Annotated in this window: 92 protein-coding genes and 5 pseudogenes (1 of these 97 running past the window's edge); 39 read left to right on the forward strand and 58 right to left on the reverse strand. The window is 35.9% G+C overall.

The genetic code is table 11. The annotated features are described in order from the left end of the window. Nucleotides 1-557 precede the first annotated feature (557 nt). The 21 genes from BOQ64_RS15105 to BOQ64_RS15200 all read right to left on the reverse strand — a co-directional run bounded on the left by BOQ64_RS15105 (nucleotide 558) and on the right by BOQ64_RS15200 (nucleotide 30,844). Entirely contained in the window at nucleotides 558-1,238 is a 681-nt protein-coding gene (locus BOQ64_RS15105) for a hypothetical protein (protein WP_129059294.1), read from the reverse strand. A 4-nt stretch (nucleotides 1,239-1,242) separates the two neighbouring features. Continuing rightward, entirely contained in the window at nucleotides 1,243-2,106 is an 864-nt protein-coding gene (rfbD, locus tag BOQ64_RS15110) for a dTDP-4-dehydrorhamnose reductase (RefSeq protein ID WP_129059295.1), read from the reverse strand. Nucleotides 2,107-2,153: 47 nt separating this feature from the next. Then, nucleotides 2,154-2,639 carry an acyl-CoA thioesterase gene (locus tag BOQ64_RS15115; RefSeq protein ID WP_129059296.1) on the reverse strand — a complete coding sequence of 162 codons (486 nt, stop codon included), beginning with the start codon at nucleotides 2,637-2,639 and terminating at the stop codon, nucleotides 2,154-2,156. A gap of 69 nt (nucleotides 2,640-2,708) precedes the next feature. After that, nucleotides 2,709-3,212, reverse strand: a complete 504-nt coding sequence (locus BOQ64_RS15120) for an OmpH family outer membrane protein (protein ID WP_129059297.1) — start codon at nucleotides 3,210-3,212, stop codon at nucleotides 2,709-2,711. Nucleotides 3,213-3,277: 65 nt separating this feature from the next. Next, nucleotides 3,278-3,829, reverse strand: coding sequence for an OmpH family outer membrane protein (locus BOQ64_RS15125; RefSeq protein WP_129059351.1), 552 nt, complete (start codon nucleotides 3,827-3,829; stop codon nucleotides 3,278-3,280). An 8-nt stretch (nucleotides 3,830-3,837) separates the two neighbouring features. Continuing rightward, complete coding sequence (locus BOQ64_RS15130; protein ID WP_129059298.1) at nucleotides 3,838-6,372, reverse strand: outer membrane protein assembly factor; 2,535 nt, start codon at nucleotides 6,370-6,372, stop codon at nucleotides 3,838-3,840. Between the two features lie 27 nt (nucleotides 6,373-6,399). Next, nucleotides 6,400-7,149 (reverse strand): isoprenyl transferase, encoded by a 750-nt coding sequence (locus BOQ64_RS15135; RefSeq protein WP_129059299.1) that lies wholly within the window; start codon nucleotides 7,147-7,149, stop codon nucleotides 6,400-6,402. A 5-nt stretch (nucleotides 7,150-7,154) separates the two neighbouring features. Beyond that, complete coding sequence (locus tag BOQ64_RS15140) at nucleotides 7,155-8,045, reverse strand: DUF6089 family protein (protein ID WP_129059300.1); 891 nt, start codon at nucleotides 8,043-8,045, stop codon at nucleotides 7,155-7,157. Between the two features lie 212 nt (nucleotides 8,046-8,257). Beyond that, on the reverse strand, nucleotides 8,258-10,750 hold the full coding sequence (locus BOQ64_RS15145; protein ID WP_129059748.1) for an exopolysaccharide transport family protein: 2,493 nt from the start codon (nucleotides 10,748-10,750) through the stop codon (nucleotides 8,258-8,260). Between the two features lie 4 nt (nucleotides 10,751-10,754). Further along, a complete protein-coding gene (locus BOQ64_RS15150; protein WP_129059301.1) occupies nucleotides 10,755-11,627 on the reverse strand; it encodes a polysaccharide biosynthesis/export family protein in 873 nt (290 codons plus the stop codon). Nucleotides 11,628-11,662: 35 nt separating this feature from the next. Then, nucleotides 11,663-12,781, reverse strand: a complete 1,119-nt coding sequence (locus BOQ64_RS15155; protein WP_129059302.1) for a glycosyltransferase family 4 protein — start codon at nucleotides 12,779-12,781, stop codon at nucleotides 11,663-11,665. A gap of 102 nt (nucleotides 12,782-12,883) precedes the next feature. Beyond that, nucleotides 12,884-13,885, reverse strand: a complete 1,002-nt coding sequence (locus BOQ64_RS15160) for a glycosyltransferase (protein ID WP_129059303.1) — start codon at nucleotides 13,883-13,885, stop codon at nucleotides 12,884-12,886. 3 nt (nucleotides 13,886-13,888) lie between these two features. Beyond that, nucleotides 13,889-14,959 carry a formimidoylglutamase gene (locus tag BOQ64_RS15165; protein ID WP_129059304.1) on the reverse strand — a complete coding sequence of 357 codons (1,071 nt, stop codon included), beginning with the start codon at nucleotides 14,957-14,959 and terminating at the stop codon, nucleotides 13,889-13,891. A gap of 147 nt (nucleotides 14,960-15,106) precedes the next feature. Next, nucleotides 15,107-17,668, reverse strand: coding sequence for a type I DNA topoisomerase (topA, locus tag BOQ64_RS15170; RefSeq protein WP_129059305.1), 2,562 nt, complete (start codon nucleotides 17,666-17,668; stop codon nucleotides 15,107-15,109). 55 nt (nucleotides 17,669-17,723) lie between these two features. Next, nucleotides 17,724-18,872: a hypothetical protein gene (locus BOQ64_RS15175; RefSeq protein ID WP_129059306.1), complete on the reverse strand. Its 1,149-nt coding sequence runs from the start codon at nucleotides 18,870-18,872 to the stop codon at nucleotides 17,724-17,726. A gap of 234 nt (nucleotides 18,873-19,106) precedes the next feature. After that, nucleotides 19,107-22,376: a hypothetical protein gene (locus tag BOQ64_RS15180; RefSeq protein WP_129059307.1), complete on the reverse strand. Its 3,270-nt coding sequence runs from the start codon at nucleotides 22,374-22,376 to the stop codon at nucleotides 19,107-19,109. Between the two features lie 259 nt (nucleotides 22,377-22,635). Continuing rightward, the gene (locus BOQ64_RS15185; RefSeq protein ID WP_129059308.1) at nucleotides 22,636-27,351 is read right to left on the reverse strand and encodes a T9SS type A sorting domain-containing protein; all 4,716 of its coding nucleotides are present in this window, start codon (nucleotides 27,349-27,351) and stop codon (nucleotides 22,636-22,638) included. A gap of 273 nt (nucleotides 27,352-27,624) precedes the next feature. After that, nucleotides 27,625-28,683, reverse strand: coding sequence for an acyltransferase family protein (locus BOQ64_RS15190; protein WP_129059309.1), 1,059 nt, complete (start codon nucleotides 28,681-28,683; stop codon nucleotides 27,625-27,627). Nucleotides 28,684-28,705: 22 nt separating this feature from the next. Beyond that, nucleotides 28,706-29,845 carry an EpsG family protein gene (locus tag BOQ64_RS15195; protein WP_129059310.1) on the reverse strand — a complete coding sequence of 380 codons (1,140 nt, stop codon included), beginning with the start codon at nucleotides 29,843-29,845 and terminating at the stop codon, nucleotides 28,706-28,708. A gap of 55 nt (nucleotides 29,846-29,900) precedes the next feature. Continuing rightward, nucleotides 29,901-30,182, reverse strand: coding sequence for a hypothetical protein (locus tag BOQ64_RS24035; protein WP_228448411.1), 282 nt, complete (start codon nucleotides 30,180-30,182; stop codon nucleotides 29,901-29,903). Then, the gene (locus BOQ64_RS15200; RefSeq protein WP_228448412.1) at nucleotides 30,170-30,844 is read right to left on the reverse strand and encodes a hypothetical protein; all 675 of its coding nucleotides are present in this window, start codon (nucleotides 30,842-30,844) and stop codon (nucleotides 30,170-30,172) included. Before BOQ64_RS15200 ends, BOQ64_RS24035 begins: the two co-directional genes overlap by 13 nt. A 193-nt stretch (nucleotides 30,845-31,037) precedes the next feature. Between BOQ64_RS15200 and BOQ64_RS15205 the strand changes: the two genes are divergently transcribed. The 5 genes from BOQ64_RS15205 to BOQ64_RS15225 are packed head-to-tail and all read left to right on the forward strand — an operon-like array spanning nucleotide 31,038 to nucleotide 37,670. Next, a complete protein-coding gene (locus BOQ64_RS15205; protein ID WP_129059749.1) occupies nucleotides 31,038-34,691 on the forward strand; it encodes an MMPL family transporter in 3,654 nt (1,217 codons plus the stop codon). A 42-nt stretch (nucleotides 34,692-34,733) separates the two neighbouring features. Next, nucleotides 34,734-35,648: a dialkylrecorsinol condensing enzyme DarA gene (locus BOQ64_RS15210; RefSeq protein ID WP_129059311.1), complete on the forward strand. Its 915-nt coding sequence runs from the start codon at nucleotides 34,734-34,736 to the stop codon at nucleotides 35,646-35,648. A gap of 1 nt (nucleotide 35,649) precedes the next feature. Beyond that, the gene (locus tag BOQ64_RS15215) at nucleotides 35,650-36,789 is read left to right on the forward strand and encodes a beta-ketoacyl-ACP synthase III (RefSeq protein WP_129059750.1); all 1,140 of its coding nucleotides are present in this window, start codon (nucleotides 35,650-35,652) and stop codon (nucleotides 36,787-36,789) included. Then, complete coding sequence (locus BOQ64_RS15220) at nucleotides 36,789-37,220, forward strand: hypothetical protein (protein ID WP_129059312.1); 432 nt, start codon at nucleotides 36,789-36,791, stop codon at nucleotides 37,218-37,220. The genes BOQ64_RS15215 and BOQ64_RS15220 overlap by 1 nt, the downstream gene beginning before the upstream one ends. Nucleotides 37,221-37,226: 6 nt before the next feature. Continuing rightward, nucleotides 37,227-37,670, forward strand: a complete 444-nt coding sequence (locus BOQ64_RS15225; RefSeq protein WP_129059313.1) for an ABC transporter permease — start codon at nucleotides 37,227-37,229, stop codon at nucleotides 37,668-37,670. A 567-nt stretch (nucleotides 37,671-38,237) separates the two neighbouring features. Here BOQ64_RS15225 and BOQ64_RS15230 read toward each other — a convergent pair. Further along, nucleotides 38,238-41,150: a M16 family metallopeptidase gene (locus tag BOQ64_RS15230; RefSeq protein ID WP_129059314.1), complete on the reverse strand. Its 2,913-nt coding sequence runs from the start codon at nucleotides 41,148-41,150 to the stop codon at nucleotides 38,238-38,240. Nucleotides 41,151-41,576: 426 nt separating this feature from the next. On the opposite strand from BOQ64_RS15230, the pseudogene BOQ64_RS15235 reads away from it, so the two are divergent. From BOQ64_RS15235 to BOQ64_RS15310, 16 genes and pseudogenes are all read left to right on the forward strand, one after another. Further along, nucleotides 41,577-41,980: pseudogene (locus BOQ64_RS15235) on the forward strand (hypothetical protein). 50 nt (nucleotides 41,981-42,030) lie between these two features. Then, nucleotides 42,031-43,025 (forward strand): annotated as a pseudogene (locus BOQ64_RS15240) (BtrH N-terminal domain-containing protein). A gap of 1 nt (nucleotide 43,026) precedes the next feature. Then, nucleotides 43,027-43,785 carry an ABC transporter ATP-binding protein gene (locus tag BOQ64_RS15245; protein ID WP_129059315.1) on the forward strand — a complete coding sequence of 253 codons (759 nt, stop codon included), beginning with the start codon at nucleotides 43,027-43,029 and terminating at the stop codon, nucleotides 43,783-43,785. Next, nucleotides 43,772-45,040, forward strand: coding sequence for an ABC transporter permease (locus tag BOQ64_RS15250; protein WP_129059316.1), 1,269 nt, complete (start codon nucleotides 43,772-43,774; stop codon nucleotides 45,038-45,040). Before BOQ64_RS15245 ends, BOQ64_RS15250 begins: the two co-directional genes overlap by 14 nt. Nucleotides 45,041-45,107: 67 nt before the next feature. Further along, a complete protein-coding gene (locus tag BOQ64_RS15255) occupies nucleotides 45,108-45,536 on the forward strand; it encodes an acyl-CoA thioesterase (RefSeq protein ID WP_129059317.1) in 429 nt (142 codons plus the stop codon). Continuing rightward, nucleotides 45,533-46,675, forward strand: coding sequence for a beta-ketoacyl synthase N-terminal-like domain-containing protein (locus BOQ64_RS15260; protein ID WP_129059318.1), 1,143 nt, complete (start codon nucleotides 45,533-45,535; stop codon nucleotides 46,673-46,675). Before BOQ64_RS15255 ends, BOQ64_RS15260 begins: the two co-directional genes overlap by 4 nt. A gap of 10 nt (nucleotides 46,676-46,685) precedes the next feature. Beyond that, nucleotides 46,686-47,228 carry a 3-oxoacyl-ACP synthase gene (locus tag BOQ64_RS15265; protein ID WP_129059319.1) on the forward strand — a complete coding sequence of 181 codons (543 nt, stop codon included), beginning with the start codon at nucleotides 46,686-46,688 and terminating at the stop codon, nucleotides 47,226-47,228. 87 nt (nucleotides 47,229-47,315) lie between these two features. Next, nucleotides 47,316-47,573, forward strand: a complete 258-nt coding sequence (locus BOQ64_RS15270; RefSeq protein WP_034692439.1) for a phosphopantetheine-binding protein — start codon at nucleotides 47,316-47,318, stop codon at nucleotides 47,571-47,573. Nucleotides 47,574-47,657: 84 nt separating this feature from the next. Then, on the forward strand, nucleotides 47,658-48,854 hold the full coding sequence (locus BOQ64_RS15275) for a beta-ketoacyl-[acyl-carrier-protein] synthase family protein (RefSeq protein ID WP_129059320.1): 1,197 nt from the start codon (nucleotides 47,658-47,660) through the stop codon (nucleotides 48,852-48,854). Beyond that, nucleotides 48,854-49,915: a beta-ketoacyl synthase N-terminal-like domain-containing protein gene (locus BOQ64_RS15280; RefSeq protein WP_129059321.1), complete on the forward strand. Its 1,062-nt coding sequence runs from the start codon at nucleotides 48,854-48,856 to the stop codon at nucleotides 49,913-49,915. Before BOQ64_RS15275 ends, BOQ64_RS15280 begins: the two co-directional genes overlap by 1 nt. Before the next feature lie 274 nt (nucleotides 49,916-50,189). Then, on the forward strand, nucleotides 50,190-50,945 hold the full coding sequence (locus tag BOQ64_RS15285; RefSeq protein WP_129059751.1) for a polysaccharide deacetylase family protein: 756 nt from the start codon (nucleotides 50,190-50,192) through the stop codon (nucleotides 50,943-50,945). Next, entirely contained in the window at nucleotides 50,938-51,564 is a 627-nt protein-coding gene (locus BOQ64_RS15290) for a LolA family protein (protein WP_129059322.1), read from the forward strand. Before BOQ64_RS15285 ends, BOQ64_RS15290 begins: the two co-directional genes overlap by 8 nt. Further along, entirely contained in the window at nucleotides 51,530-52,165 is a 636-nt protein-coding gene (locus BOQ64_RS15295; protein ID WP_129059323.1) for a hypothetical protein, read from the forward strand. Before BOQ64_RS15290 ends, BOQ64_RS15295 begins: the two co-directional genes overlap by 35 nt. Before the next feature lie 75 nt (nucleotides 52,166-52,240). Continuing rightward, a complete protein-coding gene (locus BOQ64_RS15300) occupies nucleotides 52,241-52,621 on the forward strand; it encodes a 3-hydroxyacyl-ACP dehydratase (protein WP_129059324.1) in 381 nt (126 codons plus the stop codon). Continuing rightward, the gene (locus BOQ64_RS15305; protein ID WP_129059325.1) at nucleotides 52,618-53,094 is read left to right on the forward strand and encodes a hypothetical protein; all 477 of its coding nucleotides are present in this window, start codon (nucleotides 52,618-52,620) and stop codon (nucleotides 53,092-53,094) included. Before BOQ64_RS15300 ends, BOQ64_RS15305 begins: the two co-directional genes overlap by 4 nt. A gap of 4 nt (nucleotides 53,095-53,098) precedes the next feature. Then, the gene (locus tag BOQ64_RS15310) at nucleotides 53,099-54,271 is read left to right on the forward strand and encodes a DUF2062 domain-containing protein (protein ID WP_129059326.1); all 1,173 of its coding nucleotides are present in this window, start codon (nucleotides 53,099-53,101) and stop codon (nucleotides 54,269-54,271) included. 40 nt (nucleotides 54,272-54,311) lie between these two features. Here BOQ64_RS15310 and BOQ64_RS15315 read toward each other — a convergent pair. The 7 genes and pseudogenes from BOQ64_RS15315 to hutH all read right to left on the reverse strand — a co-directional run bounded on the left by BOQ64_RS15315 (nucleotide 54,312) and on the right by hutH (nucleotide 62,613). Next, a pseudogene (locus BOQ64_RS15315) lies at nucleotides 54,312-55,981 on the reverse strand (C45 family autoproteolytic acyltransferase/hydolase). A gap of 34 nt (nucleotides 55,982-56,015) precedes the next feature. Further along, on the reverse strand, nucleotides 56,016-57,533 hold the full coding sequence (locus tag BOQ64_RS15320) for a phytoene desaturase family protein (protein WP_129059328.1): 1,518 nt from the start codon (nucleotides 57,531-57,533) through the stop codon (nucleotides 56,016-56,018). A gap of 173 nt (nucleotides 57,534-57,706) precedes the next feature. Next, nucleotides 57,707-58,590: pseudogene (locus tag BOQ64_RS15325) on the reverse strand (lipid A biosynthesis acyltransferase). Nucleotides 58,591-58,695: 105 nt separating this feature from the next. Further along, entirely contained in the window at nucleotides 58,696-58,950 is a 255-nt protein-coding gene (locus BOQ64_RS15330) for an acyl carrier protein (RefSeq protein WP_047377388.1), read from the reverse strand. A gap of 4 nt (nucleotides 58,951-58,954) precedes the next feature. Continuing rightward, a complete protein-coding gene (locus BOQ64_RS15335; RefSeq protein WP_129059329.1) occupies nucleotides 58,955-60,175 on the reverse strand; it encodes a beta-ketoacyl-[acyl-carrier-protein] synthase family protein in 1,221 nt (406 codons plus the stop codon). 106 nt (nucleotides 60,176-60,281) lie between these two features. Next, nucleotides 60,282-61,013: a 3-oxoacyl-ACP reductase FabG gene (fabG, locus tag BOQ64_RS15340; protein ID WP_129059330.1), complete on the reverse strand. Its 732-nt coding sequence runs from the start codon at nucleotides 61,011-61,013 to the stop codon at nucleotides 60,282-60,284. Between the two features lie 79 nt (nucleotides 61,014-61,092). Further along, nucleotides 61,093-62,613, reverse strand: a complete 1,521-nt coding sequence (hutH, locus tag BOQ64_RS15345) for a histidine ammonia-lyase (RefSeq protein WP_185147081.1) — start codon at nucleotides 62,611-62,613, stop codon at nucleotides 61,093-61,095. Nucleotides 62,614-62,710: 97 nt separating this feature from the next. Here hutH and BOQ64_RS15350 point away from each other — a divergent pair, with 97 nt between their 5' ends. Further along, nucleotides 62,711-63,961: an NAD(P)/FAD-dependent oxidoreductase gene (locus BOQ64_RS15350; protein ID WP_129059332.1), complete on the forward strand. Its 1,251-nt coding sequence runs from the start codon at nucleotides 62,711-62,713 to the stop codon at nucleotides 63,959-63,961. Between the two features lie 36 nt (nucleotides 63,962-63,997). Here BOQ64_RS15350 and BOQ64_RS15355 read toward each other — a convergent pair whose 3' ends face one another. The 3 genes and pseudogenes from BOQ64_RS15355 to BOQ64_RS24750 all read right to left on the reverse strand — a co-directional run bounded on the left by BOQ64_RS15355 (nucleotide 63,998) and on the right by BOQ64_RS24750 (nucleotide 67,748). Next, nucleotides 63,998-64,606: a hypothetical protein gene (locus BOQ64_RS15355; protein ID WP_129059333.1), complete on the reverse strand. Its 609-nt coding sequence runs from the start codon at nucleotides 64,604-64,606 to the stop codon at nucleotides 63,998-64,000. Between the two features lie 78 nt (nucleotides 64,607-64,684). Continuing rightward, nucleotides 64,685-65,975 (reverse strand): annotated as a pseudogene (locus tag BOQ64_RS15360) (phenylacetate--CoA ligase family protein). A gap of 84 nt (nucleotides 65,976-66,059) precedes the next feature. Next, nucleotides 66,060-67,748 carry a M23 family metallopeptidase gene (locus tag BOQ64_RS24750; RefSeq protein WP_129059334.1) on the reverse strand — a complete coding sequence of 563 codons (1,689 nt, stop codon included), beginning with the start codon at nucleotides 67,746-67,748 and terminating at the stop codon, nucleotides 66,060-66,062. Between the two features lie 220 nt (nucleotides 67,749-67,968). Here BOQ64_RS24750 and BOQ64_RS15370 point away from each other — a divergent pair, with 220 nt between their 5' ends. The 8 genes from BOQ64_RS15370 to trpS all read left to right on the forward strand — a co-directional run bounded on the left by BOQ64_RS15370 (nucleotide 67,969) and on the right by trpS (nucleotide 75,411). Further along, nucleotides 67,969-68,283 (forward strand): hypothetical protein, encoded by a 315-nt coding sequence (locus BOQ64_RS15370; protein ID WP_129059335.1) that lies wholly within the window; start codon nucleotides 67,969-67,971, stop codon nucleotides 68,281-68,283. Between the two features lie 227 nt (nucleotides 68,284-68,510). After that, on the forward strand, nucleotides 68,511-71,906 hold the full coding sequence (gene ileS, locus BOQ64_RS15375) for an isoleucine--tRNA ligase (RefSeq protein ID WP_129059336.1): 3,396 nt from the start codon (nucleotides 68,511-68,513) through the stop codon (nucleotides 71,904-71,906). 58 nt (nucleotides 71,907-71,964) lie between these two features. Continuing rightward, nucleotides 71,965-72,345 carry a TraR/DksA family transcriptional regulator gene (locus tag BOQ64_RS15380; protein ID WP_045501318.1) on the forward strand — a complete coding sequence of 127 codons (381 nt, stop codon included), beginning with the start codon at nucleotides 71,965-71,967 and terminating at the stop codon, nucleotides 72,343-72,345. Nucleotides 72,346-72,423: 78 nt separating this feature from the next. Beyond that, nucleotides 72,424-72,669, forward strand: a complete 246-nt coding sequence (locus BOQ64_RS15385; protein ID WP_129059337.1) for a DUF6576 domain-containing protein — start codon at nucleotides 72,424-72,426, stop codon at nucleotides 72,667-72,669. Nucleotides 72,670-72,686: 17 nt separating this feature from the next. Then, on the forward strand, nucleotides 72,687-72,881 hold the full coding sequence (locus tag BOQ64_RS15390; protein WP_129059338.1) for a DUF2683 family protein: 195 nt from the start codon (nucleotides 72,687-72,689) through the stop codon (nucleotides 72,879-72,881). Continuing rightward, nucleotides 72,881-73,522 (forward strand): lipoprotein signal peptidase, encoded by a 642-nt coding sequence (locus tag BOQ64_RS15395; RefSeq protein ID WP_129059339.1) that lies wholly within the window; start codon nucleotides 72,881-72,883, stop codon nucleotides 73,520-73,522. Before BOQ64_RS15390 ends, BOQ64_RS15395 begins: the two co-directional genes overlap by 1 nt. Nucleotides 73,523-73,536: 14 nt before the next feature. Continuing rightward, nucleotides 73,537-74,181, forward strand: coding sequence for a vancomycin high temperature exclusion protein (locus BOQ64_RS15400; protein WP_129059340.1), 645 nt, complete (start codon nucleotides 73,537-73,539; stop codon nucleotides 74,179-74,181). A gap of 261 nt (nucleotides 74,182-74,442) precedes the next feature. Then, nucleotides 74,443-75,411, forward strand: a complete 969-nt coding sequence (trpS, locus tag BOQ64_RS15405; RefSeq protein WP_129059341.1) for a tryptophan--tRNA ligase — start codon at nucleotides 74,443-74,445, stop codon at nucleotides 75,409-75,411. Nucleotides 75,412-75,470: 59 nt separating this feature from the next. Here the strand turns inward: trpS and BOQ64_RS15410 are convergent, their stop codons facing one another. From BOQ64_RS15410 to BOQ64_RS15450, 9 genes are all read right to left on the reverse strand, one after another. Next, nucleotides 75,471-76,715, reverse strand: coding sequence for a sensor histidine kinase (locus BOQ64_RS15410; protein ID WP_228448413.1), 1,245 nt, complete (start codon nucleotides 76,713-76,715; stop codon nucleotides 75,471-75,473). A 41-nt stretch (nucleotides 76,716-76,756) separates the two neighbouring features. Further along, nucleotides 76,757-77,428 carry a response regulator transcription factor gene (locus BOQ64_RS15415; RefSeq protein ID WP_129059343.1) on the reverse strand — a complete coding sequence of 224 codons (672 nt, stop codon included), beginning with the start codon at nucleotides 77,426-77,428 and terminating at the stop codon, nucleotides 76,757-76,759. A 194-nt stretch (nucleotides 77,429-77,622) separates the two neighbouring features. Then, nucleotides 77,623-77,829: a hypothetical protein gene (locus BOQ64_RS15420; RefSeq protein ID WP_129059344.1), complete on the reverse strand. Its 207-nt coding sequence runs from the start codon at nucleotides 77,827-77,829 to the stop codon at nucleotides 77,623-77,625. A gap of 34 nt (nucleotides 77,830-77,863) precedes the next feature. Then, entirely contained in the window at nucleotides 77,864-78,313 is a 450-nt protein-coding gene (locus BOQ64_RS15425) for a PepSY-like domain-containing protein (RefSeq protein WP_164975817.1), read from the reverse strand. A 375-nt stretch (nucleotides 78,314-78,688) separates the two neighbouring features. Beyond that, nucleotides 78,689-79,384, reverse strand: coding sequence for a YjjG family noncanonical pyrimidine nucleotidase (locus tag BOQ64_RS15430; protein ID WP_129059346.1), 696 nt, complete (start codon nucleotides 79,382-79,384; stop codon nucleotides 78,689-78,691). 203 nt (nucleotides 79,385-79,587) lie between these two features. Next, nucleotides 79,588-80,178, reverse strand: a complete 591-nt coding sequence (locus tag BOQ64_RS15435) for an RNA polymerase sigma factor (protein ID WP_129059347.1) — start codon at nucleotides 80,176-80,178, stop codon at nucleotides 79,588-79,590. Nucleotides 80,179-80,372: 194 nt separating this feature from the next. After that, nucleotides 80,373-80,864: a hypothetical protein gene (locus tag BOQ64_RS15440; RefSeq protein WP_129059348.1), complete on the reverse strand. Its 492-nt coding sequence runs from the start codon at nucleotides 80,862-80,864 to the stop codon at nucleotides 80,373-80,375. An 86-nt stretch (nucleotides 80,865-80,950) separates the two neighbouring features. Then, complete coding sequence (gene metK, locus BOQ64_RS15445; RefSeq protein WP_129059349.1) at nucleotides 80,951-82,231, reverse strand: methionine adenosyltransferase; 1,281 nt, start codon at nucleotides 82,229-82,231, stop codon at nucleotides 80,951-80,953. Nucleotides 82,232-82,467: 236 nt separating this feature from the next. Continuing rightward, entirely contained in the window at nucleotides 82,468-83,418 is a 951-nt protein-coding gene (locus BOQ64_RS15450) for a LysR substrate-binding domain-containing protein (RefSeq protein WP_068939227.1), read from the reverse strand. A 134-nt stretch (nucleotides 83,419-83,552) separates the two neighbouring features. Between BOQ64_RS15450 and BOQ64_RS15455 the strand changes: the two genes are divergently transcribed. From BOQ64_RS15455 to BOQ64_RS15475, 5 genes are all read left to right on the forward strand, one after another. After that, nucleotides 83,553-85,040, forward strand: a complete 1,488-nt coding sequence (locus BOQ64_RS15455; RefSeq protein WP_129059350.1) for a catalase — start codon at nucleotides 83,553-83,555, stop codon at nucleotides 85,038-85,040. A 150-nt stretch (nucleotides 85,041-85,190) separates the two neighbouring features. Further along, complete coding sequence (locus BOQ64_RS15460) at nucleotides 85,191-85,913, forward strand: enoyl-CoA hydratase/isomerase family protein (protein WP_228448417.1); 723 nt, start codon at nucleotides 85,191-85,193, stop codon at nucleotides 85,911-85,913. A gap of 51 nt (nucleotides 85,914-85,964) precedes the next feature. Further along, a complete protein-coding gene (locus BOQ64_RS15465; protein WP_129059094.1) occupies nucleotides 85,965-86,387 on the forward strand; it encodes a deoxycytidylate deaminase in 423 nt (140 codons plus the stop codon). 6 nt (nucleotides 86,388-86,393) lie between these two features. Then, nucleotides 86,394-87,314 (forward strand): site-specific tyrosine recombinase XerD, encoded by a 921-nt coding sequence (xerD, locus tag BOQ64_RS15470; RefSeq protein WP_129059095.1) that lies wholly within the window; start codon nucleotides 86,394-86,396, stop codon nucleotides 87,312-87,314. Between the two features lie 35 nt (nucleotides 87,315-87,349). Next, nucleotides 87,350-87,862 carry an NUDIX hydrolase gene (locus BOQ64_RS15475; RefSeq protein WP_129059096.1) on the forward strand — a complete coding sequence of 171 codons (513 nt, stop codon included), beginning with the start codon at nucleotides 87,350-87,352 and terminating at the stop codon, nucleotides 87,860-87,862. A 145-nt stretch (nucleotides 87,863-88,007) separates the two neighbouring features. Here BOQ64_RS15475 and BOQ64_RS15480 read toward each other — a convergent pair whose 3' ends face one another. The 9 genes from BOQ64_RS15480 to BOQ64_RS24050 form a co-directional block, all read right to left on the reverse strand. Continuing rightward, nucleotides 88,008-88,466 carry a heme-binding domain-containing protein gene (locus tag BOQ64_RS15480; RefSeq protein ID WP_129059097.1) on the reverse strand — a complete coding sequence of 153 codons (459 nt, stop codon included), beginning with the start codon at nucleotides 88,464-88,466 and terminating at the stop codon, nucleotides 88,008-88,010. A gap of 5 nt (nucleotides 88,467-88,471) precedes the next feature. Beyond that, complete coding sequence (locus BOQ64_RS15485; RefSeq protein ID WP_129059098.1) at nucleotides 88,472-90,250, reverse strand: Ig-like domain-containing protein; 1,779 nt, start codon at nucleotides 90,248-90,250, stop codon at nucleotides 88,472-88,474. Nucleotides 90,251-90,275: 25 nt separating this feature from the next. Then, nucleotides 90,276-91,538, reverse strand: coding sequence for a serine hydrolase domain-containing protein (locus BOQ64_RS15490; protein WP_129059099.1), 1,263 nt, complete (start codon nucleotides 91,536-91,538; stop codon nucleotides 90,276-90,278). A gap of 169 nt (nucleotides 91,539-91,707) precedes the next feature. Beyond that, nucleotides 91,708-92,637 (reverse strand): 2-hydroxyacid dehydrogenase, encoded by a 930-nt coding sequence (locus tag BOQ64_RS15495; RefSeq protein WP_129059100.1) that lies wholly within the window; start codon nucleotides 92,635-92,637, stop codon nucleotides 91,708-91,710. 142 nt (nucleotides 92,638-92,779) lie between these two features. Continuing rightward, entirely contained in the window at nucleotides 92,780-93,331 is a 552-nt protein-coding gene (locus BOQ64_RS15500; protein ID WP_045501370.1) for an acyl-CoA thioesterase, read from the reverse strand. Continuing rightward, nucleotides 93,319-94,071 (reverse strand): hypothetical protein, encoded by a 753-nt coding sequence (locus BOQ64_RS15505; RefSeq protein WP_129059101.1) that lies wholly within the window; start codon nucleotides 94,069-94,071, stop codon nucleotides 93,319-93,321. Before BOQ64_RS15505 ends, BOQ64_RS15500 begins: the two co-directional genes overlap by 13 nt. 181 nt (nucleotides 94,072-94,252) lie before the next feature. Then, complete coding sequence (locus BOQ64_RS15510) at nucleotides 94,253-96,370, reverse strand: TonB-dependent receptor (protein ID WP_129059753.1); 2,118 nt, start codon at nucleotides 96,368-96,370, stop codon at nucleotides 94,253-94,255. Nucleotides 96,371-96,708: 338 nt separating this feature from the next. Continuing rightward, a complete protein-coding gene (locus BOQ64_RS24045) occupies nucleotides 96,709-97,173 on the reverse strand; it encodes a hypothetical protein (protein ID WP_228448414.1) in 465 nt (154 codons plus the stop codon). Continuing rightward, nucleotides 97,170-97,481, reverse strand: a complete 312-nt coding sequence (locus BOQ64_RS24050) for a hypothetical protein (RefSeq protein WP_228448415.1) — start codon at nucleotides 97,479-97,481, stop codon at nucleotides 97,170-97,172. The genes BOQ64_RS24045 and BOQ64_RS24050 overlap by 4 nt, the downstream gene beginning before the upstream one ends. 290 nt (nucleotides 97,482-97,771) lie before the next feature. Here BOQ64_RS24050 and BOQ64_RS15520 point away from each other — a divergent pair, with 290 nt between their 5' ends. Then, entirely contained in the window at nucleotides 97,772-100,555 is a 2,784-nt protein-coding gene (locus BOQ64_RS15520; RefSeq protein ID WP_129059102.1) for a bifunctional aconitate hydratase 2/2-methylisocitrate dehydratase, read from the forward strand. 315 nt (nucleotides 100,556-100,870) lie between these two features. Further along, a complete protein-coding gene (locus tag BOQ64_RS15525; protein WP_129059103.1) occupies nucleotides 100,871-103,138 on the forward strand; it encodes an aconitate hydratase in 2,268 nt (755 codons plus the stop codon). 315 nt (nucleotides 103,139-103,453) lie between these two features. Here the strand turns inward: BOQ64_RS15525 and BOQ64_RS15530 are convergent, their stop codons facing one another. Together BOQ64_RS15530 and BOQ64_RS15535 are read right to left on the reverse strand one after the other, a co-directional pair. Then, on the reverse strand, nucleotides 103,454-104,128 hold the full coding sequence (locus tag BOQ64_RS15530) for a LytR/AlgR family response regulator transcription factor (protein WP_129059104.1): 675 nt from the start codon (nucleotides 104,126-104,128) through the stop codon (nucleotides 103,454-103,456). Further along, a complete protein-coding gene (locus tag BOQ64_RS15535; protein WP_129059105.1) occupies nucleotides 104,121-105,128 on the reverse strand; it encodes a sensor histidine kinase in 1,008 nt (335 codons plus the stop codon). The genes BOQ64_RS15530 and BOQ64_RS15535 overlap by 8 nt, the downstream gene beginning before the upstream one ends. A gap of 179 nt (nucleotides 105,129-105,307) precedes the next feature. Here BOQ64_RS15535 and BOQ64_RS15540 point away from each other — a divergent pair, with 179 nt between their 5' ends. Beyond that, entirely contained in the window at nucleotides 105,308-107,434 is a 2,127-nt protein-coding gene (locus tag BOQ64_RS15540) for an outer membrane beta-barrel family protein (protein WP_129059106.1), read from the forward strand. A gap of 359 nt (nucleotides 107,435-107,793) precedes the next feature. After that, on the forward strand, nucleotides 107,794-110,031 hold the full coding sequence (locus BOQ64_RS15545) for a TonB-dependent receptor domain-containing protein (protein ID WP_129059107.1): 2,238 nt from the start codon (nucleotides 107,794-107,796) through the stop codon (nucleotides 110,029-110,031). 204 nt (nucleotides 110,032-110,235) lie between these two features. Here the strand turns inward: BOQ64_RS15545 and BOQ64_RS15550 are convergent, their stop codons facing one another. The 6 genes from BOQ64_RS15550 to thiC all read right to left on the reverse strand — a co-directional run. Continuing rightward, nucleotides 110,236-110,943: a HesA/MoeB/ThiF family protein gene (locus BOQ64_RS15550; RefSeq protein WP_129059108.1), complete on the reverse strand. Its 708-nt coding sequence runs from the start codon at nucleotides 110,941-110,943 to the stop codon at nucleotides 110,236-110,238. Nucleotides 110,944-110,958: 15 nt separating this feature from the next. After that, nucleotides 110,959-112,077 (reverse strand): 2-iminoacetate synthase ThiH, encoded by a 1,119-nt coding sequence (gene thiH, locus BOQ64_RS15555; protein WP_129059109.1) that lies wholly within the window; start codon nucleotides 112,075-112,077, stop codon nucleotides 110,959-110,961. A gap of 11 nt (nucleotides 112,078-112,088) precedes the next feature. Next, nucleotides 112,089-112,865, reverse strand: coding sequence for a thiazole synthase (locus BOQ64_RS15560; protein WP_129059110.1), 777 nt, complete (start codon nucleotides 112,863-112,865; stop codon nucleotides 112,089-112,091). Continuing rightward, the gene (locus BOQ64_RS15565; protein ID WP_129059111.1) at nucleotides 112,858-113,478 is read right to left on the reverse strand and encodes a thiamine phosphate synthase; all 621 of its coding nucleotides are present in this window, start codon (nucleotides 113,476-113,478) and stop codon (nucleotides 112,858-112,860) included. The genes BOQ64_RS15560 and BOQ64_RS15565 overlap by 8 nt, the downstream gene beginning before the upstream one ends. Nucleotides 113,479-113,571: 93 nt before the next feature. Continuing rightward, nucleotides 113,572-114,159, reverse strand: a complete 588-nt coding sequence (locus BOQ64_RS15570; RefSeq protein WP_129059112.1) for a thiamine phosphate synthase — start codon at nucleotides 114,157-114,159, stop codon at nucleotides 113,572-113,574. Then, nucleotides 114,156-115,343 carry the 3' portion of a phosphomethylpyrimidine synthase ThiC gene (gene thiC / locus BOQ64_RS15575; RefSeq protein WP_129059113.1) on the reverse strand. 624 nt of this gene lie beyond the right edge of the window, so only the last 1,188 of its 1,812 coding nucleotides appear in the window; its start codon lies off the right edge, out of view; its stop codon occupies nucleotides 114,156-114,158. Before thiC ends, BOQ64_RS15570 begins: the two co-directional genes overlap by 4 nt.

Genomic DNA, 115,343 nt, shown 5'->3' on the forward strand with positions numbered 1-115,343 from the left:
ACGCTTTAGTTTTTCCTTACTTGGTTGTTATATTGTATGTCAATGATCTTTTCTTCTTTCGCTTTTTAACGAAGCAATCTTTCTGTCAGTGTCGCTCCGTATTTGCGAGTGCAAAAGTAAAACTTTATTTCGTAATGACCAAATGTTTTGAAAGAAAATTTTAAAGTTTTTTAAGTAACCTTAATTCTTCCTAAACCTCAATCCCTCTACTCCTGCGCTCCCTGTAATTGGGACTGCAAAGATAGAAACTTTATTTTAACTCGCAATCTTTTTTAATAAAAAATTTAAAAGTTTTTTTTAAGTCTTTATCTTAGTAGATATTAATGTTTATGCTTATCTAAAAGCTCTTCTGCGCTTACTGAATCTCTTTTGTTTTTCAGTGGGGCAAAGATAGAGACTTCTTACATCCCTCGCAAGTTTATTTAACATAAAATTCATTTTTGAGTAACGTTTTGCGCTTAACAGACTGAGAACATGAAAGAAAAATTTTAAATAAAAAGCAAAAAAATACCCGGTTATCATTGAAACCGGGCATTATCTGTTTATAGCATGTAATACTATTGCTTATTTTCTTTATAAATGGCACTCAAAAACTCTGCATAAGACTTTTCTAAACCAACGACATCTCCAGATTTAAGGTTTAAACCTCCGACTCCTGAAGTATCCGGTTTAATTTTTAATGATGAAACCTGAAAATATAAGTTTTCATCATTTGTCTTCGGTTGGACTTTCACTGTGGAACCTAAAAGTTTCTTTGTTGAGATGGTATACACTTCTCCAGGGGTAATTTTTAATTTAAAAAAAGACCTTGGTTCTATAATATAGTCTTTCTTATTAATATTGATCTTCTGATCTTTTTCTGAGGAAGCAAATATATACATTACTCCTTCTTTAACTTTCATATTTTCCTTAGGTGTATAATATAATGCTATTTTATAATTAGAAGGATTGAAAGCCTGGGGTGAACCATCAATATTTTCAAAAGGTTTTATGACAAAAGTATTGGCTCCAATCTCTTTTGCTTTTTTGTATACTAATGAAAACACCATTGCATCATCTTTTGAGAACCCCTGAACTTCTGCTTCTCCTAAATAGATAGCAGCAGTTTCTGCTTCATCTTTTTTATAGAGAAACTTATCTGAATTGTCATTGGTTTTCTCCACCTTACTCAAATAAACATTTTGTGCACTCCAAAGCTGGGTACATACCACAGAAAAGATGATGGCTATATTTTTCATAATATTATTGTTGTGTTAGGATATCCACACATTCTTCAAGACTGTTTTCCCAGTGTTTGGGTTCAATTTTATAGATCTCTTCTATTTTATCCAGAGACATTGTACTTCTTACAGGTCTTTTAGCAGGGGTTGGATACTGCTCGGTTGTTAATTCATTTAATTGTATTGAAGATTTTGAAAATTCAGCAATTTTCTTAGCGAAATCGAACCAAGTGGTTTCCGGATAGTTTGAAAAATGGAAAATTCCATAGGTTTTATTTGGACTTCCAATGATATCCATGATAGCAGCAGCAAGATCATTAGCATTGGTAGGCTGTCCAAACTGATCGGCAACGATTCCCAACTCTGTTTTCTGTGAAAAAAGATTCAACATGGTCTTCACAAAGTTTTTATTAAATTCGGAATATAACCATGAAGTTCTCAGGATAATAGTTTTAGGATTCAGCTCCAGTGCCAGTTCTTCTCCTTTTCTCTTCGATTCTCCATATACTCCAATTGGATTGGTAAAATCATCTTCTGAATAAGGAAGGTTGGTATCTCCATCAAAAACATAATCTGTAGAGACATGAATAAGGATAGTTTTATATTCTATACAAGCCTGAGCCAGGTTACCTACTCCATCTGCATTTACAGCAAAAGCCTTTTCTTTTTCTTTCTCCGCTAAATCTACAGCTGTATATGCAGAAGCATTAATACAGTAATCCGGTTTATTATCATAGAAAAAGTCATTAACCTGTTCTTCATTGGTAACATCCAAGGTTGTGGAGTCTGTAAAAAGAAACTCATACTGATTTTCAAAATCGGGAGCAATTTTTCTGATACAGTTTCCTAACTGGCCGTTGCTGCCTATTACTGCTATTTTTTTCATATATTATTAATTTTAAACTATCAAAAAGTTCTCAATAGGAATATCTATTAAGAGTTTTTTGCATTTTGGGATCTTAAAAATTTAACTCTTGACTGGAAATCCTTTTGTGCCAGATCTACATAAAACTTATTGAATGTCTCTTTTATCTCTTCAGGGTGTACTTCTGATTTTCTTGTTTTCATATTGAAATAAATAACAGTAACCCAAAGTACAGCATGAACTGTTTTTTCATCTAAGCTTTTCATCAGGATTTCAACTTTAGCTGTTCTGTCCTGTACATCAATCGTTTTACTACTGATGACCACCTGAGTATTGTACCTCACTTCCTTCATATAAGCTATTTCATTCTGGATGGCAATCCAGGTACAGCCTGTCTGTTTGGTATATTCTTCATAGGTAAAACCGTAAAATGTCTCTACATGATCTTCTCTGGCATTGAACATGTAATCAAGATATTTTACATTATTCAAATGACCGATAGGATCACAATCACTAAACCTAACTTTTACTATAGTTGATACTTCTTTTTCCATTCCGCAAAATAAACAAACCGCCTCTTTTGAAGGCGGTTTGTCTTATAAATCTTTGTTAATTTGCTGAAATTATTGAATCCCTAATTCTTTCTTTACAGCTGCAGTAGCATCAGCACCTGCTTTGTAAAGGAATGCAGGTGAATTTGCATCCATTACATACTCGTATCCGTTAGCTTTAGCAACTTTATCAACAGCATCGTTCAATTTTTTCTCAATTGGTCCGAAAGCTACTTCTTGCTTAGACTGAAGATCTTTTTGAGCTTTGTCCTGCATTTGAGCTATTTCTTCCTGGATTTTTTGTAATTCAGCTTCTCTAGCTTTGTTTTCGTCTGCAGATTTCTTAGGAGCTTCTTCGCTATATTGCTTTAGTTTAGCTTGCCCTGCATCATATTTCTTCTTGATCTCAGCTTGTTTAGTATCGTAGAATGTTTTAAGGTCAGCATCTGCTTTTTTCTTTTCAGGCATTGCATTAAGAACTCCCAATACATCTAAAGTAGCCATTTTTTGAGCTTTTGCCATACCTACAGAAACAACCATCATTACTGCTGCAAATAATACACTTAATTTTTTCATAATTGGTAAATAAATAATTTAATTTGTTTTAGATTTCAAATTTACGTAAAAGTTAACTTATAATTTTATTTTTTACTTTTACTTGTAGTTTTCTCTTTTTTGTCTCCTTTCAGTAAAAGGGCCAATACTTTTTCTGTATAATCGTATTTTCCCTGAAGAAATAAAACACTAATGTTATTGCTTTTATCAAGAACTATGCCCAATCCATTTTTCTCGGACATTGTTTTGATAGCTCCCCAGATCTGATCCTGGAATGGTAAAACAAGATTTGTTCTCAATTTTGTTATTTCACCATTGGCTCCGAAACGTAAGCTGGTAGTGGTTTTGATGTTCTTATCAAGATCTACAACTTCTTTTTCTCTCAATTTCAGCTGGTCACCTATCAATAACACTTTTTCACTTTCAAAGGCCGATTTTTTTCTTTCATATTCTGACTGCAAATTCTGAAGTTCAGACTGCCAGGTATCAATCTGAGAGTTTAATCTCGCTTCGGCTTCTTTATACTGAGGTAATTTATTTAAAATTTCATTAGTATCTACCACTCCAATTTTCTGAGCATTTCCAAACCCAAAAATTAAGAGTAATACAAAAGTGATGGTTATTTTAAAGTTCTTCATATGTGTAATTATAATGATTGGTTCATCAAGAAGTGGTTTCTCCATCCTGAAGGAGTTCCCGACATTGTCTTATCGAATCCATAAGCAAAGTCAAACCCGATCAATCCGAACGCTCCCATGTAAACTCTAACCCCTACTCCTACTGATCTTTTCAGCTGGAATGGATTATAATTACCCCATGAGTTCCAAACGTTACCTCCTTCAGCAAATGTTAATGCATAAATTTTAGCTGTTTGGTTCATTGAAATCGGATATCTTAATTCTAAAGTAAATCTATTATAGATTGTACCTCCTCCTCTTTGAGTAATATCTTCAGCTTCTCCACCATAAGTACTTGCGTTTTCATATCCTCTTAAAGGAATCAATTCTCTACCGTCATATCTACCTCCGAATAATCCGGTACCCCCTACATAGAATCTTTCAAATGGCGGTGCTCCAAGATTTTTGTTATATCCATCCATGAATCCCATTTCTGCAGAAGATCTCAATACAAGTTTTCCGGCAATTTCGTTATAAACATCTGCCTTAAACTTGATCTTGTAGAATTCCATCCACTTATACTTATCAACAGGCTTCATTGTATCGTAGTTTTTGTTACTGAACAATGAATATGGTGGTGTCAATTTAGCAGAAAGTTCAATATTTGAACCCATTGTTGGGAAGATAGGGTCTATCCCGGCAGAGTTTCTGCTTAGTCCTAAATTGATACTGAAGTTATTAGCCGTTCCGTAATATTCTGTAGCCTCTCCAAACTGGAATGGATAGTTGTTAAAGTCATACTTCTGAAACTGTACCCCTGTATATAGAGAGAAATAGTCATCCGGCCAGTTCAATAGTCTGTTTAAACCTACTGATGCCGAGAAGATATTTAACTTCTGGGAACCACCAAGTCCGTCACTATATCTTACTCTTGAGTTGTTTAAACTCACAGAAAGGGCTGTTGGTTTTGTTCCGAATAACCAAGGTTCCACGAATGATACTCCATAGTTCTGGAAGTACTGACCTGCCTGCACCTGAATGGAGAAAGTCTGCCCGTCTCCCTGTGGTACTGGTTTAAAGTCTTTGAACTTAAGGAAGTTTCTCAGTGAGAAGTTATTAAACGTTAATCCTAAAGTACCAATAAAACTGTTACCACCGTAACCTGCCTGTAACTGAACCTGAGAAGATCCTTTTTCTACAAGTTTCCAGTTGATATCTACAGTATTATCTACCTGATTAGGCTGAATATCCTGTCCGATCTGTTGTGGATCGAAGAATGACATCCCTGCCAAATCAAAATAGGTTCTCTTGATTTCTGTCTTTTTGAATAATTCTCCTGGTTTTGTTCTTAACGCTCTAAGGATTACGTGGTCATGGGTTGTTGTATTTCCCTGCCATGTTACTTTATTCCAGGTAGCCTGTTCTCCTTCGTTAATTCTGATCTCTAAGTTTACGGCATCACCGTTCACAGATTTTTCAACCGGTGTAACATTAGAGAAAAGGTATCCGTTATTCATATAAACGGATTTGATATCAGAGTCATCTTCTTTACCACCGTCTTCACCAACTTTTTTGTTGAATCCTACTGCATCATAGATGTCTCCTTTCTTATATCCTAATAATCTCTGTAAATACTCTGTAGCATAAACTGTATTCCCAGTGAACGTAATATCACCGATATAATACTTTTTACCTTCGTTAAGCTTTACGTTGATTTCGTAGTTGTTATTTTTATTTCTCCATACAGAGTCTGAAACGACTTTTGCGTCTCTGTATCCCAGGGAGTTATAATAATTAATCAGGTTCTGTTTGTCTTCCTGATATTTATCTTCAATGAATTTTGAAGATTTCAGAATACCTCCAATACCGAAACGTTTCTGTTTGGTTTCTTTAAAGGCTTTGTTTCTAAGTTTTCTATCGCTTACACTTGGGTTTCCTTCAAACTCAATATGGTCAATCTTAACTCTTTTACCTTTTTCTACATTAATCGTCCAATCTACCAAAGCAGGATCACCAGCATTTACTTTATCTTCGATTGTAATTTTAGCATCAGCAAAACCTTTTTTGATATAATCTTTAGGAATGCTTGTCTTAAGACTTGACACCAGGTTTTGGGTAATCTTTGTACCAGGCTTCAGGTTGTTGTCTTTAGCCAGTTTTTCACTTTTTGATTTCCCAATTCCTTTACCCTTAAACTTCACTTCTCCCAGTTCCTTAAGGTCCTGAAGATAGAATTTAAGAACTACAGTCTGTCCTTCAATACTTTGAACGTATACTTCCACTTCAGAGAAAGATTGGGTATCCCAAAGCTTTTTAACAGCATTACTGATTTTCTGTCCCGGAATATCTACGCTTTCTCCTTTGGATAAGCCAGTAAATCTAAGGATCTGAGCTGGTGTATATTTTTTTACCCCATCTACAACAATGTCTTTAAGCGTATAAGTACCTACCTCATTGTCTGCATGTACAGCATTGTTTACTTTTGTGCTGTCTTGTGGAGTTACTTGTCCATAAAAATGTGCAGACGCAGCAAACATAATGATGGGTAATAGTCTAAACTTCATTTTATCGAGTCTTTCTTTTCTTTAAATTTATTGGCCTTGTATCTGATCTCCGGTTAATCCGTATCTTCTTTCTTTGTTTTGATAATCCACAATACATTGGAAGAAAATATCTTTGGTAAAATCCGGCCATAGAACGTTTAAAAACTGTAATTCAGCATAAGCAATCTGCCAAAGAAGGAAATTACTTATTCTTATTTCTCCGCTGGTTCTTATCAACAGATCTACAGGAGGAAAATCTTTAGTATAGAGATAGTTTTCGAATAGTTTTTCATCTATATTCTCTACTTCTACCTTTCCTTCTTTTACATCTGAGCTGATATTTTTAACGGCTTCCAGTATTTCATTTTGTGAGCCATAGCTTATCGCCAGTACAAGGTTTCCTTTTGTGTTTTCTTTTGTAAGTTCTACCACACGCTGTAGCTGCTCTCTTACTAAAGTAGGCAGTTTTTCAAGATTCCCTATCACATGCATTCTCAACCCTTTACTGAAGATTTCCTCTGCTTCTAGCAGTAAGGTTTCCACAAGTAAATTCATGAGGGTATTCACTTCTTCAGTAGGACGGCTCCAATTTTCTGAAGAAAATGTGTACAGTGTTAAATAAGGGATATTGATCTCATTACATGCATTAATAGCATTTCTTACAGCATTAATGGCATTTTTGTGACCGAAGGTTCTTTCTTCGCCACGAGATTTAGCCCATCTCCCATTACCATCCATAATGATGGCTACGTGTTTTGGTAAATTCTCAGAATTTATTTTATCTTTAATCAACGACATATTAATTAATCACAATAACATGGAGGTCTTCCGAACGAAAACGTTAATCCTAAGCTGAATGTATTCAACCAGTCTTTGGATCTCTCATCTCCAATATTTCTCTTTTTAATAAACTCTTCTTCTCTTTCCTTTGCAACAGCATAATAACTTCCGGACTGTAATAAAGAGCCTCCTGTAGCCGGATCAAGGATATCGGCATTAAAGGAGCTTTTCACATCCTCAGGAAGAATTTTACTATGATCAAGCTGATCGGTCAGAGTATATCTAAATGTTGCTTCTGCAAATATAGCCCAAGTATGGTTAAATTTATACTTTAAACCTACCCCAAAAGGGATATGCATCGTAACTTTTTTTCCTAATGAATATTCTGTAGTTGTTTTATAGTCCATTTCATTAATCGGAGCCATTGCCACCCCATCCGGATCTCTTCTGAAATCATGGGAAAGATTGGCTTTAGGAGCTTCAAACATCAAGGCTCCAATACCTCCGAAAATATATGGGCTTACCATACTTATCTGTTCATTATTAATTGGGAAAAAATTATATTCAAACATTAAACTTGCTTCATATACGTTGTTTTTCCCGTATGCATTTCTATTTCTTCTATATTCTTCTTTTGCAGCTTTATCGCTAAACTGAATCTGGTTATATCCTAAATCCAATCTGACAGTTTGGTGAGGGTTAAAATTAAATCTGTATAAAATACCACCATAAAACGGGATCCCCCAATCCGACATTCTATTTAAATCCAACGGCTTTTGTAAAATATAACTTGTGCTCCCTACATCACCCACTAGGTTACTCATACCTAGACGAACCCCCAATTCGTTTCTTTGTGCTTTAACACTTACCACTCCAAGGAAGGCAAGGAAGCTAAACAATAATTTTTTATTCATAAAAGAATATGGATTTATGGTTATTTTAAAATTTAATTTTTGCAAATATAAAACATTTTTATATTAATGATAATCTTAATGTTTAGTTAAAAATAAACAAAAAAACATAATTTGTTATAAAGTAAACGGCAAAGTGGCAAAAATATTCTTTTTCCATAGAATGAAAATACATGGAGTATGAAAAAACCCCCATTAAGTGAGGGTTTAAGGCTCTATTTTTTATTAAACATTATCCGCATTTTATTCCGTATTCTAATTAATAACGGTTCTTTATAATTTTTATCTTCATCAAAATATCCGTAACCATATCCATAACCGTAGCCATATCCATATCCGTATCCCTGCTTCGTATTATAGTCATTATAAATAAGTCCTAAATGTTCAATTTCATTATTCTGATATTTCTCGGTAACGAGTTTCATCATGTATTTCTCGGTATACTCATGACGTACCACATAGATATTGGCATCAGAATATTTCATCAGTTCATAAGAGTCTGCTACCAATCCTACCGGTGGAGAATCTATAATAATGTAATCATATTTTTCTTTCAACTCCTGTAAAAATTTCACATTTCTCTGGCTCATCAACAATTCCGAAGGGTTTGGTGGAATAGGTCCTGAGGTTGCAACATCCAGATTCGGGATTTTTGTATGATTAATAATCTGATCAATATTCACTTCTCCTGTAAGATAGTTTGAAATACCATATTTATTATCGATCTTAAAGTCACCAAAGATCTTTGGTTTTCTAAGGTCCATCCCCAGAAGGATTGTTTTTTTGTCACTTAATCCTAATACAGAAGCCAGGTTAATGGAAATATAGGTTTTTCCTTCTCCTCCTACAGAAGAGGTTACCAGTATTACTTTTCCTTTTTCATCTTCATTGTTCATCAGGAATCTCATATTGGCTCGAATCCCTCTAAACGCTTCTGAAACAGATGATTTTGGCTGTTCCAAAACAGTAAGCATATTTTCGCTGCTGTTATTCCCAATTACGCCAAGAAGTGGAATTTTCGTTGCTGCTAATAATTCTTTAATATTTCTGATCTTATTATCAAGCAATTCACCTATCAGAATAAACAGGATTGGAAGCAGCAGCATTCCGCCTATTATTCCTGCTTTTGCCATTTTAATGTTAGGGCTTACAGGTCCCTGTCCGATATTCTTCGCAGGGTCAATCACACTAATATCAGATTGATTGGTAGCTACATTTAAACGAGATTCATTCTGTCTGTTCAAAAGACTATTGTACGTAGCTTCAATCATGTTGTACCCTCTTTCTGCATCCAGATATTTTCTTTCTTTTTCCGGATAAGAGGTTAAATCAGTATTTGCATCTGATACCTGACGGTCAATTTTATTGATCTCATCATAATATTTGGTGTAATAGCCTTTTAAACTGTTGAAAGAACTTGTTTTAGCCTCATTAATCAGCCTGTTTACTTCTTTCATTGGTTCAGAAGCAGGTTTATAAATCTGTGCTAATTCTGATCTCTTGGTATACAGTGCTTTAAGTTCGCTTACCGAAGCAGAGAACATACCGTCTTCAAAACCTGCGGCATTGGTAGCGATCATTTTATCAAAATTCTGAGACTGAAGTGTATTTCTGATATTATTCAGAGAGGTAATTTTACTTACAAAGTCAGCTTTTTTAGCTTCAAGATCTTTTATTCTTTCAAGAGATTTTTCATCTCTATCCTTAATATTATACAGTTTTTCTGATGTTTTCAGGTAGTTCAGAACAGATGCTGCTGAATCAAGTCTTTTACGGATTCCGTCAAGACTTCCCTGTAGATAAGCTGTAGTATTTTTGTTAACGATATTTTTATCTTCAAGTCTTTTTTTCTGAAGCTCAGCCACCGACTTGTTAAGGAAGTTTACAGTACTGTTAAGATTGTACCCTTTTTTAGTAATAATCATAATGGTATTGATTTCCTTATCAAAACCAACACCTATAGTAGATACAATATCATTAACACCCTGGTTTATTGTCGCCAGATTAATAATAATATTATCAAGCTTAATATTTGGAGTCACCGGGTTCTTAACCAGTTTAAATCTCAAATTTGGAGAGTTATACCATTCATTGACTCTGATAATTTTATTTGCAGGTCTGTTGTAGGCATTAATATTATGAAAATTTTCTGCTTCATAACTGTATAAGCTAACTGAATGTCCTTCTTCCGGCAACACTACTTCATAGGTACCATTACCTTTTGGTAATAATGTAATAGGATAGTTAACCTGCTGAAGATGCTTTCTATCGATCTCAAGGAAGACCGGAGAGTCATATTTATCCAGATAAGTTGATTTTACAAGCCCTTTAGTAGAGTAATTTACGAAAAGACTTAATTCTTTAACCAAGTACTCATTATGAGATCTTGAAAAAAGCATTTTCTTTAAATAAACCCCGTCCTGGTTACCTCCCTGTCCCCAAATGAAGTTAATAGACTGGTTAGGACTGAAATAACTTGAAGTACTATTGGATATACTCAAAGATAAATCTGAAGCATATACATTCTGTGCATAATATTTACTATATACCCAAGAAATGGCATAGCCAATCAGGAACATAAAAGCAAACCAATACCAGTTCTTAAGTAATCTTCTTAAAAAGTGTTCAAAATCAAATAGTGCAAAACTTCCATACTTCTCTTTTGGAGTTTCGCTTTTTCCTACTGCGGTATCTTTTCCTGGAATCATGGGATTAAAGTCTTTGTAGGATTGTATATAAAGTTAATGCAGTTGTAATTGCTGTTACACCAGTAAGTAGTGTCTGGATAGGATCTTTACCGAATCCGTTCAAGCTTTTTCTTCTGGTATTAAGATAAATTTCGTCACCATTCTGTACATAATAGTAAGGAGAGTTCATCAGATCTTCACGGGTAAGATCTATTTTAGCAATTTTGATCCCTTCCGGAAGTTTTCTGTGAATAACAATTTCTTTTTTATCAATTGTTCTGTTCAATCCACCATTAATAGCTAATGCTTCGGTAATGGTAAGGGTATTTTTATGGGCTACTTTCTCTCCGGACATTCCTGTAGTTTCTACATCACCAAGGATATAGTAGGTAATTCCGTCTGTATTTAACCTCACTTCGGATTTCCCTTCCTGGAAGTTTTCATTTACTTTGTTTTGTATTTCTTTTGCAACATCATCAAGGGTTCTTCCTTCTGCTTTAATGTAGCCTATTCCAAAGACATTAATATCTCCGTTGCTATCTACTTTTAAACCATTAAAATAGAAATTGACATTTCCCCCGATAGTGGCACCTACACCTCCACCTCTACCACCTGCTGTGGCAGAACTGTTTATAGCCCCACCTCCACCTATGCCGCCTGAAGCATTGTAAGCTGAGTAAAATTGTGCTGCATCTCCTTTGGGAGTGGTCACAATATTAAGGTTAAGCATATCATTTTTGGTAATCCTGTAAACAGGAATATTGTAGGGAACAAGACCTTCTTCATTAATTACAAGACTTTCACTCGGCTGTAAATATCTTACATCCTTTGTTGTGATACACGAGGTAAATAAAAAAGGTAATAATATTAAAAATAAATACTTAAAGTTCTTCATCATATTTGGATATTGTTTACAAAAGTAATATTTAATTGTTAATTTTTGTTATTTCTTAACCGATATATCAAATCCGGCAAATACGCCCCCATAAAGCCTAATAAAACAACAACCAACAACAACAGGTTCACATTAATGTGCCTTAGATAATAGGCTACTGTTACAATCATTAAATAGTATAGAATAATATAGAATGACGATCTTCTATGGGTAAGATCCAGTTTTAACAACTTATGGTGGATGTGATTTTTATCGGCATCAAAAGGTGACTTTTTATTATAAAGTCTTACAAAAATAACGTTCAGAGTATCAACAATTGGCAGGATCAGAATTGCTACAGCCACTACCGGAGCAGACTGCAGGTGGTATTTTGGTACATCTGCAAGATCTTTATCTATAAAAATGTCTATAAAACAAATGGATGTAAAGGCTAACAGAAATCCTAAAAGCATAGATCCTGTATCTCCCATAAATACTTTATTGGTTCTGTAATTTGACAGGTTATAATATAAAAATGCCAAAACAGTTCCTATAATCACTACCGACAAAACAACCAATGGGTAATTATACTCCCCTAATCTGTAATAGCTTATTCCGAACATTGCACTGCAAATAACAGAATACCCACCTGCAAGCCCGTCAATTCCATCAATCAGATTAAAAGCATTGATAAGAATAATAAAGGTAACAACACTAAACAGAACACTTACAAAATAACCTAATTCAAAGACTCCGAATATTCCAAAGAGGCTTCTGATTCTAATATCTGAACCTATTACAATTAATGAGGATACCAAGATTTGTGCTACAAGCTTTTTATAGGCTCTCATCACCACAATATCATCCATTACTCCAATATACAGAAGAATAATAAGTGAGGCGAATAAGAATTTATAGAGGTCAAATAACTCGTAAGCAAAGATAGAAGCACATATTCCAATAGAATAGAAGATGGCAATTCCACCAAGATTTGGAATTTTTCTAAGGTGTGAACTTCTGATACCCGGTTCATCCATAAGGTTCTTCCTTCTGGAGATCTTTACAATAGTAGGGATGGAGAAAAAGGTAATTAAAAAGGAGAATACGAAACCTAATCCTATTTTTACGTAGAAAATAGGTATCCCCGATCCGCTTAAGAACAATTCAAAGTTTTTCATTCTTTTCTTATCCAGTACACATTATCTCTCCAATTAAACGGATGATGCCTGTATGCTTTCATCACGCTCTACCGTCCGAAACAATAGTACTTACATTTGTGTTTATATCAATTTTCTTATCAACTTTTTCTGTCCCGCAAAAAATAAGAGATAAAAAATCTTTTTTTTCAACGGCAAAGATAAAAGATAATTTGTACCAAAACGACTATAGTTCAATATATCTTGAATTTTTATTTGTCTTTCTCTTATGAATACAGACAGCTTATCTGCCATACTGTAAAACATTTTTTCTTCCTTTACAAAAGCCAGGTAGGCCAGAAAAGAATACACTCCTTCAAAAATCTGGAAGTTTTTCAACTCTTTTGCTTTATGGGCATATCTGGATTGGCTGAATATACTTTCTACATCCTTTACTGCCTTCAAAATATCAAGTCCTTTTTCCGTATGGGTTTTAGTGATAGAATCCGTACGTTCAAGATATTGATAGTGAAAATTCTGAGTCTGTGCAATGGTTTCACATTCAAGCAATAGCTGTGGAATCAGCTGTATATCTTCAAAATGAACTCCTTTTTTAAATCTTTTCTGATTAAAAAGCTCTTTTCTGAACAATTTATTGCAGGCAAAATAACTGATATCCGAAAAAACTGAGAAGTGATCTTCAAGCCTTATTTTTTCCGGCATATTGGGAATCTGCGTCAACTTTTGAGTTACCAGCCCATTTTCATCCACTTTCTGAATATTGCAGATTACTATTTCCGCCTGATGTTTTTCTGCCAGGAAAAGCATTTCTTCAAACATAGTTTCCGTAACGTAGTCATCACTATCTACAAAACCTATGTAATCTCCTGTTGCTTTATCTATCCCAAAATTCCTGGCATCACTTAACCCACCATTTTCTTTGGTGAAGGCTTTTATTTTGTCTGGATATTTCTCCGCATAGACTGTAATAATATCCCCAGAATTGTCTTTACTTCCATCATTCACAACCAGAATCTCGATATTCTGATGAGTTTGATTCACCAGAGAATCGAGGCATTGTGTCAAATAATTTTCGACATTATAAACGGGAACAATAATTGAAATCCTTGAGGGAATGTGGGTCATACATTAAAATTTCGTCAGTCTTGCATTCAGCCAGCCTTTTTTAGCATCATCAAAATCCTTTCTTGAGCAGGGAATGCAGTTTTCTATATTTTCATCGTCACCAAAATACCACAAATTACTGAAAGTATCACGCTTAAATGCAAATTGTCTGTCATCAATTAAAACATAGAACAATTCATACTGCCTTTCTTTAGGGTGAGACTGCTGAATATTGATCCCTTCGATCAGATACCACAGCATTTGCGCCAGCAGCTGATGGTTCAGTTGATTTTCCGAATAAATATTATAATTAAAGATTCCTACCGTTTTCAGGTTTTCACTCAACCCAATCTCTTTCATATAGGCACAAATTTCCCTTCTGTTCAATCCATTTACCTGTGGATTCATAGAAAATGGTTCACTGAAACTTTCTATGGCATCACAATTTACCGTAACCAGGTCTGCTTTTCTGAAGAAAGGTTCTGTTTTTTCAGTAGAGTTCATCATTTCTGCTAAACGAATGATATCAAACTCTACTTCTTTAATCAGCCGTACAGAATCTATTTCATTCAAATGCTTCTGATAGCCTAAATGGTGATAGTTTTTAATGGAAAAATTCTTTGCTCCGAAGATTTTACCTAAAAAAGTATATTCATTAATCTCCTCTCCCTGCTTAAGGGAAATGATATTACTGATCTGAGTATAATTGATACTTTTCTGATGGAAATTCAATGCAGAGAACAATGAAAAAGCAAAGTCATTGGAGCCGCCGATAATCACCGGAAGTGCTCTTTTATAATGACAGGCCGATAATACTTCCTGCAAAATATAATGGGTATCCTGAACAGATTTTCCAGAGACCAGGTCACCAAGATCCACAACAGGAATTTCAAAATCCAATTGGGAAAGTTTGTAAAATTCTTTTCTGACCGCTGTAAAATCCTGTACTTCTGCATCACCGCCTGCTCCTCTGTAATCCGACACAAACAAAAGAACGATACTATCCTCTTTTATATCTTTTGTAATCCGGTTTCCAATCTGCCAACTTTCTGTTTTGAAATTTCTTGGTGAAATGATAAAATCCTCAAAATCCATATTTTAACCTAAAAATATAATCGTTTAATAATTGCTTGATCTAACAAACATACAAAAAACGCCACAACTGGGAATCCTACGGAGACTTTTATTCATAAAAAAGCCGCTAACACTGTTTGTTAACGGCTTTGTATTATATAATTAATATTATTTCTTTTTGGCAGCTGGTTTTTTGGCAGCTGTAGTTTTTTTGGTTGTTGCTGCTTTTTTTGCTGCAGGCTTTTTCTTTTCTGCAAAGGCATTTTTATCCTGATCTGTGATCCATTTCTTTACTTCATCCAGAGAAATTTCTTTCAATTCTTCTGCATCATATTTGGTATCATCACTTTTCTTTGGAATTTTGAACATGGCTTTTCCAAACTTGATGAAAGGTCCCCATCTTCCGTTTTCAAGGGAAATTTTTTCTTTTTCCCACTGCTGGATATATCGGTTGGCTTCTTTTTCAAGCTTAGCATCAATCAGTTCATTGATATCGCTCTGAGAAAGGTTATCAAAGTTATATTTCTTCGGAACATTTACGAAAATGTCTTTGTATTTGATAAATGGTCCGAATCTTCCTGATCCTTTGGTTACAGGTTCTCCTTTATACGTTGCAATTGGAGCATCTGCCTTCTTTTTCTCATTGATAATTTCTTCTGCACGGTTCTGATCTACCGAAAGCGGATCTTCACCTTTCGGAATACTGATGAAAGTTTCTCCCCATTTTACATAAGGTCCGAATCTTCCTACTCCAACAGAAACTGCGTGACCTTCAAAATCATTCAGTTCAAATGGCAGTTTGAACAATTCCAATGCTTCTTCAAAGGTAATTGTGGCAATATTCTGACCAGACATTAATGATGCAAAGATTGGTTTTTCTTCATCATCTGTTTCTCCGATCTGAATCATTGCTCCGAATCTTCCGATTCTGGCATGAACATTTTTCCCGGTCTTCGGATCAACTCCTAAAAGTCTGTCTCCTGTTGCACGGTCTGCGTTTTCTTCTACATCTTCAATTCTCGGGTGGAATTTTGAGTAGAAATTAGTCATCATTTCTTTCCATTTCTGGTCTCCGCTTGCAATTTCGTCGAAGCTTTCTTCTACTCTTGCTGTGAAACCATAATCAAGGATTTCTTTAAAGTTATCTGTTAAGAAGTCATTTACAACCTCTCCTATATCTGTAGGAACAAATTTATTTTTATCTCCACCGAATTTTTCATCCAGAACCACTTTTTTGATCTTATCTTTTACTAAAGACATTTTGATCACTTCACGGGTATGTGGTTCAATTTCTCTTTTATCCACATACTCTCTGTTCTGAATAGTCTGAATGGTTGGAGCATAAGTAGACGGTCTACCAATCCCTAGCTCTTCCAGCTTTCTAACCAATCCAGCTTCCGTATATCTCGCACTTGGTCTCGTGAACTTTTCTGTTGCTGTAATGGATTTATAGCTTAATACTTCACCAACTTTTACTTTTGGTAATAGCTTTTCATTGTTTTCTTCATCATCTTCATCGGTTTTCACAATACCGTAAGCTTTCAGGAAACCATCAAAGATGATGACTTCTCCCTGAGCTTCAAAATGATGTGGCAATGAAGCATTTCCAATTTCAATGACAGTTTTTTCAATTTTAGCATTTGACATCTGAGAAGCTAATGTTCTTCTGTAAATCAACTGATATAATTTGTTCAACTGTGCATCGCCAATACTCTTCACACCGAAATCCGTAGGACGGATGGCTTCGTGAGCTTCCTGTGCAGAAGCTGATTTTGTAGTATAGTTTCTTGGAGAAGAATATTCTGCTCCGTATTCTGAGATAATTTGTTTTTTGGCTCCTTCAATAGCTTCCTGAGAAAGGTTTACAGAGTCTGTTCTCATATAGGTAATGAATCCTTCTTCATATAGTCTCTGTGCCAGACGCATGGTATTGGTTACGTTGTATCCTAACCTTGACGAAGCTTCCTGCTGTAGTGTGGAAGTAGTAAAAGGTGCAGATGCAGAACGAGTTCCCGGCTTGGTTTCAACATTCAGAACTTTAAATTCTGTAGTTTTTGCCTGCTCAAGGAATTTTTCTGCTTCAGCTTCTTTTTCGAAGTCTTTTTTAAGTTTAGCAGCAATTTCCTGCTCTGTATTATTTAAGAAAATTCCGTCAAGCTTAAAACTTGCTTTCGGAACGAATTCACGGATTTCTTTTTCTCTTTCAACGATTAATCTTACAGCAACCGACTGTACTCTTCCTGCGGACAATCCTGGTTTTACTTTTTTCCATAGAACTGGAGACATTTCAAAACCTACAATTCTGTCCAACACTCTTCTTGCCTGCTGGGCATTCACTAAGTTCTGATCAATATCCCTTGGATTTTCAATTGCTTTTAGAATGGCATTTTTAGTAATCTCATGGAAAACAATTCTTTTTCTGTTTTCAGGCTTCAATTTCAGTTCATCTGCTAAGTGCCATGCAATAGCTTCTCCCTCGCGGTCTTCATCGGAAGCCAGCCAAACCATTTCTGCTTTCTTTACTGCAGCCTTTAATTCTGTCACCAATTTCTTCTTGTCTGCTGAAACTTCGTAATCAGGACTAAAGGTGGCAAGATCTATTCCCATCCCTTTTTTAGGCAGATCCCGGATATGACCGAAACTGGATTTCACTTCAAAATCCTTACCTAAATATTTCTGAATAGTTTTTGCCTTTGCCGGGGACTCTACGATTACTAAATTTTTCGACATTCTAAAAAAAATTTTTGCAAAAAGTAAAGCTTTTTTATTATATACTTTTTTGAAATCACATTTTATTTAATAATTCCAGGGGAGCAACAAACAGTCTGTAGAAAACTCCCTCGAAGGTAAAGCCCTTTCCGGACATCTCTACTCTGTACAGCAGTGAAAAGAGTATTATAGCCATTGTAATGTAGAATTTCCGATCAATAACTATTGGCTCATAAGCATATATTGAATCTCCTTCTCTCAGCATTATGGCAAAAAGAATAATCATTAGCATCATATGAATGTACATCCATCTTCCCCAGTCTATAGCCAGATAAAACAGTGGAAATGAAAAGATAAAGGCCCCGATTAATAAAATATATAAAATCTTTCGCCCATTTAGATATTTTAAATAATAGCCTATATGGAAAACGCTTATTGCTAAGCTTATAAAATATAGAAGATATTCATTAAGATGTTCTTTAATATATTGTCTTTCATCAATATTCCAGTAGAAGATTCCATAAGTAGGATGTACTCCGCGGCTGTTCAAAATTTCCAACGACATTCCTTCGTTTACATTCTTTCCAAATAAAACAATAGCCGCTGCCGGAATGATTACTGCAAGAAAGTATTTAATATATCTCCGGATTTCCAGCTTTCCGTTTTTCACATAAAGTGCAATGGCAAAATAAGGAACATAAAATAAGGTAACCTCATGCAGAAGTGTACTGATAAAAAGTAGGAAACAGAAGATATATTCTTTAGATTTTGAAAGTTTACCACGATCTAAAAGGTATACAAAGTATGTAAATAAAAGAAATACAATAAATTCTTTTTTCCCTACATATGTTACTGTATTCAACAGCCCTACGAAGCCTATGGATGATAATAGCAACGACAGATACAACAGATCTGTTATTTTATACCGAATGAGCCTTGTATAACACCAGAAGAACAGAGAAATAATAATAAACTGAAAAAAGTATACGATATAATTAAGACTAAACCCCGTTATATCCTGAAGAATAAAAAAGAAACTTCCGGACAACCCTCTTCTCTTGAAACCACCGTCTTCATAATTAATAAGCCAGTCGGCAAGGATATATCCATCATCTTTAAGATTAAATGCGAGGGTAAATGCGAGGGTATAAACAGCCGTAATGGCAATAAGAAAATAAATAAAAATCTTAATATTAAAATATTGTACAAACTTCTCTAACCTCATAGTGTATTTTTAAAATCTGTAAAAAAGAAATGAACAAGCGGGAACCTCATCTTTTTTCTAATTTTACAAGTGCTAAAATTATGAATTTACTGTTATCCGGAAACATATATTTCATTTTTTTAACAAGAATAATCCTTTGTTTGAAGGTAAATTCTATTTTTAAACAAAGAAGTAAGCAAAATATGCCGGCTCTATGCATGAACCGGCATTTTTTATCCTTTGATCCTGAATTTTTTATTTTCTCATTTCAAAAGATCTTTCATTCAAAGTGATTAAATCTTTAGGAATTTCATTCCTTGATGCAGGTAAGACTGTTACCTGATCCTTAGGAATGGGGCCTAATTCATTTCCACTGGCATCAAATTTCATTTTTACACATCTGCAGTTCATTCCGAAATAAGGATCATTGTTATCGTGGAAGGCAAGCATACGGTTTGCTGTAGAGGCCGCATCCCAAAGAATACTTACCGGTCTTCCAATATAATTTGACAACAGAACTCCGGTCCAGATTCCAGGAAACTGAAAATTAATCACATTATAACTTCCGGCTGCATTCTGATTGGTAATAACACTTCTAAAGGCTCTTGATCCTGAGTTGGGATAGTTTCCCACATTGTATGACTGGTTATTAAAAGCATATCCAATAGTAGAGGTAGTACTGGGATTTCTGACTCTTGTTCCTAAATAATCATTTATTACGCTAAATGCCGTTGCTACATTTTTATCTTTTTTATACCAGGGAGAGATACCGAAATCCTGATTTGTTGTTATGGATGTTCCGGTAAGATCCGGAATACGCCATCCTTCCGGGCATGGATCAAATGGAGATTTTCTTGTTCCTCTCCCCCAGCGGTCAGCGGCTAAATTAGGTTCATCTGCCAGCCAGTCTGTTCCGTTTGTAAAGTTAGGAGCGGCACTATTGTAAGCAGCAAAGGTACTTGGGATCATATACACTAAAGGATTTCTCACGGAATACGTTAAAACTTTTGAAATTTTATCTGCTATTTTATCTTTCGGTAGTACGTTGGCGTTAGCCGCATTTGTATAGGTATTAAAAGGTATAATATAACTTCCGGACAGGTTATTATATGTTGCTGCCGTTAAAGAAGTATATGTTACAGTTCCATTTGCCCCTGCTACACCTAAAAAGATATTAAATGAAGCTCTGTTATCAGCATATTGAAAAGTCGGAATCGGGTCTTTTCTTCCCCATTGATAATGCATACCTGTTGAAGCTCTGATTTTTGCCAATTCAGCTGCTGTAGGTGTTAATGGATTGGCAACTGCTGGAAAAGCATCAGTAGCCCCCAGGTTTCTGTCCATAAATTCTGTCTGTAATGGTGATGAACCTTTATCCACGTAATTTACATAATTCGTTACTGCTGTATTAGGTAATTCTGTAGTATAAAAAACAGATGCAACCGGAGTATCTGTTACCCACACTTGCCAGCTCCAATACACAGGATTTGCAATGCTTCCGTTATGTAAGGTAACTACAGCATTTCCGCTTTGATTAGGATTCACTGTAACTATAATTTTAGTATTTGAAAGCTCTCCCAATGAACCCGGTGAACTATTAGAAACAAGCACTTTACTGATTAAACCCGAATTTGTACTCCAAAGAACATTCGCTTTTAAATTATTAAAACTTGATGGGGAAAGAATATCCTGATTATTCAATATCCCACTTTGAACTGAAAATGCTTTACTTATAGGAATTTCAAGGGTGGTCTGTGTTGTACTTTTTACAATCTGATAGGTATTCGGATTGTTAATTCCTTCTTTAAACTCAACAACAGCCGGAAGATACTCCGTTGGAAAATCATAGTTATCCAATGTATACAGAGGATCTTTTATACATCTACATGCATTTGCTCCTGAGGTTTCACCCGCTGCTAACGGCATATACCAATATCGTCCTTTTACACTTGGAAAAGTCGTATCCGGAACATCCGGCTGTCCTTTATCCGGTACCATAAACAGTGCTCTGGCCCCAACAGCAGGGGTATTATCAAAATGCTTAGCCATTGTTGCCGTCCATAAGCCTGTATGATGCTGATCGGTATATTGCCCCTGATGAACCGTAAGTCCCAATTGTCCTGTTCCTGGAAAAATGCCCATATTAAAACCATTTACATCAGACAGATCAAACCCTGTATTGGCATATAGTTTAAACCCCTTCATATAATTTGGAGTATTGACATCTGTTGGTTTTATTACGTGGTATTTATTGGCTTCAAAAGTATTTTTCCCCATATTGGTTCTTACTCCAAATGGCGAATAATCTATTCTCACATCATCTATATACGTCTGTGAAGCTAAATTAGCAACCAGCATTGAAGGAATCCGCCACCCGTTCGGACATGGATCATAGGCGGATTTATCACGATACGGTTGTGCACTGCTGTCATCATTATAATTTGCATTTACCTTTCCCTGAGAATTGTCTGACCATAAATTCAACTCAGAAAGCTGGGCATCCGGAACAGTTGCCGATTTACCGAACCAGTTTACCATTAAAGCTGTATTGTTATTATAATAAGCAGGTCCTGAATTATCATCTTTATTAACATAGATAAGGCTTAACGGATTTTTGATGGAAAGTTTAATATTATTGCTGACCTCAGCATTGGAAAGCAGAACAAATTTTCTAAGATCATCAATTCTAACAGCTCCGGTAAAATTCTTAGCTCCCCGATGCCTTACCCGCCCTACAGATCCTGAAACTTCATAAAAATCATCTCCTTTTAAAGCCAAAGGTGGAATAGGATCTTTTCTTCCCCATTGATATAGCATTCCCCCATTTTTATTCCATTCTGTTGCTGTGATGGAATTCCCGGTTGCTCCAAGGTTTCTATCCATCCATCTCCATTCAGAATCAGGAATCAGTTCTACAGTTCCGTTGTTTCTTTGTCTTGATACGCCTGTAAAACTTTTATAATTGGATCCATTTTCCGGAGTATCAGTAACCCAGATATGCCATGACCAGAAAATTTCGCCGTTAATCTTTAAGGCAACAACTGCATTTCCTTCTTTAGATGTATTGACCGGGACTTTTATTTTAGCATCTTCTCCGGAGCCTACTATCTCCAGAAGATACCCTACTCCTGATCTGATCAGCCCCGGATTGTCTTCCCAAAGAACATCTGCAGTTACCTGCCCTGTGGGAATTCCTGAAGCTCCAAGAATTTTATCCTGCTGCCACATCACGTAAGCTTTTTTTACAGGAACATATAAGCCTTCACTGTTCTGAGCGGGATCAAAAAGATAACTATTAGGAGCTTTTGTCCAGTCTTTTTCGTCATAAAAGGTCCTCCTTTGTATATTTGGATTTTTGATGCCAGTTCGAATACCCTTTTTAACTGAGGATTTAATTATTGTATCCTTATCAGTCTTTTTGATCTTGGCCGTCTGGTTTTTAAGTTCTATACTATTGATAGAACAGATGCATATCAACACCAGGCAAATGATTGCCACTAAGTTTTTTATTACTGATTTTTTCATGTCAATGATTTTTATATAAACACAAGTACACTCCTATACTTTTGATATAAAAAAGTCAAATAATACAATGCAAACAATTAAATAAATCAATTAACCATAAAATAATTCAACATAATTTATTTATAAGTAAAAATTTAATAATAAAAATTAAAAGATCAAAAAACACACCAAAAGAATAATACCCTGAATTAAGCACACAATAAGAGCATAAAAAAACCGGAAGAAAATCTTCCGGTTAAAGTCTTATGAAACAGTTTACTTATTCCTTAATAATCTTCACTACATTTTCTGAGCTATTAATTCTTATCAGATAAGCTCCTGTTGTTAAAGCTGAAAGATCTGTCTGATCATTTTCAAATTTACCTGATTTCACCAACTGCCCAGACATATTATAAATCTGGTAATGATATTCTCTTACTTTATCATTTCCTTTGATATACAACATGCTCTTTACCGGATTAGGGAATACTTCAAGTTTATTCTGAACAATCTTTTCCTCAACAGTTTTTCTAGCTAGAATATCTGTTGCTCTGGCCGCTGAAACCGTTGTTACCTGCAATCTTGGTATTGGTCCGGCTTCATTTACTCCATCAGTTTTCACTTTTACACAACGACAGCTTGCTCCAAAGTACGGATCATTATTATCATGAAATGCCTGAATAAAATTCTGACTGACATTGCTATCATATTTTTTGAGAAGCAAATTAATTGGCCTTCCGTTGAAATTGGAGTTTAAACCTGCCATCCAGAAGCCTGTATAAAGGCTTCCATTGGTATCTCCTTCAGAAGAAGCAAAATTAGGTACCGTGTTGGTAGTAACGCTTCTGTATCCTCTCATCCCTGTAAATATTGCATAATTACCAATGGTGTAGCCATTATTAGGAAACATAAATCCTGCAATTCTTCTCTTTCCTACTCTTACCTGAGTTCCAAAATTATCTGTTATAATTCTATAGGCACTTGCCGCTCTGTATGCTTTTCTATACCATGGGCTAAGACCAAAATCTTCCTGTGCTACAGGGTTTGAAGGAACTGGTATTATTACCGACACAGTCGTCAAATCAGGGATTCTCCAGCCTTCCGGGCAAGGATCAAAAGGAGATTTCTTATCACCTCTTCCCCATCTGTCTGCAGCTAAGTTGGGTTCCGCAGCCAGCCAGTCTGACCCTTTTCCTGTGGCATCCAAGGTACTTGGTACCATAAAGGCCAATGGGTTTTTCACGGAATACGAAAGTACTTTTGCAATTTTCTCAGATGGTTTATCTGTTGTTAAAACATTAGCATTCGCAGCATTACTATAAGTAGCATAAGGCCTGATATAATTGGTATTATAACTTGACTCAATTAAAGGCGTATAAGTTACAGCTCCGTTTGCAGCGGTGGTTCCCGTCCAGTATTTTACAGCGTCTGTTTTATAACGATACTGAAGATAATCAATATCTGATGCTGTTCTGTACGTTGGAATAGGATCTTTTCTTCCCCATTGATAATGAAGTCCACCAGAAAGCATAATCTGCTCAGGAGAGCCTGGCAATGCTGTTTCAGGGTTTAAATTATCACCGTAAATAGTAGGAAACACTTCTACAGCACCTAAGTTTCTGTCCATCATCTCAGTATCCAGAACTTCACTTCTTTTTGCAAAATTTATATAATTTGTTGCATTAGCATCAGGCTGATCTGTGATGTGTCGATTGGATCCAATAGGTGTATTGGTCACCCAAATATGCCAGCTCCAATATACAGGGTTTGAAATATCCCCGTTATGTAATGTAACTACTGCGTTACCACTTTTACCTGCATTAATAACTACTTTTATTGTTGAATTAGCAATTGCAGATAAAGATCCCGGCTGATCCACAGAAACCTGCTTAATTAAACCTGTATCTGTTGTCCACAAAACATTTGTTTTTAAATTATCAAAACTTGAAGCATTTAAAATATCCAGATTGTTCAATAATTGACTTTGAACTGAAAAAGCTTTACTGATTGGAATTTCAATCGTAGATTCAGTTGTAGATTTTACGATTGTATAGGTATTGGGATTATATAATCCCTCCATATACTGCCCTTCCGTGAAGAAGTCTGTAGGGAAATTATAATCGTTCACTACATATAGAGGATCCTTAATACATCTGCAACCGTTAGCACCGGAAGTTTCTCCCATAGATAATGGCTGATAGAAGTATCTTCCATTAATATTAGGGTAGTTTGGATCCGGAATATCAGGCTGTTCTTTATCAGGAACTAAAAACAAAGCTCTTGCTACTATTGACGGAGAGGCATCAAAATGTTTGATCATCGTTGCCGTCCATAAGGCCGTGTGGTGCTGATCGGTATACTGCCCTTCATGTCTGTTGATCAGTAACTGTCCTGTGCCTGGGAATTTGCCCATATTAAATCCGCCTATGTTGGAAAGGTCGTATCCTACATTCGTATACAGCTTAAATCCTTTCATAAAATCAGGAGCACCTGCATCGGTAGGCTTGATAATCTGATAGGTATTGGCTTCAAAAGCATTCTTTCCCATATTGGTTTTTACCCCTAAAGGAGAGAAGTCAATTCTAATATCATCAATATAAGTCTTGGAGCCTGCATTAGCCACTAAAACAGAAGGAATTCTCCAACCATTAGGACATGGATCATAAGAGGATTTATTTTTGTACGGCTGAGCATCATTATCATCCAGATAATTATCTCTGTATTTTCCTTCTGAATTATCAGACCATAAATTAAGCTCAGAAAGACGACTGCTTATAAGATCCGGTGATTTTCCAAACCAGTTTAACATGATTGTCTTAGCACTGTCGTAATAAGCAATATCTGCACTGTTATTCCCAACATAGATAAGGCTTAAAGGGTTTTTAACGGCAAGAGAAAGGTTATTTTTCACATTGGCATTAGCCACGGGTACAAATTTTCTAAGCGCATCAATTTTAACAGAGTTGGCCGTATACTGAGCATTTCTATGTCTTATTCGTCCTATAGAACCTGACACTTCGTAGGAATCATTTCCTTTTGCCGTTAAAGGTGGAATTGGATCTTTTCTTCCCCATTGGTAAAGCAATCCACCATTTTTATTCCAATTTCCTGAAGTTAAAGAGTTACTCATTGCTCCCAGGTTTCGATCCATCCAACCCCAATCTGAATCCGGAATCAACTCAACTGTTCCATCTTTTTTCTGTCTTTTTAATCCTGCGAAGCTTTTGTAAGTAGAACCGTTAGTAGGATCATCCGTTACCCAAACATGCCACGACCAATAAACTTCACCATTCACTTTTAAAGCAATAACAGCATTTCCTTTTTTAGCTTTATTAACAGGAACTTTAATCTTAGCATCTTCCCCTGAGCCTATCATTTCAAGGGTGTAGTTAGCTCCAGACTTAATTAAGCCGTGTGCATCTTCCCATAAAACATCTGCAGTTAATGTTCCACCAGGAATATTAGTTCCACCGATATATTTATCTTTCTGCCACATGGCAAAGGCTTTTTTAACCGGAATATAAAGACCGTCTACATTATTTCCCGTCTTATCTTTTCCCGTGAAAATATAACTGTTCGGAGCCTTAGTCCAATCTGCTACACTATAATCTGAAACAGCTCCAGCATTTACCGTAAAACAGCCCTGTGAACATTCCGAAGTATCATCATACGCTGCAGTAGAACCAAAAATACCGGTATACTTAATAAATTTAAATATTTCTTTTTCAACATCCTGCATTGATCTTTTCGGTACATAAGAAGTGGTAACATCATTTCTTAATGCTCCAACACCATATAAAGTCATTTCTGAGGTGTTGGAAATGATAAGATTTTCAGATCCCGGGCCTCTTCTTGCTACATTGTTTGTATATCCGAAATAAGGGGCTCCATAATTACTTGTACTGCTTGGGGTAAGATCCAGATAGGTGCCATCATTTTTATAGATCCTTAATCCTGTTGTAATACTGGACACAATTACAACCGGTTCCTGATCCGGAATAAATTCGGATAAACTTTTCCATGTCTTATTGTACATATTAAAGTATCTGCTTTCTATAAAATTTGGATTTTTCCAGTTAAAGTATCCTGGTCCGTTCGGTTCTCCCGGCCATTGGCTGAATTTCACAAAGAAACCGTTGGCAGAGAATTTACCGGCAAACATATATACAGGATCATCATAGCTGTACAGATAAGGAATAGGATGGCCTGTGGCTTCATTATAGATAAATTCAGGGGTAGCGCCTAATGTATCACTAACAGCTCCGGTATTAGTCAATTTTACAGATTTGCTTCCGTTTGCATCTGTTATCAGATCTGATGGAGAGGTAGGCGCAAATACAACATCATCTTTTTTATTATCCATCAGAACATTACTCAGCTTGTTCCATGAGTAAGCAGAAGTAACCCTGTCTTTTACTCCAATTACTTTTCCGTTGCTGTTGGTTACCAGTGATCCTTCTTTCTTAGGGGTTAATAGCATCGTATATTCATTCTCATCCAGATCACAGTTAGAAGCAGCATAATCATTAAGCTTATAATGACTTATACTTTTATCCCATACAACACTGTTGAAATTACTGAGATTGGTATCTGAACTGAGTTCCACTTTTACATTATAGGAACTTTGTGCAGAAGCAGGAAGTTCAAAACGGGCCGTAAGAATCTCATTGTATTGATTATACGAATACAGAGTCTTACACCATCCTGTGATCCAATTGCCCTGTGCATCCTGATACTTGATGGACAGCTTTATGTGATCACTGGTAAAAGGTTTTGTAAGCTTCCCACTCATCACAACCAGACCTTTCTGATTGACATTCTGATTAATAATGATAAGCGGATCCAGATCATAAGTGAATGGAACTGCAAAGGAATTAAGCCTAAAAGAATCAGGCCTTTCATAAGCTTCCGGCGGCGAAAATTCCCGCGAAAAAGCATGAGTTGACACCACGCAGAATGCTGTTGCCAAAATTTTGGAAATAAATTTTGCTTTCATAACGTTGTTGTTTGAAAAAATGTGTTAAAACTTGATTATTTTATCCCGAAAAGAAGATATCGGGTATAATAGGACAGGTAGGTGTGAATGATTTCACTGTTATTTTTGTTCATCATGGTGTTTTTGTGTTTTTATTTTAATCCCTGTACAGCTAGGGAATTAATTTCAACAAATATATGAAAAACAATATTAAGTTATAATAAAATTTCAACAACCTAATAAACAAACAAATACACAATATTCAAACAAAAAAACGGTAACAATACCGTTTCTTTATTTTATATTTTTAAGCAGAGCTTTTAATTTTTTCTGAATGGGTGGCTCAAGATATTCCGCTACAACATATGCTATAGGAATAACGAGTGAAAAGGAAATAATAGGCAGGAGCCAATAAGGCACGGGAATAAATTGGTCTATCTTCACCATCCATGAGATCATCATGTTTTCATGCAGTAAATAAATGGGATAACTTACAAAACCAACGAAGGTAAATAGCCTCATAGAGAAAAAACGTTCCATTTTGTCCCAAAATAATGCACCTACAAAAATAAGAACCAGTATGATAAGATAGAGATTCCTCGTCATATCCTGAAGCCTGTACATATAAAACATCGCACATATGGTAGCAATAACAAAGGCATATAGGTATCTTTTATCCCTTTCTTTATAGTAAATATAGATTAATGCTCCAGATACAAACCATCCAAAATATACAAAGTTCCCAATGTAAGCTTTAAACTGAAGCAACCCCAAAGGAAGCAAATGATGGAAATCCAGAATCTGGTACGAAACAGCTACTAAATAAATAATAAAAATCCCTAACAATGCAAGGTTTCTTTTAAAGAGATAGTACAACGCTCCAAAAATTACGTAAAATTTCACTTCAATATACAAAGACCAGAATGATGATTCTAAAACCGGAAAATCTGTTTTAAAGATGCGTTCAAGCAAGCCTTCGTCTACGAATAAAATTCCCGGCAACAGAGATTTCAGTTCCGGAATTCCCAAAGGTCTTTCGGAAAAAAATCCGGCTGTAATATAGATAATTAGGGAACAAATGAGCATACTGGGAAAAAGCCTTACCCATCTGTTTTTAATAAACTGAATAAAACCCGGTGTCTTTTCCATAGACATCAGAATGACAAACCCAGATATCAGAAAGAACAACTGAACTCCCAAATCTCCATATTTCACCAAAATATTGTCTTTATACAGGTCTCCGAAAGGATAACTCTTCCCCCAGATATAATATCCATGGAAAAGAAAAACCAACAGAATGGCAAGCCCTCTTAAACCGTCTAAAACTAATATCCTATTTTTCTGTTCAGCCATAAATAATAAATATGAAAATGCCTTATGGAAGGATATGGTTATGATAAAGATCTATCGTAAACCTACCGGCCGTGATATTTTTAAAACTGGAAAATACAATAAAGTTGAAAATAACCAAAGTAATAATAAAGCTGTGTATAGCAGCTCTCATCCCTTTGGAAACTACAAACATGGTATTAGGAATTAAAATATAAGAGAATGCAAGGAAGGTCCCCGTTAATCTGGATGAGAAAATAGGGTTATTTCTAAAAATAAAATAGAAGCAGATCCCAATCACCGTATAATTTCTGTGGTACTCATAATAGGGATATTTTTCTTTCATTTTAGTATCAAAAATAAAGAGGAAGGCGGTACAAATGGCCAGCATTGCCTCAGGAATTCCAAAACCACCATTCAATCGTTCTACAGATTCATCTATATAACCGTTAAAGCCTTCTACCAAGGTACTTTCGGAAGCTAAATTCCCTAATAAATCTCCAAAGTATCGATAGACCTCAAATGGAGACAGGAATACGCATATCAGAATAAAAAGAAGCATCCAGAATTTATTGAGTGGAATTCTGGCTACCCAATACATCGGAAGCATCAGATAACAGACATTGTGAATACCCGCAGCAAGATAAATCCATAACAGATACATCCACAGATTCCGTTCTTTTATATACCGAATAGCCCAATATGCCATAAAACACCCAAGATTCTGCCTGATCTGTCCACTTTCTCCAATAAAGAACCCGGGAATAAAAACAAACAGCAAAAAGGTGAAGGGATAATGGGTATTTTCTTCAACAAATTTCGTTTTAAAAAATGTTACCAATGCCGCTATTACAAAGGTCAGCATATAAAAGGGTGCATCAAAAATATTGATCAGAATTTTATTAATCAATACATAGAGCCACTCCTGCTCCATGACCTGAGAACCCTTTATGGAAAGGGCTGCAAGAAAAATGCTCAGATAATCTTTGGTATCAGAATACACATAGATTCCTACATAACTTCCATAATCCGGACCTACGTCATCACGAAATCCTGCAATGATAACCAGAAATACTGCCAGAACATAAAGCGCCCCTTTATTCGTTTTCCCGGAATACACTTCCTGAAAGCTGAAAATCATCATGTAGATGATCGCAATAATATAATATGGGTGCAATAAACTCATTAGGCGGATATGGTGTTTTTAAATTGATATGAGGCAAATATAAACCCTGTAAGAATTAAAGGGATAAACAATCTGACTTCCCAAAAAGCCCTACCATAGCAATCATAACCAGATAAGGAATGGAAAAGAACATATATTTTCTGATGAGTGTTTTTCCTTCATCATTACATAACAGATAACTGAAATATAAACTTATGACCCCAAACAGAAGACCACTTAGGTTAAAAGGACTGCTGAAATTATCAACGAAATAAATCCCTTCCACTAAAGATACATCCTGAGGAATCATCATCCTAAGCCCAACATAAGGTACAATAAAAGCAATCACCAAAAACATAAGCTCTCTGATAAAGGAAAAATCCTTTTTTTCAATTTTTCAAAATCAATACAGACGGCAGCAAAAAAGGAAATATTCAGACATGCCGTTTCTCTTGCCAGTGTAGAAATAAATATAACCACCCATAAAAGAATAAAATCTAAAGGGTTACGGTTCTGTACATATTTCAATGTGAATAATCCACCCAAAAGATAAAAGAAAATTGCAATAGAATCACAATTGGTAGGAACATACTGTATAATAACAATAAAAAATATGGCTAACAGATGGATCATTCTTCTGATATTCACATACAAAAGAGCTCCTGCAGGGCTTGATTTAAAAATTGAATTTAAAACAACTGAAGACAGTACAAAAAAGAAACTGTTGATCAGAAAAATACTATGATAAAATAATGTTCCCTGTTTTAAAAGAAAATTCTTCAGAAAAGAAAGATGATTGTTCACAATAAAAGTTACCATCTCTGTAACATGTACACTCAGATAGTTTGGGATTACTCTGTAAGCATATACAGAAGAGAACATAAAGTCCGGAGCCTTCTCCATGGTTTTCAATCTTACATATGAAGATTCAAAGCCATAATAGGACATTGCAAACAGTAGAAACGGGAGTACTGCTACAAATAGGAATCCGTTTATTTTTTCATCATTTTTTGTCAACATATCAAAAACAGATTCTTATTTTTTTAATAATAATTGTGGTTTAAAATACATTTCATCAAAGGGGAACTTTTGCAAAAGTAGAATAATTTTTCATTCTGCCTAGAATATTTTATTGATTTTCAGCCAAAACTTATCTCTAATTATTTTGAACTAATTCTTAAAAATTTAAATTTGCAAACTTGATCTAAATGCAATGCATCGCTTTTTTATATTTTTATATTATCTGATTTCCAGAAACAAAATTCTTTCTGTTTTTACAGCATTAGGAATTGCATCTTTATGTCTTTTCTTTGCTTCAAAGATTAATTTTGAGGAAGATATCAATCAGATCATTCCTAAAAATGAAAAATCGGACCTTACAGCAAAGGTGCTTAAACAGCTTAATTTTTCTGATAAGATCATTGTTATTATAGAAAACAAATCTAATGAAGACAGCTTTCAGCTTTCTGAAACGGCCGATACTTTTTTACAGAAAACAGAGCCTTTACAAAAGTATATTGGCTCTATCCAGGGTAAAGTAAATGATAATGAAATCTCTGAGACCTTTGATTTTGTGAATCAGAACCTGCCTTTATTCCTCAATGAAAATGATTATCAAGAGATTGAAAGGAAACTTCAGAAAGACAGCATTGCCAAGCAGGTAGAGGATAATTATATTTCATTGGTTTCGCCAACCAGCCTTGTTACGAAAGAATTCATTAAAAAAGACCCTCTAGGGTTGACCTTTCTGGGAATCAAGAAACTGAATGCTCTCAACATCAGTAAGGATTTCAAACTGGAAGACAGCTATATTGTTACCAAAGATGGCAAAAATCTTCTGCTTTTCATTGAACCTAAAAATAAAAGCAACGATACAAAAGGCAATGAAGCTTTTGTAGACCAGCTTAATACCATAAAAGACAACCTTAACAAACAATTCAAAGGAAAAACGGAGATCAGCTATTTTGGATCACCAGTAATTGCGGTGGCCAATGCGAAACAGATTAAAAAAGACATTCAGAATACGGTTGTCATTTCCATGACGGTACTTTTGGTTCTTCTGATTTATTATTTCAGGAACTTTTTTACTCCAATCATCGTTTTTCTGCCTACAGTATTCTCTGTTTTGCTGGCTTTATTGGTATTATATTTTATTAAGGATAAAATCTCTGCCATTTCATTAAGTGTAGGAGCCATCCTTATTGGAATTACCATAGATTATGCCCTGCATATTCTTACCCATTACAAGCATAATAACAATATTGAAGAGCTTTATAAAGAAATCACTCAACCTATTATATTGAGTAGTGCCACTACTGCAGTTTCCTTTCTGTGTCTGGTATTTGTACGTTCTGAAGCATTAAAAGACCTTGGGCTTTTCGCAGCCATTACAGTTATTTTATCTTCCATCACAGCACTGATTATTGTTCCGCAGCTTTATAAGCCTAAACATTCTGAAGAAAAGCTTAACACTAATTTCATTGATAAAATCGGATCCTATCCGTACGAGAAAAACAAACCTTTAATCATTGGCTGTTCTATCATTATTCTTGCTTGTCTGTTTGGATTCAGGCATGTAGGCTTCAATGAAGATATTGGCGATCTGAATTACATTCCAAAAGAAATGAAAATCAGTGAAGCCAAGCTGCAGAAGCTTTCAGACATTACTTCAAAATCCATTTACACGATTTCTTATGGAAATTCTGAAGAGCAGGCTTTAGACAGAAACTCCCAATTAAATACTTTCCTTGAACAGGAGAAAAAAGAAGGCAAAATTCTCAGTTACAACTCCATCGGAAGTATTGTTCTGTCTGAAGAAGATCAGCAAAAGAAAATTGAAGAGTGGAAAAAATTCTGGAATGATAATAAAAAGAATCAGACCGTTTCTGAGCTCATCAGTAACGGAAATAAATTCGGGTTCAACAGTTCAGCTTTTGACAACTTCAATGAGGTTTTAAATAAAAGCTACTCTACATTAAGCATTAAAGACTATGAAAAAGTAAAAGCACTCCAGCTTTCAGAGTTCATGAGCAATGAAAATGGTTTTTATACGGTTTCCAATGTAGTAAAGGTTGACGAAAATAAAAGAGATGCCTTCATTAAGGATATTGAAAAGAAGCATGATGCCATTGCAATTGACCGTCAGCAGATGAATGAGAACTTTTTAGGTTTATTAAAAAGAGACTTCAATACGCTGATTAATTATTCTCTTCTCGCGATTATTTTAACCATTATTGTCTTCTTCAGAAATTTTGAATTAACGATTCTTACCATGTTTCCTATTGTTCTGACAGGAGTGGTAACTGCCGGGATATTATATTTCTTAGGATTGGAATTAAATATTTTCAGTACGGTAGTTTGTACCCTGGTATTCGGAGTGGGTGATGATTTCAGTATTTTCCTTACCCAGGCTATGCAAAAGGAGCATACCACAGGAAAAAATGAACTTCCTACTTACAGAACATCTATTATTTTAGCGGTATTCACAACCATTTTATCTATCGGATCATTAATTTTCGCTAAACATCCTGCCTTACATTCATTGGCTTTGGTTGCTTTAATCGGGATGTTTTCCGTAATTATTATTACTTCTACCCTATACCCTTTCTGGTTCAGATTATTGATTACCAACAGAGCGAAAAAAGGACTTTCACCAATAACGTTCAGACTTTTTATAGTCTCAGTCATCAGCTTTTTATATTATGGATTGGGAGGAATGGTATTTTCAGCCATAGGAAGCTTCTTTGTGAAAAACTCAAAAGGTAAAACGCTGAATATTATCAAACTTATTTTAGCCAAGTTTTTAACTTCAGTTCTGTATTCTAATCCATTTGTAAAGAAGAAGGTCATTACAAATCCGAATGAAGACTTCAGTAAACCGGCTGTTATTATTGCTAACCATACTTCTTTTCTGGATACCCTGGCTATTGCAATGGCTACCCATAAAATTATTTATTTAGTGAATGATTGGGTGTACAAATCGCCGGTATTTGGAAAACTGGTAAGAGCTCTAGGTTTTTATCCGGTTTCTCAAGGTATAGAAAACGGAATGGATAAGTTGAAAGAAAAAATTGCACAAGGCTATTCTTTGGTTGTTTTCCCGGAAGCGGAACGTTCATATACCAACGATGTAAAAAGGTTCCATAAAGGAGCATTCTATCTTGCAGAGCAGTTTGAGCTGGATGTTCTTCCTTTATATATTCATGGAAATTCGGAAGTACTTCCAAAAGGTGATTTCATTATCTATGACGGAAGCATCACGGTAAAAGTGGGTGAAAGAATCAGTAAGGACGACCTAAGTTTTGGTAAAAATTATTCCGAAAGAACAAAAAAAATCAACGCTTACTACAGAGAAGAATTTGCTAAGCTGAGAGAAGAGATTGAAGATGAAAATTATTTTAAAAAGCAATTATTCCTAAGCTATTTATATAAGGATAATGAAGTGGTAACAGAAGTAAAGAAAGATTTCAATACCAATAAATCTGTTTACTTTGAGCTGAATAAACATATTGCGGATGATGCCAATATTCTGCATATTGCGGATGATTTTGGACAAAAAGATGTGTTGCTTACCCTTTATCAGGCCAGCCGAAGAATTTTTTCATGGATTAGGAATGAAAATAAAAGAGCAACGGCAGCCCATAATTATCTGGTAAAAAGAAGAAAGATCAATTATATAAAAGAGCTGTCTGAAGTCAATAAAAAGATTGATGTTCTTTTGATTTCTGATGATAATTTTAACATTAATGATTTGCAGAGTCTCCCCGAAACCATCATTTTTGTCAATACCCAAAACACGATAACAGAAAACAATAATTATACATTAAAATTCAGTTCTGAATCATTAAAAGTATTTAAAACTGAATAATAAATATGAAAAACATATTTTTGTAAACACTAAAAAGATTCCATGAAAAAAAATGTACTTGTCATATATTATTCTCAAACCGGTCAGCTGGAGGATATTGTGAGAAATATTGCCAAGCCTTTTGAAGCTCAGAAGGAAGAATATGATGTTACCTATTATAATATTAAACTAAAGGAAGATTTTCCTTTTCCCTGGCCAGGTGATGTCTTTTTCAACACCTTCCCGGAATCTTATTTACAAATACCTAAAGAAATTCTACCGCCTTCGGAAGAAATACTGAACAAAAAGTATGACCTCATCCTGTTCGGGTATCAGGTATGGTATCTCACACCATCCATCCCGATTATTTCATTCTTAAAAAGTGGTTATGCAGAACGTATCCTGAAAGATACCCCTGTAGTCACCATTTCCGGAACCCGAAATATGTGGATGCTTTCCCAGGAAAAGCTAAAAGTATATTTAAGAGATTTAAAAGCCAAACTGGTAGGAAACATCGCATTAGTAGACAGACATGACAATTACACCAGTGTTCTCACTATTCTTCGATGGTTAACCACAGGACAAAAGGAAAAATCCGGTGTGCTTCCGGCAGCAGGAGTTTCAGATGAAGAAATTACAGGTTCTGTAAAATATGGAACAATCATCGAAAAGCATTTTAAAAACAATGATCTTGTAAATTTACAGCCGGATCTTGTAAAAAATGGAGCCATCGAAATTCGTCCGTTTTTAGTGCGTGTAGAAAAGGTAGGGAACAAGATTTTCACAGTATGGTCTAATCTGATTATCAAGAAAAAAGAGAAACGTCCATTGCTGATAAAATTCTTTAAGGTATATTTGATGGCAGCGATATGGATTATCTCACCTGTCGTTTTGGTGTTACACCTGCTTACAACCCCTATATTTTGGTTTAAAAGACAAAAACAAAAAAGATATTTACAAGGAATTAATTTAAAATAGAATGTACGACGTATTTATAACAAAAGCTTCAAAATTTTTACCCAATGCACCGGTAGCAAATGATGAAATGGAAACATATCTGGGGCTTATCAATGACGCACCTTCTAAAGCCAGATCACTTATTTTAAGAAATAATAAAATCACCACAAGATATTACGCTTTAGATAAAGAAGGAAATCCTACGCATACCAATGCACAGCTTACTGCAAAAGCAATTGAAGGACTTTTTGATGAGAACTTCAAAAAAGAAGATATGAAATTACTGTCTGTAGGAACTACTTCTCCGGATCAGATTCAGCCTTCACATGCTTCTATGGTTCATGGTGAACTGAACATTGGGAAATCTATTGAAATCAATACCGCAACCGGACTTTGCAACTCAGGAATGAATGCACTGAACTACGGATTCCTTTCCGTAAGAGCAGGTGTACAGGAAAGTGCTGTATGTGCTGGGTCTGAAAGAATGTCTGCATGGATGACGGCTGACAAATTCAACCATGAAGCGGAAAATTTAAAATTATTGGAAGAAAGACCTATTGTTGCTTTCAAAAGAGAATTCCTTAGATGGATGCTTTCTGACGGAGCCGGCGCTTTCTTATTAGAAAATAAACCGAGAGAAAACGGAATCTCTTTAAGAGTGGAATTCATTGATTTCTATTCTTATGCACACGAAATTGAAGCATGTATGTATGCAGGATGTGAAAAACAGGAAGACGGAAGCTTAAAATCATGGGCAGATTATCCATCTGATTCATGGTTGAAAGACTCTATTTTTGCCATTAAGCAAGACACTAAAATCCTTGATAAATATATCCTGATAAAAGGTGCGGAAAGCTTAAGAGCTTCTTTCGACAAACATAATCTGGATCCAGAAAAAATTGACCATGTATTGGCTCATATCTCTTCAGGTTATTTCAAAGATGGTCTGAAAGAAGAGTTCGCTAAAAAAGGAATGGATTTCCCTGCTGAAAAATGGTTCTATAACCTTTCTGACATTGGAAACATTGGTGCCGGATCTATCTTCGTAGCATTAGAGGAACTGATGAATTCCGGAACATTGAAAAAAGGAGAAAAAGTACTTCTTTGTGTTCCTGAAAGTGGAAGGTTTGCTTATTCTTGTTCGTTATTAACAGTCTGCTAATGGAAAACAGACTGCCCACATCCGATACAGATTTTGTACAAAGTCTTATTCCACAACGTGCTCCGTTTGTAATGGTACACACATTATCAGAATACTCCGAAAGCCACCTTATTTCCGGTTTTGAAATAAAGGAAGACAACCTTTTTGTTCATGAAGGATCTTTTCAGGCTTCCGGGCTTATTGAACACCAGGCACAAAGTGTAGCGCTTCATACAGGTTACAAATATTACCTACTTGGAAAAGATGCTCCAACTGGATATATCGGAGCCATCAAATCCTTTGAAGCTGAAGTGTTGCCTAAAGTTGGAGATCAACTGAAATCTGAGGTAACCATCCTCAATGAAGTAATGGGAGTAACCCTTGTAGACATCGTTACCAAATTAAATGGTGAAGTGATTGCAAAATCTCAAATGAAAACTGCTGTAAAATAACTTTTAATGGAAATCAGGGAAGAAAATATCATCAATATTCACAACTTTTTACCGCATCGCGAACCGATGCTCATGGCAGACTATATCCTGGAACTGACCAAGGAAAAAGTAGTGACTTCCTTTGAAATAAAAGAAGACAATATCTTTGTTCATAATAATGAATTGGCTGAAGCCGGCTTAATTGAAAATCTAGCTCAAACCTGTTCATCCATCCTTGGACAAAGCTTCTTTGAAAATCCGGAAGCGGATACCAAAGTGATAGGCTTTATTACCAATATCAAAAAGATTGAAATCTTCGGACTTCCAAAAGTAAGTGACAAGATCATTTCAAAAGCATCACTGATTTCCCAGTTTGAAAATATCTGCCACATCTTCTGTGAAACCTTCAATAATGATGAATTATTGATCCGAGCAGAAATTAACCTGTTTATTCAGGAGGTAAAATCGTAAAAAGAAAGAAAAAAGACTATAAAAGCTGTACATTTTGTGCAGCTTTTTGTTTTTTCATGAATGCATAGATTGGGGTTGTTATTTTTAACGCTATGGTCGCAAGGGAAATGTTTATTCTTATTATTTTAAAGTTCGCTAAGACGTTTCACTCAGCAAAGAATAATAATTATTTTTACGTAGAAAATTGCGACGTTTATCATTAAGTTTTGGCTAAAGCCAGATGAATTTTCATACTTTATTTAGGCGGGCTAAAGCCCACCTCTATTGAATTAAAAACTTGATCTCATCAAACGATTTCCCTTGCTGAGCGAAACACCTTTGTCATCCAAAAATATCCACATTAATAATCCTTCCGTGAACCTTGCGTTATAAAAACAGTCACTGAAAACATTACAGATCATTGTGAACATTTGTGGAGTTATTTGTGACATTTGTGTTTAAAAACCAGCATATTTCACGTGAAACATTCCACAGATCCGTGGAACATTCACTATCAGACAAGTACCTTATTTAAACAAAAAAGTGGAACATTTCTGCTCCACTTTACCTATTATTAAAACTAAAATATTAGTATCCGAAGATCTCTTCTAGAGACACTTCCTGGAATGTTCCCATCTTGTTGATAGAATCCATATTCAGGTTTTCTTTTTTACCGATGATTGCGGTATTGTATTGTACAGGTTTCACCTCCGTATTGTAGAATCCTGTTAACTGAGGCAGTGTCAATCCTTGGATCTCAGCATAAGTATCTTTTCTCAAATCATAATCAACCCCTAATTTTTTCAATGCTAACTGACTGAAGAATATATTAGTTCTGTTGATTCTGTTAGAAGCAATCTGCTTTAATGCAGAACCTCTTGCGTTTTCAAACTGAGTTGGAATTTGTGGTAACTCAGCCATCAGCTCACTCATAGCATTTACAGCTAATGGAAGCTTATTCGCCTGCGTTCCGATATAATTTGTGATATAGTTAGCATGTCCTTTTTCTGAAGCATTTGCATAAGAAACATACGCAGAATACGCTAATGACTTACTTTCTCTGATCTCCTGGAAAACGATAGATGATAGCCCTCTTCCAAAATATTCATTGAAAACATTAGACTTTCCGAAATTGCTTAGGTTTACAGCACTTCCTTTAGCTACTTTAGCCATTTCCATCTGTACCATATCATAATTCGTGAAATATACCTTTCCTGTTGTTGCTGGCTCTGCATATTCCTTTGCTTTCGCAGGCTGCAGACTTGCATTTACTATAAAAGGCTGTACCGCTTTCTCCATTCCAGCTTTGTCCTGTCCATAAAGAAGAACCTCGTAAGGATATTGATTCAGGGTTTTGATCTTTTTCACTAACTCTACAGCATCAATGCTTTCAAGACGAGCTTTAGAAATTACATCTGTCGTTCTTGAATCTTTTCCATATTTTGCATAGTTGGAAAGCGCACCCATAATTCTCACCTTATCTTTCTTAGCCGCTACTCTGGCTTCAAGGATAGTTTTTACAGTCTGGCTGTAAATAGCTTTATCTGCTTTTACATTGGTCATCCAGTGATTCATCAACTCCACGCCTTTTTTCATATTGCTTTCAAGCCCAGATAAAGTAACCGTAGTTTGATCATTAGACGCTCTGAAACTGTACGTAATTCCTAACTTATAAAACTCTTCTTTCAATTGCTCTGGAGAATATTTATCCGTTCCAAGATATTCAAAAAGAGTTCCTGCTAACGAAAGCTCTTTATCATTATCTGTTCCAAACGGGAAAACATAGCTTACCTGAGCAATCTCGTTGTACTTATTTTTAACAAAACTTACTGTCTTGTCTTTTACCTTTGAAGTCTGGATTGCTGTTTTATAATCGATGAACTCAGGCTTAATTTCAGCAACCTTTGTATTTAAAATATCTTTAAGGAAAGGAGATTGTGCTTCTCTGTTCAGCTTAATTGGTGTAATTCCCGGATTTTCTACACGAACAAGCTTATCATTTACTCCTTTTTCTTTGTACACTACTACATAGTTGTCTTTAAAGAAGTCATTCGCAAACTTCACTACATCAGCTTTAGTGATCTTTTCATACTGATTGATCTCATCCAGCTCCTGTTCCCATGTTCTTCCTTTGATATAAGAATCATAAAGCTCAGTAGCCAAACCATCCGCTGTTTCTAAACCTTTCATACGCTGAACCTTTTTATCATTTACGATAGCCTTCAGCATCCAGTCTGGGAATTGTCCTTTTTTAACAAGGTCAAGCTGATCTAATAATAACTTCTTAGCCTCATCAAAGCTTTGTCCATCTTTAGGAGTTACCACTAATCCGAACGTTCCATACATTTTGAATGGAGATTCGTAAGCACCTGCTCCTAAAGTTTTTTGTTTTTGATTAATATTAAGGTCAATTAAACCGGCATCACCCCTGTTGCTTAAGATTTCGGCTACCACATCTGCAAGTCTTGCCTCCTGGCTTCCATAAGAATCTGTTCTCCATGCCATGGTCATTCTTGGGGTAGATGGGCTCTTTACAGTTCTGGAAACAATCTGAGTCATTGGTTCCTCTGACACCATCTTTTTCATTGGAAGTTCCTTGTATTTGAAAGCTCCGAAATACTGATCAACTAATTTTATAGTTTTGTCAAAATCAAGATCTCCAACCAATACTACAGCCATGTTATTAGGCACATAATACGTATCAAAATATTTATGAATCGCCACCATTGAAGGGCTCTTTAGGTGTTCAGAAGTACCAATCGTGGTTTGTTGTCCGTTCGGGTGTTTTGGGAAAAGTGCTTCCATCAAAGCATAGTTTACCAAACGTCCGTCATTATCCTGTGCTCTGTTGTATTCTTCATACACCGCTTCTAACTCTGTATGAAAAAGACGAAGTACCAGTTCTGAAAAACGCTCCTTTTCAACTCTTAACCATTTTTCAAGTTCATTGGATGGAATATTGTTTTTGTAAACTGTCTCATCTAACCAAGTGTGAGCATTTGTTCCTGTTGCTCCCAGTGAAGAAATCGCTTTGTCATATTCATTAGCAATTGCATACTTTGAAGCTTCCAGGGAAACCTCATCGATCTTTTTATACAGTTCCTTCTTCTTGGCAGGATCTTTTTCAGCTTTATGCTGCTCATAAAGATCAGAAATCTGCTGTAATAAAGCTTTTTCCTTTGCCCAGTCCTGAGTTCCCAACTTTGAAGTTCCTTTGAAAACCATATGCTCTAAGTAATGAGCCAATCCGGTATTATCACTTGGGTCATTATTGGATCCTGTTCTTACCGGAATATAAGTCTGGATTCTTGGTGCATCTTCATTTTTAGCAAGATAAACCTTTAATCCATTCTTCAGGGTATATACTCTTACCCCAGCCTGGTCATTCTTTACCGTTTCATAAGTGTAACCCTGGGCGTCTGTTAGTTTTTGAGCCTCGAATTTCTGAGCCATAGCACTAAGCATGCAGAAAAGCGAAACAGAAATAAAAAATTTCTTCATAGTGGTTATTTAATAATTTTATATTCAAATTTCTAATCCATTAGTCTTATAACAGGAGCTACTTGTTACAGTTTCTCCATCATAAACCTACGTCATAAGTATTAACAGTACTTCCTAAGATTTCATTACATACAATTAGTTAAACATTCATGCTAAAAAACTGAATAAAACAAAAATTTTCTTTAGTAATAGAAATCAAGAAAGAAACCCTTACAGCAGTTTACACTTCATCAAACCGGGAAAACACAGCATTGTTAAGATTTCATCTCAAAACCTGATATAACCTCTATTTCAAAGCAATATCACAGTAATACTAAGCACAATTTTCATATTATGTATTTTCACTATTTTAGCCACCTGATTAAAAAGAATCAAAACAGATGAACCCTATCTCATCTGGAATCTAAAAAATTAAACATTATTCAGATGAAAAAACAAGACCTGCCTCAAGACGAAAGTAATCTGAAATCCGCTAACATGACAGAAGTTCTGTATGTAACGGATGAAAATGATAATTATACAACAGCAAACAGTACGGGCTGGGATGCGAAAAAGGCTGCTTTAGATGAATCCATGGAGCTTATTTATGAGAGAATTGAAGAAGCCAGGCAAAACGTTGCCAATAATATAGTAAGCCCTATCGTTTATTTTATGGAGTTTAATAAAATGGATCTGGGAGTACTCTCCTCTTATGTAGGAATGTGGCAATGGAGGGTAAAGAGACATTTTAAACCCAAAGTATTTAAAACACTGAGCGAAACTGCCCTGAAAAATATGCCGATGCATTCGGAATTTCAGTGAATGAACTCAAAAACTTCGACGGGAAATAAATGGAACGGCTGTTGCCTTTTATTTTTCATGAAAAAGATATAAACTGCAAATGAAATTAAACTTTGAACACCATCAGACTGCGCATTGCGAAAACGGTGTTGCTTCTAATCTACTGCTTAACAGAGGACTTAAACTGAGCGAACCTATGATCTTCGGAATTGGTTCAGGATTGTTTTTTGTTTATCTCCCTTTTTTGAAGGTCAATTTTGCTCCGGGCTTCAGCTATCGTCCGATGCCGGGTGCTATTTTCAGTAAAGCAGCCAAAAGATTAGGAATTAAAATTAAAAGAGAAAAATTCTCAAATCCTCAGGATGCTCAGAAAGCTCTGGAGAGAAACTTAGAACAGAATATCCCTACAGGACTTCAGGTAGGTGTTTTTAACCTTACCTATTTTCCGGAAGAATATAAATTCCACTTCAATGCCCATAATCTTGTAGTATATGGTAAAGAAGACGGAAAATTCCTCATCAGTGATCCGGTAATGGATTATACGACAACTCTTACAGAAGCAGAACTCGAAAAAGTAAGATATGCTAAGGGAGCACTTCCTCCAAAAGGGCATATGTACTACCCAATTTACATCCCGGAAGATGTTCACCTGGAAGAAGCGATAAAAAAAGGAATTAAGGATACCTGCAAAAACATGCTGGCTCCGGTACCGCTTATTGGAGTAAAAGCCATGAGATGGGTTGCTAAAAGTATTCCGAAATGGGCAGAAAAAAAGGAACAAAGGTAACTAACCATTATCTGGGACAGCTGATAAGAATGCAGGAGGAAATAGGAACAGGAGGCGGAGGTTTCAGATTCATTTATGGAGCATTCCTTCAGGAAGCTGCTGTTATTCTTAAAAATGACGAATTAAAAGAACTTTCAAAGGAAATTACCTCTATTGGTGACCTTTGGAGAGATTTTGCAGTAGATATTGCCAGAGTTTACAAAAACAGAAATGCTAAAAGCGACATCTACAACACATTATCAAAAACAATGCTTCATATTGCAGATTTAGAAGAAGCTTTCTATAAAAAACTGAGAAAAGCGATCTGATATGGCAGAGAATATGATTGAGATTAAAAATCTATATAAAAAATACAAAAATTCTGACGAGTTTTCTGTAAATGATATCTCTTTGAATATCGATAAAAATGAAATCTATGGAATTCTTGGACCTAACGGAGCAGGAAAAACAACCTTGATTTCCATGCTTTCGGGTCTAATTAAACCCACTTCTGGACAATTTACCATTGATGGACTGTCCCCACAAAAAGACAATTTCAAGATCAGAGAAATCATGGGAATTGTTCCTCAGGAATATGCGCTATATCCTACTCTTACTGCTAAAGAGAACCTGATGTTCTTCGGAAGCCTGTATGGTTTAAAGCATAAACAGCTTACCAAAGCTATTGATGATTCTTTGGAAATTATGGGACTTTCAAAATTTGCCAACAAACAGGTAGGCCAATTCTCAGGAGGAATGAAACGCCGTTGCAACCTCATCGCCGGAACCCTTCACAATCCGAAAGTTTTATTTCTGGATGAACCAACCGTAGGAGTAGATGTACAATCTAAAAAAGTAATCATTGATTTCCTTTTAGAGTTGAATAAAAACGGAACATGCATCATCTATACTTCCCACCACCTTTCTGAGGCAGAAGAATTCTGTACCAAGATTGCGATTATTGATAAAGGAAGAATTCATGCCGTGGGAACGCCTGAAGAACTTATTTCTCAGATTGCTCACGCAGAAAACCTAGAAGATGTTTTCATTTCATTAACCGGAAAAGAATTAAGAGATGTTGTTGTATAAACTGTGGAGAAGTTTTATTAAGGAAATTCTTCTGCTGAAAAGAGATATCGGAGGAATTGTCATTATTTTCGTAATGCCGTTACTTTTAATTGTAACCATTACTCTTATTCAGGATTCTACCTTTAAAAATCTTGAAGGTTCAAAAATCCCAATCATTTTTATCGATAATGATAAGTCTGAAGTTTCTAAAAATATAAAAGGCGAGCTGGAAAACAGTAAAACCTTCCAACTATTAACCAATTTCAACGAGAAATCGGCACAGGATGCTGTATTTGCAGGAGAGTATCAGATGGCTATCGTTATTCCTGAAAATCTTACAAAAGATTTAAATTCCAATATCGATTCCAAAGTTCAGACGATTGTAAGCTCATTTGGATTGGAAGGTGATTCTGCAAAAACAAAAATAGAGACTCCAAAAGCTAAAGAAATTCATTTGTATTTTGATCCGGCAACCAATGCAGGGTTCAAAAACTCTGTAATGAATTCCGTGAACAAAATGGTTTTTGAGATCGAAAATAAAAAGATCTACAAAGCATTCCAGGATCAGTTAGGTACTGAAGAAAATCTTGAAGAGAATAAAAACCTCATCAGTTTCAAAGAAATCACCCCGAAAAAAGGAGAAATGGACATTATGCCGAATTCCGTTCAGCATAACGTCCCGGCTTGGACTCTTTTTGCTATCTTTTTCATCGTAGTTCCTTTATCCATTAACCTTGTAAAGGAAAAAAGCCAGGGAACCAGTGTAAGAGCAAGAATAAGCCCTACTCCCTATTTCGTACATATTTTAGGGAAAACGTTTACTTATCTTATTATCTGTCTTATTCAGTTCTTATTAATGGTAGCTGTAGGGGTTTACCTTTTCCCATACATGGATCTTCCCGCATTTGATGTCTCCGGAAAGATGTTCCAGCTTGTAACAGTTACTTTATTCGCAGGACTTGCTGCCATCGGATTTGGAGTATTATTGGGAACCATTGCAGATACACAGGAACAATCGGCACCTTTTGGTGCGACATCGGTTGTGGTATTGGCTGCTATTGGTGGAATCTGGGTTCCGGTATTTCTAATGCCTGAATTTATGCAGACCGTAGCCAAGTTCTCTCCTATGAACTGGGGATTGAATGCGTATTATGATATTATTTTAAGAAACAGCGGAATCGGAGGCATTGCTAAAGAACTGGTATTCCTGTTTTTATTTTACATTGTAACCGTATCCATCTCTATTTTCTACGAAAGAAAACTTCATAATATTTAAACTATTTTATTACTAATATTGTCAGGAGATTACTGACACCATAAAACAAAACTCAGGAAGAAAAAGCATGCAGTCTAACGAAAATATATTAACCTGTACTGAAGAAGTAAGAGTCCGATTCAACGAGACAGATCCACTAGGCATTGTCTGGCATGGTCATTACATCGTTTATTTTGAAGACGGAAGAGAAGCTTTCGGACGCCAGCATGGTCTTACTTACCTTGACATTCAGAAAGCAGGCTATGTAACGCCTATTGTAAAGAGTACCTGCGAACATTTTCTTCCCTTAAAATATGGGGAAACCTTCAGAATTGTGACCACTTTTATCAATTCTGTTTCCGCAAAGCTTATTTATAAATATGAGCTTTTCAACCAGGAAGGCCAATTAGTGTGCAGCGGAGAAACCATTCAGGTATTTCTGGACAGCAATGGAAGTTTATGTTTATACAATCCGGAGTTTTTTCAAACCTGGAAAGATAAAATGGGATTATCATGAAGAAGGAAATTTATATAACAGACTATAACTGTGTAACTCCTCTAGGTTTTGATGTGGATTCCAACTGGAAGGCACTTTTAAACGGAAATTCTGGAGTTGCTTTACATAAAATTATAGAAAATCAGGATGCTTTTTATGCATCCGGAATCAATTCTGAAAAACTGAATGAAGAATTCAGTCGTGTTTTTGCTAACGATACCCAGCAGGAATTCACAAGATTGGAAAAAATGCTTCTTTTAAGCATGAAACCTTTGGTGGAAAAGCATCAAATAACAGAAGACACAGCTCTTATCCTTTCCACAACAAAAGGGAATATCAGTCTATTAAAAAATCAGACTGAGTTACCAGAAGGTGTTTATCTATCGCAACTAACTCAGAAAATCGCTGATTTTCTCGGATTTAAAACCAAACCTATTGTAGTCTCCAATGCATGTGTATCAGGAGTAATGGCTATTGCTGTTGCCAAGAATATGATCCAGGCAGGAAGATATAAAAGTGCCTTCGTGATCGCTGGAGATGAAATTTCTGAATTTGTGATCTCAGGCTTTAATTCATTTCAGGCGATTGGTTCAGAACCTTGCAAACCTTATGATAAAAACCGGAACGGAATCAATATCGGAGAGGCTGCAGCCGCAGCTTATATTACCTCACAGCCTTCCGAAAACGAGAGATTCAGATTTAAAGTATTAGGAGATTCTGCCATCAATGATGCCAATCATATTTCAGGCCCATCCAGAACAGGAGATGGTTTATATGGAAGTATCAGAAATGCGATGATGGAAGCCAATATTTCCGCAAAAGAAATCGATTTTATTTCAGCTCACGGAACGGCAACATTATATAACGATGAAATGGAAAGCATTGCATTCAGCAGAATGGAATTGCAAAACGTTCCTCTGAATAGCATGAAAGGATATTACGGGCATTGTTTAGGTGCTTCCGGCCTACTGGAAAGTATCATTTCTATGGAATCTGCTCTTCAAAATACTTTGATCCCTTCTAAAAACTTTGAAGAAATGGGAGTATCCGAACCGTTGAATATCATCAAAGAAAATCAGACTGCAACCGTAAAGTATATTCTGAAAACCGCATCTGGCTTTGGTGGATGTAATGCAGCAATTGTACTGGAAAAATGTTAAAATGAATAGGATGAAGAAAATAACCAGCTGCACCATAGAACATTCAAAAATAACCGTTGACGGAAATATTATTTTTGAAACCGAAAGCAATACATTCCCTGAATTTGCAAAAGAAGCCTATAAAAGCTTAGAACTCAGTTATCCGAAATTTCATAAAATGGACAGCCTAAGTAAATTAGCCTTTCTTGCTTCTGAAATGCTTTTAAAAGAGGAAGACGATCACAGCAGAACAGCTCTGGTCTTTGCCAACAGATCATCCAGTCTGGATACTGATTTCAAATACCAGGAAAGCATTAATTCACAGGAAAACTACTTCCCTAGCCCGGCAGTATTTGTATATACCCTACCCAATATCTGTGTAGGTGAAATCAGTATTAAACACAAAATGCAGACAGAGAATGCTTTCTTCGTTTTGGATGAATTTGATGAAAAATTTTTAAACGATTATAGCGAACAGATTCTCCAGTCCGGAAAAGCTGATAAAGTATTATGTGGCTGGGTTGAATTATTTCAGGAAAATTACAAAGCTTTTGTATATTTGCTAACCTTGTAAAAATGTAACACTATAAGTATGTAGAAATGTAACAATTTTAGCTATTGGTAAACTGGTACATGGACACATTGGTAAATTAATTAAATTATGGAAAACTTAAAAACTGAATTGAAGCACAAAATTATCGAAGTACTTAATCTTGAAGACGTTTCTGTAGAGGAAATCAAAGACACAGATCCATTATTTGGAGGGGGATTAGGATTAGATTCTATTGATGCTTTAGAATTAATCGTTCTTCTTGATAAAGATTACGGAATAAAATTAGCCGATCCTAAAAAAGGAAAGGAAATTTTCCAATCTATCGATACAATGGCTAAATTCATCGAAGACAACAGAACAAAATAAATTGATATAACTGTTTAACGGTGTATCAATGTACTAAGAATTGGTAAACTGTTACATTGATACATTGTTACATTATTTAATAACATGAGCCAGAAAATTGCCATAACAGGAATGGGCATCATTTCCTCCATCGGAAACAATGTGGAGGAAAATTTTATTTCATTGCAATCCGGAAAACACGGCATTTCAGATATTCAGATGTTTGAAACCCGTCATGCCGGAACTATTAAAACCGGTGAAATAAAATTATCCAATGAGGAGCTTGTACAGAAACTTCAACTTAACGAAGATAACAACGTCACAAGAACATCCTTATTAGGGATGATTGCCGCTAAAGAAGCTGTAGAAAGTGCAGGAATATCAGATATCAATGGTTACAGAACCGGACTGATTTCCTCTACCAGTGTGGGCGGAATGGATATTACTGAAAAATATTTCTATTCTTACGAAGACTTTCCTGAAAAGCAAAAATATATTGATGCTCATGACGCCGGAAATTCCTCATTGGTTATTGCCGATCATTTGGGGTTAAAAGGTATGGTTTCCACCATCAGCACTGCTTGTTCATCAGCAGCAAATGCCATTATGATGGGAGCTAAACTCATCAAAAACGGAGTTTTGGACCGTGTAATTGTTGGGGGAACAGATTCTCTTTCAAAGTTTACCCTGAACGGGTTTAATACCCTAATGATCCTTACGGATTCATACAATACTCCTTTTGATAACAACAGAAAAGGATTAAATCTTGGAGAAGCTGCGGCTTTTTTAGTCTTGGAATCTGAAGAAGTTGTTCAAAAGGAAAACAAACAGGTACTGGCTTATCTTTCCGGATACGGAAATGCCAACGATGCCCACCACCAGACGGCTTCTTCTGAAAACGGACAAGGTGCATTTTTAGCCATGCAGCAAGCTCTTAAAGTTTCAGGTTTACAAAAAGAAAATATCGATTACATCAATGTTCATGGAACAGCAACTCCTAATAATGATTTATCTGAAGGAATTGCTATGATCAGAATATTTGGGGAGAATAACGTTCCTGAATTCAGCTCTACAAAAGCATTTACAGGGCATACACTGGCTGCTGCTGCAGGAATTGAAGCCGTATTTTCAATTTTAGCCATCCAACATGGTCTTATTTTCCCGAATCTAAATTTCAAAACGAAAATGGAAGAGTTTGATTTAACTCCGGTTACTGAACTGAAAGAGAAAAATATCAATCACGTTCTTTCCAATTCATTTGGATTTGGCGGAAACTGTTCAACCTTAATTTTCTCGAAATAATGAGTGCAGTATACATCAACAGTGCAGCCTGCATCTCTGTTCAGGACACCTTAAACAAAAATATTCTTCAGAATCTTAACCCGGAAAATTCTGTGAAGCTTCTTAAAGCCATAGAACCTAATTACAAGGAATTTATTCCGCCGGCAATGATCAGAAGAATGTCAAAAACGGTAAAAATGAGTTCTGTAGCCTCACACTACGCTTTGAAAGATGCGGGAATTGAACAGCCGGATGCTATTATTGTAGGAACCGGAATGGGATGTTCACAGGATTCTGAAAAATTTTTGAAAAACGTGATTGATAATCATGAGGAATTCTTAACTCCAACATTTTTTATTCAGTCTACTCATAATACCGTTGCAGGCCAGATTGCATTGGGATTACAGTGCCACGCCTACAACTTTACCTATGTAAATACTTCGTCATCGTTGGAGTTTTCCTTTTTGGATGCCCAACTTCAGATTAAAGATGGTGAAGCTGAGAATGTTCTGGTTGGTTCTACCGATGAACAGACTGACAGAACCATGGAACTCTATTGTCTGAATAATACCATTAAAAAAGATTCAGATCTTCCTGCTGATTATCTGCATTCTACTACCAAAGGTGTTATTTGGGGAGAAGGAGCAAGTTTTTTCGTGGTTGGAAAAGATAAAACAGAAAATTCCTACGCAAAACTAGCTGACATTAAAATCAGTAATAGATTGGAACTTGAAGAAACTTCAGATTTTATTCAGGATTTTTTAACAAAGAACAATCTTTCAGCAAAAGATATTGATGCTGTTATGTTAGGCTTCAGTGGAGATGCAGATTCTGATACTTATTATACCAAAGCAATGGGTTTATTTCCTGATTCATCATTACTGTATTATAAACATCTAAGTGGAGAATTTAATACAGCAAGTGGTTTTTCTACGTTTATGGCTTGTCATATTCTTAAGGAGCAGCAGATTCCGGAAGTGATGATGATTAACGGAAAGAAAAAGGAAGAAGTAAAAAATGTACTTCTTTACAATCATCTGGCGGGGGATGATCATAGTTTGGTGCTACTGGAAAAAGCTTAGTTATTTTATTATAGTGTAATTTTGTCATTCAGAGCACAGGCTGAAGGCATGCGAACAAAGTTCAGGAGTGGAGCGTGGAATCTCAACATAGATAATTTGAATGTATTAGTTTAGACTCTTACAGAGTGACAAAAATAGTATTAAGAACATCTCAAAATCTGATAAAATGATGACTGTCATTCTGACGAAGGAAGAATCTCTACCTTTGTATTTCTTATAGCAGTGCAATTACAGAGTAAGAAATTGATCGATCAGAAATAAAAAACGCCCAATCATGAGACATTATTCATTCATCCTGTTTTATCTCTTCTGTAACGTTTTTATCTATGCGTTTCAGGGAAGTCTTTGGGTGTATATTGCATGTTTTCTTGCTTTTTCAGCAGTGGTAGTTTGGGGGTCATTTGCGATTGAGCTGGGATATTTCGTCAACAGTATTACTCATAAAAGAACAAAAATCAAGGAAATAGCCCTTACTTTTGATGATGGTCCTACTGAATTTACACCGAAGTTTTTAGACCTGCTCAAAGAACATCAGATAAAAGCGACTTTTTTCTGTATCGGAAAACAGATTGAAAAATATCCGGAAACCTTTCAAAGAATTATTACTGAAGGTCATACCATCGGAAATCACACCTTATCACATTCCAATTCAACAGGTTTTTTATCAACTTCAAAAATGATCGCAGAGATTGAAAACTGTGATAAAGTCATAACGAAAGTTGGCAATATACAAACCCATTTATACAGACCACCTTTCGGGGTTACCAATCCGAGTATTGCCAAAGCGATACAACGAACGCATAAAACAAGCATCGGCTGGAATGTCCGTTCTCTGGACACCGTTATTGATGATGAAAAGAAAATCTATCAAAGAGTAACTAAAAATCTGCGAAAAGGAAGCATTATTCTCCTTCATGATACTTCAGAAAAAACGTATCGCGTGCTGGCAGATTTATTAGTATTTTTGGCGGATAAAAAGTATTCAACTTTTACAGTTGATTCCATTACAAATTCAAGACAAAATGATTAAAAATATTGCTTTCGGAGCATTTTTACTGGTATCAGGTTTATTTTTTGCTCAAAATACGGCGATGTCCGGAGCAGAGGCTAAAGCATTTGTATCTAAGGTTTCTGCAGATACCAAAGAAATCAAAACTTTACAGAGTGATTTTACCCAGACCAAGAAAATGGATTTTCTGGATAAAAGTATTGTTACCTATGGGAAAATGTCTTTGCAGACGCCTAATATGCTGAGCTGGAAATACACCAAACCTTATCAGTACAGTATTGTTTTTAAAAGCAATAAAATCTACATCAATGACCAGGGGAAAAAATCTTCTGTAGATGCTAAGAGCAAGACTTTTGAGAAAATCAATAAACTGATTGTAGGAAGTTCAAACGGAACGATGTTCAACGATCCTGAGTTTACAGTAACTTATTTTAAAAACGGAAACTACAATGTGGCGAAATTTGTTCCGAAGACTTCACAGCTTTTAAAATATATCAAGCAGATTGAGCTTTCCTTCCCTAAAAACCAGTCTACAGTTTCTCAGGTAAATATGACTGAAGCTTCAGGAGATACAACGAATATTATTTTTAAAAATACAAAGATCAATGCTTCAATTCCTGCGTCAGAATTTACTTTATAGCCTGATTCTGTTACTGGCAGTTTCCTGTAAATCTTATCAGCTTACGGATGTAAAACCAGTTCCAACAAAGGAAAAAACAGTTGAAAATCTTTATTTTTCGTCTGCTGAAGATTATGTTTATAAATGTCAGATGGATATTTATAAAAATCATGTAAGCGGTATTCTGATTATTAAAAAAATTAATGAAACGACGCATCGTGTCGCATTAACTTCGGATTTCGGAAATAAACTGATTGATTTTGAAATTTCAGATCAAAACTTCAAGCTTAATTATGTTCTGCCGGATCTGGATAAAAAAATTGTCATCAACTTTCTGAAAAACGATTTCCAGCAGCTGTTAAAAAGACAATATCCGGTGGGTGAAAGCTTTGAAAATGACAATGCTAAAATCTATCTTTCTAAAATTGATAATAAAAGCTATTATTTATTCTTCAACAAAGAAAACAACCTCCTGAAACGGATCATTTACACGAAAAACAATAAGGAAAAGATCGATTTTACTTTTGATGCAAAAAAGCATATCTTCGCAGACAGCTTAAACTTACAACATAAGGATTTTAAGATCAATATAAAACTATTTCAAATAACCGAAACAGAATGATTTCCAATATGAAAACAGAGTAATATCGTTTTTCAAAGCGGAGTTTATCATCCATTTAATCTTAAAAATAAGATCATGCAGACTATTCTTACAGACTTTTATACTTTAACATCATACGAAAAGGCAGAAAACGGAAGCTTCACTGCTCATATCCATTTAAATAAGGATCACGATATTTTCAAGGGGCATTTCCCTGGAAATCCGGTAACTCCGGGAGTTTGTATGATGCAGATCATTAAAGAACTGACAGAAGAATTTACAGGTTCAAACTTATTTTTAAAAACAGCCTCTAATGTAAAATTTATGGCTATTATTAATCCTTTTGAGACTCCTGATCTGAAACTTCAGCTGGATATCACCGAAGATGGTGAGGATGTTAAAGTAAAAAATTCAACCTCTTTTGGCGAGACTATTGCATTGAAACTGTCTGTAAGCTATAAAAAATTAAGATCATGAAACTTATCTTATCCTTCGTAGCGGCATTTTTATTTTTCTTTCAGTCTGATCTTGATGCACTGAGAAACAGCTATGCCAAGGCTAATGAATCTACTACCAATACCTCCAACTTTATTGATGTTGCAGAGAAGCAATCGGGTTCTGATGCGGTAACTTTAGGATATAAAGCAGCTGCCAAAATTATGGAAGCTAAAGTATCTAAAGGAAACAGGAAGTCACTTGTAAAAACTGGCGCAACCAACCTTGAAGGAGTCATTAAAAGTAATCCCAATAATGCGGAACTTCGCCTGATAAGACTAAGTGTTCAGGAAAACATTCCTAAAATTGTGGGATACAGGGGAAGCTTAAAAGATGACAAAGCATTTCTTCTGAATAATTACAGCAAACAGAATGCAGCTTTAAAAAACTATATCAAAAGGTTTGCAATGCAGTCTAAAACTATTACCGAGGCTGAAAGAGCCACTTTAAAATAAAAACATGTCCCTTGCTGAAGTACAAAATACAATTTCTGAAAAGAAAATCTGTGTTTTAATACCTACCTACAATAATGAAAAGACCCTAAAAAGGGTAATTGACGGCGTTTTAGATTACACCGAAAGTATTATTGTGGTTAATGATGGTTCCACCGATTCTACGCCTCAAATTCTTAGCCAATATCCTCAGATCACTATAATCTCCTTACCGGAGAATAAAGGAAAAGGAAACGGGCTTAAAACAGGCTTCAGAAAGGCAAAAGAATTAGGATATAATCATGCTATCACCATTGACTCCGATGGACAGCATTATCCGGACGATATCCCTGTATTCGTAGAAGCTCTTCTTCAGGAAGATAAAGATGTTCTTCTGATTGGAAACAGAAATATGTCTCAGGATGGAATTCCAAAGAAAAGCAGCTTTGGAAACAGATTTTCCAATTTCTGGTTTTGGTTTGAAACCGGGATTAAACTGGAAGACACTCAATCCGGATACAGACTTTATCCTTTGCACAAAATTCCAAAGAAATATTTTACCCCTAAATTTGAATTTGAAATTGAGATTATCGTAAGAACTGCATGGAGACACATCCCGGTAAAGAATGTTCCTATTAAAGTTCTGTATGATCCAGCGGAGCGTGTTTCTCACTTCAGACCGTTTAAGGATTTTACCCGAATCAGTATTCTGAATACGATTTTGGTTACGATTACCTTGTTTTATATTATTCCGAGAAATTTCATCAATAATTTCAAAAAAAAAAGCTTTAAAAAGTTCATAAAAGAAGATGTACTGGAAAGTGACGGGACAAACCGTACAAAGGCTTTTTCTATTGCTCTTGGAGTCTTTATCGGACTTTCTCCTTTTTGGGGATTTCAGACTTTACTTGTGATCAGCTTATCTGTACTCTTCAAACTGAATAAAGTGCTGGCATTTGTAGCTTCCAATGTGAGCTTACCACCTTTTATTCCTTTTATTATTGCAGCCTCCTTATTTCTGGGAGCCCCATTTGTACATGGAGACAGTAATTTTCTCAGCCAGGATCTTAATTTTGATCTGATTAAGAATAATCTGCTTCAATATGTGATCGGAAGTTTTATCCTGAGCACCACACTGTCTGCCATTGCCGGAATAAGTACTTTCCTTTTCCTGAATAAACTGAATCCTGAGAATAATTAAAATAAAAAAGCCCCGAAAACACTCCGAAGCTTATACTTTTTTATTGTTTCTTAATCTTTTTATTGGTCTTATCAAGATATTTTTCAACCATCTTCCGATCCGGAACCGTTGTTATTTCTTTGGTAAGAGCCTTTTCAAACTCTGACTTTGCCTTTGAGTATTCTTTTTTGTGATAATAATATTTTCCACCCAGAAAATACACTTTCCAGAAATCAGGATTCAAAGACTGATAATAAGGGATAGCATCTTCTGTTAAACCAATATCTTTATTTTCTGCTGCTTCATTGATTTCTTTGCTCAACATTCTGGATATTTCATAATTTTCAAATTCTTCAGAATCGGCAAAGGGGTCACGTGGAATATTTAATTGTGACTCAGCAAAATCATTGGGCTTTAATAATTTACCTGAGAATATTTCATTGAGATCGTAACATACAAATTCTCCCAACTGATAGGGATTGGAAGAAACCCAAACCAGTTTCTTTTCAGGAGAAAATATAACCGCATGATGAGCCAATAGCTGATTTAATGCTTTCTCATTTCCATAGCCGATACTCTTATCCTTTAAACCTGATCTGTTTCTTAAAATAGAAGCCATTTTCTCTGGTGTCAGTTTTTTCTCTTCTTGTAAGAGTTCCTGAAGCTTTTCATAGCGGTATACCGAATGACTTTCTTCCATTTGCTTCTGATTTTTAACATCATCTTTATAAGCATCAGACTGAAAATGATTGGTGCAAAACACTTTACTTGTATTCTCTACTCTATATACTCCGAAATTTTTAGGTGAAACTTCGATAATAACAGCATTTCTATCATGAGCACTTCCCACCAGGATTGATTCTGAAACAAAAACATTCCTTTTTTTTGCAATGGCGATAGCCTCTTCTATGGTTTTAGCATATTGTAAAATCTCTCTTGTCACCAAAGAAATAGGGGTTTTCGCCGTTAAAGGAATCCTTGATTTTCCGGCATTGATGGTTACCGTAATTCCTTCTTTATTCATCCCGGAAACCACTCCTATCATTCCCGGCCAACTTACCGACATATAAGGAATCCCATCTTCCGGTTCCACAAATTCTACCAATTTATTTTGAGCGAATTCATCTCCTACATAAAAATCGAAATTTCTTCCGATCAGCATATCTCCATCCTCTGTATTTTCGTTCCAGACTGCCAGAGAAGTACAGCCTACCATTGCCAGATCCTGCATGGCATGCCCAATATCATGGGCACCGTGTAAATATAAATTTCTCAGGTATCGTGAAGCAATAAAATCATATTGGTCAGACGAATATTGTGACAGACCATATAATTCTGCCTGATAGTCTTCTCTTACATTCAGATACATTTTACGGTTGTACCATTTAAAAAGGTATTCAAAAGCCTCTGTTTAAACTTTGAAGGAACAAAACCTTCCACTTTGGAGAAGAAGACTCCCTCTTGTTTCTGCATCAGATCCTGAGTTAATGCTCCGTTATTATAACCCAACTGTAATGGATTACCTTTAATATAAAGCTCCCAAAGCTGCTGTTTATTTTTAGTAAGAAAATTCTGATTATAGCTGAACGTACTGTCGTTGATCTTTTTAACCTTCGGAATTTCCAGGGAATATTGCTTTACATCGGGGAGATGATGAACAGATTTAGACACCCCACACGCACTCAGGAGAAAGGAAAAAAGGAAATATATGAAGAGCCTTTTATATGACAGGTATTGGGTTTTAGTTTTTTTCACGGTTTGTTTATTAAGTCATTGGATCCAAACGGCTGTCAATAGTATCTTTTCCCAGAATTTCAGCACAGGTATTGAATGCGCCAATGGTTACACCCAAAATTCCATGCATATTTACAGATTGGCCTGTAAGAAAGAGATTATCAATTTTGGTACGGGGAGAAACCATCGTTTTAAGAGGATTATCTGAGTTTTTCATATAACCATACATATTTCCTTCAAAACTCCCGATATAATCCCGATAAGATAAGGGAGAAGAAGTATATATCTGTTGAATAGCATGTCTTAATCCAGGAATCTTCTTTTCCAGAGCATCAATCAGTTTTTCAGTTTTTTCTAGCTTGAACTGTTCATACTGCTCCCCTCTTTCATGGGCATCAGCTACGGTATTCACTGTATTTTCCCATTGTTTCACCTCATCAAAATCCATATAAGAAATAGCGGTAAGGCTTTCTGCAAATTCGGGGTGATGCTTTGATGGTGTAGATGAAAGCATATAGGTTTCCGGCCAGTTTTTTTTATTGTAGCGATATGCATTCCAGACCTGATCTTCAGAGGAATAATGATAAATATTATAATTAAAATTAGGTAAACTCCCGGGTTTTAAAATAATATAAACGCTAAAGCAGGATGAAACCGGCTGCCAGCTTAAAACCCTGTTCAGAAAAGATTTTTTCAGTTTTTCTTCTCCAATAAGCTTAATTGTAGAACGTATTTCAATATTGGAAATAAACTGCTTAGCAGCATACTCTTTCCCCGACTTCGTTTTTACAGAGGTCAGCCTGTTATTTTCATTAAAAATAAATTCTGAAACTTCTGAATGTTTATGAACTTCAGCACCATACTGACGAAGCTTCCGGATCAGCAATTTAGAGATCTGGCTTCCCCCTTTTACACATTTATAAGCACTTTGTACATAAGAGTTCACCGTTAAAGCATGAACATAAAAAGGAATATTTTCAGAATCTCCCGCATACAGGAAATTGGAGCCTAATAAAACGGCCTGAAGTGTTTTATTCTGAGTTACAGATTCAATGAACCTCTTGGTATTTAAATGCAGGATCTCTTCATTGTAATTGTCTTTTCCTACTACATGATATCTTGGAAACTGGCTGCAGACATACTGAATCTCTTCACAATAATTTTCAAGATTTTCTTTTTCTTCTGGAAAATAGGCAGATAGCTGTTCTACAAAGTTTTCATAGCCCTGAGCGTGTGGATATTCAATACCTTCATCTCCGAAAGAAATCCTGTCATACCCATCTTCATCCATTTTCTGAAGTTCCAGCTCATCCATAATCTCCAGATAGGAGAAAAAACGGTTCAGATTCTGACCCTTTGAAAGCCCGCCCAAATAATGAACTCCGGTATCAAAAATGAGCTTATCTCTTGAAAAAGTCTGGAGATTTCCGCCATACTGGTTGTTTTTTTCCAGCACGCAAACCTTCAGGCCTTCTTTCGCTAAAACAAGAGCCGAAACAAGACCTCCCAATCCGCTGCCGATTACAAGTATGTCATATTCTTTTTTCAAAGGAGAATGTGCTTTTTAAATTAAGAGATCGGGAAATTAAGAAATTTGGATATTATTCTGTGAATACTGTACAGGAAAATCCTATTTGAGTAATATCTTTTTGAATTTCGGTTTCTCAGGATTTCTTAATGGTTTTGAGTTTTATTAGTTTTTAGGGGATAAAAATAGAAAAATTAATCAACATCATCCCAAAAGTCGAAATAATTAAACCATTGAAGCGGATATTTTTTCACCATGGTTTCAAGGTTTTGAACATAAGACTGTAAAAGTCCCTGAGAATCCCTGTTCTTGATATTCTGAGCTACTCTTGCATACAAATGATAATGAAGGTTCTTTTCTTTCATCACATAGACATACACAACGGGTACGCCCAATCGGGAAGCAATAAGAAATGGCCCTGCCGGGAATTTGGCACTTTTCCCTAACAGATCTGCTTCCAGGAATTTTGAACCTTCAAAATAGCGGTCTCCGGTAAAGCAGATTAATTCATTATTAGAAAGAGCCTGATTGATCTCAAAGATATGCGACATATCTTCTTTCACATAAATGAACTTGATATTGCTCTCTTTTACAGAAACACTTTCAAGATATTCTTTAATAACAGTTACTTCCTGATCTGTAGTGACCAGATTGATCTGACAATCAAAATCGATATCTGCAAAGAAATGTTCCGCCACTTCAAAATTACCGATATGGGCACTGATAAGCACCCCTCCTTTTTGGCAGCTAAAAGATTTCTCAGGTTTTCAATACCATCAAATTCATAGGTATATTTGTCTCTCAATCCGGCAGAAATAGCCGTTTTATCAATTAAAACCTGCCCGAAGGTGAAGTAACTTTTAAAAATGGAGCGTTTAGCCTTCCAATAGCTAAGATTAAGTCTTTTTTGAAAATAGTATAGAATGTATTGGTTGCTTTTTTTCTGAAACAGAACGTAGTAAGCAGCCACAAAGTACAATACAAAATATGAACTTCTGATTCCGATATTTCTAATACACCAGACAAATATCCTGTACCCCAGAACCGTCCCTTTAGATTTACCTTTCCACTTGTTCATATATTCAATTTGCTAATATAAAAGTGTACCAATGTAACAATATCTCCGAGTATCCTCTTCTATTATTACATTGGTACATTGTAAGGAATATAGATTACTTAATAACTATGCGTTTTTTTCAGCGATCTTATTTTCAATCGTTGTATAGAAATCATCAAATGTTACCATTTTTTTGAAATCTGCTTCTCCTAATTTCACTCCGAAATTGGATTCAATCACTACGACCATATCAATATAATCTAAGCTGTCTAGTCCCAGTGTATTTTTAAGGTTGGCATCATTACTGATTTCGTCCCCGTCAACTTCAAATTCGTTTACAAGAAAATCATTAACAATAGCAACAATTTTTTCCCTTTCCATGTTTTTAATCAAATTTTTTAACTATTAGTGCAGAATTGGTTCCCCCGAACCCAAAAGAATTTGACAAAAATACATCAATTTTTTGATTTTTTGTTTTGGAGACTAAATTTATCTTTTGAGCCTCATTATCAGGATTTTCCAGATTAATATTTGGAGCAACAAAATCATTCTGCATCATCAGAATTGAGTAGATAACTTCACTTGCACCAGCCATCCAGCACTCGTGTCCCGTCATGGATTTCGTAGAACTTACCGGAACCTCACTTCCAAAGATCTCATAAATGGCTTTGGCTTCGTTAGCATCACCAATGGGTGTTGAAGTAGCGTGAGCGTTGATATAATCGATATCTGACGCTTTCAATCCGGATTGCTTTAAAGCTCTGTCCATTGCTAAGGCTGGGCCATCTACATTTGGGGTTGAAATATGCCCTCCGTTTGAGGAAAAGCCGTAGCCAATAATTTCTGCAATGATTGGAGCTCCTCTTCTTTGGGCAGATTCCAGGCTTTCAACAATTAAAGAAGCGGCTCCACCACTTGGTATTAAGCCATCTCTGTCTGTATCAAACGGCCTTGAAGCTTTTGTAGGCTCGTCTTCTCTTGCTGAAAAAACACCTAATCCATCAAAGCTGGCCATAGAGTATTTGTTGGTTTCCTGAGCACCGCCACAGATAATCATATCCTGAAAACCATTCTTAATCATCATATAAGCCAATCCTAAAGAGTGTGAGCCACTTGCGCAAGCTGCACTGATCGTAAGATTAATTCCTTTCAATTTAAAAATAGTAGAAAGGTTCATCGTTACTGTTGAATTCATTGATTTAAAGATCGCACCCGATCCCATCAATGTAGTATCTTTCTTTTCCCTTGCAATGTCGATAGATTCTACCACTGCCTGAGAAACACTGTCGTTTCCGTATAAAATCCCAACTTCATGGGTATCTAAAAATGTTTCGTCAAGATTGGCCTGTTTCAGAGCATCGAGGGTAGCCAGATAAGCGTATTCGCTTTCTTCACCCATGCTTACACGCTGGCGTCTGTTCAGAAGATTTTTTAAATCAGGTTTCGGAACTGTTCCTGTAAGCCCTGATCTGAAACCGAATTCTTTTCTGTCCTGATCTAAAACAATACCGGATTTTCCTTGATATAGGGATTCCCTGACCTCTTCTAAAGACGTCCCGATGCAGGAATAAATTCCCATTCCGGTAATTACAACCCTATTTTCCATGTGTTCATATTGAATTTAACAATGTAACAGTCTAGCAATGTAACAATATTTCATTGAAATTCAATCAACATCGGTACGCTGGTACATTGGTATATTGTTAGATTATTTATGAGTAGATTCCGCCGTTAATATTAATTACTTCTCCTGTAATGTATGAAGATTTTCTGGAAGCCAAAAATGCTACAAGATCTGCCACTTCTTCTGCTTCACCAAACCTGTTGGCAGGAATCATTGCCTTTAGCTCATCTTCATTGAACTCCTGAGTCATATCGGTTTTAATAAACCCTGGTGCTACTGCATTTACAGTAATATTTCTCTTCGCAACTTCCTGTGCAAGGGCTTTTGTAGCTCCTACCAATGCTCCTTTAGCTGCTGAATAATTCGTCTGCCCTGCTGTTCCTTTTACTCCGGATACAGAAACCATATTGATGATTCTTCCGTATTTGTTACGAAGTAATTTTTGAATAAAGAAATTAGTAACATTAAAGAATCCGTCTAAACTGGTATTGATAACACTACTCCAGTCTTCTTTCTGCATCCACATAAAAAGACCGTCTCTTGTAATTCCGGCGTTATTAACGATTACTTCTACCACTGCCTCAGGATTATTTTCCTGCCAGGCTGTTAATACCTGTTGTACTTCTTCAGTATTTCCTACATCAAACTTAAGGATTTCTCCCGTAGCTCCAATCTCTTCTACTTTAGCCAAAGTCTCCTTTGCTGCCGCTTCGTTGGAAGTGTAGTTAATAAGTATATGATAGTTTTTCTCTTCAGCCAGTTTTATACAGATTGCCCTCCCGATTCCTCTGGAGCCTCCTGTTACGATTGCACATTTCATGCGTTAGTGTTTATTTTGTTTTAGTTTTTTTAAGTTACCTTGTTTTTCTTTTTTAAAGACAATTGAGTATTACAAATAATTACATTGACTTTAAATATTTCCTTACTTCTTCCAGATACGGATACATCACCATATCATCTGAGAATGCAGGGATTATTTTTCTGATCTCATCATACAATTCTTTTGTAGACGATGAAATTTCGTTCTGGAAACCGAGATATTCAATAGCCTGAACGATAGTAATCGCTTCAATGGCCAATACTTCAAAAGCATTTTCAATGACCTTTCTGCAGATTACAGCTGCATTGGTTCCCATGCTTACGATATCCTGATTATCATTATTATTCGGAATACTGTGAACATACATAGGATTAGACAACATCTGGCTTTCTGCTGTAGTAGAAGTTGCTGTAAACTGTACGCCCTGCATTCCGAAATTGAAACCTAATTTACCTAAATTTACAAAAGGAGGCAAAATTTCATTGATTTTAGCATTTAAAAGATAGTTCAACTGTCTTTCTGCAAGCATCGTAAGTTTAGTAACTACAATTTTCAGTTTATCCATTTCCAGAGAGATATAATCACCGTGGAAATTTCCGCCGTGGTAAACATGCTGATCTTCAACATTGATAATCGGGTTATCATTAGCAGAGTTGATCTCATTTTCAAGAACTTTCTCTGTATATTCCAATGTATCTAATACCGGACCTAAAATCTGCGGAACACATCTTAAAGAATAATATTCCTGTACTTTTTCTTTGAAGACTTTTTCCTGTTCTTCAAAGTGCGTATATAAATGGTCTTCTCTTTTTCTGATCAGTTTACTGTCAGCAAGGTGTGCACGCATTCTCTCCGCTACTTTCTGCTGGCCATAATGTCTTTTTGTTCCATTTAAGGCTTCTGAGAAATGATCGTCATAAGCCTGAACAATCTCGTTAATTGCACAGGAAAGTTTAATGGAAATATCTGTTAGCTGATTTGCTTTATAAGCATTAACAATACCAATTCCTGACATTACGGAAGTTCCGTTCATCAAAGCAAGACCTTCACGGATCTCCACCTGTATTGGTTGTAGTCCTTCAATTTCAAAAACATCTTTGGTAGACTTCCTTTCTCCTTCATAGAAAACCTCTCCTTCTCCAATCAATACCAAGGCAAGGTGAGCTAGCTGAACAAGGTCACCACTCGCACCTACACCTCCATGCTCGAAAATCAATGGAACAATATCTCTGTTGATCAACTCCTGAAGAAGATAAATAACAGACTCATGCACTCCTGAGTTTCCTAATGATAAGGTATTCATTCTCGCCAGCATACAGGCTTTTACTTCCTGAGCAGGCAAAGGATTTCCAATTCCCGAAGAATGACTTCTGATAAGATTATACTGAAGCTGGTGTGTATCCTCATCACTGATTTTGAATTGCGCCATGGGCCCAAAACCGGTGTTCACACCATATATTACTTTATTTTTTGAAAACTCCTTTAAAAACTGAAAACTTGTATTCACTCTTGATAAAAGTGATTCATCCAGTTCTATTTTTTCATTTCCAATGATAATTTTTTGAAAGTCTTTCAGTTCTAAAAAGTTATTTATTTTCATCAATTAAAAGTAATAGTTGATAATTTTGTAAATATTAATTAATTGTCACTAATTTTGCGGCAAAGATAAAAGTTATTATTAAAATAAAAAATCAAAGATGAGCAAAGAATTTGTTGACGTTCTTGTAATCGGAGCCGGACCATCCGGATGCGTATCTTCTTCGTACTTAAAGAACAATAACGTCAGCGTAAAAGTTGTCGAAAAGACAAAGTTCCCAAGACTGGTAGTTGGTGAAAGCTTAATCCCAAGGGTAATGGACCACTTTGACGAGGCAGGGCTTTTCCCTGCACTGGATAAAATGGGCTTTGAAAAAAAACTGGGTGCCCGTTTTCTTCGTGGCGATGAAGTCTGCATTTTTGATTTCAGTAATAAATTCGGAGAAGGCTGGGATTGGACCTGGCAGGTTCCGAGAGCTGATTTTGATAATACTCTTGCTCAGGAAGTTATCAACAAAGGGGTTGATCTTGAATTTGAAACGGAAGTTATTGATATCAAATTTGAAGGAACAGACTCTATCACAACCGTAAAAACGAAAGATGGAGAAACGAAAGAGATCCATGCAAAGTTCGTGATTGATTCAAGTGGGTACGGAAGGGTTCTACCCCGTCTTCTAGATCTTGAAAAGCCTTCAAAATTATCTCCACACTCTGCTATCTTTTCTCATGTAAATGATATTAACAGAGAACCTGGTGAGGAAGGAACTTTAATTTCTTTTGATATTATTGAAACCGAAGTATGGCTTTGGGTAATTCCTTTTTCTAACGGAAATACGAGTTTAGGGATTGTAGGCCCAACTGAATATATTGATAAATTATCCGAAAACGGAGATACTGCTGAAGCTTTAAGAAAAGCAATTTCTCTTTCAGATTATTATGTAAAACGTTTTGGTGATGTGGAGTTTCTTTTTGAGCCAAGGCATCTTAAAGATTATTCATGTTCTGTAAAAAGTCTTTTCGGAGACGGATTTGCCTTAACCGGTAACGCTTCAGAATTCCTTGATCCTGTTTTTTCTTCAGGAATGGCTTTCGCTACAGAATCAGGAATGGTTGCTGCTAAACTGGCATTAAGACAGCTAAATGGTGAGAAAATTAACTGGCAAACGGAATACTCCGATTATATTTTATATGGAGTAGATGTCTTCACCACGTATGTAAAAGAGTGGTATACCGGAAATCTTCAGGAATTATTCTTCCACCAACCGGAAAACCCGGATGTAAAGAAAAAGATATGTGCTGTATTGGCCGGATATGTCTGGAACAAAGACAATCCTTTTGTGAAAAAGCATGATACGGTAATTAAGAATCTTGCCAACCTCATCAAATTGGAGAAAGAACAAACTCAAGAATAAAAAAGCGGTCTGAAAATTCAGACCGCTTTTATTTTTTTATTTCAAGTTTCTTTTGATTTGCCTTGATAAAACTTTTCCTATAGATTCATAAGCGGCAGCAAGCCTTCCATATTCCATAACAGTTACATCCATACCGGAAAATCTATCGTATTTGTTAAGCTCCACGGTAGCCAAAACTACTGAAGGGTTGTTTGTTTCTACCAATTCTATATTTCCACTCATTTGCGTAGGCATTGCAATTAATCCGGCATGCCAACCTGGAAATACCCATTTTGTATTCAGTATCAATGTATATTTTGCAGAACCATCTTTTTTAAACATTTCCTTTTTTCCGGAAGCATTCAACCCTTTTATAAGGCGGTCTGCATAATTTTCCTTTTTATATTTCTCCCATTCTCCAATCCACTCATTCCAGGCAGCTTCTCCCTTTTTAGGATTATCCATCACTTGCTTCTTTCTGTTCTCAAGATATTGGGCTTCCGTAATATTCTCCTTCATGAACAATACATTTTCAAACTTTACCTCCACATTCACATCCGTCTGATCCCTTAATACTTCGAAATCTCCTGAAACAAGTTTCATCTTTTCCTGCCCGAAAACTGTCGTCATCATCACCATGAAGACTAACAATAATAATTTTCTCATAATTTATTTACTAGTTTTTTTATTTAGGTGGACAAAGATATTATAAAAGCGAGTTTTATTTACTCTTAATTTTTAATTTCATCTTAAATCAATAAAAGCAATTGGTTTCCTGCTATTTGGATTAAAAACGGTTTTAGACAGAATATCAAAATCGATGATTTCAATTTTAGGGCTTACTCTTAATTTTGCACGGAAGTGATCTCTCACTTCATTTACAAAGTTTTCATTTTCCTGGCCTGTGCTTAATTTGATGATAATTTCATCCAGTCCGATCTCATTCGCCTGAATCACGATCTGGTAACACAGAATATTATTAAAATCATTCAGAATATCGTTCATAGCAGGTGGATACAGCGTTGTTCCTTTATATTTGATCATCTGCTGTTTTCTTCCGATTACAGGTCCTAGCCTCATTGTATTTCTTCCACACTGACATGGTTCGTAATGGGCTTTTACAATATCTCCGGTTTTAAACCTCAGCAAAGGAATAGCTTCTACTCCCAAAGTTGTAATCGTAAGTTCTCCACTCTCCCCTTTTTTACAATATTTCCTTCATCATCAAGAATTTCTGTGATGATCAGCTCAGGGTGGTGATGTCCTCCAATCTGGTATTCACACTCTGTAAAAGCTGTACTCATTTCTGTAGAAGCATACGTGGAAAAGAGCTTGATATTCCACTTTTCTTTGATCTTCTGTGAAAGAATATTATCTGTAAAATCCTGATTTTTGATGCTTTCCCCAATGCATACTGCTCCATAAACACTGGAATTTTTATAATCCAGACCATGTTTTTCAGCATAATCAATCATTTTCAACAAAAATGAAGGTACGGTAATCAGGTATTTGGGTTTGTATCTGAAAATAGAATCCCATTGCAACTCAGGTATTCCAGGTCCCATTCTGACAACACTTGCACCCATTTTTCTTAATCCAAGAAAATAGGCAAGCCCAGCCATAAAACGTTTATCGATTGTAGTAATCATTTGTACCACATCTCCTTTTTGGATTCCTGCACAGGCAAAAGATATGGCTTCATTGTAGGCCAGTCTTTCAAGATCTCCATCAGACAAACCAAAAGTTACCGGATCTCCCAAGGTTCCAGAAGTAGTACTGTAATCTACAATCTTATCTGGAGTAATACAGAAAAATCATGATTATACTGCTGCAGATCATTCTTTGTAGTCACAGGAATCTTCTGCAGATCTTCTAATCTGCTGATCTCTTCTACATTGATATTATTTTCTTTAAACAGTCTCTGATAAAAAGGCGAATTTCCTTCAAGATAAGCCAGAAGTTCCTGAAGTTTTTCTTCCTGAAATGCCTTTATTTCCTGAGTACTGGATTTTTCGATGAACGGATGAAATTCCAATGATTATAATTTTTTAAAGGACAAATGTATTTAAAATTAAAGGATTGAAACAGTAAAAATCAAAAGATTATTCACAACAATCATTTACCTCTGAAATGTAAAATTCTGTGTATTCGTATTGCCTGCACTATTAATGGTGGTCACTTTTAAAGTGTGAGAACCCGAACCTGTTGGACATTTTTCGTCAAAAACATGCACAAAATCATTTTTCACACGGCCAAATCTCAGCCATTTACCATCTAATTCTGCTCTGAATAAAACAATATCCCCTACTTTTGTGCTTCCTTTTAATCGTAATGAGCTTCCGCTTACAACAGCTCCATCTTTCCATCCAGAAGAAACTGATGGTAAACTGTTATCTAATATCAACTCTGTAGTCCCTAATCTGTTGAATTGAGCTTCAGCCTGATCTCCATTCCATTTTGCTTTAACAGCGTCTTTATCACTTCCGTAATTAAATAAAACTACTACTCTATCTTTTTCTTCCTTGGAAAGTTTTCTATTAGGCTTAATTTTTACAGTATAATAATCCTGCACCGGAAGATAGGGATTCTGTAAAACAATAGTATTGGAAACAGCATTACCATCACTACTGCTTTTTTCATACATATTGAAGTTCACAGCATCATATAATGCATTTTTACTGAAATTGATTTCTGCATTTTCAGTAGTCATTGTTTTTCCTTCATTCGGTAAAATTGTTTTTCCAGAAGATGTAATTCCGCTTCCTGTATTACTCAACTGAACTTTAGTGGTTAATCGACTTGTATTTCCTTTTACATCTTTTAAAACAATTTCAATATTGTGAATATTCTCATCCTGAAGATTGATAATTCCTGACAGATTGGGCTCACTATAATTTTGCAATTTCATTCCTGGCAATGTAGACAAATGTTGAACTCCCACTTTGTCCCTGATAAACTTGGTATAATCTATACAGCCGTTCAGATAGCGGGTATCGTCATAACTCACTCTATCAATGCTAAAGCCATAGATAAGTTTTCCATCAATCAATATTTCAGCTTTATAAATTCCAAGATTGAACCCCTGATTGGCTTTATCTACAGCTTTAATTCCAAAGCTGATCAACGGAGAATTCACTCTTACAACATCGGCTGTGTAAGCATTTCCTACTTTTTTAACAGCAATTCCATTGGCTCCAGGTTCATAAGTACTGAATCTACGGTCATACCAATACAACCCACTGATAATTGGAGCTACAGAATCAGGAATATTAAATCCAAACAGTAACGGGTTAAGACATTCTTCTGTTTTGGTATCTCTTATTTCAAAATGTAAGTGTGGGCCAGCCGAGCCTCCGGTATTTCCGCTCAAAGCAATGAGCTGACCTTTGGTAACCGGAAACTGTCCCGGTTGAAATGTGATATCCTGTTCCCATTTTTCATCCTTGTACTGCTTCTCCTTTACATATTCATCAAGCTTATCAAAATATTTATTCAAATGGGCATAAACGGTAGTAAAACCATTCGGATGGGTGATGTAAACTGCATTTCCGAAACCATAACGTTCCACTTTTATTCTGCTTACATAACCATCTGCTGCAGCCAATACTGATAAGTTTTCCTGGCTGTTCGTCCTCAGATCCAATCCCATGTGAAAATGATTGGTTCTAACTGCTCCAAAATTGGCTGCCAGCTGCATGGGAATATTCAGCGGGTTACGGAAATAGTTTTGTGGATAGTTATTTTGAGCTTGAGTGATGATTGTAGTGATTAAACAAATGGCAACCATCAGTTTTGGGAAAATTTTCATACAGCATTTGGGTTTAGTTCTACTTAAATATACGAGATTTCAAGCAATGATCGTGCTATTGTGCTTTAACAGATTTTATTTTTCCCACAGATGGCACGGATTTTCACAGATAATGATGGATCAATCTGCGAGAGGTAATAATTTAAATTTTGGATAAAGCCATGATTTTATTTATTTTTCAGGCTTTTAAACATATTTAAACCAGTACACCCAATAAATTATGTTAACTGAACAAGAAGTGATAGAAATTGCAGCTCATTATGTAAAAAAAAGAAGCACAAAATATGATCTTGTCATTTTAGATAATGAGGCCATTAAAAAACCTTATGGGATGATATTTTTCTACAATACAAGGAAATTTAATGAAACAAGAAATCCTGATGACAATACTTTATTAGGGAATGCACCTTTCTTAGTTGAGTATAAGACAGGAAAAATTATAGTATTCGGAACCAGTAGATCTGATGAATACTATATTGAGGAATACGAAGCAGGAAGATGGCCCAATATGCCACTACTTAGCGACTTTGAATAAATTACAACTACCTTCGGGGAGATTATTTTTCTTCTCAACTCACACAAAAAAGCTAAATTAAATCTACTATTTTTCCTTTCGTTATTCGCATTTCATCCCTCTTTTCATTTATATTTCTGAAATTGAAGTTTTTAATAGAAATTACCTACAGAAAACATATCTTATAAACCGACAAAATTTAGTAAATTTGCAGACTTAATTTATCAACGAATATTGAGATATTTACAATGAGCCAATTTAAAGAATACAAAAACCTCAACCTTATTGACGTAGCAGAGAATGTAGCGGAATTTTGGAAACAAAATAAAACTTTCAATAAGAGTGTTGAGATTCGTCAGGGAAATCCTGAGTTTGTTTTTTATGAAGGTCCGCCTTCAGCAAACGGTATGCCTGGAATTCACCACGTAATGGCAAGAGCATTGAAGGATATTTTCTGCCGTTACCAGACTCAAAACGGAAAGCAGGTTTTCCGTAAAGCTGGCTGGGATACGCATGGTCTTCCTGTGGAACTGGGTGTAGAGAAAGAATTAGGAATTACAAAAGAAGATATTGGTAAAAAAATCTCTATTGAAGATTATAATAAAGCTTGTCGTGAAGCAGTAATGCGTTATACCGATGTATGGAATAACCTTACAGAGAAAATCGGATATTGGGTAGATCTTGATGATCCGTACATTACGTACAAGTCAAAATATATGGAAACTGTTTGGTGGTTGTTAAAGCAATTATATGACAAAAGCTTGTTGTATAAAGGATATACAATCCAACCTTACTCTCCAAAAGCAGGAACAGGACTTTCTTCTCACGAATTGAACCAGCCTGGAACGTATCGTGATGTTTCAGATACTACGGTTGTCGCTCAGTTTAAAGTGAAAAAAGATTCATCTGCTTTATTCAACGATGTTGACGGAGATGTACATATCCTTGCCTGGACAACAACTCCTTGGACGTTGCCTTCCAACACAGCTCTTACAGTAGGTAGAGATATTGAGTATGTTACTGTTAAAACATTCAACCAATATACATTTGAGCCGGTAACAGTAGTATTATCCAGCGTTCTTTTACCTAAAGTATTCGGTAAGAAATATGCTGAAGGTACAGATGAGGATTTTGCGAACTATACTCCGGAAACTAAAGTAATTCCTTTCAGAATTTTAAAAGAATTCACTGGAGAAAAACTTGTTGATACAAGATACGAGCAATTAGTTCCTTGGTTTACGCCAAATGACAATCCTGAAAATGCTTTCAGAGTAATCTTAGGTGATTTCGTAACGACTGAGGATGGTACAGGTATCGTACACACAGCTCCTACTTTTGGTGCTGATGATGCGAGAGTTGCTAAAATGGCTCAGCCTGAGATCCCGCCAATGTTGGTAAAGGATGATAATGACAATCTTGTTCCATTGGTAGATTTACAGGGTAAATTTATCCAGGGTGAGAATGTTCCTGAAGTATTTTCAGGAAAATATATCAAAAACGAATATTACGATGAAGGAACTGCTCCTGAGAAATCTTGGGACGTAGAATTAGCGATCTTACTGAAAACAGAGAACAAAGCCTTCAAAGTAGAGAAATATGTTCACTCCTATCCACACTGTTGGAGAACTGACAAACCTGTACTATACTATCCGTTGGATTCATGGTTTGTGAAGATGACTGCTGTAAAAGACAGATTGGTTAATCTGAACAAAGAAATCAACTGGAAACCTAAAGCTACCGGAGAAGGACGTTTTGCCAACTGGTTGGAAAATGTAAACGATTGGAACTTATCCCGTTCAAGATACTGGGGGATTCCGTTACCAATCTGGAGAACAGATGACCTGAAAGAAGAAAAGATCATCGGTTCTGTAGAAGAGCTTTACAATGAAATTGAAAAATCAATTGCTGCAGGATTCATGACAGAAAATCCATTTAAAGGTTTTGTGATTGGAAATATGTCTGAATCAAACTATGAATTGGTTGATCTTCACAAAAATGTAGTAGATAAAGTAGTATTGGTTTCCGATTCAGGAAAAGCAATGAAGCGTGAAAGCGACTTGATCGACGTTTGGTTCGATTCAGGTTCTATGCCGTATGCTCAATTGCACTATCCTTTCGAGAATAAGGAAATGATCGACAACAATAAAGCTTTCCCTGCTGACTTCATTGCAGAGGGTGTTGACCAGACTCGTGGATGGTTCTATACACTTCATGCAATCGGAACTGCTGTTTTTGACTCTGTTGCTTATAAAAATGTAATGAGTAACGGTCTTGTTCTGGATAAAAACGGACAAAAGATGTCAAAACGTTTAGGAAATGCTGTAGATCCGTTTGAAACGCTTTCTGTTTACGGACCGGATGCAACGCGTTGGTATATGATCTCGAATGCAAACCCTTGGGAGAACCTGAAGTTTGACATTGAAGGAATTGATGAGGTAAGAAGAAAATTCTTCGGAACTCTTTACAATACGTATTCATTCTTCTCATTGTATGCGAATGTTGACGGATTCAATTATTCAGAAAAAGAAGTGGAAAATCGTCCTGAAATCGACAGATGGATCCTTTCTGAGCTGAACTTATTGATCAAAGAAGTAAAAGCATTCTACGAAGATTACGAACCAACAAGAGTAGCTAGAGCAATCAGCACATTTGTGAATGATAACTTGAGTAACTGGTACGTAAGATTGTGTAGAAGACGTTTCTGGAAAGGAGATTATTCTGATGATAAGATATCTGCTTACCAGACTTTATATACTTGTCTTGAAGTAGTGGCTAAATTATCTGCTCCTATCGCTCCATTCTTTATGGATCAGTTATATCAGGATTTAAATAAAGTAACAGGAAAAGAAAACTGTGAATCTGTACACTTAACAGACTTCCCGGTTGCAGATGAGAGCTTAATTGATCAGGATCTAGTTGAAAAAACTCACTTAGCTCAGAACATTACAAGTATGGTGTTCTCTCTAAGAAAGAAAGAGAATGTAAAAGTTCGTCAGCCATTACAAAAAGTATTGGTTCCTGTATTAGATTCTAAAACAGAAGAGCAGATTCTTGCTGTTGCAGACCTTATCAAGCAGGAAGTAAACGTAAAAGAATTACAGTTAATTAATGCTGAAGAAGCATCACACTTAATTGTAAAACAAATAAAACCCAACTTCAAAGCTCTTGGACCTAAATTAGGAAAAGACATGAAGGTAGTTGGTGCTGAGATTGCTAATCTTACCACAGAACAGATTGCCGCTCTTGAAAAAGCAGGAAAACTGGACGTTCAAGGTTATGAGATCACGCTTGATGACGTGGAAATCTCTACTAAAGACATCCCTGGATGGACTGTCACTTCCGATGGTAAAACAACTGTGGCATTAGATTTGACGTTAACCGATGAATTAAAATCTGAAGGTATTGCAAGGGAATTCATCAACAGAATTCAGAACCTTAGAAAAGAGAAAGATTTCGAACTTACAGACAGAATTAATATCTCCGTTGAAGAGAACTCACCATTCCTTGAAGATATTAAGAAAAATGAGGAATATATTTCATCTGAGGTCTTGTCAAATAAAATAGAAATTGTATCTTCACTTTCAAATTTTAACGAAATCGAAATAGATGAGGTTAATTTTAAGATAAATATCGAAAAAAATTAACATGTAGTTATTGTATTTCAAATTCCATTTCATAATTTTATTAAAAAAGAGAAAGAATATGTCAGACGAAAGAGTTAGATACAGCGATGCTGATTTACAGGAATTTAGAGCGATCATAAAAGAAAAAATAGAAAAGGCGGAGAAAGATCTTCAGCTAATCAGAGAAAGTTTCATCAATGACCAGAATAATGGGACGGATGATACTTCACCAACATTCAAAGCATTTGAGGAAGGTGCAGAAACTTTGAGCAAAGAGCAGAACTCTATTCTTGCAGGAAGACAGGAAAAATTCGTCCGTGATCTGAAAAATGCTTTAATCAGAATCGAAAACAAGACTTACGGTGTTTGTAGAGTAACAGGGAAATTAATTCCAAAGGAAAGACTTTTAGCCGTTCCTCATGCTACCTTAAGCATCGAAGCGAAAAACATGCAAAAATAGCCGTAAGGTTTGTAAAATAATATTGGGTTTATATTGTATCTGTGGATACTTTATAAACCTAATTTTTAATGTATACCCATGAGCGAAGTATTCATTTTAATCATCATTGTGGCAGCAGTGCTTGCTTTTTTCAACAGAGAATGGATCAAAAACAGATTCTTTCCTCAAAAGCACACCAACTACACCATTGATGATCAATTTAATTCTGATAAACGCGATCGGGAGAAAGAAATAGACAGATTGTTGAGTAAGATGGGCAAAAACGGAGTCAACGATCTATCTGCAAAAGATAGGAAAAGACTCGACGAATTGTCCAAAATGTAAAAAATAAATACTAAGAAATGGAATCAATCATAGTACATCCAAAAAATGCAATGGAACTTAGCGCACTGAAAGGTGTTTTGAAAGAAATGAACATTAAATTTGAGAAAGCTCATGTGAAAAGTTCATACAACGGACAAAAAGTAATCAAGAAGGCAAGCGATAATAAGAATGTAAAACCAGCTGCAAAACCTTCAAAACCTAAAGGACAGTAATGAAAAAGATCTTAGCTATCACATTTTTGGTATTATTGATAGACCAGGCTTCAAAAATTTACATTAAAACCCATTTTGAACTGAATGAGAGCGTTCCTGTTATAGAGGGTTTCTTTAATAAAACCTTTGTTGAAAACCCGGGAATGGCTTATGGATTTCATTTTGGCGGAATTATCGGAAAATATTTCCTTGTTATTCTAAGGATTTTCCTGATTGGAGGAATGGTTTACATGTTTAAAAAATGGTTGAAAGAAGGAGCTTCCAATTATCTTTTAGTTCCAATGGCCATCATCTTTGCAGGAGCTATCGGAAACCTTATTGACGGAATGTTCTACGGAATGATCTTCGACAGCGGAACAGTTTATGATGCCAGCACCGACCGATGGATTGGTTATGGCGGAGTTTCCAAATTTGTTCCTTTTGGACAGGGTTATTCTACTTTTATGAAAGGATGTGTTGTAGATATGCTTCACTTCCCGGTAGTAGACTGGTACGTTCCGGATAGCTGGCCAATCATTGGTGGAAAACATATTGAATTCTTTAAATATATTTTCAATGTTGCCGATTCAGCGATTACTGTAGGAGCTGCTTTCTTATTAATCTTCAGAAAAAAAGCTTTCCCTAACGGACTTGAATTCTAACAGATGTATTTCGAATGAGAAAAACAATCAAAAATATTTTTAAATTTTTCCTGCTTCTTCTGGTTGCAGGAATTATTTTTATTGCCTGGGCAAACTACAGCATTAAAAAAGAGAGTGCCGCTTCTGTATCTTACAATATTACTGATGTACCGGCAGCAAAAACAGCCTTACTGCTGGGAACCGGAAAAACCTTAAGCAACGGAATGCCGAACGCCTATTTCTACAACAGAATCAAGGCAGCTACCGATCTGTACAAAAGCAGAAAGGTTCAATACATCATCGTAAGTGGCGATAACAGCAGCAAAGATTATAATGAACCGGAAGATATGCAGTTTGCGCTGGTTCAGCAAGGTATTCCACAGGATAAGATCATTCTGGATCATGCAGGTTTCCGAACTTTGGATTCAGTGGTGAGGGCTAAGGATATTTTCGGACAAACTAAACTGACTATCATTTCTCAAAAGTTCCACAATGAAAGAGCGGTCTTCCTTGCTCAGAAAAACGGGATACAGGCCTTTGGGTATAATGCGGAAGATGTGAATAAATATGCAGGGTTAAAGACTAATTTAAGAGAGTATCTGGCAAAGGCTAAAGTATATTGGGATTTGATTTTAGGAGTGGAGCCTAAATTTGGCGGGGAAAAGATTATTATTCCTTAATTTTTTAACCACGGATTTCACAGATTTACACAGATGATTATGGATAAAAATCTGTGAAATCTGCAAGAATATATATTTAGGTTTAGGCTAAAGCCAATGGAATTGTTTTATATTGTAAGGCGGGCTAAAGCCCACCTCTATTGATACAGCTAAGCATATATTGAAATTGAAGGTATAATCTTTTATTCTTTTTCATTCATTATTCGCATTAAACCTCGTAAATTTGCAATTCATTAATTTTTAAATATAAATTTTAAACAAATGTCAAGAATTCTTACCGGCATTCAAGCCACCGGAACACCCCATCTTGGAAATTTATTAGGGGCTATTATTCCTGCGATCGAACTTTCTAAGCAGGAAGGAAACGAATCATTTCTATTTATTGCGAATCTTCATACGCTTACCCAGATTAAAGATGCGCAGACTTTAAGACAGAATACCTACGAGATTGCTGCGGCTTGGCTTGCTTGTGGATTAGATACCGAAAAAACATTTTTCTACAGACAAAGTGATATCGCTGAAACCTGTGAACTATCTTGGCATTTATCATGTTTTTTCCCTTATCAAAGATTAACATTAGCCCATTCATTTAAGGATAAAGCAGACAGACTTCAGGACGTAAATGCTGGTCTGTTTACCTACCCTATTTTGATGGCTGCTGATATTCTATTATATGATGCAGAGATTGTTCCTGTAGGAAAAGATCAGCTTCAGCATTTGGAAATTGCAAGAGATGTAGCCTCAAGGTTTAACAACCAGATGGGTGAAGTTTTTGTATTGCCACAATCTGAACTTCAGGAAGACACCAAATATGTTCCGGGAACAGATGGTCGTAAAATGTCTAAATCAATGGGAAATATCATCAATATTTTCTTACCTGAAAAAGAATTGAAGAAACAGGTAATGAGCATTGAATCTGACTCTAAGTCTTTGGAAGAGCCTAAAGATCCTTCAACTGATAAAACATTCCAGATTTATGAGCTTATTGCTACTCCAGAACAGACTGAGGAGCTAAGAGCAAAATATCTGGCAGGTAACTTCGGATATGGTCATGCGAAAAAAGAGCTTTTAGATCTTATCTTGGCTCGTTTTGAAAAAGAAAGAGAGGTCTTTACTTATTATATGACTCACCTTGACGAACTGGAAGCTAAACTTCAGGAAGGTGCAGCGAAAACAAGACCTGTTGCTATGGAAACGCTTAAAAGAGTAAGAACAAGCTTAGGATATTAATTCTAAACTTCAGATATAAGATAATCGGCTGCCTCAGGATTGAGGCAGCCGATTATTTTTTATGATATTTTATTTTTGGTAAGGATGAAATAATGCATTTGATCTTCAAACTCATACGTAATATCCCAACCAGGATATTGTTTGATAATCGTTTTAATAATGGATAACCCTAAACCTGTAGAGGTATGATCGGAACCCTGTTTATAAAAACGGTTAAAAATTCTCGACTTATCCAATGGAATCTGTGCTCCACTGTTTTGAAAGATAATCCTGTTGTTCTCAATAAAAATATTCAGAGTTCCTTCTTCATTATTGTATTTAACGGCATTTTTAAGCAGATTAGACAGAAGAATATCTGCTAAATCCTGGTTAAAATCTGCTTTGAATATTCCCTTTTCGATAATATTAACTTCTACATTTTTAAAGGCAATAAAATCTTCATAATTCTGTACAAGCTTATTCACCATCGCATTGAAATCAACATCCGAAATTGCATTAAACTGGCTGTTCTCAATCTTGGAAAGCATAAGCAGAGATTTATTCAGTCCTACCATTCTTCTCAGATCATTTTTAACTTCAGTGAGAAAGGTTAGGTTCTTTTTATCAAGATTCTCATTCTGAATCAGAAGATCTATTTTGTTAATAACAATGGCCAACGGTGTCTGAAGCTCATGAGAAGCATTTTCAATAAACTGTTTCTGCTGATAGAAAACAAGCTCATTACGGTCAATCATCTCATTAATTTCTACATCCAACTCTTCAAATTCTTTGATGGAATAGTTTTGATCCGCCTGGGAAAAGGGAATTCCAAACTGGTATTTCTTCAATTTATCCAGAATCTGGTAGAATGGCCTCATAGCTTTATTCAGTAGATAACCGTTAACAGCAACAATACTTACCACCAAAAGAATATAAAGAACAATTAAAGCTGTTGTAAGGTCATAAATCAGCTCATCTTCCTCTACTGTTGATGTTCTGATGACAAGCCGCTGATGATTTTTATACTGATCGATAAAATCTGCTTCCAAAACACGGTAAGGCTGGTCTTTATCATCGTACTCCATATAATACATCTTATTATAGAGCCTGCTTTTGTTTTGATATTCTGCAGCTTTGATCGGCATGATCTTAAATTCATTGAATCCAAAATCATTATTCTTTAAAAGTTGTGGATTAAGATACACCGCTTTAATAATCTGTATCTTTCTATCTTTTAATCCATCATCCACATTATCGTGTACTTCATCCAGAATATAAGCATAAAACAACCCTGCCCAAACCGCAATAATCAGCAGCAGGATCATGATAAGATATTTTATCGTGTAATATTTTAGAGAAACCTTCATCAGACGAATTTATATCCTATTCCGTAAACAGCCTGAAAATCTGCTTCTGCATGAAGTGTTTTCAGTTTTTTACGAAGATTTTTAATTTGTGAATAAATAAAATCAAGACTGTCTGCCTGATCTATATAATCTCCCCAGATAGCTTCTGCAAGAGTCGTTTTCTGCAATGTTTTTTCCGGATGAATAACGAAGTAATACAAAAGATCATATTCTTTTCGGTTAAGAATCAATTCTTCGTTTCCTATCTTAACATTTCTGTTCTCCGGATCAATGCTTATATTTTTATACCTGATGATATTCTCACCATCCTGGTTTTTCCTTCGTATCACAGATCTTATTCTCGCCATCAGCTCAGCAAGGTGGAATGGCTTTGCCAGATAATCATCAGCTCCTATTTCAAGCCCTGTTACCTTATCATCCACTGAATCTTTGGCAGAAAGGATGATTACAGGGTCTTTTTTATGCATTTTTTTAATTTCCCTCAAAAGATCTATTCCATTTCCATCTGGTAACATAATATCCAGAAGAATACAGTCATATTCATAGGAAATAATCTTTTCCAGTCCGGAGCTGTAATGGTCTGCATATTCTACGATGAACTGTTCTGCTTCCAGAAATTTCTGTACAGTATCCCTTAGGTCCGGTTCATCTTCTACTATTAAAATCTTCATAGGCTCTGCTGCTTGGATAACTTAATCAAATATATAAAATTACAGAGGAATAATAAGGAGAAAGTCCGGAAACTAAGGTTTGGTTAATACCCAAAAAGGGTTAGAATAAGAACCATTTGATAGATTACACAAAGTATATCAATAATGTAAACATACCCTTTGTTTCCTTCTCTCCAACTTTCTTTCATGAGTCATTAATTCGTTTTTACATAGCGCCCATCTGCATCAAAGATCAAGCACAAGCCATTCATCAGATGAATTTTATAAGCATTATATTTTTTTTCAATAGAATCAATCACACTGCACGGATGGTTTCTGGTCATAAAAGACACCATACTTTTTCTGATCTTAGCGGAAGAAGTTTTTCTTCCATCATTGTTTATTAAACTCCAGTTTACCATAATCCTAAAATTTTATTGTTAATCTTAAACCAGCCTAGTCATCAATTTTTTTAAAATTCCCGTTTCGGTCGAATTCCAGTTCCAATCCGTTAGAAAGTTCTGCTTTATAAGACCATCTTTTCTTTTCGATCTTAACGATATGAGTATTCGGGAAGTTTCTGCTGCTATAGTTTTTAATGGAAGCAGGAATAAAACCGTAAGGAATCTTCTGATGATTACCATCTACTTCTTTCCAGTTTCCATTACTGTTAAACTCCATTTTCATTCCGTTGTTCATATAGACTTTATATTCATCAACTCCATAGATTTCTCTGTCTTCAATAGCTGACGATACCGGAATCCCTTTAAAATGGCCTGCAAGAAAAGTTTTAGCTGTCTTAGGTAATTGGTTTGGACTAATTGCTCTGTCCTGTGCTGAAACCAGACCACCCATCAATAAGAAGATTAAAATAAATACGCCTGTGATTTTCTTTACATTTTTCATAATATTCAATTTTTCTGTCATTATTATGAGGCAAAGTTCCAAATCAAATTAGGAAAGATTTGGGAAAAACTTAATTTGTAAAAAATAATGAGGTAAATACAGACTGTTGATAGTGTTGTGGTATTTTATAATTAACCACAGATTTCACAGATTGATGCAGATGTTTGAAAACAAAGAAAACCTTTTATCAATCATAAAAAAGTAAACCATTAAGGTAGAGATAAGATATTAAGAGAATTAAGAGTCGTTCTGTTGAGATTGCTTCGCCTTCAGCTCGCAATGACAGTGGACTCAATCGTCTTAATAGCTACAATAGCCTTAATGGTTTAATAAAATACTTTCAAAGCCTTATTTCAGCTTTAATACTATAGAAGATTATAGGTATTCTTTAATCTGCTGAAGATGGGTAATAGACTTTAATCCTGCTTCTTTTTTGTCTTCCTTGTAAACATCAAAGAAGATGGCATCCATTCCAAAATCTCTTCCTCCCAAAGCATCAGCGATCCAGTCATCCCCAATCATGATACTTTCTTCTTTCTTTGCTTCGGAAAGTCCAAGGGAATATTCAAAAATCTTAGGATTTGGTTTTCTCACTCCTACCGCATCTGCGCTGGTAATGGTTTTAAAGTAAGGAGCAATTCCGGATAGGGTACATTTTCTTTCTGTTACTTCCTTAAAGCCATTGGAAATAATATGAAGGGTATAATTCTTCGACTTCAGATATTCAAGAACATCTTCCGCCCCTTCCACCAATTCATTATGACTGACAATATTATCAAGGAAATTCTCTTCAAAATAAAGGGAAAGTTCTCTATTGTCTACACCAAAGTGCATGAAGGAGTCATAAAAACGGTGTTCTCTCAAATACTCTTTGCCTATAATCCCATCTCTGATTTTTTCCCATAATTCTTCATTGATATCATGGTAAACTGCATGAAACTCTTCAAAGTCAATATTGTACTTCGAATTAATTTCCTGTTTTTCGAAAAGTTCTTTGATAGTTAGATAGGCATTTCTGCGATGATCCCAGAGCGTATTGTCCAGGTCAAAAAAAACGTGCTGCATTTTCATACAGCACAAAGTTAATAATTTTAATTTTTTGTAATAGGATAATTCTTGCTCTTGCTTTTCACAATTTCAAGGCTTTTAGAAAAATTGAGCAAAAAATCGATGGTTTGTTTTTTAGGTTTCAAAGTTTTCACTTTTAAGGAGTCATTTTTTTTCATAAGCGTACTATGTTTTCCTTAAAAACGTGAAATTTTACAAAATATTATCTATCTGGTTAATATTATGTTATTTTCTTCCATGATTTTTCTCAGGTTGATTAACGCGTATCTTACTCTGCCTAATGTGGTATTAATACTCATATCGGTATGATCTGCGATTTCTTTAAAACTAAGTCCGTCAAAAAATCTTAATTTAATTACTTCCTGCTGATTCAGGGGAAGAAATTGTAGCATTTTCAACAGGTCTTCCTGAATCTGATTGGTAACCAACTGATCTTCAATATTCTCAGAAGGCTCTCTGATCAGGTCAAAAATTGAATATTCATCTGTTTCAAAAGTAGTTTCCGAAACTTTGATATTCTTCGCTTTTGATCTGAAATGATCGATGATAAGGTTGTGTGAGATTCTTTTGGCCCAAAGGATAAATTTACCCTCTTCGTTGTAACGGCCTTCTTTTAGCATCACAATGATTTTCATGAATGTGTCCTGAAAAATATCATTGGCTAAATCTTCATCATTAATTTTGTAAAAAATGAATGTAAACAGTTCTCTCTGATGGCGATGAATAAGGGTTGATAATGCGCCCTCGTCACCTTTCTGGTAAAGTGAAATTAGTAAACTATCCGATTTTGATTTCATAACTCTTCTCAATATAATATTTGCAGCCCAGCTATCGCCCAGATAAATTATCCGGTTTTTGCTGTATATACAAAACAGTTCTTCAGAGTAGAGTCTCGTCGATAGGTGGTACAATTATATTATGGCGTAAATATAATAATTTTTTAATAACTGTTAAGCAATTATTAAATTTTCGCTACAAAAATTTAAAAAAATCACTTAAACATATCATGAATGAATACAGTAGGGATATTTAATGTAAAATTAATATTTAACCCTTTCATTTCTTTCCCGTTTAATCGGGTATCTCCAATAGGGAAAGCATAGCCTCCGGTAAGATCCAGCATCCCGAATAAGGTAACTCCAATTTTTGGAGCAATATATTTATTGGTTCCTTCCGCTCCTACTAAAAAGTAATACGAGTGGTAAAAGTCCACATTTTTTTGAAAATTAAGTAAAACATCTGCCTGCAACTTCGGCATAATAGCAAATTTTGAGTCTGCTACCCCCATTAAGGCAGAACCACCCAATCTGTAAATTACGTCATCATTTTTAAGAAAAAGCAACTTCCCACCTACTTCTCCAAAGCTTTGATTCTGATAGGTATATCCTATACTAATCATTTTATGCATGGTATACTGAGCTTTCACTAATGTACTCAGCAAAAACAGGGATAGAATGGCAACTGCAGTCCGAAAATTCATCATCTCTCAATTTATTAAGGTGTAAAATTAAAAAAAACTGCCTTACCGGAAGGTAAAGCAGTTCATAATATTTCAGTTTAGAGAAAAAATTAAATACCGAAAGCGGCTTTAATTTCGTCTACTTTGTCTAGTTTTTCCCAAGTAAAGAACTCAAGACCTTCCAACGTAAGCTCATTTTTATGACCTTTGTTGAATGTTTTATCAGCTACATAGTGCTCTTTACCCATGTGTCCGTAAGAAGCAGTTTCCTGATAGATAGGGTTTCTTAATTTTAAGTTCTGCTCAATAGCATAAGGTCTTAAATCAAAGATTTGAGAAACTTTTTTAGCAATATCTCCATCATGAAGATCCACTTTAGCAGTTCCGTAAGTATTGATGTATAAACCACAAGGCTCAGCTACTCCAATTGCGTAAGAAACTTGTACTAAAACTTCGTCAGCAACACCAGCAGCTACAAGGTTTTTAGCGATGTGTCTCGTTGCATAGGCAGCACTTCTGTCTACTTTAGATGGATCTTTTCCAGAGAAAGCACCACCACCGTGAGCTCCTTTCCCTCCGTAAGTATCAACGATGATTTTTCTACCTGTAAGACCAGTATCTCCGTGAGGACCACCGATTACAAATTTACCTGTAGGGTTGATGTGATATTTGATCTGATCGTTGAATAACGCTTTGATCTCCTCAGTCTGCTGAGCAACTACTCTAGGAACAAGGATATTCTTGATATCTTCACGGATCTTGTTCAGCATCTCTTCTTCTGTTCCGAAGTCATCATGCTGAGTAGAAACTACGATAGAATCAATTCTGATAGGCTTATGATCGTCAGAATACTCAATAGTTACCTGGCTTTTTGCATCAGGACGTAAGTAAGCAATCTCTTTATTTTCTCTTCTGATCGCAGAAAGTTCTTTAAGAATTGTATGGGCTAAATCCAAAGCAAGAGGCATATAGTTAGCCGTTTCGTTAGTAGCATACCCAAACATCATTCCCTGGTCACCTGCACCCTGAGCGTTTGCTTTAGCTTCAAATGACTCATCATTTACCGCTCTGTCAACACCCTGGTTGATATCCGGAGACTGTTCGTGGATCGCAGAGATTACTCCACAAGAATCTCCGTTGAACATATATTCACCTTTTGTATACCCAATTCCGTTGATTACTTCTCTTGCAATCGTCTGAACATCAAGGTAAGCATCAGACTTTACTTCTCCTGCCAAAACCACCTGTCCGGTAGTTACAAGAGTTTCACATGCTACTTTTGAACTTTTATCGTATGCTAAGAAATGATCGATTAATGCATCGGAAATTTGGTCGGCAATTTTATCCGGATGTCCTTCTGAAACTGATTCAGATGTAAATAAATAAGACATATTATTCTTTGTTTTTTAGATTAAAAAATAGCTATGAAGAAAAATAAGAATAACAATTGCCCAGAAAAAAGAATACTGTTTTAGCATTTTTTTATAGAGGTTGCAATCAGGTCAAATTTTTCCTCGTTAATAAACGTCAGCAAATTTAAGCACTATTTTCGTAATACTCAAAATTTTTGTTTACTAATTATAATTTTCTTTAAATTAATGATTTATATCATTGTAAAGCCCCTTAATTACTGAGGCTTTATGCTTACAAACTCTTTCGGACTTTCGTGGTAATTCAACTTAAGTTCCAAAGAGTTTTTGATAGAATGTGATAATTCATCAATAATCTTTTGCTTGAAAGTCGGTTTATAGTAAATGATACTGATCTCTCTGTAAGGGAAAGGCTTCTTGAATCTGAAAACATTCTGCTTCTGCTCTTCAGAAAGTTGACTTAAGGCCAATTCCGGAAGGATACTGATTCCCCCTACTTTATCTACCATGTGTACCAAAGTCTGAATATTGGAAGCTAAGAAATCTAAGTTTTTAGGTTTCAAAGTATTTTCTTTCAGATGACAGATATTTTCAAACTGATTTCTCAAACAGTTACCTTCTTCAAGCAACCATACCTTTTCTACATTCAGTTCTTCAGGAATAATGTAAGAATTCTTTTTGTTTGCTTCTGTATTAGAGCTGTAGATCATTAACTCTTCATTGAATAAGAAATCCTGGTAAAACTCATCCGCAGTATCATAAGGAGTAGAGATAATTCCCGCATCCAGTTCTCCTGCTTTCAGAGCTTTAATAATATTATCCGTTGTCATTTCCTTTACATTCATCTGAATCTTCGGATTCGCTTCAAGGAATTTAAAGATTTCAGTAGGTAAAATAAAGGATGAAACAGTAGGAATAATTCCAAGGTTAATAGTTCCTCCTAAAATGTTGTTCAACAGGTTGGCTTTGTTCTTCAGCTCATTGACAGATTCTATAATCACCTTCGCCTGATCGATGATCTGAAGACCAACATCTGTGGTACGGATCGGGTGTGTAGTTCTGTCGAAAACCTTCACATCCAATTCATCCTCAAATTTCTGTATCATGGCACTTAAGGTTGGCTGGGTAATGAAGCACGCCTGAGCTGCTTTACCAAAATGTTTATACTTATCAACAGCGATAAGATACTCCAGTTGCTGAATGTTCATTTGATTAATATTATCTATTACAAAGATATAACGTTTTTGTTATTAGCAATTAAAAATTCAAGTAAATTTGATAATTAGTACCTTTACACTTCGATTTAGAAAAGGACAAGAACAATTATTCAAATCATCAATATATGGATTCTAAAAAATTAACGTTAAGCAACGGCGCACCTTATTTTGAGCATCAGGATTCCCAGACGGTAGGACCAAGAGGCCCGGTATTGCTGCAAGACTTTGTCCTTCAGGAAAATCTTGCACATTTCGTTAGGGAAAGAATTCCTGAAAGAATTGTACACGCCAAAGGAAGCGGAGCGTACGGAACTTTTACCGTAACCCATGACATCAGCCAGTACACCAAGGCTAAATTATTTTCAAAAGTAGGCAACTCATGCAGAATGTTTGCCCGTTTCTCCACAGTAGGTGGCGAAAAAGGAAGTGCAGATACCGCAAGAGATCCTAGAGGATTTGCATTAAAATTTTATACTGAAGATGGAAACTGGGATCTTGTAGGAAATAATACTCCGGTATTCTTTATTAAAGATGCTAAAAAATTCCCGGATTTTATTCATACCCAAAAAAGACTTCCAAGAACCAATTTAAAAAGCGCCACTATGATGTGGGATTTCTGGAGCTTAAATCCGGAATCACTTCATCAGGTTCTTATATTAATGTCAGACAGAGGAACTCCTTATGGCTACAGACACATGCATGGCTTCGGGTCTCATACTTTCTCTATGATTAACGATAAGAATGAAAGAGTATGGGTGAAATTTCATTTCAAAACAAAGCAAGGAGTTAAAAACTTCACAGATGAAGAGGCTGTAAAGATGGCAGGAGAAAATCCTGATTTTGCACAGGAAGATCTTTGCAACGCTATTGAAAATGGAGATTTCCCAAAATGGACCATGTATATTCAGGTCATGACTGAAGAGCAGGCAAAAGATTTCAGATGGAATCCTTTTGATGTAACAAAGGTTTGGTTCCATGATGATTTCCCATTGATTGAAGTAGGAGAAATGGAACTGAATGAAGTTCCTGTCAACTATTTTGCACATGTAGAGCAATCTACATTCTCACCAAGCAGTCTTATCAACGGAATCAGTTTTTCGCCGGATAAAATGCTTCAGGGAAGATTATTCTCTTACCCGGACGCTCACCGATACAGAGTGGGTGTAAATGCTCACCAATTAGAAGTGAACAGATGTCCTTTTGCTGTTAATAATTATCAGAGAGACGGGTATATGGCAGATTCAAGCCAATATCAGGATAAACCAAATTACTATCCTAATAGTTTTGATGATGTCAAACCGGATGTTTCTTATAAAAACTATGAGTATGAATTAGATAGCGCTCATGTTGCCAATTATAACAGAAATGACAACGACAGTGATCATTACACGCAACCTGGTCTTCTTTATTCCAAAGCTATGAATGCTGAAGACAGAAACAACCTGATCCAAAATATCATAGGAAGTATGAAAGGAATTACCGGGCCTAAAAGAGAGGAAATTATCAACAGGCAATTATGTCACTTTTTCCGCGCTAACATTGAGCTTGGCATGAAAGTGGCATCACAACTAAACATCAATATTGATGCAAATATGATGAATCACTCCAAATAATCATATTGAACAATAAATCAAAAAAAAGGAAAAAAAAATAATATTTTTTCCTTTTTTTTGTAAAAAATTCATAATTTGCGAAGGATGATATTTTAAAGTGGAAAAATGAGTTACGAAAATATATTATTAAAAAGGAAGATAAATTAATCTATCATTACCATAAACAGACCTGAAAGTCTGAATGCATTAAATGCAAAGACCATTCAGGAGATCAGTACAGCATTGGATGAGCTTGGTTCCGATACTTCTTGTCGAGTAATTATCCTTACAGGAAGTGGAGAAAAGTCCTTTGTAGCTGGAGCTGACATCAAGGAATTCAGTGACTTCGGACAGGAAAAAGCTGAAGAACTTGCAAGAAACGGACAGAACACTTTGTTCAACAAAATTGAAAATATGTCTAAACCTGTCATTGCAGCCGTAAACGGTTTTGCATTGGGGGGAGGTTTAGAGCTTGCTATGGCATGCCACATCAGATATGCATCGGAAAACGCCAGATTAGGGCTTCCTGAAGTAACACTGGGATTAATTCCAGGATACGGAGGAACTCAAAGGCTTCCAAAGCTTGTAGGAAAAGGTATTGCCAACGAAATGATCTTCTCTGCCAAAATGGTCCCTGCTCAAAAAGCAAAAGAGATCGGGCTGGTAAATGAAGTATACCCTATTGAAGAATTATTAACCAAAACGAAAGAATTAGCGAACACTATTGCCCATAATTCACCAATGGCAATATCAAAGGCTATAAACGCCGTTAATTTATCTGACACGGAGAAAGGTTTTGAAACTGAAATTAAATATTTCGGTGAGCTTTTCGAAATGGAAGACAAGAAAGAAGGAGTAACTGCTTTCCTGGAGAAAAGAAAGCCGAACTTCTAATCTTTCAAAAGATTTTAATCCAAATTATTTCGAAAAAACTAATGCTGCGGTATGAATAAGTTTGATAAAGCTTATCTAAAAATGGCCCAGGAATGGGCAAAACTCTCCTACTGTAAGAGAAAACAGGTAGGAGCTCTTATCGTAAAAGATAGGATGATTATTTCAGATGGTTACAACGGGACTCCTATGGGATTCGAAAACTGCTGTGAAGATGGAGAGGGAAAAACGCACTGGTATGTATTGCATGCGGAAGCCAACGCTATATTAAAGCTGGCCGCCTCTACACAATCTGCAAAAGGAGCAACGTTATATTTAACCTTGTCACCCTGTAAGGAATGCAGTAAGCTGATCCTTCAGGCAGGTATTACAAGACTGGTGTATATTAATGAGTATTCGGATGACGATGGGATATCGTTTTTGAGAGGCCACAACATTGAAATAGAACAAATATCGGACTGTGAACTAAAAAAATAAGCACAAATGACTTGGGATGAAAAGATCAAAGATTTTGAAATATTTCTTCGTTTCGAAAGAAATTTTTCAGACAATACGCTCGACGCCTATGTTCGGGACATTAAGAAACTAAAAGATTACGCAGAAGAAGATCTGGCAAACGTCGGTCCAGATTCTATCGGTTACGAAAACCTGCAGGAATACATTTTCAATCTTTCTAAACAGAAATTCAGTGAGAGATCACAGGCAAGATGGATATCTTCCATTAAGGCCTTCTTTAAATTTCTACTGGAAGATGAATATCGTGAAGACAACCCTGCTGCGTTACTTGAAGGTCCTAAATTGGGACTGTATCTGCCGGACACGCTCAGCCTGCCGGATATTAATAAAATCATTGCTGCCATTGAGGTTAATACAGATCTCGGAAAAAGAAACCAATGTATCATAGAGGTACTTTACGGTTGCGGACTCCGTGTGTCTGAACTTATTGACCTTAAAATCTCCAATATCAACTTCAAGGAGCAATATATTAAGGTACTCGGAAAGGGAAATAAAACCCGTTTTGTACCTTTGGCAGACTACACTGCTGAACTTCTGGAAAGTTATATCAAAGAGGTACGTTCTAAAGGAAAAATTAATAAGAAATATGAAGATACCCTGTTTTTAAACAGCCGTGGAACTTCCATGTCAAGAGTTATCGTATTCCTTATTATTAAAGAACTTACGGATAAGGCAGGAGTAAACAAGAAAATCTCTCCTCACACCTTCAGACATTCTTTTGCAACGCATTTGCTGCAGAATGGAGCAGATCTCCGTTATATTCAGGAAATGTTGGGACACTCCAGCATTACTACAACAGAGATCTATACTCATCTGAAGACGGAAGAGCTAAGGGATGTCATCTTAAGCTATCACCCGAGAAATATTAATATTGCTCAGGGAAGCTAAAGTTTGATATACCTTTGAAAAACAATTAAAGAAGAATGAAAGTATTGAAATATTGCCCAAGCTGTGGCAAAGAGACTTTACATTGGGATAATGAAAAGAAATGGAGTTGTCCTGAATGTGGTTTCACACTGTACAATAATGTAGCAGGCGCAGTAGCCGTTGTTATAAGATGTGGTGACGAAATTTACCTTACCAGAAGAAACAGAGATCCTAAAAAAGGAAAACTGGATCTGGCCGGTGGTTTTGTTGACCCTAAAGAAAGTGCAGAAGAAACCTGTAAAAGGGAACTTTTTGAAGAACTTCAGCTTGATATTGATATTTCTAACCTGAAATACCTTACCAGTCTTCCGAACATCTATCAGTATAAAGAAATTGATTACAATACCATTGATCTCTTTTATGAATATAATGTTTCGGAGAAGTTTGAGGTAAATCTTGAGCTTTCGGAAATCTCTGAAGCGATATGGATCCCTTTACAGGAGCTAAGCCTTGATGAGATTGCTTTTGATTCTCAAAAGAGATTTTTCGAGAGTTATCTGAAGAAATAATTTTTGTAATATAGGCTCTCGCAGATTTCTGCGGGAGTTTTTTTATGATAGAAAACAATTTTCCCACAGATTTCACAAATTAAACAGATACATTATATAAACTCTGTGATGACCTGTGAAGCCTGTGGGAATTATTATATTTTAATTAGTACGTTTTAGATTTCAGCATTTCATCAAAATACTGAATAAGCAGAGTTCTTTCTGCCTCTGTAAGTTTAGCTTCGTCATGATAAACAATATAACCAGGTAGCGGCATTGTTTTATGCTTAAGAGCTTCCATGGATCTATCAAGCATATTTTCTTTCAGTTCTTTATTATACGTTCCCCAAACAGAAAAATTAAGACGCTGACGTCCGTCATTAACATGGCTTTTTACAGACCAAGAAATAGGTGCCACATAGGCATATTTAGGATACACCGTTTCATTGGAATGACAGTCATAACAAGCATTTTTAAGAAGTGTTCTTACTTTTTCAGGAGTATTCTTGACCTGAACAAAATTCACCTTGGAATCAACCGGTTTATTCACCCTATCCATTGGAAAAAACTGAATGAGCACAAATCCCACCAGAGTCCAAAAGATTATTTTCTTTGCCGTCTTCATAATATCTATTTTACCGGAGTTATCACTGCATTCTCAGATTTTAACTCTTTTTTACTTTCCTGCACCACAGCTTTACCTTTTTCTTCAGAAACCGGTGGGGTAACCGGTACTGTTGGAGCAGGTGTTCCCTTAGGATTATCAAGCGTTCTTGTGTCTTTAAGATCCCATTCTTCTCTTGTTTCCCACAAGGCTCTTACCAATGCTTTTTTATAGAAAACATAAGCATCTTCAGCGAAGGTTTCCGTGGAGAAATCAGCTTCATCCCAATACTTGTCATTATTATTATCCACTAATATCCGGACAACATATTCTTCAGGTCTCAGGAAATCAAATTTCACTTTATCCCCTTTGGTATATTTTTGATACACTACTTTATCTGAAGAATCCAGCAGCTGAATCCAGTAATTAGATGCAGGTGCATTGGAAAGTGTGAACTCCAGACTTCCAACCTGATCTATTTTCTCAACAGTAAAATCAAAACGTTTAGATTGAGAATTCTTTGCGTAGAAAGAAGAAACCGTTTCTTTAGGAATCGTAAGCTGATAATCTTTCCCACTAACAAAATCAGAATTCACCAAAATCTGATAAGGATTGGTTTCCGAAATTTTAGCGGTAAAAGGTAGACTATTCAAAGAATCTCCTTTAACTGCCAGTTTCCATTTTGAAGGGTCTATTTTATCTACAAAATAATTGGATGAAATCTTAAAATCAGATTTTGGAGCCAATGAACCTCCTCCGTTATCACTGAAGACATCCATTGCATTTTTCTTATTATACTTATAGAATAGAGAAACCGAATACACCGTATCTTTTTTCGGGCCAATATTGTGGCTGAACAACAATTTTTCGGTGGTTTCCTGACCTATATTATTTTTCACCGCATCAAACCAGATTCTCACTGAGTCTGATTTTGGAGTATGCGTAACTTTAATATCTTTAAGCTTTTCATTAAGTGACTCCACTTTCACCTCATCCGGATGGCCTTCAAATGTCATAAGAACTCCACCGGCAATTTCTTTCATTTCAGAGTATTTCAAAGGTTTTTTAGATGGATAAACACTTAAATTCAACCCAGAAATAGATTTTTCAAAATCAATAGCTTCTTTTTTAAATCCTATCTTTTCTTTTCCCGGATCATATATTGAATTTCCGTTTTCATCTTCAAAAGCTATAATTTTATATTTTCCCGGAGAAAGGTAGTTCAGTTCATAATATCCATCATCATCTACCTTGGTAATATAATATGGTTTTTGCTTGTAATTCATGGTATCTTTTACCTGATACAACCCAACAACCATTTTATTTTCATTGGTCCCGGTTTTCTTCTTGATCTGCATGGCATCTTTTACTTCACCACTGATGTACAGATCATCCAGTTTATCTCCGGTAGAGAAAGCAAAATTGAAATACCTTAGAATATTAGACTCATTATTATCCGCAATAGAATTTCCAAAATTGAAATTATACGTGGTATTAGCCTGAAGTGTATCTGCCCACTGAATAAGAACAAATTTATTGGCAATACTCGATGGAAGAATTCGCTTTATATTTTTGATTGGCGGAGAAATGATAAGGTTTTTATTGATATCCTTCAGGGTTACGTACTCATCAAAATCCAGACGGAGTTCGTGGATATCTCTTTTTACATTAATCCTTGTAGTATCAATATTTGAACTTAAAAACTTAGGGGCCAGTGTATCCTTAGGCCCTCCAACAGGAGATCCCACTCTTGCACAGGAGTGCACAAGAAAACAGATAACAAATAATAAAAGAAATCTTCTCATGAAAATGTTTAAGCAAAAGTAAACATTATTCTCCAAAAACTTCGTGTCCGCTGTTCAAACTATCTTTGCTGTCGTTCATTACAGTTTGAAGTTTCTCCTGCTGTAAAGGGAAATTTTCAAATAATCCTGATAGTGCAAGTGCTGTATAAACCTTCCCTGAATATTTGTTTCCGATCGCTACAATGGTAACTTTAGACTTTAAAAGGTGGGCAAATACAGAGTTAGTTCCATGCCACCACCCGTTATGATAGGTAAGTTTTTCACCGTTATCAAATATTTTCATTCTAAAACCTAGTCCATAATTATTCATCCCTGCCTTTTCATTGCTGTAAGGCGTAAACACCATCTGCATCAGATCCGGTTTCAGAAAGTCTTTTGAGAACATTGCTTTTGAGAAATTATACAGATCTCTAGGCGTAGTATAGACATTTTTATCTCCATAAATCAGATCCAGACGATCTAAAGGATATAATTTATTTCCCCCGTAATAGAAAGACTGTGCAGCTGTTGGAATATCTTTTTCCTGGAAAATGTAAGTATTGGTCATTTTCAATGGAGTGAAGACCATTTCTTTCATCGCCTGCGGAAAAGGAGTTTTGGTTACTTTCTCAATCAGTAAAGCCAATAGCGCAAAGTTTGTGTTACAATACATAAATCCGGTATCGGTATCTCTTGCCAGGTCCGGTTTATATTTGATAATCATATTCAACACATCCTGATTCGTAATAAACTGTTTGGAAAGTTCTGCCGGAGCAGGCTGTATTTTGGTAATAAAATATTCGTATTTCGGTAATCCGCTTCTTTGATCCAATAAAGTCTGAACGGTTACATTCGGATAAGGAAACCCAGGGAAGAATTGGGTAAGATGATCGGTAAGTTTTATTTTTCCGGCTTCTACCAGCTTCATCATAGCCATAGCCGTTAATGTTTTTGAAACGGATGCCACGTGCAGTGGTGTATTTTTATCAATTGGCATCTGATTGCCTTCTCTCCCGAAACCTCTGTAGTTTTCGTATAAAATTTCATCACCTTTAGCGACTAAAATACCACCGCTAAGGTCTCCGCCTTCCCATATCTTTTTATAGTACTGGTCAATATATCCTGTTATAGATTCTTTATTGGAAAGCAATCCATCTTCTTTTGTAAAAACATGGCTTAGGTCAACACTTCCATAATTTGGAAGGTTGGTAGTATTTTCAGCTGAAGCCTCTTTGGATTCAGATTTATTTTTACAGGAAAAAAGGGATAAAACAACCGTTACAGCAAGTACTAAATTACGCATCTTCATAAGATTCAAAAATGAGCGGCAATTTAATAAAAGTCGAAAATAAATTGTAAATATGAAGGAGACATTATGAATAATTTAACATAAATGAAAGAAAGGACAAAAAGCAAAAAGGTTGAGAAAGTAATCTATATCATTACATTCTCAACCCTTCAGCCAATTTCTTTATTTATTAACTATGTGAAGCCAGAATTTTATCTACAATAAACTGAGCTAATTTTTCTTTACTCTGATGAGTCCAGCCTGCAATATGTGGAGTTACCATTGCTTTTTCAGATTCCAATAGATATTTCAGGTCTTCATTTTCCGTTTCAAGATGCTCAAAAGAGGACTTTTCGTATTCCAATACATCCAGACAAGCTCCTTTTACTTTCCCTGATCTCAACCCTTCTACTAAACTTTTAGTTTCTACATTTTTCCCTCTTGCTGTGTTCACAAAATAGAAGTTATTTTTCATCTCGGAAATGAACGCTTCATCAATAAGATAATGGGTTTCAGACGTTAAAGGAATATGTAAACTCAATACCTCAGCAGTCTCTTTCAATTCATCTAATGTAACCTGAGTAGCAAATTCATCAGAAAGTCCCGGAAGTATGTCATGGAAGACCACTTTACAGCCAAAACCTGAAAGTCTTTTAGCCGTAGCTTTTCCCATATTTCCATATCCAATCAATCCTACAGTTTTCCCAAGCAATTCATCACCTCTGTTTTCTTCACGCTTCCAGATTCCGTTCTTTACTTCCTGTGAAGCAATGAAAAGTCTGTTCATCAGCACCAACAGCATTCCAACAACATGTTCTGCTACTGAGTCTCTGTTTCCTTCCGGAGAGTTGATTAATTGAATGCCTAATTTTTCAGCCACAGGAATATCAATATTTTCCATTCCTGCCCCTACTCTTGCAATAAATTTCAGGTTTTGTGCATGCTCAAGAAAGTTTTTATCTAAAGGGATACGGCTTCTGATAATGATGCCATCATAATTTTTGATTTTATCACAAACCTCATCATAAGTGGAAGTAAAGTCTTCTTCCAATATAAAGTTTTTCGCTAAAAGCTGTTCAGTGATGAGAGGGTGATTTTTATCTAAAAGGAGAATTTTCATAATTTAAACACAAATGACACAAATTGATTTCACAAATAGCACAATCTGCATTTTCATACAGAAATGCTTGTAATTTTTAAACGGATATAAAAATAAAATGCTTTTAATTTGGAAGTTCCAGTATTAAAAGCATTTCAAGTTTTTATTTTTTATCTTTCTTAGAAGTTTGCGGCTCTTCAGGCTCCTGGAACAATTTCTTAAGCTCTACAGATTCCAAAGGTTTCATTCTTCCGGAAAGGATCAATGAAAGTTCTTTTCTACGGAATGCAGCTGCATATCTTTCTTTTTCCTCTTCTGTTTCCGGCACCATATCAGGAATTGGAATCGGGCGGTTAAATTCATCTACCGCAACGAAAGTATAAATTCCAGAATTGGTATGAATTTTTTTCTGATTAATCGGATCATCAGACCACACATCCACATACACTTCCATAGAAGTAGAGAATGCTCTGGAAACTTTAGATTCCAGTACTACCACTCCACCTTCAGGAATCGGATGATTAAATGAAACGTGGTTTACAGATGCTGTTACTACTCTTCTTTCACAGTGTCTTGCTGCAGAAATGGAAGCACATCTGTCCATTTTTGCTAAAAGTTCACCACCAAAAAGGTTTCTTAGAGAGTTTGTTTCGTTCGGAAGAACGATATTGGTCATAATAGTCAGGGATTCTGACGCTGTTTTTATTTTTGCCATTTATTCTTAGTGTTTTTTGGAGCAGCCGGAACTGTTTTAATAGTTTTTGCGGCAGGTTTTATCAATGAATCTTTCTTCAGAGAATCTGAAACAGCTGTTTCTGGAGTATGTACCATTACTTTCACCGTATCTTTTACAATTCTGTGGGTGGAAGTCTGTACAGACACTTTATTAAAAGATTTCTTTCCGAAAAGCAGTTCTTTCTGGGTAAATGCAAAGTATGCGATACCGAGAATAGGAATTATCAAAAGGAAGAACCAAAGGATTGTCTTCTTGAACTTATAATCTTTTTCTCCGTTTTCTGAAGTTTTTACTTTCTCACCATTATTGATATCGGAGAATCTGATCTCTTCCAGTCCGAAAAAATCCGGACGTCCTGCTTCTACTCTTTTTCCTTTGAAATGAGTATGTCCTTCTTCAATAAAGATGGTTCCCAGATTTTGAACTTCAAGAACCTGTTCTGCCTGAAGTTTTTTCTTCCAAAAATCAGTCTGTATTTTCAGATCACTTCTGGAAGCTTCTACAGACATCTGTTTTTCTTTAGCAATGAAAACAGTAAGGTCTTCGGCCTGTACTTCATAGTCAATTGTAAATTCAATCTGACTTGCAGGTGGCAGGATACTTCCGTTTTCTGAATTGATAATTGCTTTAGAATTTTTTAGAGAAAACACCCCAAAGCCTGGAACCGTGACAGTTCCAAATTGTTTTAAATATTCTAAAATGTATGCTGAAATATTCATTTGGCAGCAAATTTATAACTTTTTCATGACTTTTTGAAGATATTTAACGCATATAAAAAAAGACTGCCGAAGCAGCCTTTTGAATATTTCATATTAAAATAAGTATACTGTTCATGATCTCTGATCTCTTTTCAGAATAAATTTGCAATTCACTTATTTACAGTTATTACTTTATTTTTCGCTATTGAATTTTCCAGCTGATTCCAAACATGAAATTGGTTCCTGCCTGAGCAAAATATAATGGGCCGCCGTCTTCAGCAACAGATCCGTTATTCACGTATTTTTTATTGAACAGGTTATTCACCAATAGTTTTAATGCAACATCATTGTGACCAATTTTAAACTGATACTGAGCATTAAAGTCTGTCAGTAAGTAATCTTTAAGTTCCAGGTTTTTATCTTCCGTATTATCCATGTATTGTTTTCCTACATATTGGTTCATTAAAGCAAACTGGAAATTTTTATTTGGATTAAACCTTACGCCTAGATTAGCAATCATATTTGGGGAAAATGAAATCTGTGTATTTCCCAGACTTACCGGTGTTTTCCCAACTTCTATATTAAAATCCTGATTTCTGTTCTGGCTTACTGTAAAGTTTCCGGAAACTTCCCATTGTTTTGAAAGTTTCGCCAATGCACCAACTTCTACTCCACGTCTGTAACTTTTTCCTGAATTGGTTCTGATAAATGCGCCAACGCTGTTAAGCTGACCATTCAAAACCAATTGATTCACATAATACATGTAATAAACGTTAGCTGTTAAAGATAAAAATCCAAACTGCTTTTCAAAACCAGCTTCAAAATCATGTAATTTTTCAGGCTTTACATCATTGTTAGCCATGATATCTGCTCTGTTAGGTTCTCTTTGAGCATGCGCATAAGACAGGAATAGTTTCCCATCATTAATTTTATAATTTACCCCCGCTTTTGGATTAAAGAACAGCCAGTTTTTATCCAGATCAGCCCCATCATCATCTCCAGCCATAATGATCTTTGTATTGTAATTGATACTTCTAAGCTGTAAATCACCAAAGAATTCAAAATTATCCATTCTGAATAATGCCTTGGCAAAACCAGACACTTCATTTTTTATGGAGCGGTTTCTGTAGTATTCACTTTCATTAATCTGTGGATAAAATACTCCGGTAACATTTCCGAAATGTTTTCCGTAGTATTGATTGGCTACAGCTCCAAAGTTTAAATCAAGGTTTTCAAACTTACCATATAAAGTAGAAACTACTCCGTAGAAATCATTATCTAACCATTTTTTCCTGATGAAATCTGATTTCGTAATGGTTTGTCCACCATCAATAATATTAGGAAGATGATATTTTGAGAAAGAACTTGCCTGCTTATAGTTTTCGTAGTATCCTTTTCCTTTGGTGTAGTGAAAAGTAGTCTCTAAATTCCAACGGTCATTGAACTTCTGTTCCCATAACAACTGATAATGGTTCTGTCTGTAATTATCTGTTTCGTTATCATAGAAGTCTACAATATTTCCATTAGCATCCTTAATCTTACCAGAACTGTTAAACCTTGGATTCGTTTCCCACATTTCTCTGCTGATTCCGTTCCATGCCTGATAAGTCTTTTCTTTCCCACCAAAAGCCATTAAACGTAATTTGGTTTTTCCTTCTTCAAATAAAGCTGTAAAGTTGTAAGAATGAAGATCAGAAGAAGCTCTGTCTATATATCCATCCGAATGAATATTGGTGTATCTTCCCATCACAGAAAGACGGTCTTTCCAGAATTTTCCGGAACCTACCTCAGCTGAGTATTTATAAGTATTGAAGGAACCGTAGCTATCATCAGTCTTAAAATAAAACTTCTCTTCCGGCTCTCTTGAAATCACATTGATACTTGCACCGAAGGCAGAAACTCCATTGTTAGAAGTCCCTACACCTCTCTGAATCACAATTTGCGAAGCAGAACTCGTTAAATCCGGCACATTGACAAAAAAGGTACCCTGACTTTCAGAATCATTATAAGGAACACCATTCATCATCACATTGATAGCCGTTCCGGAAACCCCACGAATTCTAAAACCTGTATACCCCACACCATTACCTGCATCCGAAGTGGAAATGATTGAAGTTTGATTTTTTAAAAGGATAGGAAGATCCTGTCCTAAATTTTTACCGTCTAAATCTTTCTGAACATTGATAATTTCCTTAGCAACAGGAAGTCTTTTCGTAAAGCTGACCGCTTCTATTTCTCTGATCTTCAGAGAATCCGTTTTTTGAGCCTGAATAAAGGCTACAGAGCCTACACTTAGCCCTAAAAAAAATAATCCTTTCATTCTATAAATCTTTAACATTTAATGAATAAAAGGGGATCGATAAGATATTATACAAATTCAACCCTCAGTAGAGTTGACGTCCCTAAACAGCATTACCTGTTCCAGGTTCAGTGGGTATAATCTCAGCCTGTTAAAGCACCCCTTTATTTCAGCCGCGAAATTACAAAAAATATATGAGATGGTGATGTTTTCGGGATACAGGGTTCGTGATGCGAGGTATTTGGTTACGAGATGATAAGAAAAGCTTTAGTAGGAAGGTTTTGTTATATGAAAAAATTAGAGTTATAAAACCTTCATAAGTAATAAGTAATCATCATTTATCATTCATCACTTATCCTTTAGTATGTTTTATTATTCGCATCAATATAGTAATAGTTTTTGCCGTCTTTTGTGACCTCAAACATTTTCCCCAGCTTCCAGCTGAAGTTTCTTTTAATATTGGCATATTCGAAAGGGACAATGATTTTGTTATTCACATCAATAACTCCGAATTTGTCATTATTGGACGCCACAATCATCGGATCTGCAACATCATCACCTTCCATGATGTACAAATACTGATATTGCGGATAAATCTGGTATTGACGGTAGTCTGCAGCATTCACAAATTTTGCTTTTTCAATAATTCCATAGAACCCATTGAGAACATAGGCCTGGAAAAGTTGTTGTTTGTACTCTTCAAATTTACATTTACCAAGATCTGCATCTTTAAACTTATAGACCCTTTTTCCTGAATGATCTACTCTATAAGAAATCATGTCTTTTTCTACCGTTGCATAATCTTTTGACCCATATTTTCTCACTTTTTCATTCGGAGAATTGAGAAGATTGCAGTCTTCATAAAAAATACAGCGATATGATACTCCGGTTGAATAATGTATTTTCCATTTTGATTCACATACCCGAAACTATCTCCCTTCTTTTTAGGAATGAGAAGTGGAAGATCTTTATTGATTACTACCAGGTCGGGATTGTGCCTAACTGCTGCATTTTTCTCTTTTTTCACGGTAGTTTTCGTAACGTTTTTAACCGCAGGTTTCTTCACAGATTTAGTCTGAGAGAAAACAGAAATCGAAATAAAAACGCATAAAACATTCAGGATATTTTTCATATTCACCATTTGTCTGCAATATTACGGCCAAAAATAGAAATTATCAAAATCATATTTATAAAGAATCTAAATAATTTCACTCTCATAAAATAGTAAAATTTTGTAAATTTGGGGTGCATTTTGAATTGTTTAATAATTTAAAAAACTTTTTAAAAAAAAGTAGATTATGCTGACCTTCTTTGGTTAATGTTGCATCACAAGCGAGATCTCAAAATGTCATTAACGGTGTTATACAAAACAGTAAAGAAGCAGCGAAATACTCTACCTTTAATATTGAAAGACCTTCTATTATGAATATTTATAAGGATTACATCAAAGAGATTGAAGAAAGAAAAAACCAGGGGCTTCATCCAAAGCCAATTGATGGTGCTGAATTACTAAGCGAAATCATCGCACAAATTAAAGACTCAGGTAATGCAGATCGAGCAGACTCTCTTAAGTTTTTCATCTACAACACCCTACCAGGTACAACAAGTGCAGCTGGTGTAAAGGCTAAATTTTTAAAAGAGATCATTCTAGGTGAATCCGTAGTAGAAGAAATCTCTCAGGCTTTTGCTTTCGAATTATTATCTCACATGAAAGGAGGTAAATCTATCGAAGTATTATTAGACTTAGCTTTAGGTAACGATCCTGCTATTGCTCAACAGGCTGCAGACGTTCTTAAAACTCAGGTTTTCCTTTATGAAGCGGACACTAACCGTTTAAAAGAGGCATACAACAGCGGAAATGCCATCGCTAAAGAAATTTTAGAAAGCTACGCAAAAGCTGAGTTCTTCACTAAGCTACCAGAAGTAGCTGAAGAAATCAAAGTAGTTACTTATATTGCTGGTGAAGGAGACATTTCTACCGATTTACTTTCTCCAGGTAACCAGGCTCACTCAAGATCAGACCGTGAACTTCATGGTAAATGTATGATTACTCCTGAAGCTCAGGAAGAAATCAAAGCTTTACAGGCTAAACATCCTGATGCAAGCGTTATGCTTATCGCTGAAAAAGGAACAATGGGTGTAGGTTCATCCAGAATGTCAGGAGTAAACAACGTAGCTTTATGGACTGGTAAGCAGGCGAGTCCTTATGTACCATTCGTAAACATTGCTCCAATCGTAGGAGGAACAAATGGTATTTCTCCAATCTTCCTTACTACAGTTGATGTTACCGGAGGTATTGGTGTTGACCTTAAGAACTGGGTGAAGAAAGTTGACGAAAACGGAAACCCTGTTCGTAACGAAAATGGTGACATCGTTCTTGAAGAAGCTTATTCAGTAGCTACAGGAACTGTTTTAACGATTAATACTAAAGAAAAGAAATTATATAACGGAGATCAGGAACTGATTGACCTTACGAAGTCTTTCACTCCACAAAAGATGGAATTCATCAAAGCTGGAGGATCTTACGCAATTGTATTCGGTAAGAAGTTACAGACATTTGCAGCTCAGACTTTAGGAGTAGAAGCTCCGGTTGTTTTTGCTCCATCAAAAGAAATTTCTCACGAAGGGCAAGGTCTTACAGCTGTTGAAAAAATCTTCAACAGAAATGCCGTAGGAACTACACCAGGAAAAGTACTACACGCTGGTTCTGACGTTCGTGTACAGGTAAACATTGTTGGTTCTCAGGATACGACAGGTCTTATGACTTCTCAGGAGCTTGAATCAATGGCGGCTACTGTAATTTCTCCAATTGTTGACGGTGCTTACCAATCAGGCTGTCACACCGCTTCAGTTTGGGATAAAAAAGCTCAGGCGAACATTCCTAAGCTAATGAAATTCATGAACGATTTCGGATTAATCACAGCTCGTGACCCGAAAGGTGAATATCACTCAATGACTGACGTTATTCACAAAGTCCTTAACGATATCACGGTAGACGAGTGGGCAATCATCATTGGTGGTGACTCTCACACAAGAATGTCTAAAGGAGTTGCTTTCGGAGCTGACTCTGGAACTGTTGCTCTTGCATTAGCTACAGGTGAAGCTTCAATGCCAATCCCGGAATCTGTAAAAGTAACATTCAAAGGTGAAATGAAGCCTCACATGGATTTCCGTGATGTAGTTCACGCTACTCAGGCTCAGATGTTGAAGCAATTCGGAGGAGAGAATGTATTCCAGGGAAGAATCATTGAGGTTCACATCGGAACACTTCCTGCTGACCAGGCGTTCACGTTTACAGACTGGACTGCTGAAATGAAAGCTAAAGCGTCTATCAACATTTCTGAAGATAATACTCTAATCGAATCATTGGAAATCGCTAAAGGCAGAATCCAGATCATGATTGATAAAGGAATGGATAACCACAACAAAGTTCTTCAGGGATTAATTGACAAAGCGAATAAGAGAATCGAAGAGATCAAGTCAGGTGAGAAACCAGCGCTTACTCCAGATGCTAACGCTAAATATTATGCTGAAGTTGTTGTAGATCTTGACGTAATCGTAGAACCTATGATTGCTGACCCGGATGTAAACAATGATGATGTTTCTAAGAGATATACTCACGATACCATCAGAGATCTTTCTTACTATGGTGGTGAGAAAAAAGTAGATCTTGGTTTCGTAGGATCTTGTATGGTTCACAAAGGAGACCTTAAGATTGTTTCTCAGATGTTGAGAAACCTTGAAAAACAAAATGGTAAAGTAGAATTCAGCGCTCCTCTAGTTGTAGCAGCTCCTACTTACAACATCATTGACGAGTTAAAAGCTGAAGGTGACTGGGAATTATTAGAGAAATATTCAGGTTTTGAATTTAATGATAATGCTCCTAAAGGTGAAGCTCGTACAGAATACGAAAACGTAATGTACCTTGAGCGTCCTGGATGTAACCTTTGTATGGGTAACCAGGAAAAAGCAGCAAAAGGAGATACTGTTTTAGCTACTTCTACTCGTTTATTCCAAGGAAGAGTTGTAGAAGACTCTGAACGTAAAAAAGGAGAGTCTTTATTGGCTTCAACTCCGGTTGTAGTTCTTTCTGCGATCATCGGAAGAATCCCAAGTATTGAAGAATACAAAGCAGCTGTTGAAGGAATTGACCTGACTACTTTTGTACCTTCTATCAAGGAATTAACAAGTACAAGCGCTCACTAATAGCATTGAACAATAAGTCGTAAGACTATTGAAAATCATATTAATGGAAGATTTTAGTCCTTTTGGATTTAAAATCTTCCATTTTTTGTTTAGAATCGTTCTATTTTACTTTAAATACGATTTTTTTCCGAGAAAATGAAGAAAATAGAATCTATTTTTTCTTAAATTGAAAGTTATAAAATCTCTTGATTTTAGAATCAAAACAGCCCTATTTATGGATTATAGGAATGTTTTTTGATGTATTAAAAACGATTTTTCTCTTTAAAATATCAGAGAAAGAAACAATAACGGAAAAAGAACAAAACTAAATACGATATGACTTTTGATATTGATATGATCAAAAAAGTGTACGAGCGTTACCCTGAAAGAATTGCTGCAGCAAGACAGATCGTGGGAAAACCTCTTACCCTTTCAGAAAAAATTCTTTACACCCACCTTTGGGAAGGAAATGCTACACAAGCACATGAAAGAGGAAACTCTTATGTAGATTTTGCACCGGACAGAGTGGCTATGCAGGATGCAACAGCGCAAATGGCGCTTTTACAGTTCATGCAGGCAGGAAAAGCTAAAGTAGCTGTTCCTTCAACCGCTCACGCAGATCACCTGATCCAGGCGAAAGTAGGTGCTGATAAAGATTTACAGGAAGGTATTAACAAAAACTCTGAGGTATTCAACTTCTTAAGTTCTGTATGTGATAAGTACGGAATCGGATTCTGGAAGCCAGGAGCAGGGATCATTCACCAGGTTGTATTGGAAAACTATGCTTTCCCTGGAGGTATGATGATCGGGACCGATTCTCACACTGTAAATGCTGGCGGACTAGGAATGGTTGCCATTGGTGTTGGGGGTGCTGATGCAGTAGACGTAATGGCAGGAATGGCCTGGGAGCTTAAAATGCCTAAACTTATCGGGGTTAAATTAACCGGTAAAATGAATGGCTGGACTTCTGCGAAAGATGTTATCTTAAAAGTAGCAGGAATTCTTACTGTAAAAGGAGGTACAGGATGCATCGTAGAATACTTCGGTGAAGGGGCTGAATCCCTTTCTGCAACCGGAAAAGGTACGATCTGTAACATGGGTGCTGAAATCGGGGCTACAACTTCTACTTTCGGATATGATGATTCTATGAGAAGATATCTGTCTGCAACAGGAAGACAAGATGTAGTAGATGCAGCAGATAAAATTGCTGAACACTTAACAGGGGATGCTGAAGTATACGCAAACCCAGAACAATATTTTGACCAATTAATTGAAATCAACCTTTCTGAACTGACTCCACACTTAAACGGACCTTTCACTCCCGATTTGGCAACTCCTGTTGCTGAATTCAGAGCTAAAGCTGAAGCTAACGGATGGCCATTAGAAGTTGAGTGGGCACTAATAGGTTCTTGTACCAACTCTTCTTATGAAGATTTATCAAGAGCGGCTTCTATTGTAGAAGATGCTGTATCTAAAGGAGTAAAACCTAAAGCAATTTTAGGTATTAATCCAGGTTCTGAGCAGGTGAAATTTACAGCGGAAAGAGACGGATTCTTAGATTCATTCAGAAAATTTGAAAACGCAAGAATCTTTACTAACGCTTGTGGACCTTGTATCGGACAATGGGACAGAGAAGGCGCTGAAAAAGGAGAGAAAAACTCGATTATTCACTCTTTCAACAGAAACTTTGCAAAAAGAGCTGATGGTAACCCAAATACCCACGCATTCGTAGCTTCTCCAGAAATGGTAGCTGCTGTGGCTATCTCAGGTAGATTAGATTTCAACCCAATTACAGATACGTTAACCAACGAAGCTGGTGAGCAGGTAAAACTTAATGAACCTAAAGGATATGAACTTCCTGCAAAAGGATTTGCTGTAGATGACAATGGTTATCAAGCTCCTTCTGAGGACGGATCTAAAGTGGTTGTTAATGTAAGCCCTACTTCAGACAGACTTCAGTTATTGGAAGAATTCCCGGCTTGGGATGGTAAAAATATTACAGGAGCGAAAGTATTAATCAAAGCTTTCGGAAAATGTACTACTGACCACATTTCTATGGCTGGGCCATGGTTGAAATACAGAGGTCACTTAGACAATATTTCCAACAACATGTTAATTGGAGCTGTAAACGCTTATAACATGGAAACTAACCACGTTAAAAATGAATTAACGGGTGAATATGGGGAAGTTCCTGCTGTACAAAGAGCTTACAAAGCTGCAGGAGTGCCAACCATTGTTGTAGGAGACCAGAATTATGGTGAAGGTTCTTCAAGAGAACACGCTGCGATGGAGCCTAGACACCTTGGTGTAAAAGCAGTATTGGTAAAATCATTTGCGAGAATCCATGAAACGAACCTTAAAAAACAAGGAATGCTGGGAATCACTTTCGCTAATGAGGCTGATTATGACAAAATACTGGAAGATGACACGGTTAACTTCTTAGATCTTGATCAGTTTGCTCCAGGAAAACAATTAACTTTAGAATTCGTTCACAAAGACGGAACTAAAGACATCATCATGGCTAACCACACTTACAACGATCAACAGATTGATTGGTTCAAAGCTGGTTCTGCACTGAACTTGATTAAACAACAAGAGAAATAAGAATTAATTGTTAGATCGATTAATGATAAAAGACGGCTTCTATGGAAGCCGTCTTTTTTGTTTTATTTCTATAAAAATGATTCACGCTCATATTTATGTATTCATAAATCTATAAATGCGGAAGCTGTAAAATTCAATAGGAGTGGACTTTAGCCCGCTTTCATCATCAATAACAAATCCATTGGCTTTAGCCAAAACCTAAAAAAGATCTGCTCAATCTCCGAAATCTACTTGATTTTTATTTCTCGCAGATTTTGCTGATTACGCAGATTCTGAATGGTTGGATACTTCTAAACCTTATTGAATAAGCATTCTCTATTTTAATTTCTCTAAAAGATTAGACCTATAACTATCCCCTATTGGAATTTCCTGTTCCGATAACACAAGCTTTTTGGCTCCAATACTTTTAATTTTATCCAGATTTATAATGAAAGACTTATGAATCCTTACAAACTTATCAGAAAGCTGGCTTTCCATAGATTTAAGTGTGTCCAGAACGATATACTCATCCCCGGCAGTGCGGATGTTTACATAGTCTTTTATACTTTCAATATAAAGAATCTCATTAAAGTTAATGCGATGTTGCTGCCCGGAAGATTTAACGAAAAAATGAGCATCTTCTTCCTTAAAAGAAAACCTTTCCTGAGCCTTCATAGCACTTTTCAGAAATCTGTCAAAGGATATTGGTTTGAGAAGATAATCCACAATATTATGTTCATACCCTTCCAGCGCATATTCTGAATATGCTGTTGTTAAAATATACTTTTGTTTGGGCCCTACAATCTTCATAAAATTGATTCCTGTAAGCTCCGGCATCTGAATATCCAGAAAGATAAGGTCCGAACCATTATTCTGAATATACTCTAATGCCTCAATAGGATTTTCTGTAGAGAAAACCAGTTCAAGAAAAGGAATTTTCTGTACATACTGTTCCAGAAGAGAAATGGCCAGAGGTTCGTCATCAACGATGATACATTTAATTTTACTCATCCTTTAAATCAATTTTTAAATCTACAATAAATTCTGTTTCGGAATCTTTGATGTTCAGCTCATGCTTTGGATATAATATTTCCAGTCGCTTTTTAACATTCTGAATACCAATTCCGGAAACGGAATCTTTCATCCTCTCTTTTTTAAAATTTAAAAGGTAAAAATGTAACACTTTATTATGATCTGAAATTCTCAGTTCAAACCCTTTACCACGAAGATCTCCATGCTTAAAAGCATTTTCAACAAATGGTACCAATAGCATCGGTGAAATATTGAGATGAGGATGCTTAATATTTTTTTCCACAAGAATAAGTTCCGGATTTCTGAGTCTCAACTTTTCCAGCTCTATCAGGCTATCTATATATCCAATTTCTTTATCAAGAGTAATACAATCTTTTTCAAGGTCTTTTGTACTGTATCTTAATAACTGTCCGAGTTCTTCGATGGCAGGTAATGCTTTCTCCGACTTCTGATAAACCAGTGAATAAATGTTATTTAATGTGTTAAAAATAAAATGTGGGTTAATCTGGGTTTTTAACGCCTTCAGTTCTGCACTTTTCTTTTCTTCCACCAGCTGAAGTCTTTCTGCATCAAGGGAAGAATATATTTTAAATAAGCAGAAAACCGTACTCATAAAGATAGGTGTGACACTATTGTAAATATTATCAAAAAAATAATACCAGAACTCTGTTTCCTCTGGATAATTACTGATTCCAAAAAAATGATTCAGCACTACCTCTTCTGCAAAATAACGTACCAAAACAAAGCAGGTAACACTAATGAAAAATCCAGCAATAGCCTTATACAGTTTATTTATTTCAAAAAATTTGGGAACAATAAAAAAATAGTTGAAATAAAAGCATACAAAACTGGTCAGACAATAAGTTAAGCCCAAAATAAAATGTCCTTTGTTAAAGACAAAATAAGGAACAATAATAATTCCTACCAAGAACATACCCCAGTAGAAGAGATGCAGGAAAAGCAATTGTTTTTGTTTCATAGCACAAAAATAATTGTTCACTTCTATCAAAAGCTCAATTTTCGATAAACCCACTCATTTTATCGATGAAAATAAATTAAAAGGTAAAAACTCACCCTTTATCTAAAAGCTGTTTCAGAGGAAAAGACTGCACAATACCTTTGCTTCAGAAAATAACGAAAACAGAACCTGAAACTCCTATGAAACCGCATATCCTTCTTATCGCCACTTTATTAAGTGCTTTTGCAGCTGGACAAACGAAAGATTCTGCTAACAATGTAAAAACTATTGAAACGGTCATGGTAAATGGCAAAAAAGCTTTAGTAGAGCGTAAAGTAGATCGCCTTGTTTATAATATTCAAAACTCTATGCTATCTAATGGAAGCAGTGGAACTGAAGTATTAGCAAGCAATCCTCTACTTAAAGTGGATGAGGACAAAGGAATTGTTTCTATAGCTGGGAAAAACGGGGTTTCTGTAATGGTAAACGACAGAATGCTGAATCTTTCTGGTGTTGAGCTTATCAATTACTTGAGAAACCTTCGTTCAGAAAACATCCTGAAAATTGAGGTAATTACAACTCCCCCAGCAAAATATGAGGCCCAGGGAAACAGCGGAATTATCAATATTGTATTAAAAAAGAATGTAGATCTTGGCTGGAGCGGATATTTAAATACTTATTATAATCAAAGGACTTATGGGAGCTTTGGTGGTGCAACAGGAATCAACTACCAGGATAAAAAAATAAAGGCAACCGTAAAATTTCAGGGATTTGATACAGCAAAACGTTCTGTAGAAAACTTCAAGATTGTTGGGAATGAGTCTTCCTTCAGCAGAGATGAAAGAAGGGATATGTACAATGGTCTTGGACTTAATGCAAATGTTGATTATTCTCTTTCAGATCAATCTAATATCGGATTCATCTATGATATTACAAAAGGAAATATTGATATGGATATTTATTCTACTCAAAATTACTTCACCGGAAATACGCCTACGCTATTAACAGAGACAAACTCTCAGCACCGTTCTGCTTTTACAACACAAATGTTGAATACTTATTTTGATCATAAATTTGGAGATCATAAATTAAGCCTGGGATATAATTATTATGGCAATACTCCTGATACTCAGGTTAATTTTATCACTACAGATCTTTCGGATAGCTCTAAAGAAACGGTTCGAAATCTGTCTGCTGTAGATTATAAGATTTCATCCGCACAAGCAGACCTTACATTAAATTTTAAAAAAATACAGGTAGAAACCGGTGCTAAATACAGCCAGTTCTCCAATAATTCAGATATTGAATATTTTGATCTGAAAAATGGAAATTATGAAATTGATTTGAACAAAACCAATCAGTTTGAGTATAATGAGAAGAATTATGCAGCCTATATCAGTGCCGGTAAGGATTTTGGTGAAAAATGGTCAGCCAAGGCAGGTATCCGCTATGAATATGTTCAGACCAACAGCTACTCTCCTACTACACAGTCACAGACAGAGAACAATTACGGAAAGTTCTTTCCTACAGCTTATATCTCGTATAAAGCCAATAGCAGCAATCAGTTCAGTCTTAATTATTCAAGAAGAATTAACCGTCCTAGCTTTCATGCTTTGAATCCTTTCAGATGGTATTCTAATCCACGCAGTTATTATGCCGGAAATCCTGAATTGCAGCCTTCTTTCAATGATAATATTGAGTTTAATTATATTTTTAAAAATAAATTTTCCGCCAATCTGTATTACCAGAGAACAACCAATAATTTTGGTCAGATCTTATTTCTTGATTACCAATCTGTTACCAGCAGCTATTATAATTATTACAATCAGAATACTTATGGGATTAATTTCAATTATACAGATACCTTCTTTAAATTCTGGGAAAGTAATATCTCTACGTCTTTCAGTTATAATGAAACGCAGATTACGAAGTTCAACCTTATCCCAAAGAACGGACAGTCATTTTATTATTCATTGAAAAATACTTTTCAGCTCAATAAGGCTAAAACATTTTTCTTCTTCGTGAATTATTGGGAAACATTACCAACCAGAGATGGAAATACATATCAGAAAAACATGGGAAGCCTGGATGCAGGAATAAAAATGAGTTTTATAGAAAAAGCTTTTCAAATTAACCTTTCTGTAACAGACATCTTTAAACAAGGCAGATTCATAGGAGATGCTTATTATGCTGATAATACTCAATCTTTTAATAATTATTGGGACGCCAGAAAACTGAATATAAGTGTGACTTATAATTTTGGAAATCAGAAAGTAAAATCCAATACCAGAGCCGTTAATTTTGAAGAAAAACAAAGAGCTCAATAACTTAAAAACTTTTAACCTTCTCTATACAAAAACTAATAACCGTGAGAATTTGTAATGAACAGGGAAAGTTAAAAAGTGGAAGCTGGAAGAGAAAAGCTGAAAGTTATTCTTAATCATACACATACTGATTAAGGCCATAAAGTTCTCTTAAAAAAACACAAACATTTTAGGAAATTTATGACTTTCAGCTTTCCAGTTTCAAACTCCTACATTTTATTAGACTATTTTTCAAAACACTCAGAAATACCTTCCATACCATCATTGTGATAATATGCAATTCTAAAAATTAATAAAATTACCTAAGTACCTGTAACAAAGTTTCTTTTTTAGCGTCTAACCGGATAGTAGTAAAAAACATTATGAAAAAAACTCTATTCGCTATATCGCTGGTAAGCTCGGTATTTGCCTTTTCTCAGGAAAAAAATAATAGCACCAAAGAAAAGCAAATTGACGGCATTGTTATCACTAAAACTAAAAAAGCCGTTGAACAAAAAGCAGACCGTACTATTTTTGATTTTTCTGAACAGCCTCAACTTAATAACGGAAACGTTTTAGAAGGAATTAAAAAGCTTCCGGGTCTTGTATCTACAGATATTGCCGGGATGATGTATCAGGGAAAAATGCTGGATGTTTATCTTAACGGAAGACCTTTAAACATTACCTCCAATGAATTAAATTCTTTTCTTGAAAGCATGCCGGCCAATTCTGTAGAGAGAATTGAAGTCGTTACGCAGCCGGGAGCAGAATTTCCTGCTACATCAGGAGGTGCTGTGATGAATATTATTACGAATAAAAACGCCAACAAATACCTAAGCGCCACCTATTCCGGAAATTACACCTTCACCAATTACGATAAATACAGAAGCAGAACTACCAATTCCATTAATTTAAATGCCAGAAATAAATATTTTGGATGGCAGCTTAATGTGGGACAAAATTATCGTGAAAGTATGATGAATACACAGCAGGATGACTTATTAAACGGTAATACAGATCGATTTGCCCGTACTTATTTTGCTAAGGCAGGGGTAACTTTTGATCTTGGACAGGACAGACTATTGCTGAATTACGATATTTATCACAATAACAATGATAATTATACTTTAAGTAATGGTAAAGGTGACCGAACCTACGATAAGAATTCACCTAATAAAGTTTATATCAGAGACTATACTTTCGGATCTTCAGATGCTGCAAGAACCAATACAGTAAGGCAGGAAGCCGTGGTAACTTATCAGAAACGCTTCTCTGATAAATCTCAGAAATTAGACTTCCAGCTTGGTTATACAAAGGCATACACTAAATTTGGACAGGATAATATATTCTTTGACAAGACTTTTGAAGAAACCTCTACCCTGCCTGAACAACGTCTTCCAACAACAACTCAGGGAAATCTGTTAAGCAATAATTCTGATATGAGAATTGCTAATCTTAAGGTTGATTATTCTCAACCCATCAAGTTTCTTGATGGAGGAAAAGTGAGTGCCGGAGGGTTGTATGAAAGACAGGATTATGATACGGAAAGTAAAGGGTTAAAAAACCTTGAATACCAAAGACAGACAGCTTCTACTTACCTTGAATTTCAGGCTAAATTGAAAAAGTTTGACTTCACTTTGGGATCACGTTTTGAAAACTATGACATTTCAGGAGTCACCAGATATTTTGATAAAGATGAAAAGCTTGTTCAGGCTGACCTGCTTCCATTTAATAAGTTTAAATTCTTTCCGAATGCCAGTATACAGTATAACCTGATGAACCAGGTATATGTGGCTGCGAATTACAACAAAAAGATAAGCTTACCAAGTATTTCTGCTCTAAACCCGAATAATACCACATTTGGAGGGCCAAATACTCAAATCACTGGTAATGCCAATCTTCAGCCTACCATTTTTGATAACTATGAGTTGAAAATTTCGGCTTTTGATTATGCATTCATAGGATACAGTGTAAGTTCAGCCAGCAATCAGGTGGCACAGATCATTAGAAAAGATGGTAGAAATCTTTACAATGAGCAGATTAATATCTCTAACATGAAAATTCACAATTTCAATGTTGGACTTCCTGTTCCATTTCAGATTTTTACCAAGTCCATAGGTGAGATTATGAAATCGAACTTCAATCCTGACAAAATGAATTTCATGTACATTTATGCGGGATATCAGAAACATGAGATTGATAACCTCAACAATAAAGGATTCTGGATTCTTAACCTGATGACCCAGTTGATTCTTCCAAAAGATATTAAACTGACAGCGAATTACAGCTATCTGACACCAAAAGCAGGATATTTTTACTTCACGGCAGAGAAGCCATTTAGCAATAACTTAGATATTACCCTGACGAAAAAGTTTATGAACAATCGTCTTACAGTCTCAGTTTTTGCGAATGATATTTTCAATGGTCAGATCATGCAGGTACGTTCCAATCCACCATTAGGAGAGAATGTAATGCTTAGAACAAAATACGATTCAAGAAACTTCGGAATTTCCATCAATTACAAAATTCCAACAAGAAATAAATTGGCGAAAGAGGATCCAAACATCCTAAACCAAACCAAGAAAGAGGATAACGGTGGCGTTATGCAGCAAGGGCAATAATAGATTTAAATGATTAATAACCGAAAATGAGGCAGTGATACGATTACTGCCTCATTTTTATTTTTATTGATTCTATACTGATGACAAAGATATCTCACGCAGATTTAGTAAATAACGCAGATTTTTTTTCATAGAGTTATAACACTCCCACACTAAGATCTGCGAAATCTGTGTGATCTACGAGAAACAAAAATCTCATCCATCTTAAAAATCTAAGGTTTGAAATCTCCAGTTCAGCGTATCAATTAAAGTTAACTGATTGAGATTTACAGGTAGATCCGTAATAATTTTCAAGGTTTGAAGCGCCATCATGCTCCCTACAATTCCTGGAAGAGCACCCAAAACTCCCAAGCTGTCACAATCCGGCAATTCTTCATCAAAAGGTGGCTCAGGAAATATATCCCGTAAATTTTTACTTCCTTGATGATTGAACACGGCCATCTGTCCGGAAAACCCTAAAATACTTCCATAGACCAATGTTTTATTCAATGCAACGCAGGTATCATTTACCAGATATCTTGTTGAGAAATTATCTGAACCATCTACAATAATATCATATTGAGAAAGTATTTCTGAGGCATTGGAAGCATCAATCTTTTGTTCAATCCCAATTATTTTCACATGATGATTGAGACTGTTTACAAACTTCTCAGCACTCGTGATTTTCAGAACTCCTACTTCGTTTTCGGTATGAATGATCTGGCGATTGAGGTTATGAAGTTCTACCTGATCAAAATCTGCAATGCCTATAGTCCCAACTCCTGCCGCTGCCAGATATTGAATCACCGGACTTCCTAACCCACCAGCACCTATCACAAGAACTTTTGAAGCCATTATCTTCTTTTGCCCTTCCAATCCTATTTCCTCAATAAAAATCTGACGGCTGTATCTTTTAAAAACATCTTCTTGCATTCTGAACTATATAATTTAAACTCCGCTATAAACAGCATCCCAATCTTTCATTACCGGATCATATCCTGATTTTTTAATCATCGTTTTAATTTCTTCCATGCTTCTTTCATCACTGGTTTCAAACTGTTCCAGAGATTCCTTGTCTACGGCATATCCACCCGGGTTGGTTTTTGAACCTGCACTCATCGTTGTGGCTCCCAATGCTACAATATGATTTCTGAAATTTTCATTTTCTCTTGTGGAGATCGATATTTCAAGGTCTTCATTCCAGATTCTGTAGGCACAGATCAGTTGCAGTAAATCTTTATCTTCCATAATAAAATTAGGTTCAATGATTCCTTCTGCAGGTCTCAGCCTTGGAAATGACACTGAAAATTTACTTTTCCAGTACTGCTTTTGAAGATAATCGATGTGAAGAGCATTGAAAAAGCTGTCTACCCTCCAATCTTCAAGCCCAAGCAATACTCCCAATCCCATTTTATGAATTCCGGCCCGGCCAATTCTGTCGGGAGTATCCAGGCGAAAATAGAAATTGGATTTTTTACCTTTCGGATGATATTCTTTATATACTTCCTGATGGTAGGTTTCCTGATATACCAATACAGAATGTACTCCTTCTTCATGAAGAAGTTTGTACTCTGATTCTTTTAAAGGCTGTACTTCAATGGAAATATTAGAAAAATGAGGTCTCAGTAAACGAACAGCATTCTGAAAATAAGGAACCCCTACTATTTTATTGGCTTCACCACTCACCAGTAGAACATGGTTTACTCCCATTGATTTTAAAACAGTGCTTTCTATCATCAATTCAGAGTCTGAAAGTATTTTTCTCCTAAGGTTGTTATCAAGACTGAATCCACAGTAGGTACAAATATTCTGACATTCATTACTCAGATACAAAGGCGCATACAACTGAATGGTCTTTCCAAAGCGTTTTTGAGTTAAAGCTCTTGTCATATTCGCCATGAGCTCTAACTCCTGTGAAGCTGCTGGGGAGAGCAGGTTCAGAAAGTCATCCAGTGTTCTGTTTCTTTTCTGAAGACTGTTTCTAACCTCGGAAATTGTCACTTTTTCAAGTCTGGTTTTTACTTCATCCCATTGGTACTGTTCGAAAACCTCCTTAAAACTATTCATGATTCTGATTTTTATTCAAACAAAAACGAAGTTAGCGGGCTTGATGCTTCAGCATGGTTCGCTATAGCTCCCAAACCGGATTCAAAAGCTCTTCTTCCGGCAATAACGCCTTCTTTAAAAGCAACAGCCATATTCACCGGATTTCTGGCCACTGCAATAGCGGTATTCACCAAAACAGCATCAGCTCCCATCTCCATTGCTTTTGCAGCATCAGATGGTGCTCCAATTCCGGCATCTACAACAACAGGAACGTTACTTTGGCTGATGATAATTTCTAAGAAATCCAACGTCCTCAAACCTTTATTTGTCCCAATAGGCGCCCCTAAAGGCATTACGACAGCAGTTCCTACATCTTCAAGACGTTTGCATAAAACCGGATCAGCGTGAATATAAGGCATTACGACGAAACCTAATTTTGCTAACTCTTCCGTTGCATACAGCGTTTCAATAGGATCTGGTAATAAATATTTTGGATCCGGGTGAATTTCTAATTTTACCCAGTTGGTTTCTAAAGCTTCTCTGGCTAATTGTGCTGCTAAAACAGCTTCTTTAGCTGTTCTTGCCCCTGAAGTATTGGGCAAAAGGTGAACATTAGTTCCTTTTAATGAATCTAATAAATCATCTTCGGCCGATTGAGCATCAATTCTTTTTAAAGCCATTGTAACCATGTTAGATTCTGACGCAACAACAGAGGCTGCCATATCTTCAAGACTTCCGAATTTTCCTGTTCCTAAAAACAATCTTGATTCAAAAGTTCTGTCTGCTATTATTAATTTTTGATTATGCATATATCATTGCTTTTTTAAATTCATTAATGATGGTCGGCTGGCTAGTAATCTGCCCTGAAACAGCTGCTCCATAAATTCCGATCTGCTGTAATGTCTGAATATCTTCAAGGCTTACCCCTCCAATCGCAAATATTCTAGGAATCATCTTTCTTTTTTCCTTGAGTTGGTTTATAATTTCCTGATATCCTTCAAATCCAAGAATAGGACTGAGCTTTTCTTTTGTAGAAGTGAATCGTAATGGTCCCAACCCAATATAATCACATGATTCTTCTATTCTTTGAAGGACATCTAAAATTGTATTGGCTGTTCCGCCAATGATCTTATCCTCATCTAAAATCATTCTTGCTTCTTCAATGGAACCATCATTTAACCCTAAATGGACTCCATCAGCATCTATTCTCTTTGCCAACTGAACATGATCATTGATTATACAGATTGACTGATATTCTACGCAAAGTTTCTTTGATGTTTCACAAAGGTTTATTAATTCATTTTCAGGAGCATTTTTCCAACGGATCTGTATCCATTTAATCCCATTATCCAAGGCTTTCCGGATATTATGTTCCTGTTCCTGTCTTGTATTTCCCTGTGAGATGTACTGTAATTTTTCCATATTGACTATGAATGTGTCCCGAATAAAGAGGGATTACGTTTTTTTAATTGTTCGATATATAATTTCCCTTTTCTACAAGCAAATTCAAGGTTTTCACCTTTTGATTGCTCTCCTGCATTTTCTAAATACGTATAAAGGTTCATCACTTTCCCAAACTGCTCCCAATAAAGCAACTCCATCTACTCCAAGATCAAAGACTTCCTGAATACGGTTGGAATCAATTCCACCTAAGGCAATTAGCTTCACGTCCTGATTATTTCTTTCCTTCAAACTTTCAATTACTGCTGAATCAATTCCATATCCTTTTTTGGAGATACTTGGAAAGAATGGGCTTATGAAAGCATATTCCCATTCTTTTTCCAATGTATTATAAGAGTTAATTTCATGAACAGAGGTTGAAATTATATTTCCATTCATAAAAGGCTTGTATTTTCCTTCCTTTCGGTCTTCTTCTCTGAAATGAAGTCTTGAAATCCCGTAGTTTTTTCCAAGGTTATAATGACTGTGCAGCACCAATTGCCCGTAAAATGATTCATCAATACTGTTGATAAAATCAGTCATTTCTTCCCTGCTGACAAACGGTTTCCTGATATGGAGCAGATCCAAACCATCCTGAAACATCTGATTGATGATCTCTGATTCGTTTGGAACTATAGTTTCAGGAGTGATGACTAGAATCATATATAAATTTCCTTTCCTTTTTCAATAAATTCCTGTGATTTATCGAACATTCCCTGTTCAGCAGATTCACGGATTTCCTGTGTGATTTTCATAGAACAGAATTTTGGCCCGCACATCGAGCAGAAGTGTGCAATTTTAGCTCCGTCAGCTGGAAGGGTTTCATCATGATAAGCTCTTGCTGTATCCGGATCTAATGAAAGATTGAACTGGTCTTCCCATCTGAATTCAAATCTCGCTTTGCTTAATGCATTGTCTCTGTATTGTGCTCCTGGATGTCCTTTTGCCAAATCTGCCGCATGAGCTGCTAATTTGTAAGTAATTACACCCACTTTCACATCATCTTTATTCGGAAGCCCTAAATGTTCTTTTGGTGTTACATAACAAAGCATTGCACACCCGAACCAGCCGATCATTGCTGCTCCGATTCCTGAAGTGATGTGGTCATAACCAGGCGCAATATCAGTGGTTAAGGGACCCAAAGTATAGAAAGGAGCTTCGTCACAGACCTCCAATTGTTTCTCCATGTTTTCTTTAATCATGTGCATTGGAACGTGACCTGGACCTTCAATCATCACCTGTACATTATGTTTCCAGGCAATTTTTGTCAGTTCACCTAAAGTTTCCAGTTCTGCAAACTGCGCAGCATCATTGGCATCTGCAATAGAACCAGGGCGCAGACCATCTCCAAGAGAGAAGGCTACATCATACTTCTTCATGATCTCGCAAATCTCCTCAAAATGAGTATATAAGAAGTTTTCCTTGTGATGATACAAACACCATTTCGCCATAATAGAACCGCCTCTGGATACGATTCCTGTTACTCTGTTTGCAGTAAGATGAATGTATCTTAATAAAACTCCGGCGTGAATCGTAAAATAAGATACTCCTTGCTCTGCCTGTTCTATCAAAGTATCTTTAAAAACTTCCCAGGTTAAATCTTCCGGTACTCCTTTTACTTTTTCAAGTGCCTGATAGATTGGAACTGTACCGATTGGAACCGGACTGTTTCTGATGATCCATTCTCTGGTTTCATGAATATTTTTTCCTGTGGAAAGATCCATAATCGTATCTGCTCCCCATCGGCAGGCCCAAACTGCCTTTTCCACTTCTTCATCAATACTTGAAGAAACAGCACTGTTCCCGATATTCGCATTAATTTTTACTAAGAAGTTTCTTCCAATAAT

Origin of the sequence: Chryseobacterium sp. CH25 (assembly GCF_004119455.1) — a bacterium.
In the GTDB taxonomy this organism is placed as follows: domain Bacteria; phylum Bacteroidota; class Bacteroidia; order Flavobacteriales; family Weeksellaceae; genus Chryseobacterium.

Excerpts from the sequence above, each read along its gene's own strand:
- BOQ64_RS15105 (WP_129059294.1), bottom strand. The coding sequence starts at position 1,238 with ATGAAAAATATAGCCATCATCTTTTCTGTGGTATGTACCCAGCTTTGG.
- rfbD (WP_129059295.1), bottom strand. The coding sequence starts at position 2,106 with ATGAAAAAAATAGCAGTAATAGGCAGCAACGGCCAGTTAGGAAACTGT.
- BOQ64_RS15115 (WP_129059296.1), bottom strand. The coding sequence starts at position 2,639 with ATGGAAAAAGAAGTATCAACTATAGTAAAAGTTAGGTTTAGTGATTGT.
- BOQ64_RS15120 (WP_129059297.1), bottom strand. The coding sequence starts at position 3,212 with ATGAAAAAATTAAGTGTATTATTTGCAGCAGTAATGATGGTTGTTTCT.
- BOQ64_RS15125 (WP_129059351.1), bottom strand. The coding sequence starts at position 3,829 with ATGAAGAACTTTAAAATAACCATCACTTTTGTATTACTCTTAATTTTT.
- BOQ64_RS15130 (WP_129059298.1), bottom strand. The coding sequence starts at position 6,372 with ATGAAGTTTAGACTATTACCCATCATTATGTTTGCTGCGTCTGCACAT.
- BOQ64_RS15135 (WP_129059299.1), bottom strand. The coding sequence starts at position 7,149 with ATGTCGTTGATTAAAGATAAAATAAATTCTGAGAATTTACCAAAACAC.
- BOQ64_RS15140 (WP_129059300.1), bottom strand. The coding sequence starts at position 8,045 with ATGAATAAAAAATTATTGTTTAGCTTCCTTGCCTTCCTTGGAGTGGTA.
- BOQ64_RS15145 (WP_129059748.1), bottom strand. The coding sequence starts at position 10,750 with ATGATTCCAGGAAAAGATACCGCAGTAGGAAAAAGCGAAACTCCAAAA.
- BOQ64_RS15150 (WP_129059301.1), bottom strand. The coding sequence starts at position 11,627 with ATGATGAAGAACTTTAAGTATTTATTTTTAATATTATTACCTTTTTTA.
- BOQ64_RS15155 (WP_129059302.1), bottom strand. The coding sequence starts at position 12,781 with ATGAAAAACTTTGAATTGTTCTTAAGCGGATCGGGGATACCTATTTTC.
- BOQ64_RS15160 (WP_129059303.1), bottom strand. The coding sequence starts at position 13,885 with ATGACCCACATTCCCTCAAGGATTTCAATTATTGTTCCCGTTTATAAT.
- BOQ64_RS15165 (WP_129059304.1), bottom strand. The coding sequence starts at position 14,959 with ATGGATTTTGAGGATTTTATCATTTCACCAAGAAATTTCAAAACAGAA.
- topA (WP_129059305.1), bottom strand. The coding sequence starts at position 17,668 with ATGTCGAAAAATTTAGTAATCGTAGAGTCCCCGGCAAAGGCAAAAACT.
- BOQ64_RS15175 (WP_129059306.1), bottom strand. The coding sequence starts at position 18,872 with ATGAGGTTAGAGAAGTTTGTACAATATTTTAATATTAAGATTTTTATT.
- BOQ64_RS15180 (WP_129059307.1), bottom strand. The coding sequence starts at position 22,376 with ATGAAAAAATCAGTAATAAAAAACTTAGTGGCAATCATTTGCCTGGTG.
- BOQ64_RS15185 (WP_129059308.1), bottom strand. The coding sequence starts at position 27,351 with ATGAAAGCAAAATTTATTTCCAAAATTTTGGCAACAGCATTCTGCGTG.
- BOQ64_RS15190 (WP_129059309.1), bottom strand. The coding sequence starts at position 28,683 with ATGGCTGAACAGAAAAATAGGATATTAGTTTTAGACGGTTTAAGAGGG.
- BOQ64_RS15195 (WP_129059310.1), bottom strand. The coding sequence starts at position 29,845 with ATGAGTTTATTGCACCCATATTATATTATTGCGATCATCTACATGATG.
- BOQ64_RS24035 (WP_228448411.1), bottom strand. The coding sequence starts at position 30,182 with ATGTTTTTGGTGATTGCTTTTATTGTACCTTATGTTGGGCTTAGGATG.
- BOQ64_RS15200 (WP_228448412.1), bottom strand. The coding sequence starts at position 30,844 with ATGTTGACAAAAAATGATGAAAAAATAAACGGATTCCTATTTGTAGCA.
- BOQ64_RS15205 (WP_129059749.1), top strand. The coding sequence starts at position 31,038 with ATGCATCGCTTTTTTATATTTTTATATTATCTGATTTCCAGAAACAAA.
- BOQ64_RS15210 (WP_129059311.1), top strand. The coding sequence starts at position 34,734 with ATGAAAAAAAATGTACTTGTCATATATTATTCTCAAACCGGTCAGCTG.
- BOQ64_RS15215 (WP_129059750.1), top strand. The coding sequence starts at position 35,650 with ATGTACGACGTATTTATAACAAAAGCTTCAAAATTTTTACCCAATGCA.
- BOQ64_RS15220 (WP_129059312.1), top strand. The coding sequence starts at position 36,789 with ATGGAAAACAGACTGCCCACATCCGATACAGATTTTGTACAAAGTCTT.
- BOQ64_RS15225 (WP_129059313.1), top strand. The coding sequence starts at position 37,227 with ATGGAAATCAGGGAAGAAAATATCATCAATATTCACAACTTTTTACCG.
- BOQ64_RS15230 (WP_129059314.1), bottom strand. The coding sequence starts at position 41,150 with ATGAAGAAATTTTTTATTTCTGTTTCGCTTTTCTGCATGCTTAGTGCT.
- BOQ64_RS15245 (WP_129059315.1), top strand. The coding sequence starts at position 43,027 with ATGGCAGAGAATATGATTGAGATTAAAAATCTATATAAAAAATACAAA.
- BOQ64_RS15250 (WP_129059316.1), top strand. The coding sequence starts at position 43,772 with ATGTTGTTGTATAAACTGTGGAGAAGTTTTATTAAGGAAATTCTTCTG.
- BOQ64_RS15255 (WP_129059317.1), top strand. The coding sequence starts at position 45,108 with ATGCAGTCTAACGAAAATATATTAACCTGTACTGAAGAAGTAAGAGTC.
- BOQ64_RS15260 (WP_129059318.1), top strand. The coding sequence starts at position 45,533 with ATGAAGAAGGAAATTTATATAACAGACTATAACTGTGTAACTCCTCTA.
- BOQ64_RS15265 (WP_129059319.1), top strand. The coding sequence starts at position 46,686 with ATGAAGAAAATAACCAGCTGCACCATAGAACATTCAAAAATAACCGTT.
- BOQ64_RS15270 (WP_034692439.1), top strand. The coding sequence starts at position 47,316 with ATGGAAAACTTAAAAACTGAATTGAAGCACAAAATTATCGAAGTACTT.
- BOQ64_RS15275 (WP_129059320.1), top strand. The coding sequence starts at position 47,658 with ATGAGCCAGAAAATTGCCATAACAGGAATGGGCATCATTTCCTCCATC.
- BOQ64_RS15280 (WP_129059321.1), top strand. The coding sequence starts at position 48,854 with ATGAGTGCAGTATACATCAACAGTGCAGCCTGCATCTCTGTTCAGGAC.
- BOQ64_RS15285 (WP_129059751.1), top strand. The coding sequence starts at position 50,190 with ATGAGACATTATTCATTCATCCTGTTTTATCTCTTCTGTAACGTTTTT.
- BOQ64_RS15290 (WP_129059322.1), top strand. The coding sequence starts at position 50,938 with ATGATTAAAAATATTGCTTTCGGAGCATTTTTACTGGTATCAGGTTTA.
- BOQ64_RS15295 (WP_129059323.1), top strand. The coding sequence starts at position 51,530 with ATGCTTCAATTCCTGCGTCAGAATTTACTTTATAGCCTGATTCTGTTA.
- BOQ64_RS15300 (WP_129059324.1), top strand. The coding sequence starts at position 52,241 with ATGCAGACTATTCTTACAGACTTTTATACTTTAACATCATACGAAAAG.
- BOQ64_RS15305 (WP_129059325.1), top strand. The coding sequence starts at position 52,618 with ATGAAACTTATCTTATCCTTCGTAGCGGCATTTTTATTTTTCTTTCAG.
- BOQ64_RS15310 (WP_129059326.1), top strand. The coding sequence starts at position 53,099 with ATGTCCCTTGCTGAAGTACAAAATACAATTTCTGAAAAGAAAATCTGT.
- BOQ64_RS15330 (WP_047377388.1), bottom strand. The coding sequence starts at position 58,950 with ATGGAAAGGGAAAAAATTGTTGCTATTGTTAATGATTTTCTTGTAAAC.
- BOQ64_RS15335 (WP_129059329.1), bottom strand. The coding sequence starts at position 60,175 with ATGGAAAATAGGGTTGTAATTACCGGAATGGGAATTTATTCCTGCATC.
- fabG (WP_129059330.1), bottom strand. The coding sequence starts at position 61,013 with ATGAAATGTGCAATCGTAACAGGAGGCTCCAGAGGAATCGGGAGGGCA.
- hutH (WP_185147081.1), bottom strand. The coding sequence starts at position 62,613 with ATGAAAATAAATAACTTTTTAGAACTGAAAGACTTTCAAAAAATTATC.
- BOQ64_RS15350 (WP_129059332.1), top strand. The coding sequence starts at position 62,711 with ATGAGCAAAGAATTTGTTGACGTTCTTGTAATCGGAGCCGGACCATCC.
- BOQ64_RS15355 (WP_129059333.1), bottom strand. The coding sequence starts at position 64,606 with ATGAGAAAATTATTATTGTTAGTCTTCATGGTGATGATGACGACAGTT.
- BOQ64_RS24750 (WP_129059334.1), bottom strand. The coding sequence starts at position 67,748 with ATGAAAATTTTCCCAAAACTGATGGTTGCCATTTGTTTAATCACTACA.
- BOQ64_RS15370 (WP_129059335.1), top strand. The coding sequence starts at position 67,969 with ATGTTAACTGAACAAGAAGTGATAGAAATTGCAGCTCATTATGTAAAA.
- ileS (WP_129059336.1), top strand. The coding sequence starts at position 68,511 with ATGAGCCAATTTAAAGAATACAAAAACCTCAACCTTATTGACGTAGCA.
- BOQ64_RS15380 (WP_045501318.1), top strand. The coding sequence starts at position 71,965 with ATGTCAGACGAAAGAGTTAGATACAGCGATGCTGATTTACAGGAATTT.
- BOQ64_RS15385 (WP_129059337.1), top strand. The coding sequence starts at position 72,424 with ATGAGCGAAGTATTCATTTTAATCATCATTGTGGCAGCAGTGCTTGCT.
- BOQ64_RS15390 (WP_129059338.1), top strand. The coding sequence starts at position 72,687 with ATGGAATCAATCATAGTACATCCAAAAAATGCAATGGAACTTAGCGCA.
- BOQ64_RS15395 (WP_129059339.1), top strand. The coding sequence starts at position 72,881 with ATGAAAAAGATCTTAGCTATCACATTTTTGGTATTATTGATAGACCAG.
- BOQ64_RS15400 (WP_129059340.1), top strand. The coding sequence starts at position 73,537 with ATGAGAAAAACAATCAAAAATATTTTTAAATTTTTCCTGCTTCTTCTG.
- trpS (WP_129059341.1), top strand. The coding sequence starts at position 74,443 with ATGTCAAGAATTCTTACCGGCATTCAAGCCACCGGAACACCCCATCTT.
- BOQ64_RS15410 (WP_228448413.1), bottom strand. The coding sequence starts at position 76,715 with ATGATCCTGCTGCTGATTATTGCGGTTTGGGCAGGGTTGTTTTATGCT.
- BOQ64_RS15415 (WP_129059343.1), bottom strand. The coding sequence starts at position 77,428 with ATGAAGATTTTAATAGTAGAAGATGAACCGGACCTAAGGGATACTGTA.
- BOQ64_RS15420 (WP_129059344.1), bottom strand. The coding sequence starts at position 77,829 with ATGGTAAACTGGAGTTTAATAAACAATGATGGAAGAAAAACTTCTTCC.
- BOQ64_RS15425 (WP_164975817.1), bottom strand. The coding sequence starts at position 78,313 with ATGAAAAATGTAAAGAAAATCACAGGCGTATTTATTTTAATCTTCTTA.
- BOQ64_RS15430 (WP_129059346.1), bottom strand. The coding sequence starts at position 79,384 with ATGAAAATGCAGCACGTTTTTTTTGACCTGGACAATACGCTCTGGGAT.
- BOQ64_RS15435 (WP_129059347.1), bottom strand. The coding sequence starts at position 80,178 with ATGAAATCAAAATCGGATAGTTTACTAATTTCACTTTACCAGAAAGGT.
- BOQ64_RS15440 (WP_129059348.1), bottom strand. The coding sequence starts at position 80,864 with ATGATGAATTTTCGGACTGCAGTTGCCATTCTATCCCTGTTTTTGCTG.
- metK (WP_129059349.1), bottom strand. The coding sequence starts at position 82,231 with ATGTCTTATTTATTTACATCTGAATCAGTTTCAGAAGGACATCCGGAT.
- BOQ64_RS15450 (WP_068939227.1), bottom strand. The coding sequence starts at position 83,418 with ATGAACATTCAGCAACTGGAGTATCTTATCGCTGTTGATAAGTATAAA.
- BOQ64_RS15455 (WP_129059350.1), top strand. The coding sequence starts at position 83,553 with ATGGATTCTAAAAAATTAACGTTAAGCAACGGCGCACCTTATTTTGAG.
- BOQ64_RS15465 (WP_129059094.1), top strand. The coding sequence starts at position 85,965 with ATGAATAAGTTTGATAAAGCTTATCTAAAAATGGCCCAGGAATGGGCA.
- xerD (WP_129059095.1), top strand. The coding sequence starts at position 86,394 with ATGACTTGGGATGAAAAGATCAAAGATTTTGAAATATTTCTTCGTTTC.
- BOQ64_RS15475 (WP_129059096.1), top strand. The coding sequence starts at position 87,350 with ATGAAAGTATTGAAATATTGCCCAAGCTGTGGCAAAGAGACTTTACAT.
- BOQ64_RS15480 (WP_129059097.1), bottom strand. The coding sequence starts at position 88,466 with ATGAAGACGGCAAAGAAAATAATCTTTTGGACTCTGGTGGGATTTGTG.
- BOQ64_RS15485 (WP_129059098.1), bottom strand. The coding sequence starts at position 90,250 with ATGAGAAGATTTCTTTTATTATTTGTTATCTGTTTTCTTGTGCACTCC.
- BOQ64_RS15490 (WP_129059099.1), bottom strand. The coding sequence starts at position 91,538 with ATGAAGATGCGTAATTTAGTACTTGCTGTAACGGTTGTTTTATCCCTT.
- BOQ64_RS15495 (WP_129059100.1), bottom strand. The coding sequence starts at position 92,637 with ATGAAAATTCTCCTTTTAGATAAAAATCACCCTCTCATCACTGAACAG.
- BOQ64_RS15500 (WP_045501370.1), bottom strand. The coding sequence starts at position 93,331 with ATGGCAAAAATAAAAACAGCGTCAGAATCCCTGACTATTATGACCAAT.
- BOQ64_RS15505 (WP_129059101.1), bottom strand. The coding sequence starts at position 94,071 with ATGAATATTTCAGCATACATTTTAGAATATTTAAAACAATTTGGAACT.
- BOQ64_RS15510 (WP_129059753.1), bottom strand. The coding sequence starts at position 96,370 with ATGAAAGGATTATTTTTTTTAGGGCTAAGTGTAGGCTCTGTAGCCTTT.
- BOQ64_RS24050 (WP_228448415.1), bottom strand. The coding sequence starts at position 97,481 with ATGAAAAATATCCTGAATGTTTTATGCGTTTTTATTTCGATTTCTGTT.
- BOQ64_RS15520 (WP_129059102.1), top strand. The coding sequence starts at position 97,772 with ATGAATATTTATAAGGATTACATCAAAGAGATTGAAGAAAGAAAAAAC.
- BOQ64_RS15525 (WP_129059103.1), top strand. The coding sequence starts at position 100,871 with ATGACTTTTGATATTGATATGATCAAAAAAGTGTACGAGCGTTACCCT.
- BOQ64_RS15530 (WP_129059104.1), bottom strand. The coding sequence starts at position 104,128 with ATGAGTAAAATTAAATGTATCATCGTTGATGACGAACCTCTGGCCATT.
- BOQ64_RS15535 (WP_129059105.1), bottom strand. The coding sequence starts at position 105,128 with ATGAAACAAAAACAATTGCTTTTCCTGCATCTCTTCTACTGGGGTATG.
- BOQ64_RS15540 (WP_129059106.1), top strand. The coding sequence starts at position 105,308 with ATGAAACCGCATATCCTTCTTATCGCCACTTTATTAAGTGCTTTTGCA.
- BOQ64_RS15545 (WP_129059107.1), top strand. The coding sequence starts at position 107,794 with ATGAAAAAAACTCTATTCGCTATATCGCTGGTAAGCTCGGTATTTGCC.
- BOQ64_RS15550 (WP_129059108.1), bottom strand. The coding sequence starts at position 110,943 with ATGCAAGAAGATGTTTTTAAAAGATACAGCCGTCAGATTTTTATTGAG.
- thiH (WP_129059109.1), bottom strand. The coding sequence starts at position 112,077 with ATGAATAGTTTTAAGGAGGTTTTCGAACAGTACCAATGGGATGAAGTA.
- BOQ64_RS15560 (WP_129059110.1), bottom strand. The coding sequence starts at position 112,865 with ATGCATAATCAAAAATTAATAATAGCAGACAGAACTTTTGAATCAAGA.
- BOQ64_RS15565 (WP_129059111.1), bottom strand. The coding sequence starts at position 113,478 with ATGGAAAAATTACAGTACATCTCACAGGGAAATACAAGACAGGAACAG.
- BOQ64_RS15570 (WP_129059112.1), bottom strand. The coding sequence starts at position 114,159 with ATGATTCTAGTCATCACTCCTGAAACTATAGTTCCAAACGAATCAGAG.